The following is a 114813-nucleotide window of genomic DNA, read 5'->3' as shown; positions in this document are numbered from 1 at the left end:
AGCATCGTCGACGTACCGACCCTGGCGTTCAGCCACATGGAGGTGACCCATGGCCAATGACCTGGATTTCAGCGGCAAGACGGTGTTGGTGACTGGCGGTGCCCAAGGCATTGGTCGGGGCATTGTCGAAGCCTTCGCCTGGCGTGGGGCTCAGGTGGTGATCGCCGACCTCGGCCTGGCGCGGGCCGAGGCCCTCGCCAGCGAGCTGACGGCCGGCGGCTACCAGGCGCAAGCGGTGGGCGTGGACCTCGCGGACGCCACGGCGATATCGGCCATGATGGGCGGGCTGCAAGAGCGCCTGGGGCGCCTGGACGTGCTGGTGCACAACGCCGGCTACTTCCCGTTGACGCCTTTTGCGCAGATCACCCCGGCGGTGCTGGAACGCACCCTGGCGGTGAACCTGTCGGCGCTGTTCTGGCTGACCCAGGCGGCGCTGCCGATGTTCCGCCGCCAGGGCCAGGGCTGTGTGCTGGTGACGTCCTCGGTCACCGGCCCGCGCGTGGCGTACCCGGGGCTGAGCCATTACGCCGCATCCAAGGCCGGGGTCAATGGTTTCATACGCAACGCGGCACTGGAGCTGGCGCCCGAGCAGGTGCGGGTCAACGGTGTCGAACCGGGCATGATCGCGACCCCGGCCATGGCCAACCTCGGCGACGATGACCTCAACCAGGACATCGCTCGGCGCGTGCCACTGGGGCGATTGGGTCGTCCGGGGGACATTGCCGGCGCCATGCTATACCTGGCCTCTGACCTGGCCGCCTATGTGACGGGCCAGACCCTGGTGGTCGACGGCGGTTCGACATTGCCGGAAGTCTGAGGCGATCCAGCGGGCGGTGGTGACGACAGCACCACCGCCTTCGCGGGCAAGCCCGCTCCCACAAGTCCAGCAGCATCCCTTGCTATTTCGCACACACCACAGCGCCACTGTGGGAGCGGGCTTGCCCGCGATGGCGGCGGTTCGGCGGGCACCGTTCCTGCGTCTCAGGCCACTCCCTGCGCCTGTTGCAGATGGCTTGCGCGAAAGTCCTTGGGCGAGAGTTCGAACTGCTTCTTGAACGAGCGGCTGAAGTGGGCCGAGTCGGTGAAGCCCCATTTGTAGGCAATCGAGGTGATGGACTCGTCTCGCAGGAACGGGTTGGTCAGGTCATCGGCGCTGCGCTTGAGCCGGGCTCGCTGGATGTAACGGCAGACGCTGTCGTCCTGTTCTTCGAACAACCGGTACAGATGGCGCACCGAGATGTTCAGGCGGTTGGCCAGGCCCACCGGGCTGAGGCCGGGCTGGTTGAGGGATTCGTCGATGACCTTCTGCACGTAGCTGCGCAGATGGCTGCCCTGCAGCGCGGCGCCATCGTCACGGGCATCGCTCGTGTGCTCCAGCGCCGAGCCCAGCAAGGACACGAACGCACTCTGCAGGGCCTCGCCCTCGCCCGCCGCGCCTTCGCCGTCCGGTGTGTCCTTGCACAACTGGTCCATCAGCACGTGCAACATCCGCCCGCAGGCCTTGCTCGACGAGATCTTGCCGAAGGTCCTGGTGTCCCCGCCCAACTGCCTCGACACCTGCTGCCGAGACAAGGACAGCACGGCATGCTCGATCAGGCCGAACGGGCTGATCTCCAGCGCGCCCGCCGAATCCATCAGTAACAACTCGCCGGGGCCAGTTGGATGCTCAGGCCGTTCTGGGTGATGCGGCAATAGCCACTGCGCTGGCTGACCAGCAGGCAATCCTGATCGTCGTCGTGGTCGGGATTGGGCGAGTGGCGCTTGATGGAACCGGCGTTGGTGCGCAGGTTCGAGAGGGAAAGACCGCCGCGGCAGAAGTTCGAGACCTGGCCGATAAACAAGGCACGATTGAAAGCCAGCTCCGTCTCGAAATACCCACACGTGGCGCGCAGGTCCCGGTTCCAGGTCTCCAGCCCGTCTTGCCCAACCTGTTGCATGCTCATGGCGTTCTCCGCAGTGGCTTATTGTTTTTGTGCGGCAATAGTTAACATGTTATCTATATGCACGCAACAAGTACCTGATCGCCAGAGCAGTAGCAGGATTGATGCCAGGACGGCACTACAGGGTCAGAGGCTTGCCAATACCCGTTGCAGGCCGCTCAGGGATGCCAGCAAGGCTGCGCGTTGTTCGCCTCCGAGCGCGATGTAGCGCCGAAAGGCCGGCATGCGGTTGACCACCTCGCTGCCGCCCATGTGTTCCAGGCGCACGCACCACTGGCGCTCGTGCAGGTCGATGCGCAGGCGCTTGAAATCCAGCGGCATGAGCGCCTGGTACAACCCCTGATCGTGCGTCACCGCCGCCTGCAACCGGGCCGCCAGCGCCTGGTCGGCACCCCGCTGGCGACAGCGCAGACCCTTGCGGCGAATAGCCCCGCCGTGGTGCAGCTCCAGGCGCGCCGTGCCCTCCATCGACGCAGGCACGCGCAACACGAATTCGGTCATCACCAGATGCATCAGCCACTGTGATTCGGTGCGCTCGACAATCTCCAGTTGCAGCCGGCCGTCGTCGCTGGCCACAGTAGCCGTCGTCGGCCCTGACCACACGAAATGCGCCAGCCCGAGGTTGCGCCGCACGTGTTCCAGGGTCACCCCGGGCCGATAGCCGGCCGGGGCACGATGGGCGCGCAAGCGCTCAGACAGTCTTTGCAGCACGGTCGATAAACTCGCCGGCAGGTTGCCCTGGCTCATGGGAAAACTCCTTGGCCAGCACGTCTTCCACCGACGCCGGCATGAATGGATTGACCTTCTGCACCACCAGGGTCCAGAACAAGGCGTAGGCCGCGGTGCCACCGAGCATCACCGCGAACGGGATGTAGATGTCGGCTGGGTTCATGCCGGGCGGCGTGATGAACCACATGCCCAGGAGGATGCCGACACTGGACAGGATCTGTGGCAGCGGAAAGAACGGCGAGCGATAGGCCCGCGGCAGGTCTGGCCGACGAATGCGCAGGCTCACCACCGACACCGTCACCAGCAGGTAGGCAAAGCTCCAGGCACACACCGCCGCCAGCACCAGGTGCATGATGTTGTCGGTGTTGCCACCGAGCCACAGCGCATGCAGGCAAGGAATCAACGCCGCCACCAGGATGCACAGCAAGGGTGTCTTGAAACGCGGGTGCAGGTAAGTGAAGACCTTGGGCAATGCGCCGTCCACCGCCATCCCGTAGAGAATCCGCGGCACGCCGGCCATCAGGGTGTTGATGGTCGCCGCGCCGGCAAACAGGAAGCCGATCCCCAGCCACAGCGGGCCGATATCCCCCATGACCTGCTCGGCGAAGCGCGGAATCGCCATGGGCGTGTCCAGCAGGTGCACGCCGCTGGCGGCATCGAGCAGCACGTTCTCCACCTGGCGCTTCATCGCCGCGCCGTAGATGAACATGCACGAGGCGACGCTCAGCAAGCCGAGGATCATCGCCCTGGGCATGACCTTGGCCGAGTGGCGCAGGTCCGGCGCCAGAGGCGTGACGAACTCGCAGCCCACGAACATGAACATGGCCATGCCCACCAGCGAGAGGATGGTGATCAGGTCGGTGCCCACCAGCGAAACCCCGAACCAGCCTTCCAGTTGCACCGCTGGCGCCGCGATCAAGCCGAGCACGCCAAATACCATCAACGTGGTCCACATGCCGAAGGTCAGGATGATCTCGGCTCGGCCGAACGCACTGACGCCGAACGCGTTGAGCACCCCGAACACGATGACGAACCCGACCCCGAGCAACCAGGAACCGCCGGCAGACTCGGCCAGGGTGTTCAGGTGCTCGAAGTTCACCAGCGCCATGACCCCGGACAGGATGGTCTCGGCGGTGCCGGCGAACACGTGCACGATCAGGTAGGCCGACAGCGTGCCGGTGATCGCGAAGAAACGCCCCATGCCACAGTTGATGTAGTCATAGACCGAGCCGGTGGTGGGCAGGATCGACGCGGCCTCGGCGAACGTGGTCGCCTGGGCCAGCATCATCACCACGGCAATCAGCATCGCCACGGCGAAGGCGCTGCCACCGATACCGAAGCCCATGGTCGCGGTGAGAATCACCGGGCTGGCCATGATCAGGCCGATGGTGCTGGCCAGGGCGGTGGGAAATCCCACCGTGCCCCGGTTCAAGTGCGCGGTGAGTCGGTCATTGATCGACATGGTGCAGATCCTCGAGAAGCGGATTTTTTAGTAGAGGTGCCACAGCCGTCCAGGAGCCGGCATTCAAGCCCCCCAGCCAGTCCCTGATCGAAACGGCGTTGCGTGCAGCTTCACTTTGCGCCGCCGCGCCACAGGCGTCTTGCCCATGTCTGCCGCCACTCTTGTTGCTGCCTGCCAGCGCCCGCGGCCTGGCGGGCTCGATCAATTCCCTGGCAGCCAGGTGAAAGACTTCCCCCCGCGCAGCTCCCCTTAATGCGCACTCTGCCGTCCTATTACACTGGGGAAAAACACCATGGAGCACACACGCCACACACCGCTACTGCGCAACGCCATCGGCCTGGGCATCGCCCTGCTGGTTGCCGACTCATCGGCCCAGGCCCTTGAGCTCTACGCCGACCAGGACACCACCGTCACCGGGAACTTCCTCGCGGTCTACGGAATGTTCAACAGCCGCAAGAACTACAATGGCACCGGTGGCGGCTCCAGCTGGCGCGAAGGCTTCATCAAGTATGGCCTGAGTATCGACCAGGCATTGGCCGGCATGGGCAGTGTCTACGGCACCGCTAACCTGGTCAGCTCCGGCACCTGGGGCGACGGTGACCCGGCCGGCCTGAGCGATGGCTCGGAGCGCACCACGAAATTCGATGAGGCCTTCGCCGGCTGGCGCTCGGGGGACCTGTTCCCGGTATTGGGCAAGGACGGCGTCGACCTCTCCTACGGTCGCCAGGTGATCACCCTCGGTGACGGCTTCATCATCAACGACGACGGTTTGAACCTGGGCAAGGGCCCGGCGGACGGCGACCTCAATCGCGGTGGAGCCTATTACCTGGCCGCCCGCCACGCCTTCGACAAGACCGCCGTGCTGCGCCTGGGAGCGAAGGACGGCGTGCATGGCAGCCTGATGTGGATCAAGTCCGACAACCGCGCCCAGGCCAACACCGAAATGGCCGCCGGCACCCTGGAATACACCACCGCGCCCGGCACCCTGGGCCTGACCTACATCCATGGCATCGACGTCGATGACCACTACGCCAGCGACTTCCAGAAACAGCGCGAAGGCATGAACATCTACAGCCTGCGGGGCAGCGGCAACGCCGGCATCGAAAACGCCCACTTCGCCTTCGAATACGCCTGGCAGGACAAGGACGCCGGCCCGGAAAAAGCCTGGTACACCGAGGCCGGCTACACCTTCGCCGACCTGCCCTGGACACCGGACCTGACCTATCGCTACAGCCGCTACTCACAGAACTGGGACTCGATGTTCAACGGCCTGAGCCGGGGCTACGGCACCTGGTTCCAGGGCGAGGTGGCCGGCAACTATTCCGGGCCGTTCAACAGCAACACGGCCATCCAGCACGTAGGCCTCAAGCTCAAGCCGACGGACACCGTGACCGTCGGCGCGCTGTTCTTCGACTACCAGACCCTGCACGACCGCCAGGCGTTGAACCTCGATGGGCGCGAGCTGGACCTGTATGTGGAATGGGCGCTGAACGAGCACCTGATCGTCACGCCGCTGGTGGGCCTGTACAAGCCGGAAAAGGACGACAGCAACGGTGGTAATCAGGTGGGCGGCAACGGCACCAACGTCTACAGCCAACTGGTGGTGGCGGTACCGTTCTGAGGCATCGGGAGCCGCCAGGACGGCGGTTCCCGACCCGCTTACTGTTTGTGCTGATGCAACATCGTCTGGATCTGGTGCGTCGCCTGGCGGGTACTCTCCGCCAGCTTGCGCACCTCGTCGGCCACCACGGAGAAACCGCGTCCGACCTCTCCTGCCCTGGCGGCTTCGATCGCGGCATTCAAGGCCAGCAGGTTGGTCTGGTCGGCAATGCCCTTGATCACCCCGACCACCGTGGCGATCTGGGCGTAGGTCACCTGGTTCTGCTCCAGCATGCGGTGGTGGGTGGATTGGGCCGAGCGCTCGTCGCTGATATCGCGCACCGCACCGATCACCCGGACCAAGCGTCCCTGGGCATCGCGCACCGCCCGTCCGCGTTCGCGGCACCAGATGTAGTCGCGGCTCTTGTGGCGCATGCGGTACTCGAAGACGTATTCGCCACTGCCCTGGGTGCCGAGGATCTCGCGGTCGAAAATCGCCATGATCTTCGGCAGGTCATCCGGGTGCGTGATGCCGACCTGGGCATCCCAGCCATCGGGTAGTTCGTCCGCCCCATAGCCCAGCAACGCGCGAAACTGGCTGGAAAAACGCATGCTGCTGGCCGGGTGCTGCAGGTCGCCGTTGACCACCGTGATGTCCCAGCAGCCCTCGGTCAGCGTCGATTGCAACAACGCCCAGATCTGCGCTTCCTGGTGATGTTGCTGCACTTGCTGACGGTATTCGTCCCGTTGGCGCTCCAACAACTGTTCGCGGCCTTGAGCCTGTTCCAGTTGTTGGCGCAACATCTCCCGTTCGCGCTCGCCCTGCTGCCACCGCGCGGCCTGCTCGGCCAGTTGGGCCTCGACCTGAAGGCAACGCTCGGCGCTACTCGCCATTTGCCGGGCGTGTTGGGCCAGGCCTGTCCGCAACGCTGGGTACGCGTCGAGCATCGGCGTGTCCTCGGTGTCGCCGGCCAGTGCTCGCTGCACCTGGGCGCTCAACGCCAGTTTGTGTCGGTTGGTCTGGAGAAACATCGCCCGCTCCTTTGCCATCGAGTCGAAACACTGATCTGACCGCAAACACGCGCCGCTGGCTTGTACCTGGCTGCTGAAGGCCTTGCTCCTGGCTGCCAGGGCCACGTCCTGGCAGGCACGCACATGCCGCGCGGCAGGCACAGTCAAGCCGGGCCGCCGCGCAGCGATTAACCTCGGGGCTTTCCCTTCGCGATAGGAAACACCCATGAGCGATATTGCCCTGCTGCCTCAGGTCGAAGCCTTTCTCGGCCGGCGTCACGCACTGTTCATCGATGGTCGCTACGTCGAAAGCCAAGGCAGCCAGACGCTGGACGTCATCAACCCGGCCACCGGCCACGTCATCGCCCAGGTCAGCGACGCCAGTACGGCCGATATCGATCACGCGGTGGAATCGTCTCGACGCGGCTTCAGGCAGTGGTCCCAGGCCGCACCGGCGGTTCGTGGCCAGGTGCTGCTCAAGCTCGCGGACCTGTTGGAACAGCACCGCGAAGAGTTGGCCCAGATCGAAACCTGCCAGTCGGGAAAAATCATCCACATTTCCCGCGCTTTCGAGGTCGACCAGGCGGCGCACTTCCTGCGTTATTACGCCGGCTGGGCCACCAAGATCGGCGGCGAGACGATCACCCCGTCACTGCCCTCCTTCGCCGGAGAACGCTACACCGCGTTCACCCTGCGCGAACCGGTCGGGGTGGTGGTGGGCATCGTGCCGTGGAACTTCTCCACCATGATCGCCATCTGGAAACTGGCGTCAGCCTTGGTGACCGGCTGCAGCATCATCATCAAGCCCAGCGAGTTCACGCCGCTGACCATCCTGCGCATTGCCGAACTGGCGATCGAGGCCGGCCTGCCGGCGGGCGCCCTGAACGTGGTCACCGGTGGCGGCCAGGTGGGCAAAGGGTTGATCGAGCACCCAGGCACCAACAAGGTTTCGTTCACCGGTTCGGTACCCACCGGCCTCGCCGTGGGCCAGGCAGCCATGGGCGCCGGACTGACCCGGTCGACCCTGGAACTGGGTGGGAAAAATGCCGCGGGCTTTCTGCGCGATGTCGATCAAGAGGTGGCGGTCAACGGCATCATCGAAGCCGGCTTCCTGCACTCGGGGCAAATCTGCGCGGCGGCGGAACGGTTCTTTGTCCATCGTTCACAGATCGAGCCGATCATGGAAAAACTCGCCCAGCGCCTGGCCCGACTCACCATCGGTTCGCCCCTGGACGAACGCACCGAGTTCGGCCCGGTCACCAACCACTCGCATCAGCGCAAGCTCGGCGAGTTCTTCGCCAAGGCCCGGGCGCAGAACAACACCATCGTCCATGGCGGCAAGCTGATCGAAGGACCGGGCTGCTACGTCGAGCCAACGATCATCCTCGCCAACCGCCGCGACGACGCCCTGCTCAACGAAGAAACCTTCGGCCCGATCGCGACGTTCTTCCCCTACGACACGGAAGAAGAACTGCTGGAACTGATGAACGACACGCCCTACGGCCTCAGCGCCAGCCTCTGGACCCAAGACCTGAGCAAAGCCCTGCGCATGGTCCCGGCCATCGAAGCCGGCACCGTGTGGGTCAACATGCACACCCTGCTCGACCCGGCCGTACCTTTTGGCGGCAGCAAGTCTTCAGGGATCGGCCGGGAATTCGGCAGCGCGTTCATCGATGACTACACCGAGTTGAAATCGGTAATGATCCGCTACTGAACCTTGCTCCGGTGGGCGGACACTCAGCGCCCACCGGGTCTAGAAAACACCCACCACCGCCTGTGGGAACGAGCTTGCTCGCGAAAGCGGTGAATCAGCTGGAAATAATCCAAAGCAGAAATCGCCTTCGCGAGCAGGCTCACTCCCACCTTCCGCGGGAGCGAGCCGCTCGCGAAAGCGGCCCTCTTGCAACAACCTGGATAGGCGGTGTCTCCACCGCCCATGCTCAACCCCGGCAGGCATTGACCGGCGGCACGCGGCCGCGCCAGGGTTGGGCGCGTTCCAGTTGCGCGGCCAGGGCCAGCAAGGTGCTTTCCTCGCCAAAGCGACCGGCAAAGTGCGCGCCTATCGGCAAGCCGTTGGCACTCCAGGACAACGGCACCGACATGGCCGGCTGGCCGCTGGCATTGAACAGCGCGGTAAACGGCGAGTAACTGTGATAGCGCTCGATCAGTTGCTCAAGGCTCATGCACACGTCCTGGAGGTCAAGCTCACCAATGGGCGCCGGCTCACGGGTCAGCACCGGGGTCAGGATCACATCGTAATCCTGCATGAACGTCGCCAACTGCCGCCCCAACGCATGAATCCATTCCACCGCCCCGGCGTACTGGGCACCGGTGACATGCCCCTTGTCCCGCAGGATGATCCGGGTGCGCACCTCCAACTCCTCCGCCTGCACCTGCGCGCCCCGCATCTCGCCCAGCAAGTCGACATAGTGCCGGGTACTGGCGCCAATGATGGTGAACACCTGGTTGAGAAACTCCGGCAACACCACCGGCAGGCTGACCGGCTCGACACGGTGCCCCAGGGATTCGCACAACCGCGCTGCCTCGTTCAAGGCCTGGAGGCTCTGGGACGATGTCGGCCAGGGCGCGAGTTGTTCGACCAGGGCAATGCGCAACGGTCGTGGGTCACATTGCACCGCCGTCACGTACGGCAGCGCCTGGACCGGCGCGGCATAGGGCGCGCCCAGGTCGATGCCGGCAGTGGCGTCCAACAGCGCGGCACTGTCACGTACCGACAAAGTGATCGCATGGGCGGTGCCCATCCCGGCCCAGCCCTCGCCGACCATCGGCCCCGACGGCAGCAAGCCACGGCTGGGCTTGAAACCGAACACACCACAGCAGGACGCCGGCACGCGCAATGAGCCACCGCCGTCGTTGCCATGGGCGAAGGGCACCACGCGGGCCGCCACCAGTGCCGCCGCGCCACCGCTGGAACCGCCCGCGCTGTGCCCGGTGCTCCACGGGTTGCGCGTAGCGCCGAAGCGCGTGGATTCAGTGGAGTAGGACGTGCCGAACTCCGGCGACGTGCTGGTGCCCATCACCTGGCAACCCGCGCGCCGTAGACGCGTCACTACTTCCGATTCGAAGTCCGCCCGAAAATCCCCCAGGGAGCGAGATCCGTTGGTCATCGCCGCACCGGCGACCGGGGAAAACAAGTCCTTGATCAAGGTCGGCACGCCGGCAAGCAGGCCCTGGCCAACCGCGGCCGTGCGGGCGACCTCCCGCGCCGACTCGTACAACCGCTCGGCCACGGCATTGATGTGCGGCTCGACTTGCTCCAGGCGCTCGATGGCGGTTTCCAGCAACTCGCCAGGACCTACCTCGCCGCGCCTGACCCACTCGGCCAGCGCCGTGCCGTCTTCACGGTCCATCAAATGGTGAATGTCTTGCATACCCATGTTCAGATTCCTTGTTTCATGACGATTGACGTGTACCGATGGAAGTCGACTGGCCCTGGCCGCGTGTGCGCAGGCCCACGGCCACCCAGAGCAGTGCCGCGATAAATCCGGCGAAGGCCAGCCATTGGATGGACTGGCGCAGGTCCCCGGCGAAGCTGCCCACGAAGGCCACCACCAGCGGGCTGACGAACTGGCCGATGTACAGGCAGGACGTGAAACCGCCCAAGCCTCGACCGCGGGTGGTGGCGGTCAATGCGTTCATCACCGGCGCCATCACGTTGGGCACCAACAGCCCCGAACCCAGGCCCTGGATGACCACCGCCACCAGCACGGCGTTGTAGCTCTGGGCACGCATCAGCAGCCACAGCCCCAGTCCGATCAGGCCCAGCAACAGCGCGTTGCAACCGGCAACCCCGAAGCGCCGGCGCAACAGCGGCCACATCAACGAGCCGCCCAGGGTCGCCAACAGGCTCAGCCCGGCGGCCATCCCGATCATCGTGCTGGAGGTGATGCCGAGGCTGACCAGCAGCATCGGTGCCTGGATCGGTACGACGAAGGTCAGGACCATGCCGCCCATGACCATCAGGTAGCCGACCACCAGTTGCAGCACCGCCACCTTGCTCGGGCCCGACTCGGCGAGCGGTTGCTCGACGCTGTGGCGCCGGGTTACCGGCGGCTCCCACAACACCTTCATCATCGCCGGCACCAGCAGCAGCGGCAGCAGGTACAACAGGAACGGCGAACGCCACGAGTGCTCGCCGAGCGCGCCCCCCACCACGAAAAACAGCGCCCCCACCAAGCCGATGGTCACCACCTGGCGATTGACGTAGCGCAGCCGCTCTTCGCCCTGCCAGTAGTCGGCGATCAGTGTGGCGCAGCACGTCATCACCGCCGCTTCGGTGCAGCCAAACAACAGCCTCGCGCCGACGATCGACGGCAGGCTGTCGAGCAGCGCCGGCAGTGCGCCAAGCACGGCGTAGAGCAAGGTGGCAATCACCAGCAAGGCCTTGCGCCCGACCCGGTCGGCCAGCCATCCGGCCAGAGGCGCGAACAAGGCAATCGCCAGGGCCGGACCGGTGACCGCCAACGGCACCAGCAGATCGGCACGGGGCTCCACGGGGCCGAACTCGGCGCCCAGCCGGGGCAGGATCGGCGCGACCATCACCGAGCCCATGATGGTCAGGCTGCTGCCGAGCATCAGCACCAGCCCTTCACGCCCACCGGCCTGACGCACCGGGGCCGTTGATACGGAATTTGATTGGTTCATGACGAGCCCCTTCAGAAACTCTGGGAAATACGCAACGCCGCGGTGTAGCCCTCGGCGCGGTTGCGCGCGTCAAGCTCCTTGTAGACGTGCAACCACACCGGCGGCATGCCGGGCTTGAAGTAGCTGACCGCCGGCCCGACGGCCATGACCCGGGCGCGGTTACCGGACTCCAGCCCCGGCGCATCGTCGTCGGTGAACTGGCGGTAGTAATACCCGCCCACGCCCACGGTCCAGGGCCCGACGTGCTGGCCCACGGCGAACTCATGCCGGTACTCGACGCCGTTCTTGTAGTCGGTGTCTTCGTTGCGGGTGTTGATGTCGGCTTCAAAACTGGAAGACACCTCGAAGCCGCTGTCGGAAATGTAAGTGGCGTTGAGGATTGGGGAGAATGTCCAGTGATTGAGCCCAGGGGAAATCAGGCGATCCTTGTCGTAATCGCCCGTGGGCGCCTGGACCTGGAACTGGGCATTGACGAACAGGTTCGGCGACAGCGTCCATTGCAGGATCACCGGCAACACCTGGATGTCGGCGAGACGAAACGGATCGGCTTCCAGATCCAGCGGACCGACCGGTGTCTGCACCCGCACCGAGGCGTCCATTTTGAAGAACGGCACCACGGTGCCGAAACCGTACTTGGCCCCCAGCACGGTGTAATCGGTCATGCGCATGTAGGCCAGGCCGATGGAGAGCACGTCCAGGGAGAAATTGTTGTCCAGTGCCTTGCCGTGGCGGTCCTTCTGCACGTTGGCCGAATAGAACGCCGTACGCAGGCCGACCGTCCCGTAGGGCGTGGCCGGGGGCATCATGCCCGCGCCAAAATCGTAGACTCCGACTGCCGTGGTCGGTGCACCGTTTTCTGTCGCCTGGACAGCGGCACACAGCCCCAACATTCCCAAGGTGAAGCACATGCAACGCAAGCGGTTGGTTTTCTTATTCTGACTCATTGAATGCCCCTTCCGACCAAGTGGTGGTGGGGTCATCCTAGGCAGCCGGCGCGCGGGCGGTTATCCGTTTTCAGCACAGATGCGTACGACGCAGGGTTTGCGACGGCGTCTCGCCGAAAAGGATCCGGTAGTCGCTGGAAAACCGGCTCAAATGCCAGAATCCCCAGCGCGCAGCCACTTCCTGGACACCATGGGCCTGATCGCCATTGCGCAACTCGCGACGCACGGCATTGAGGCGCAATGCCCGCAAATAGGCCACCGGGTTGATGCCCAGGGTTTCCTGGAAGCAGTACTGCAACTTGCGCCGGCTGGCGCCGATGTGGTTGCACAGGTCCAGGATCGACAACGGCTCGTCGACATGGGTCATGGCGTACTCCCGGGCACGGTCGACCATGCGCTTGCGCGCGGTGGGACTGAGAGGAGGCGCCGCCTGGTCCGGCGCCACCAGCTCCAGCACCTGCAACATCACGGTGTCGCGCAGGCCCCGGCGAATCGACTCGTACCCCAGCAGCGACTCGCGGCCCTGCTCGCCCCCTTCCAGCTCATCGAACAGCGCGGCGAGTTCGGCCGGCAACGTTGAGTCACCGAGGCGGTAACACTTGGGAAGATCGGTAATTCGAAAACGGCTGCCCTGGCGCTCCAGCACATGTTCGAGCGCCCGCTCGTCAACGGCGACACCGAGCAGGTCGAGGTGCTGGGGCGTGCGCAATTCCGGCAGATTGTGACCCCGGGCGACCAGCAGGCTGGGCTCGAGGATCGGGTGTCCGGAGCAAAAGACCGGGCCGTCCGCGCTCAACGGCACGCTGAAGGTAATGGCGCCGTCCCAGGCCATCCCGTGCTTGGTCATGGCCTGATTAGAGCGGTCGCGCACCAATTGCATCCAGTCCGAGCGGAACTCGATCAGCTCGCCTTCGAAGCGTCCGGGCGTCAACTGGTTGTAGCTGACCTGCCAGCCGCCCATGTTGCGGGCATGCTCGTCGATGTCTGCCGTGCGAAACCGATTGATCGGTGGCAACGGCACCGGCTGCGGTCGGTGCGCCATAGTGGGATTGCTCATTGACCTGACCCTTGGTGATTGCAGGACTTACCAGCCGAAGGCCACGCAAATTCTGTTCCGTCCAGGCAAACGATTGTGCAATTGTGCTGAAAACGGATAATCGACCAGGTCCGCATACCCGGCGCAGGGCGGCACTTGGATACCCCCGCCATCGACGATCACCCACCGCGAAAACCACCATGAACGAAATGATCCAGGACGTAGGCGTTGCTACCGAATCGATGTCCCGCCCGCGCACGCTGGTCTTCCTGGCCTACCCGCAGATGGGCCTGCTGGACCTGACCGGCGCCCAGACCGTGTTCTGGGCCGCCACCAAGGCCATGGCCGAGCGCGGATTGCCCGGCTATGCAATGCACACCGCAAGCCTGGCGGGCGGGCTGATGCGCACCGCCGAAGGGCTGGTCGTGGACACCTGTGCCCTGGACCGGCTGGACGGCGCCGGCATCGACACGCTGATCGTGCCCGGCGCGCCGGACATACGCCAGGCGATGATCGACTGCGTCGACCTGGTGGCGTGGCTGCGGGCTGCCTCGCTCAAGGCTCGGCGCACCGCCTCGGTGTGCAGCGGGACGTTCCTCATGGCCCAGGCCGGTCTGCTGGATGGACGCCGGGCCGCCACCCACTGGGCCATGTGCGACCTGCTCAGGAGCCGATTTCCGTTGGTCGAGGTGGACCTGGATGCGATCTTCGTCCAACAGGACGCCGTGTGGACCTCGGCGGGTGTCAGTGCCGGGATCGACATGGCCCTGGCGCTGGTCGAGGCCGATTGCGGTCGCGACGTGGCCCTTCAGGTGGCCCGGGAACTGGTGGTCTTTCTCAAGCGCCCCGGCGGCCAGGCACAGTTCAGCCAGATGTTGCAATTGCAGATGCAGGACAGCGCCGGATTCGATGAACTGCACGTCTGGATCGCCGAACATCTGGACGACACCCACCTGACCATCGACCGACTGGCCCAACAGGCCGGCATGAGCCCACGCAATTTCGCCCGGGTCTACAAGCGCCAGACCGGCCGCACCCCGGCCAAAGCCGTCGAACTGTTCCGCCTCGAAGCCGCCCGACGGCAACTGGAAGACTCCCCACGCAACATCGACCAGATCGCCCGCTCATGCGGTTTCGGCGACGAGGACCGCATGCGCAACACTTTCCAGCGCCATCTCGCGATTTCCCCACGGGACTATCGCAACCGCTTTTCCCGCTGATCCGCCAGAGCTGGGACGGCCTCAAGCAGGCCGGGTGGGCAGGCTTGGCCGGATTTCAGGGTTTTATGTCCTACCGGATGGAAATGCCGCGCTTCTAAGATACCCAGGCAATGCCCTGGGCTGAGCGGTCGGGCGAGTGGTGGCGTGCAGAATCGTCATCCTCGATTCCGAAACCCATTCCGACCGGATCCCCGCATTGCTGTACATCACCTTGCTGTTGATGCCAGCCAAGCTGTTTTCAATCACGCCTGGTCATCACTGTCACGCTGAAAACCTAAATAACTCGACGTATCGATCCAGTCTTCGGGAGCAACTCATGAAACAGCATATTCTGATTGTCGGCGCAGGCTTCGGCGGGGTCTGGAGCGCCTTGAGCGCGGCACGCCTGCTGGACCTGCACGATCGCAACGACGTGCAGATCACGGTCCTGGCGCCCCAGGCGGAACTGCGCATCCGCCCGCGGTTCTATGAGCCGGACGTGCACACCATGCTGGCCCCGCTGGGTGGCCTGTTCGACGCGGTGGGCGTGCACTTCGTGCAAGGGTTTGCCGACAGTGTCGATGACACGCTCAAGCAGGTGAGCTACCACGATGCGTCCGGCGCCCAGGGCACGCTGGCCTATGATCGCCTGGTGCTTGCGGCCGGCAGTCAGCTGATTCGCCCTGACCTGGCCGGGGTGGTCGAGCACGCCTTCGACGTCGACCAGATCGAACAGGCCACTCAACTGGAAGACCACATCAAGGCCCTCGCCAACCTGCCGGACAGCCCTGCCCGCAACACCGTCGTGGTCGCCGGCGGCGGGTTCACCGGGATCGAAACGGCCACCGAACTGCCCGCGCGCCTACGCGCCGTGCTCGGCGAGGACGCGCCCATCCGGGTCATCGTGGTGGACCGCGGCCCGCAGATTGCGGCCTCGATGGGCGACGGTATCCGTCCATCCATCATCGAAGCCTCGGCGCACTTGGGCATCGAGTGGATCCTCAACGCTTCGGTGGAGTCGGTGGACGCCGCCGGCGTGACCCTGTCGAACGGCCAGCGCATCGAATCGCGCACCGTGATCTGGACCGTGGGCTTTCGCGCCAGCCCACTGACCCAGCATATCGCTGGCACCCGAGATCCCCAGGGCCGCCTGCACGTCGACAGCCAGCTGAAAGTACTGGGGCAGGCCCATGTTTTCGCCGCCGGTGACGTGGCCTACGCCGCCACCGACACGCTGGGCAACCACGCGGTGATGTCCTGCCAGCACGCCATCGCCCTGGGCCGTTACGCCGGCCACAACGTCGCGGCCGACCTGCTCGGCGTCGCGCCGATGCCCTACAGCCAGCCCAAGTACGTGACCTGCCTGGACCTCGGCGCCTGGGGCGCGGTGTACACCGAAGGCTGGGATCGCCAGCTCAAGTTGGTCGGTCAGGAAGCCAAGGACCTCAAGACCCAGATCAACAGCGTCTGGATCTACCCGCCGGCCGCTGATCGCGCCGCTGCCCTGGCCGCGGCAGACCCGTCGATTCCAGTGGCGTAATCCGCCCTGCCAACACCGGCCAGCGCTCCTTTGTGCGCTGGTCTTCCCAGACGCCCGCCCACGTTGCTTTGGCGGGCGTTTTTTTGCTGAAGTCAAAGCGTTCGCAGCCCTGGGTTACCGGGCATGGATTTGCGCGAGCTTGGTCGCTTGCGGCAACAGGTTCCAGGCATCCTTGGCTGCACATGGGCGTGGACGGCGCATTGCCGGGCAAGCTCCCGCGCTTCGGCATAACCTGGATCCATGGGCCGCCATCAAGCCTCTGCCGATACCGCGCTATTCCAGCAGCGGAACAATCCGCGGCTCGATCCCGCTGGCGCAGACCTCCAGCAACGCCAATGTCACCGGCAGCTTGAAACGCCGTCGGCCGGCACTGCCGGGGTTCAGATACAGCCGTTCGCCGTGCCAGTCGATGCCCGGCTGGTGGGAGTGGCCGGTGATCACCAGCTTCACGCTCGGGTCGAGGGGCGTCGGCACATCGGCAATATCGTGAACCAACAGCCCCGCCCAAACCTCCAGATCCAATTGCAGGCAATCAGCCAGATGAGCGGCCCAATCGGCCGCCAGGTCGTTATTCCCCCGCACCACCTGCAACGGCGCAATGGCCGCCAGTTGGTCCAGAATGTGCGGGCTGCCGATGTCGCCGGCGTGGATGATCCGTTCGCAGCCCTGCAACGCGGCTATCGCCTCGGGGCGGAGCAGCCCATGGGTATCGGAGATGACGCCAACTTTCATCCTGGCTCCCTTACAACGATTATTGTTCCGAATTCGAATAAGATAGGCTTCCAATAATAAATGCGCAGCCCGTCGTAAAAAGGAAAATGTTGATGCTCGGACGCAAACGGCCAGAGCCAGAGGTAGACAACTCTGACGAAGCCTTCTCGCCCCAGGCTGCACGGGCTGGAGCCGCGCTGCGGCTCACCGTGAGTTTCATGCTGGTGGTGGTCGTGGCGTTCCTGGCCGTTGAAGGCTGGCGGACGTGGCGTGATTATCGCGCCGCCTTTGCCGCCGCCCACGACTCGGTGACGAACCTGGCACGGGCTACGGCGCAGCATGCCGAAGACACCATCCGACAAGTGGATGTGGTGACCGCCGCGCTGAGTGAGCGGGTCGAAGGTGACGGGCTGCAGAACATCGACATCCCGCGCATCCACAAGCTGCTGGTCCAGCAATCCGCCATCATGCCGCAGTTGCACGGGCTGTTCATCTACGGCCCCGATGGCCAATGGCTGGTGACGGACAAGGAAGTGATCCCGGAAATGCCGAACAACGCCGACCGGGACTACTTCCAGTACCACCGCACCCACGAAGACCGCAACGTGAGAATCGGCGAGGTGATCAGGAGCCGCTCCACCAACGACCTGATCATCCCCATCTCCCGACGCCTGAACAACCCCGACGGCTCCTTCGCCGGCGTGCTGCTGGGCACCGTCAAGGTCAGCTACTTCGTCGACTACTACGGCGATTTCAAGATCGACGACAAGGGCGCGCTCGTCCTGGCCACACGCAGCGGGACCATCCTGGTACGCCGGCCCTTCTTCGCCTCGGTGGTCGGCAAGAGCCTGGTCAACAGTGTGATCTTCAAGAACTTCCTGCCCACCTCGAACCAGGGCGTGGCCGAGGCCAGGGCCGTGATCGATGACACCGAGCGGCTATACGGCTACCGGGCCCTGACCACCTATCCGCTGGTGGTGGAGGCCGGCCTGTCCCGGGAGTCGATCATCGCGCCGTGGCGTCGCGACCTGTTCAAGACCGGCCTCGTGCTGATTTTCCTGATCGCGATACTCGTCGGCTTCGGGCTCATCGTGCTGAGCCAGTTGCGCTATCGGATGAGCATGGAGAAGCAGATCCGCAGCGCTCACCAGACCATGCGCGACATGGCGCTGACCGACAGCCTGACCGGCCTGGGCAACCGCCGGCGCCTGGACAGCGCCCTGGCCGAGGCGCTTCGCCTGGCCAAGCGCCAGGGCTCGTCGTTGGCGATGATCATGCTCGATGTCGACTACTTCAAGCGTTTCAACGACAAGTACGGCCACGCCGCCGGGGACGATTGCCTGCGTGCGATTGCCGTGGCGGTCCAGAAAACCATCAAGCGCCCGGGGGACCTGGCCGTGCGGTACGGTGGCGAAGAGTTGACCGTCCTGTTGCCCAACACCGACAACGCCGGGGCGGCCCAGGTCGCCCAGGCCATCCTGGAGGGCATCCGGGCGCTGGGCATCGAACACGGCGACCATCCACTGGGGCTGGTCACCGCCAGCGCGGGTGTGGCCACCTGCCAGCCAGCCATCGAGGACGTCACGCCGGCGATGCTGATCAAGGCCGCCGACGCCTTCCTGTACCTGGCCAAGAACACCGGCCGCAACCGCTGGTGCAGTGCGGCCACGGTACCCGCCTGATCGCCCGCGCCGCGCCGTGCATCGGTCCGCGCGCGGCAATCCGAAGTCCGCAGGTGCCGGCAAGGCGCCTGGCGGCTACAATGCTCGCTTCGACCGTGACCAGCCTGACTATAAAACCCATGTCCTTGCCCAAACATCATCTGGAATTGCTCAGCCCCGCCCGCGACGTGACCATCGCCCGCGAGGCCATCCTGCATGGCGCCGACGCCGTGTACATCGGTGGCCCGAGCTTCGGCGCCCGACACAACGCCTGCAACGAAGTGAGCGATATCGCCCGGCTGGTGGAGTTCGCCCATCGCTACCACGCCCGGGTGTTCACCACGATCAACACCATCTTGCACGACAACGAGCTGGAGCCGGCCCGCCAGTTGATCCACCAACTGTACGACGCCGGTGTCGATGCGCTGATCGTCCAGGACCTGGGGGTGATGGAGCTGGACATCCCGCCGATCGAGCTGCACGCCAGCACCCAGACCGACATTCGTACCCTGGCACGGGCGAAGTTCCTCGACCAGGCCGGTTTCTCGCAGCTGGTGTTGGCCCGTGAGCTGAACTTGCAGGAAATCCGCGCCATCGCCGACGAGACCGACGCGGCCATCGAATTTTTCATCCACGGCGCCCTGTGCGTGGCCTTTTCCGGCCAGTGCAACATTTCTCACGCCCAGAACGGTCGCAGCGCCAACCGCGGCGACTGCTCCCAGGCCTGCCGCCTGCCCTACACCCTCAAGGATGACCAGGGCCGGGTGGTCGCCTACGAAAAACACCTGCTGTCGATGAAGGACAACAACCAGAGCGCCAACATTCGCGCGCTGGTGGAAGCCGGCGTGCGCTCGTTCAAGATCGAAGGGCGCTACAAGGATGCCGGCTATGTGAAAAACATCACCGCCTACTATCGCCAGCGCCTGGACGACGTCCTCGAAGACCGCCCCGACCTGGCCCGCGCCTCCAGCGGCCGCACCGCGCACTTCTTCGTGCCCGACCCGGAAAAGACCTTCCACCGGGGCAGCACCGACTATTTCGTCAGCGAGCGCAAGATCGACATCGGCGCCTTCGACTCGCCGACCTTCACCGGCGTGCCGGTGGGCGTGGTGGAAAAAGTCGGCAAGCGCGACATGCAGGTCGTGACCTTCGACCCACTGTCCAACGGCGATGGTCTCAACGTGCTGGTCAAGCGTGAAGTCGTGGGCTTTCGGGCCAACATCGCCGAGCCCAAGGGTGAGTTCGAAGAGGACGGCCAGAAGCGCTACCGCTACCGTGTCGAGCCCAACGAAATGCCAGCGGGCCTGTATCAACTGCGCCCCAACCATCCGTTGAGCCGTAACCTGGACCACAACTGGCAGCAAGCGCTGCTCAAGACCTCCTCCGAGCGCCGGATCGGCCTGGCCTGGGTCGCCCGCCTGCGCGAAGAGGGCCTAGAGCTGACCGCCACCAGCGAGGAAGGCATCAGCACCCAGGTGGCCCTGGACGGACCGTTCGGCGTGGCCAACAAGCCGGAGCAGGCCCTGGAGCAACTGCACGACCTGCTTGGCCAGTTGGGAACCACCGACTACCACGCCACGTCGATCAAGCTGGACGCGCCCCAAGCGTTCTTCATTCCCAACTCGCAGCTCAAGGCATTGCGCCGTGAAGCCATCGAGGCGTTGACCGCTGCCCGCGTCGCGGCTCACCCCCGTGGCGGCCGCAAGGCCGAGACCAACCCACCGCCGGTGTACCCGGAATCGCACCTGTCGTTCCTGGCCAACGTCTATAACCAGAAGGCCCGCGACTTCTATCACCGCCACGGCGTCAAACTGATCGACGCGGCCTTCGAGGCTCACGAAGAAACCGGTGAAGTGCCGGTGATGATCACCAAGCACTGCCTGCGCTTCTCGTTCAACCTGTGCCCCAAGCAAGCCAAGGGCGTCACCGGCGTGCGCACCAAGGTGGCTCCGATGCAACTGATCCACGGGGATGAAGTGCTGACCTTGAAGTTCGACTGCAAGCCCTGCGAAATGCACGTGGTGGGCAAGATCAAGGGCCACATCCTTGACCTGCCATTGCCAGGCAGCACCGCAGAGCCAGTGGTCGGCTACATCAGCCCTGAGGATTTGCTCAAGACCATTCCTCGCGCCCCGCATTAAGTAATGCCGCAATGGCCTGTGGGAGCGGGCTTGCTCGCGAAAGCGGTGTCTCTGTCACACAGATGTCGAATGTGCCGCCGCCTTCGCGGGTAAGCCCGCTCCCACATGGGCTGCCTACCCTTGTTTTTCATTTCTGCGCCGTTTTTGCCTGAGTGTGCGACAAATCCCACCTCATAGACTCCCCGCCCGCTGACCTGCAGTGTTACGTTGCGTAGTTGTTTCGCCAATGAAACATCTTCCTTCAACTCCCTGCAAAGGAATGCCCCCAGCAATGGACTTTTCGTTCAAGCACCTGGCCGTGACCACCCTGATGCTGTCCAGCCTCGCCGCGATCACCACCCCTGCCTTCGCCAATATCACTGCGCAACAGAGCGCTGCCATCGTCAAGACCTTCTCCGACAGCTCGGTCACCGACTTCCGTCAATTCCTGGCAACCGTCGGCAAGAGCGACGCGGCAAAAACCGCCGGCCTCGCCCCGGCCATCGACGGCTTCCTCGGCAACAAAACCCTGACAGCCGAACAACAGAACGAAATCCATCGCCTGCTGGGTATCTACGCGCGGGTGAAATATGGCGCCGCGGCCACCGAAACCCTGAAAGAGCTGGTGGCGATCCCGACCTACCGCAAGGAAGGCGTGGCCCAGCACGAGAACCCCGAGTTCCTCAAGATCGCCGAGAAGATCAAAAGCCTTGCCCAGTCCTTCAACCTGAACTTTCGCAACGTCGACAATCGCGTCTACGAGATTTCCCTCGAAGGCAGCGGCGACGAGGTCGTGGGCATCCACGCCCATGCTGACGTCGTGCCGGTGACGCCGGAAAACTGGGTGTTGAAAGATGGCACCCGGCTCGATCCGTTCAAGGTGACCCTGGTGGGCGACCGCATGTACGGTCGCGGCACCGAAGACGACAAGAACGGCATCGTGGTGGCGCTGTATGCGATGAAAGTCATCAAGGAAGAAAACCTGCCGCTGGCGCGCCATTTCAAGCTGCTGGTGGACACCACCGAGGAAACCACCGGCGACGCAATTCCTTATTACTTCGAGCACAACCCAACGCCCAACTACAACCTGGCGCTGGATGGCGGCTACCCCGTGGTGATTGCCGAGAAAGGCTACGGCACCGTCATGGCAAACTTCGCCCGACGCGAGGCTCAGGGCAAGGGCGCGCAGATCACCGCATTGACCGGCGGCCTGGCGACCAACCAGATCCCGTCGACGTCGGTGGCCACCTTCGTCACCGACCAACCCGCCGAATTGGCAGCCAGCCTGCTCAAGGCCGGCACCGAGTACGCCAAGGGCAATGGTGGCAACTTCGAGGTGACCAGCCAGGTCGTCGGCAAGGATGTCCAGTTGACCTTCACCGGCGTTTCCGCGCATTCCTCCGAGCCCGAATCAGGCGTCAACCCGGTCGCGCGGATGCTGGGCTTCATCAACAGCCTAGACGGCAAGGTCGCGCTCAAGCACAACCACATCACCGATGCGGCCCGCTACGCCGCCGACAACTGGGGCCTGGACTACCTGGGCAAGCAACTGGGCATCGGTTTCTCCGACGCGTTCATGGGCCCGCTGACGGCGTCGCTGACCTATGTCGGGATGGACGACAAGACCTTCAAGCTGGCGGTCAACCTGCGGGTGCCGGTGGGCAAATCCACCGAGGCGCTCAAGAGCGAGATCGCCGGCAAGCTGACCGACTGGAGCAAGCGGACCCATGTCGCGGTGGCCTTCGACTATTCCATCGACGAGCCGATGTACCGCAACCCTGAAGGCGAATGGGTCAAGGCGTTGCTGGCGGTGGCCAGTGAAAACCTTGGCATGGAACACAAGTACGGCACGTCCGCCGGCGCCACCTCGGTCCATGACCTGCCCAACGGCGTGCAATTCGGGCTGGCGATGCCGGACGTCAAGTACACCGGTCACAACGACAACGAGTTCAAGACGGTCGAGCAATTCCTGCTGGATTTGCAGATCGTGACCGAGATGATGGGCCGGGTTGGCCAGCTGCCGAAGCTATAACCGGAAGTCAGGCCTGCGGGCCTTGTGGCGAGGGGATTTATCCCCTCGCCACAAGGGGCCAGCTCATTTCTCCGGGTGCTTTGCAAACTCATCCACGGTTTTGTCGGTGATGTCAGTCAGTTCCACCCCCCAATCCCCATGCAGGTACCAATCCTCGCCGATCATCTCGGCCGGGTGCATGGTGCGGTCGGCGCCGTTGCCACAGGCCAGGGCCGTTGCCGCGCAGTAACGGTCGCAGCCCCAGCAGATGCGCTCCGGGTGCTTGGGACTGAGGGGAAAGGGCTTGGCCATGGGGACCCCGCGGACAGATGGGTGTACCTGCACCCTAGCGCCTCGGGCCCGGACCGACCTTGATTTCGATCAATAAGCGCCCGGGCATCCGCTTCGCACAATCACGCTGAAAATTGACAATAATCATTATTATTCGCAGCAAAGCTTCCTAGACTCGCTCATCTCTTACGCCGTCCAGGAAGTCACTATGCGTACCCTCGCCCCGCTGTCCCTCGCCTTGCTGTTTCTCGCACCGTTGGCCCAGGCCAAGGAATACCCCATCGGCGAACCGCAACTGTGTCCGGGGCTGGAAGTCGGTGCGGTCTACCTGCAACCGATTGAAATGGCCCCCGCCGGGATGATGCGCGCGACCGTCGATTCCGACGTCCACCTGGAGGCCGACATCCGCGCCACGGCGGACAATCACCAAGGCTTCCAGGAAGGCAGTTTCGTGCCCTACCTCAACGTATCGTTCCAGTTGAAGAAACAAGGCAACGACACCGAACTCAAGGGTGATTTCCATGCCATGGTCGCCAATGACGGGCCGCACTATGGCGACAACGTCAAGCTGCTCGGCCCCGGCAAGTACCAGCTGACTTTCACCGTCCTGCCGCCGGGCGGCCATGGGTCCCTCGGCCGCCACACCGACAAGGAAACCGGTGTCGCCCCGTGGTTCGAGCGCTGTGAATTGCACTACGAATTCGTCTACGCCGGGATCGGTAAAAAAGGCGGGTACTGAAGATGGATCGTCCATGCCGCGGACGGCTACTCACCCGCCGTCGACATTTGGCCGGGTGGCTGCTGGCGGGCCTGATGCTGCCGTCGATCGCCCATGCCGAGTTGCCCACCTACGAGCTGAGCATGCGTGACGGCCATTTCACCCCGCCAGTGCTGCAAGTGCCGGCCGGACAGCGCTTCAAGATCGTGTTGAAGAACGTGGGCCAGGGCCCGGCGGAATTCGAGAGCACGCCGCTGCGGGTGGAAAAAGTGCTGTCGCCGGGCGTCACTACCTTCGTGGTGATCCATCCCCTGCGGCCGGGGCACTATCCGTTTTTCGACGAGTTCAATCCGCAACTGCCCGAGGGCGGGATTCTCGCCCAGTAGTCGCCCGCAGGAGACACGTGCATGACTCAATCGATGTTTATTGTCTGGCGCGAAAGCGTCGAGGCGTTGCTGGTGATCGGCATTCTCCAGGCCTGGGTCAGCCAGCAACGCCAGGCCAGGTCGTTACTGCGCTACGTGTGGGGCGGCGCCGGGCTGGGCCTGCTGCTGTCCGGTGTGCTGGCCGGGCTGATCATGCTGGCGGGCGAAGCCATGAGCGGCGCGGCCAACGAATGGTTCCAGGCGGCCCTGGCGTTGCTCGCCAGCGGGCTGATCGTGCAGATGGTCGGTTGGATGCATCGCCATGGGCCGATGCTCAAGCGTGACCTCACGCGCCACGCCGACCAACGCCTGGGGCGCCAGGGTGGGCTGGGGTTGCTGATGCTGGCGTTGCTGGCGGTCAGCCGCGAGGGCAGCGAAACGGTGGTGTTCCTGTATGGCGCCGGCGCCCGCCTGCAAGGGCCGTCGCTGGGCCTGTTCGCCGTTGGCGCAGTGGCGGGCCTGGCGCTGGCGCTGCTGACCGTCTCGTTGTTGCACGGCAGCCGCCGGTTCATTTCATGGCCGAGGTTCTTTGCCATCAGCGAAGCGATTCTGTTGCTGCTGGGCGCGGCGCTGCTGGTCAGCGGCATCGAGCGCGTGGGCGGGCAATTGCTCGCAATGGACTGGCCCGAGGCGGTGTATCGCGGCATTGGCGACGCGCTCTGGGACAGCAGTGCGCTGCTGGACGACGGGCACGGCCTGGGTGGCTTCCTCGCTGATTTTACCGGCTACCGGGCCAGCCCCAGCGCGCTGACCTTGTTGGCGTGGCTGGGTTACTGGGGCCTCGTCGCCGGTTGGTTGCGGCCACGCAAAGCGGACGGCCTTCCATGCCCGACGTAAACCCCTGGCTCCAGCGCCTCGGCGACGGCATGCGGCGCCATGGGGCAACGATTCGCGCAGTGCAATGGGCAGTGGTGCTGTTCTACGCGGTGTTGCTGGTGGTGCCCGCCTTCTCGCCCTTGCCCGGCAGCCAGGCGCGCCTGTTCGATAACCTCACGCTGGTGGCGCAGTTCCTGTTCTGGGGGCTGTGGTGGCCGTTTGTGTTGTTGTCGATCGTGCTGTTCGGCCGGCTCTGGTGCGGCGTGCTGTGCCCCGAGGGAGCCTTGAGCGAATGGGCCAGTCAGTACGGCAAGGGCCTGGGCACGCCACGGGCGTTGCGCTGGGCCGGCTGGCCGACCCTGGCGTTCTGCCTGACCACGGTCTACGGGCAACTGATCAGCGTCTATGATTACGCCCAGGCGGCGCTGTTGATTCTCGGCGGCTCGACCGTCGCGGCGGTGATCGTCGGGCTGCTGTTTGCCCGAAGCAAGCGCGTGTGGTGCCGCTATCTGTGCCCGGTCAGTGGCGTCTTCGCCCTGCTCGCGCGCCTGGCACCGCTGCATTTCCAGGTGAACGAGCAACGCTGGCTGGAGAACCCAGCGCCGCGCCGTCCGCCGCCCAATTGCGCACCACTGCTGGACATCCGCCGCCTGCGCGGCGCCGCCGATTGCCATGCCTGTGGGCGTTGCAGCGGCCAACGCGACGCGGTGCGCCTGATTGCCCGCTCCAGCAACGAGGAAATCCTCCACTCAACGGCCGACACGCTCTCGCCATGGGAACCACGCCTGTTGTTGTTCGGCGTCATCGGCCTGGCGATGGGCGCCTTCCAGTGGACCGTCAGTCCCTGGTTCATAGCCCTCAAGCAACACTTGGCCGAATGGCTGGTCAGCCATGATCTGACCTGGCCACTGCGGGACAACGCGCCCTGGTGGCTGCTGACCCACTACCCTCAACTCAACGACAGCTTCAGTTGGCTCGACGGCTTCTGCATCGTCGCGTACCTGGGCATGAGTGCGCTGGTGATCGGCACGTCGCTGACGCTGTTGATGCGCCTGGCCGCGTGGTTCTCGGGGGATTCCGCACAATATTGGCCCCTGGCCATCACCCTGACGCCTCTCGGTGGTGCAGGCCTGTTCCTCGGTCTGTCGGCCACCACGGTGAAGCTGCTGCGCTATGAAGGGCTGTTGCTCGAATGGGTGCAGCCGGCGCGGGCCGCGCTTTTACTGGCGGCGATCGCCTGGAGCCTGTGGCTGGGTTGCAAACGCCTGGAATCGACGCCCTCACCTCGACGATGGCCCGCCATGACCTGCCTGGCATTGGCCAGCGGGTTGGTGGGCTATGGCTGGTGGTTGCAGTTTTGGGGGTGGTGATACAAACCCTGTGGGAGCGGGCTTGCTCGCGAATGCAGTGTGTCAGTGGTGCATAGGCAACTGAGAGACCGCTTTCGCGGGCAAGCCCGCTCCCACAGGGTGTCCGCAGTGTGTCGGTGATGCATAGGTCACTGAAAGCATGCTCCCACCGAGGGGCCGTAATGCCCCACCCTGCTACACCTTGAAGCGCGCCACCGTCTGATGCAGTGAGCCGGCCATCTGGGCCAGGTCCTGGCCTGCGCTGTCGGTGTGCCGGGCGCCGAGCAGCACCTGCTCGGACAGGTTGCGGATGCCCACCAGGTTGCGGTCCACCTCGCGGGCCACCAGGGCCTGCTGTTCCGTGGCGCTGGCGATCATCAGGTTGCGCTCGTTGATCTGCGAGATCGAGCGAGCGATTTCATCCAGGGCCTCGCCGGAACGTTGGGCCACTTGCAGCGTGGTCTGCACCAGCTCGCTGTTGTGTTGCATGGCCGTCACCGCGTGCCCGCTGTCCTCGCGGATATTGCCGATCATGTCCTCGATTTCCCGGGTTGAATCCTGGGTACGATGGGCCAGCGCCCGGACCTCGTCGGCCACCACGGCAAAGCCGCGGCCGGCATCCCCGGCCCGAGCCGCTTCAATGGCGGCGTTCAGTGCCAGCAGGTTGGTCTGCTCGGCCACGTTGCGGATCACGTCCAGCACCGAACTGATGTCCTGGACCCGCCCGGCCAGTTGCTGGATCCGCCCGGAGGTGTCCGTCACGCCGTCCGCCAGCGCAGTGATGGAGGCGACCGTTTCCTGGACTTGCTCGCGGCCGCGCTGGGCGGTGCGCTCCGACACCCGCGAAGCTTCGCTGGTGCTCACCGCGTTGCGCGCCACCTCGTCCACGGCGGCGGTCATCTGGTTCACCGCCGCCGCGGCCTGTTCGATTTCCTGGCCCTGCAACTGCAAGGTGCTGTTGGTCTGGCTGCTCACGGCACTCAACTCTTCCGAGGAACTGGCCACCCGGTCCACCGACGCCGCGATGTGCCGGACCATGCTGTTGAGGCTCTGTTGCATGTCGTGCATGTGGTTCATCACGCTGTCGTTGGCGCCGACGCCCACCGGCACCCGGATCGTCAGGTCGCCCTGGGCGATGTGGCTCAGCACCCGCGCCGCATCGTCGGGCTCCCCGCCCAAGGGCCGCGTCACGCTGCGGGTCACCAGGATCGCGACACTGGCGACCACCGCCAAACACGCCAGAACCAACGCCAGCATGTTGCGCCGCGCGTCGCTGTAGCGCGCCTGGGCCTGGCGTTCGCGCTCGACAAAGACCTTGCCCTGCATCGCCATGATCCCTTCGAGGCTCTTGTACACCTCCTGCTCCGCCGGGATCACGCCTTGCTTGAGTTGCTTCATCGCCTCATCCGTCGCGCCCTGGCGGATCAACGCCTGCACCTGGACGAATGCGGCGACGTAGGCCTCGCGGCGCTTCTTCAACTGCGCGTATGCCGCCTGGCCTTCGGGCTGGTCGAACAACGGTTCGAGGGTGGCAAAGGCCTGGGTGATGCGTTGCCGGGTGGCGTCGATGGACTGCTGGACTTGCCCATTGTCCTTGTCGATCAACAAGTCACGGGTGTTCCTGGCGTTATCGCGCACACCGGTGGCGATGACCATGATCGGGTCGATCTTCGGCCAATCCTGTCGCACGATCTGCTCGGACTGGTCGCGCAGCATCGCCAGGTCGTTCAAGGCGTACAGCGCCAGGGCGATCAAGGCCAATGGCGCGATGGCAAAGCCGATCACGATGCGTTGGGCGGTGGTGAGTCTGGTCATGTCAAATGCTCCCTGTTCAACTACCTGCCGGCTGGCAGCGCATTTGAAAACCAAAAAAAGGAATGGCCCGGTGGTTCCGGGCCGCGGTGAATCGTGCCCTGCAGCGGTCGGTCAACTGCGCAACACGAACGAGGGGAACAATTCGCGCATGGCGGCCCACAGGTCGGGTTGCAAGCCTTGTGCCGAGACGCTGGAAAGATGAGGGTCGAGCATCCGCGCAGTGCGTACCAGCTGCACGGCAAAGCGCCTGACGCCACGTTCGCTCAGGCGCCGGGCCAGGGTCAGCAGCCGCTCGGGATCGAACAGGTGCCAATGCACCGTGGTGCGACATTCGTAATCCACGCCGCTTTCGAGCAAGTGGTCGAGGCTGCGCCAGTTGGCGCTGCCGCTGCCTTCCACCCGGGTCACGTCCAGGGCATCCTCGGGCAGGGCCTTGATGTCGAACCCCACCCAGTCGGCTTGCCCGACCACCTTGGCAAAGGCCGCCGGCTTGATGCCGGCACTGTGCAAGCCGATGCGAAACCCCATCTGCCGAACTTCGTCCATGGCCGAGGCGAGGCCGTCCTGCAAGGTCGGTTCGCCGCCGCTGAACACCACGGCGTCGAGCAGGTCCTGGCGGCGTTGCAGGAACGCCAGCACGCGGCACCAATCCACTTCCTCGCTGCCACGAGGCGGGATCAGTTGCGGGTTATGGCAATAACGACAACGCCAGGCGCAGCCCTGGCAGAACAGCACGCACGCCAGTTGGCCCGGGTAATCGAGGGTGGTCAGGGGCACCATGCCCCCGACCCGCAGCACTCGACTCATGGACGCCCGGCCGCGCGTTCGGTGAAGTGCACCCGCTCGCGATGCTCGGACTGCTTGCCGGGGTTGAACGCCGCCACCGGACGGTGATAGCCCATCACTCGGGTCCAGACTTCACAACGTTGACGTTGCGCTTGCGCGACAGGGGTCTGTGGGGCCGTGCTCGATGCATTCATGGTAAAGCTCCTTGCGGTCGATGGATCGGATCAGTGGACGCTGCCGGCCTGTTGCTGTTGCAGCAGCAAGGCCTCGTCGCATTTGGGACAGAACTCGTGTTCGCCGGCCAGGTAACCGTGGACCGGGCAGATGGAAAAGGTCGGCGTGATGGTCAGGTACGGCAGGCGGAAGCGCCCGAGCGCCTTGCGCACCAGTTGCTTGCAGGCCTGCGTGGAGGAGATCTGCTCGGCCATGTACAGGTGCAACACGGTGCCGCCGGTGTATTTGCACTGCAGTTCGTCTTGCAGTTCGAGGGCCTCGAACGGGTCGTCGGTGAACCCCACCGGCAGTTGCGAAGAGTTGGTGTAGTACGGCGCCACCGGGCTGCCGGCCTGCAGGATGTCGGGGTAGCGCTTGAGGTCTTCCTTGGCGAAACGGTACGTGGTGCCTTCGGCAGGCGTGGCCTCCAGGTTGTAGAGGTGGCCGGTTTCCTCCTGGAAGCGCAGCAGCGTCGCACGCACGTGGTCCAGCAGCCTCAGGGCGAAGGCCCGGCCCTGTTCGGTGTGCAGGCCCTGCTGGTCATCGGTGAAGTTGCGCAGCATTTCGTGCAGGCCGTTCACGCCGATGGTGGAGAAGTGGTTGCGCAAGGTGCCCAGGTAACGCTTGGTGTAGGGGTACAGGCCGGCGTCCATGTGGTGCTGGATGACCTTGCGCTTGACCTCCAGGCTTTCCTTCGCCAGCTCCATCAGGGCATCGAGGCGTTGCAGCAAGGCACTGGTGTCGCCCTTGTACAGGTAGCCCAGGCGGGCGCAGTTGATCGTCACCACCCCAAGCGAGCCGGTCTGCTCCGCCGAACCGAACAGGCCGCCACCGCGCTTGAGCAGCTCGCGCACGTCCAGTTGCAAGCGGCAGCACATCGACCGCACCTGGTTGGGTTGCATGTCCGAGTTGAGGAAGTTCTGGAAGTACGGCAAGCCGTAGCGTGCGGTCATCTCGAACAGGCGGTCGGCGTTTTCGCTGTCCCACGGGAAGTCATGGGTGATGTTGTAGGTCGGGATCGGGAACGTGAACACCCGCCCTTTCGCGTCGCCGGCCTGCATCACTTCGATGTAGGCGCGGTTGAGCAACTCCATCTCCGCTTGCAGGTCGCCATAGGCGAACGGCATCTCTTCACCGCCGATGATCGGGATCTGCTCGCGCAGATCTTGTGGGCAGACCCAGTCGAAGGTCAGGTTGGTGAACGGCGTCTGCGTGCCCCAGCGCGACGGCACGTTAAGGTTGTAGATGAATTCCTGCAACGACTGGCGGACCTCATCGTAGCTGAGGTTGTCCTTGCGCACGTAGGGTGCCAGGTAGGTGTCGAACGAGCTGAACGCCTGGGCGCCGGCCCATTCGTTCTGCAAGGTGCCGAGGAAATTCACCATCTGCCCCAGGGCGCTGCTCAGGTGCTTGGGCGGCCCGGCCTCGACCCGCCCCGGCACGCCGTTGAGGCCATCGTGCAGCAGCGTGCGCAAGGACCATCCGGCACAGTAGCCGGCGAGCATGTCCAGGTCGTGGATGTGCAGGTCGGCCTCGCGGTGCGCCTGGCCGATGGCTTGTCTGTAGACCTCGTCGAGCCAGTAGTTGGCGGTGACCTTGCCCGACACATTGAGGATCAGCCCGCCGAGGGAATAGCCCTGGTTGGCGTTGGCCTGCACGCGCCAGTCTTCGCGGTCGAGGTATTCGTTCATCGACGTGGCGACTTCCACCAGCGTGCGGCGATCCCGGCGCAGGCGACCATGCTGCTCGCGATAGACGATGTAGGCGCGCATGGAGAGGAAGAACCCGGCGTCCATGAGCACCCGCTCGACCCGGTCCTGGATCTGCTCGACACTCAGTCGCGTTTGCCCTTCCAGACGCGCCAGCACCGCCTCCAGCAACCCTTCGGCTTGCGCCTCGGCGTACTCGCCGGTGGCCTTGCCGGCGGCGATCAAGGCCTGGCGGATCTTGTCCGCGTCAAAGGCCACCACGCTGCCGTCGCGCTTGTGCAGGCGGTTGCACCCTACTGAGATCAATGTGCTTTGCATTTGGGCTCCAGACACTACATATAGGCTTTTTTAATTCATAAACCACAATATGCAGTGAAGGGTACGGGTGAAAGGTGGGTTTGCAATTGATTGATGTCAAGAATCGGGAGAAGGCCTGAAGAACAATTTTGGGGCCTTGCGATGAGGGTGAATCAGTGTGCGAGGCAGTGGATGTACCGGCCCCTTCGCGGGCAAGCCCGCTCCCACAGGTACTTCACTGAAGATCCCGTGTGGGAGCGGGCTCGCCCGCGAAGGCGATGGCACAAGCGACGAGTATCCTCACCCCCCACTCATGTTCATGAACCGCACGACCTGCACCTCGCCACCGGGGTTGAAGTCGTGGCGCTGGGGTTTGCCGCGCAAGGCGTGTTGCACCGCCTGGATCAGCGGCAGGTCTTGCAGAGGATAGCGTCGTAGCAGGCCGCGCAGGTCAAGGGAGTCCTCCTGCCCCAGGCACAGCAGCAAGCGCCCTTCGACCGTCAGGCGCACGCGGTTGCAACTGGCGCAGAAGTTATGGGTGTTTGGCGAGATGAAGCCGATCCGGGTGTCCGGATGCCGCTCCAGGCGCACATAACGCGCCGGCCCGCCGCTGCTTTCGGCGCTGTCGAGCAAGCGATGCCGGCTGGCGATCGCGGCCCGCACCTCGTCGCTGGAACAGAACGACTCGCCCCGGGAACGCCCCACCTCCCCCAACGGCATTTCCTCGATGAAGCTGATGTCGATGCGTTGGTCGATGGCGTACTGCACCAACGCAGGCACCTCGTCGAAATTGCGCCCCTTCATCACCACGCAGTTGAGCTTGACCCGCTCGAAGCCCGCCGATTTCGCCGCTTCAATCCCGGCCAGCACCTGGTCGAGGTTGCCGTTGCGGGTGATCGCCCGAAACCGCTCCCCGTCCAGGCTGTCGAGGCTGATATTCATGCGCTTGACGCCAGCATCGACCAACGGCCGGGCCAGTCGCCCCAGCTGCGAGCCGTTGCTGGTCATCACCAGCTCACGCAGGCCGGGCAAGGCCGCGATATCGCGGCACAGCCCGACGATTCCCGGACGGATCAGCGGCTCGCCACCAGTCAGGCGAATCTTCTTCACCCCCAGCCCCACGAACAGCCGCGCCAAGCGCTGCAACTCCTCCAGGGTCAACACCTGCTGACGGGGCAGGAACGTCATGTTTTTCGCCATGCAATACACACAGCGAAAATCACAACGATCGGTCACCGACATCCGCAGATAATCGATCTGGCGTCCAAACCCGTCCTGCAACACGGCGTTCATGGTTATCCCCTGGTTGACCCGGTGCTACTGCACCAGCGGCGAATCGGCACCCTGCAGACGAATACCGCGGATGTCCGCCGCACCGATCAGGGTCTGCAGGTATTGCACCAGCGCTTTTTGCCAGACGCCTTGCTGCAACTGGGTACGGATCGCCGTCGCCACCGCCTCGTACGGCAGCGGCTGGCCGTCGATGCGCTGGTCGACACTGATCACGTGCCAGCCATAGCGACTTTCCAGCGGCTTGCTACACAGCCCCGCCGGCAAGGCAAACAGCTGGCGCTCCAGCTCAGGCACCGTCTGGCCCTTGCTGATCTGCCCCAGCGACCCACCCTGCTCCTTGGACGGACAGGCCGAGTACTTCTGGGCCAGCTCGGCAAAGCTGCCTGGGAACTGATCCAAGCGTTCCAGCAGCAGCTCGGCCTGGACGTGGGCGAGGCTGCGAGCCTCGGCATCGTCCGGCGCGCATTCGAGCAGGATGTGCCGCACCGCCAGCAACGGGGCGCTATGAAAGCGCGCCCGATTGCTGTCGTAATAGCGCAGGCAGGTGGCCTCGTCACAATGCGGCACCTGCACCTCCTGTTCGAGCAACAGCCGCGTCGCCGCTTCCTCTTCGTTTTCACCGGCACCAACCTGCAGGGACAGGCCCAGCTCGGCGATGCGCTGCTGCAGCAACTCACGGATCACCAAGGCCCGCGCCGCCTGGTAGAGCGCCTCTTCGCGGCTGTCCGCCGGGTGATACTGCAGCTCCTGGGCCATCGCCTGCGGGGTGATCGACACCCCGTTGACGCTGATGATCGGCCATTCCTGTTCACTGCTGGCGATCAACTCGGCCGGAGCCTCGTCCACCGCCACCGGCGCCGCCTGGGCCGGTGCGTACTGCACCGGTTCGACCTCGGCCACCGAGGCCGTCATCGGCGCGGCCTTTGCCGAAGAACCGCAGCCGCCGCTGCCGCCGTTACCGCCACCACATCCGCATCCACTGGCCATGATCGCCTCCTCAGAACTTCTGCCGAACGATTTGATAACGACGTCCCAGGTACCAGACCGGCGCACTGATGATGTGCACCAGACGGGTGAACGGGAACAGCACGAACAGGGTCAGGCCCAGCACCACATGGAGCTTGTAGACCAGGCTCACCGGCGCGATGGAGGTCGCGGCTTCCACCGGACGCAACAGCACGGTGTTCTGTGCCCAGTCCGCCAGCATCACCATTACCGAACCGTCCATATGGCCGGTGGAAGCGACGATGGTCAGCAAGCCCAGCACCAGTTGCACCAGCAGTACCACCAACACCAGGATGTCCGAGGTGTTGGACGTGGCACGCACCCGTGGATCGGTCAGGCGGCGGTTGAGCAGCATCAGCAAGCCGATCAGGCCCAGCACGCCGAAGAAGCCACCGGAAACCATCGCCAGCAACTGCTTGTGCTCGGTGCTCAGCACATGGTGGTAGATCGCGGCCGGCGTCAGCAGGCCGACGAAATGCCCGGCCAGCACGAACAGCACGCCGACGTGGAACAGGTTGCTGGCCACGCGCATGCCGCTCTTGTTCAGCATCTGGCTGGAACCGGCCTTCCAGGTGTACTGGGACAGGTCGAACCGTGCCCAGCTACCGATCAGGCAGATCGCCAAGGCGACATACGGATAGACCCCGAACAACAACAGATCCCATTTAGACATTGCCCACCTCCCCGGCCGGCGCAACGGCCTGCCCTTCATGCTGAAAATCCACCCAGTGCAACGGCACCGCACTTTCTTCTCTGGCCTTGCCCGGCGCGCTGGGCAGCGAACCGCAACGGTCCTGCTGCTCGGCCTTCAGGAAGTCCACCGCCTCTTCCTCCCAGATCCGGTCCAGGGCTTCGAGGGAGTCATCCCTCGGCTCGGCCTTGACCTGCTCACGCAGTTCGGCCACCGCGCCCTGGGGCTCGGCCCCGGCGATTTGCAACAAGGCCCGGAAGCAACTGGCATAGGCGCTTTCACGCTCCTCCAGGCGCGCCGCGAGCAAGGCCAGCAAGTGCGCGACATCGGCCAGCCCCTCGCGGGCCTCGAGGTCCTCGCGGGTGGAGAGGTATTCCAGGTACAGCGGGATATAATCCGGCAGCTCCTTGACGCCGATGGCGAAACCGGCCTCTTCGTACTGGGCCATCATGTCCACCATGGCCTGGCCCCGGTCGCGGGACTCGCCATGGACATGCTCGAACAGCAGCAACGACAGCGACCGACCGCGGCCGAACAGCGCGCCGTAGTGCTCCTGGCCGTCCATCAGGTCCTTGGCGCAGATCACTTCCAGCAGCTCGAACAGACCGGCGCGCTGGTTGGGACTGATTTCCCGCGCCTGGAGAATTGCTTCCTCCAGCTCGTCGCGACCGGCCACCAGGGTCTCGGTCGGGTAGTCGAGCAACAACGAAATCACCTTGAGAATGCGCATGGTCAGTCCTCCCACAACTGCACGGTCTTGATCACGTCGCGACGGTTGGCCTTCTTGCCGCCGAACATGTTGGTGTCGGAACTGCCGCTGCAACCGCTGCCGAAACTGAAACCGCAACCGGAGCGTTCGGCGAACGCGTCGCTCATCGCGTCTTCACGGTGGGCACTTGGCACGACGAAACGGTCTTCGTAGTTGGCGATGGCCAGGTAGCGGTACATCTCTTCCACCTGGTTCACGCTCAAATCGACATCGGCCAGCACTTTCAGGTCTTTCACGCCGTCCACCTGCTCGGAACGCTTGTAGGCACGCATCGCCAACAGACGCTTGAGGGCCAGCTTGACCGGCTTCTCATCGCCAGCGGTCAGCAGGTTGGCCAGGTAACGCAGCGGGATGCGTAGGCTGTCGACGTCCGGGATCACCCCGTTCATGCCGACGGTACCGGCCGCGGCGGCGTTCTGGATCGGCGACAGCGGCGGCACGTACCAGACCATTGGCAGGGTGCGGTATTCAGGGTGCAACGGCAGCGCGAGTTTCCAGTCCACGGCCATCTTGTACACCGGCGAACGTTGCGCCGAGTCGATCACCGACTGTGGCACGCCATCGGCCAGGGCCTGGCGGATCACCGCCGGGTCGTTCGGGTCGAGGAAAATTTCCAGCTGTTTCTCGTACAGGTCCTGCTCGTTGGCGGTGCTGGCCACTTCGCTGATGCGGTCGGCGTCATACAGCAGCACGCCCAGGTAGCGGATCCGTCCCACGCAGGTTTCAGCGCAGACAGTCGGCATGCCGGCTTCGATGCGCGGGTAGCAGAAAATGCATTTTTCCGACTTGCCGCTCTTCCAGTTGAAGTAAATCTTCTTGTACGGGCAGCCGCTGATGCACATGCGCCAGCCGCGGCATTTCTCCTGGTCGATCAGGACGATGCCGTCCTCTTCGCGCTTGTAGATCGCCCCGCTCGGGCAGGACGCCGCGCACGCCGGGTTCAGGCAGTGCTCGCACAGGCGCGGCAGGTACATCATGAAGGTGTTTTCGTACTCGCCGTAGATGTCCGCCTGGATCTTGTCGAAGTTCTTGTCCTTGCGCCGCTTGGCGAATTCGGTACCGAGAATTTCTTCCCAGTTCGGGCCCCACTCGATCTTCTCCATGCGTTTGCCGGACACCACCGAACGCGGCCGCGCAACAGGCTGGTGCTCGCCCAGCGGAGCGGTGTGCAGGTGCTGGTAGTCGAAGTCGAACGGTTCGTAGTAGTCGTCCAGGCTCGGCAGGTCCGGGTTGGCGAAGATGTTCGCCAACACGCGGAACTTGCCGCCGATGCGTGGGTTGATCGAGCCGTCGGCGTTACGGATCCAGCCGCCCTTCCACTTGTCCTGGTTTTCCCATTCCTTGGGGTAGCCGATCCCGGGTTTGGTCTCGACGTTGTTGAACCAGGCGTATTCCATGCCTTCGCGGCTGGTCCAGACGTTCTTGCAGGTGATCGAACAGGTGTGGCAACCGATGCACTTGTCCAGGTTCAGGACCATGCCGATCTGTGAACGAATTTTCATTTCAATCTCCTCAATCCAGCTCAGTCGGCAGGGGACGCGGCAGGTCATCGCCGCTGGAACCGTCGAGCCAGTCGACCTTGGCCATCTTGCGCACCACGACGAATTCATCGCGGTTGCAACCGACCGTGCCGTAATAGTTGAAGCCGTAGGCCTGCTGGGCGTAGCCACCGATCATGTGGGTGGGCTTGAGCACCACGCGGGTCACCGAGTTGTGGTGGCCGCCGCGGGTCTTGGTGGTTTCCGAGCCGGGCACGTTCACGATCCGTTCCTGGGCGTGGTACATCATCACCATGCCCTCCTTGACCCGCTGGCTGACCACCGCGCGGGCGGTCAGCGCGCCGTTGGCGTTGAAGCACTCGACCCAGTCGTTGTCCTCGATGCCGGCGCGCCGGGCGTCGATCTCGGAGAGCCAGATGATCGGGCCGCCACGGCTCAAGGTGAGCATCAGCAGGTTGTCGGTGTAGGTGCTGTGGATGCCCCATTTCTGGTGCGGGGTGATCCAGTTCAGGACGATCTCGGTCTCGCCGTTGCTGCGCTTGCCCTTGACCACGTCGATGGTGCGGGTGTTGACCGGTGGCCGGTAGCTCATCAGTTGCTCGCCGAACGCCTGCATCCAAGGGTGATCCTGGTAGAACTGCTGGCGGCCGGTGATGGTGCGCCATGGGATCGACTCATGGACGTTGGTGTAGCCGGCGTTGTAGCTGACGTGATCGTCTTCCAGGCCGGACCAGGTCGGGCTTGAAATGATCTTGCGCGGCTGGGCCTGGATGTCACGGAAGCGAATGGCCTCGTGTTCCTTGGGCACGGCCAGGTGGCTGTGGTCGATGCCGGTGAACTCCGACAAGGCCGCCCAGGCCTTGACCGCCACGTGGCCATTGGTTTCCGGGGCCAGGGACAGGATCACTTCGGCGGCGTCAATCGCGCTGTCGATTTTTGGCCGGCCCTGGCTGATGCCAGCTTCGACCTCGTGGTGGTTCAGTTCGCCAAGGAATTTCACCTCGGCCTCGGTGTTCCAGTTGATGCCCTTGCCGCCGTTGCCGAGCTTCTCGAGCATCGGGCCCAGGGAAGTGAACTGCTTGTAGATGTTGGGGTAGTCGCGCTCCACCACTTGCAGGTTCGGTGCGTTCTTGCCCGGTTGTGGCGCCTCGCCGGCGGTTTTCCAGTCGGTGCCGCCAAACGGCTGGGCCAGTTCGCCGACGCTGTCGTGCATCAGCGGTACGGTGACCAGGTCTTTTTCCACGCCCAGGTGGCCGACCGCCATGGCCGAGAACGCCTTGGCGATGCCCTTGTAGATTTCCCAGTCCGAACGCGATTCCCACGCAGGATCGATGGCCGCCGACAGTGGGTGGATGAACGGGTGCATGTCGGAGGTGTTCATGTCGTCTTTTTCGTACCAGGTGGCGGTCGGCAAGACGATGTCCGAATACACGCAGGTCGAGGACATGCGGAAGTCCAGGGTGGTCACCAGGTCGAGCTTGCCGATGGCGCCTTCGTCGACCCATTCGGCCTCGGTCGGCTTGCAGTCACCGACCTGGCCGATGTCTTCGTTCATCACGCCGTTCTTGGTACCCAGCAGGTACTTGAGCATGTACTCATGGCCCTTGCCCGAGGAGCCCAGCAGGTTGGAGCGCCAGATGAACATGTTGCGCGGGAAGTTCACCGGGTTGTCGGGTTGCTCGCAGGCGAAGCGCAGCGAACCGTCCTGCCAGGACTTGACCACGTAGTCCTTGGGTTCCAGGCCCGCGGCCGCGGCATCGCGGCAGATGTGCAGCGGGTTGGTGTTGAGTTGTGGCGCGCTGGGCAGCCACCCGGCCCGTTCGGCGCGGATGTTGTAATCCAGGGCGTGTTCGGGGAACTGCGACTTGTCGGCCAATGGCGAGAGCACATCGTGCATGCTCATTTTCTCGTGGCGCCATTGGGAGCTGTGGCCGTAGAAGAAGCTGGTGCCGTTCATCTGCCGCGAAGGACGGTTCCAGTCCAGGCCGAAAGCCAGGGGCAGCCAGCCGCACTGCGGACGGAGTTTTTCCTGGCCAACGTAGTGGGCCCAGCCACCGCCGGTCTGGCCGATGCAACCGCAGAGCATGAGCATGTTGATCAGCCCGCGGTAGTTCATGTCCATGTGGTACCAGTGGTTCATCGCCGCCCCGACGATGATCATCGAGCGTCCACGGGTCTTGTCGGCGTTGTCGGCGAACTCGCGGGCGATCTGGATCGCCTTCTCGCGGCTCACGCCAGTGATCTGCTCCTGCCAGGCCGGGGTGCCGGGCACCGAGGCGTCGTCGTAGTCCTTGGCAACGTTGGCGCCGCCCAGGCCACGGTCGATGGCCAGGTTGGCCGCCGACAGGTCGAACACGGTGGCCACTTTCGCCACACTGCCGTCGGCCAGCACCACGCTGTGCACCGGCACCCGGCGGAACTGCACCGCGTCACCGGCCACGTGCTGGAAGTGCTCCTGGGTTTCACCGGCAAAGTACGGGAACGCCACTTCGGCGACGTCGCCGCCGATCAGGCTCAACTTGAGGTCGATCTCACGCCCTTGGCCGCCTTCGCGCGGCAGGATGTTCCACTTGCCCTTCTCGCCCCAGCGATAGCCGATGGCGCCTTGGGGCGACACCAGCTCGCCGGCCGCATCCAGGGCGATGGTTTTCCACTCGGGGTTGTTGTCCTGGCCGAGGTTGTCGGTCAGGTCGCTGGCGCGCAGGAAGCGATCGGGCTGGTAACCCGATCCCGGAGCGGCGCCGAGCATCGGCTTGAGCATCACCAGCACCGGCAAGTCGGTGTAGCGCTTGGCGTAGTCGGTGAAATAGGCGCTCGGCTTGTCCAGGTGAAACTCTTTGAAGATCACATGGTTAAAGGCTTGGGCCAGCGCGGCGTCGGTGCCCTGCTTGGGGTTGAGCCACAGGTCGGTGAGCTTGGCGACTTCCGAATAGTCCGGGGTGATCGCCACGGTCTTGGTGCCCTTGTAGCGCACCTCGGTAAAGAAGTGTGCGTCGGGGGTGCGGGTCTGCGGGACGTTGGAGCCCCAGGCAATGATGTAGTTGGAGTTGTACCAGTCGGCCGATTCCGGCACGTCGGTCTGCTCGCCCCAGACCATCGGCGAGGCAGGCGGCAAGTCGCAGTACCAGTCATAGAAGCTCAGGCACACGCCACCGATCAGCGACAGGTAACGCGAGCCGGCGGCGTAGCTGACCATCGACATCGCCGGGATCGGCGAGAAGCCCACGACCCGGTCCGGGCCATGTTGCTTGATGGTGTAGACGTTAGCGGCGGCGATGATCTCGTTGACTTCCTCCCAGTTGGAACGGATGAAGCCCCCCATGCCGCGCTTGCTCTTGTAGGAGTCGGCCTTGGCCTTGTTCTCGACGATGCTGGCCCAGGCTTCCACCGGCGGCAGGGTCTGCCGAGCCTGGCGCCACAGCTTGAGCAGCGGCTTGCGGATCTTCGGGTACTTGAGGCGGTTGGCGCTGTAGATGTACCAGCTGTAGCTCGCCCCACGCGGGCAGCCGCGCGGCTCATGGTTGGGCAGGTCGTTGCGGGTGCGCGGGTAGTCGGTCTGCTGGGTTTCCCAGGTGATCAGGCCGTTCTTGACGTAGATTTTCCACGAGCACGAACCGGTGCAGTTCACCCCGTGGGTAGAACGCACGATCTTGTCGTACTGCCAGCGGGAACGGTAGACGTTCTCCCAGTCCCGAGACTCCTTGCGGGTCTCGCCGTGCCCCTCGGAAAACTCGCCTTGCTTGCGGTTGAAGAACCGCAGTTGATCCAGTAAATGACTCACAGTGTCTTTCCTCTCAGGCTTGCTCCGCGGGGTCTGCGCCCCGCCCACGCAACAGTTGAATTCGTCTTAGCAGGGGGTCGCGGCACCCTTGCGCGCGTACCACCACCAGGTCACCACGATGCAGCTCAGGTAGAAGCCGACGAACATGTAGAAGGCCATCTCCGGGCCGCCGGTCAGGGCCATCGAAGTGCCGAAGGACTTGGGAATGAAGAACGCACCGAAGGCGCCCATGGCCGAGCTGAAACCGAGCACCGCTGCCGACTCCTTGCCAGCGTCCTTGAGCGCCTGCTCACGCAGCTCGGGCTTTTTGCCCAGGGCGGCCTTTTCGTGCAGGGTGCGGAAGATCACCGGGATCATGCGGAAGGTGGAGCCGTTGCCCACGCCGGTGGTGATGAACAGCAGCATGAACATCCCCAGGAAGCCGTAGAAGCTGCCGCCCTGGCCGCCTTGTGGCAGGAAGTGCATGACGCCGAACACCATCACGATCATCAGCACGAAGTTCCACAGGGTCACCTTCGCGCCCCCGAGTTTGTCGGCCAGCCAGCCACCCAGCGGCCGCACCAGCGCGCCCACCAATGGGCCCAGGAAAGCGAACTTCAGGGCGATGACGTCCGGGAACGAGGTCTTGATCAGCAGTGGGAACGCGGCGGAGAAACCGATGAACGAACCGAAGGTGGCCAGGTACAGCCAGCACATCAGCCAGTTGTGCTTGCGCTTGAAGATCACCGCCTGCTCGCTGAACGAGGCACGGGCGCTGGACAGGTCGTTCATGCCGAACCAGGCGATCACGGTCACGGCGAGGATGAACGGCACCCAGATGAAACCGGCGTTCTGCAACCACAGCGAGCTGCCATCGGCCAGCACCTGCGGCTGGCCGCCGAGGAAGCCGAACACGCCGAAGGAAATCACCAGCGGCACGCTGAACTGCATCACCGACACACCCAGGTTGCCCAACCCGGCGTTCAGGCCCAGGGCAGTGCCCTGCTGGGACTTGGGGTAGAAGAAGCTGATGTTGGACATGCTCGAGGCGAAGTTGCCGCCGCCGAAACCGCAGAGCAAGGCGATCAGCACGAACACGTTGTAGGGTGTGCTCGGATCCTGCACGGCGAAGCCCATCCACAGCGCGGGCACCAGCAGCGAGGCCGTGCTCAGCGCGGTCCAGCGGCGACCGCCGAAGATCGGCACCATGAACGAGTAGAACACCCGCAAGGTTGCCCCCGACAGCCCCGGCAAGGCGGCCAGCCAGAACAACTGGTCGGTGCTGAAGCTGAAGCCGATGGCGTTCAGGCGCACGATCACCGTGCTCCAGACCATCCACACCGCGAAGGCGAGCAACAGCGCCGGGATCGAGATCCACAGGTTGCGCCGAGCGGTCTGTTTGCCGCTGCGCCCCCAGAATGCAGGGTCTTCCGGGCGCCAGTCATGAATGACCGGGCCTTTGTCAGGCGTTTGCAGAACGGACATGTTCTTCTCCTTGGGCAATGCTGGAAAACGGGGGTTGGCTGGCGGCGGGCGACTTGCCCAGCAGCGGGCGCTTGCGGATTTCGCAGACGTACATCCAGATCAGCGAGACCCAGACCACGCCGTACAGCAACATGAAGCAGGACGAGCGCACGCCGGTGAGGTCCACCAGGGCACCAAACAGGATCGGCAGCACGAACCCGCCCAGGCCGCCGGCCAGGCCGACGATGCCGGACACCGCGCCCATGTTGGTCGGGTAGTCGTTGGCGATGTACTTGAAGACCGAGGCCTTGCCGAACGCGAAGGCGATGCCCATCACGAACAGCAGCACGGTGAACAGCGTGGCGTTGAGGCCGATGTGGAAATCGACGATGCCGTTGACGGTCTGTACTTGCAGTTGTGTCTGCGGGTACGACAGCAGGAACAGGCAGATCCAGCTGACCCACAGCACCCACCAGGTCACGCTCTGGGCGCCCCAGCGGTCCGACATCCAGCCGCCGACGGCCCGCAGCACGCCGCCGGGCAGGGAGAAGCAGGCCGCCAGCAGTGCCGCGCTTTGCAGGCTGAAGCCGTACTCCTGCACGTAGTACTTGGTCATCCACAGGGCCAGGGCCACGTAGCCGCCGAACACGATTGAGTAGTACTGGCAGTAGCGCCACACGGCGGGCTCTTTCAATGCCTTGAGTTGCTCGCGCAGGCTTGTGCTACTGACGCTGCGGTGCTCCTTTTTCTCGGCGGTGAGGAACCAGAACAGCAGCGCGGTGATGAACAGGATGGCGCTGAACACCTTGGGCACCAGGTGCCAGGTGCCCAGGGCGATCAGCGCCGGGGCCAGGAACTTGGTGAGCGCGGACCCGGCGTTGCCGGCACCGAACACGCCCATGGCGAAACCTTGGTTCTGTTTGTCGAACCATTTGGCGACGTAGGCGATGCCGACCGAAAACGAACCGCCGGCCAGGCCGACGAACAGGCCCAGTACCAGGAATTGCCAGAACTGGGTCGCCAGAGTGATCAGGTACAGCGGCAGCACGCAGGACAGCATCAACAAGAAGAACACGATGCGTCCGCCGAAACGGTCGGTCAGCAGCCCCAAGGGCAACCGCACCAGGGAACCGGTCAACACCGGCGTGGCGGCCAGCAGGCCGAATTGGGTCTCGTTGAGGGTGAGCATTTCCTTGATCGGAACGCCCAGCACGGCAAACATCATCCAGACCATGAAGCACACGGTGAAGGCCAAGGTACTCATCCCTAGTACCAGCCCTTGTTGCACTTGCGCTCGCATCGCGATGCACTCCCGTCATTTCGTTGAGCGCAGCCTAGTGATGCGAACCCGGTAAAAACTTGACGTGGATCAAAGAGCTTCCTGGGGGTACTGGCCTATCCTTGGCCGGCCTACCTCCAAGGAGGTAGACCTGGATATTGCTGGAACCCTTTGTTTATCAATATCTTGAACAGATTGGCCGGGATTTTTATGGAAGCGCAGCGGCCGACAACTCTTTAGAGGTAGTGCACCCAGGATCGGCTGCCATACCCCAAGGTCCAGGCGCCTTCCCATGTCCGGGTTTCAGTTTTTCCTGCAAGGCCAGCGGTCATGATGCGCTGGCTGCGCAGTTCCCTGCCCGCTCGCGCCGGGCTCGCCGTGATCCTGATCGCTGTCCTCGCCCTGGCCAGTTCCCTGAGCGCCGGGTTGATCGCCTGGTTCAGCCAGGGCGATGCTGCCGCCATCAACACCGCCGGCTCCGTGCGCATGGAGACCTACCACCTGAGCTGGAAGCTGGCGGCCGGTGCCAGCGAGGACATTCCGGCCATCGTCGACAGCCTGCAACAGCGCCTGGACAGCCCTGCCCTGCGCGTCGTGCTGGAAGACGGACCAGCCACGTCCCTGCATCGCAGTTATCGCGACCTGCAACAACGCTGGAACCAGACCCTGCGCCCCGCCATCGAGCGCGGCGACGCGGCGTTCTTCCAGGCCAGCGCCAGCTCCTTCGTCGAACAACTGGACCAGTTCGTCACGCTGCTGCAACGCCAGAGCGAACACAAGCAGGGTTGGCAGCAGACGATCCAGGGCGTGGCGCTGTTCAGCACCATGATCATCCTGTTGATCGGCCTGTATGAGTTGCAGTACGGCGTGGTCACGCCGTTGCAGGAACTGGTGGACGCCACCCAGCGTTTTCGCCGGGGCGAGTTCCAGGTGCGGGTCAACCATCAGTCCGAGGATGAGCTGGGCCAGTTGGCGACCAGTTTCAACACCATGGCCGAGACCATCGAGCAATCGCACCGCACCCTGGAAAACCAGGTCCAACAGAAGACCCTCAACCTGCAACAGGCCAACGCCGCCCTGGAGCTGCTGTACCAGAGCAGCCGCAGCCTCGCCACGCGGCAGGCCAACGCAGAAGGGCTCGATGAGTTGATCCGGCGCTTCCAGCAACGGCTGCCGGGGCTGCGTCTGTCGCTGTGCCTGCAAGGGCAATTGCAGGCACCGGCCCGCCAGTTGCTGGCCCTGCACGGCGCCAACGGTCGCCAGGTCTGTGCCAGCAGTGACTGCGCCACGTGCGAACAACACCAGAGCGGCCGGCCGCTGACCTTCAGCATCAGCAACCAGGGCAACGACCTGGGCGAACTCAAGGCCCATTTCGTCGACGGCCACGCGGCGCAACCCTGGGAGAGCGCCCTGATCCAGGCCTTGGCGAACCTGATCGGCACCACCCTGTCGCTCAAGCGCCAGCGTGAACAGGACCATCGCCTCCTGCTGCTGGACGAGCGCACCATCATCGCTCGCGAACTGCACGACTCCCTCGCCCAGGCCCTCTCGTACATGAAGCTGCAAGTCAGCCGCATGCAGACCCTGTTGCGTCGGGGCGAACCGGTGCAGACCCTCGAAACCGTCACCGCCGAGCTGCGCGAGGGCCTCAACAACGCCTATCGCCAGTTGCGCGAGTTGCTGACCACCTTCCGCCTGCAGATTCACGACGACGGCCTGGTGGAAGAGCTCAAGGACACCGCCGAGGAGTTCTCCCACCGCGGGGACTTCCAGGTGCACCTGCGCATCGACCCCCTGGCCTTCGAGCTGTCGGCCAGCGAGCAGATCCACATCCTGCAGATCACCCGCGAAGCCTTGTCGAACTGCCTGCGCCACGCCCACGCCGAGAACGCCTGGCTCGAACTGCGCCAGGAAGGCGAGACCGTCCGGCTGTCCATCGAAGACGATGGCCGGGGGTTCAGTGGCGAGGTGGATCAGCGCGAACACCATGGCCTGAACATCATGAACGAACGCGCCCGCAGCCTGCGTGGCCAACTCCGGATTTTCTCCCGTACACCCCAGGGCACCTGCATCCAGGTGCATTTCCAGCCGGAATTCCTGGGTCAACCCACCGAAGGCATCGCCACATGAACGCCCCTCTGCGCCATACCCTCCTTTTGGTCGACGATCATCCGATGATGCGTCGCGGGATCCGCCAGATGCTCGAGCTCGAAGACGATCTACAGATCGTCGGCGAAGCCAGCCACGGCGAGGAAGCGCTGACACTGATCGACCCCCTCAAGCCCGACCTGGTGCTGCTGGACAACAACATGCCGCAGATGAACGGCATCGAGACCCTGCGGCGGCTGCGGGCCATGCACTACAGCGGCAAGGTGCTGCTGTTCACCGTCTCCGACGCCGAGGACGACATCCGCGACGCCCTGCGCCTGGACGCCAACGGCTACCTGCTCAAGGACATGGAGCCCGAGCTGCTGATCCAGTACATCCGCGATGCCCTCGCCGGCGCGCTGGTGATCAGCCCCGGCCTGACCCGGGTCATGGCCCAGGCCCTGCGTTCCCCACCGCGCCAGGCCGAGGTGGAACTGACCGACCGCGAACGCCAGGTCCTCAAGACCATCGCCGCCGGCTACAGCAACAAGGTGATCGGCCACAAGCTGGGCATCACCGAGGGCACGGTCAAGGTCCACGTGAAGAACCTGCTGCACAAGCTCGGCCTGCGCTCGCGGGTCGAAGCCGCGGTGTGGGCGATGGAGCATCTGCGCGGGGCCGGTTAGATGGCCAACACATTCCTCCTGTGGGAGCGGGCTTGCCCGCGAAGACGGCGGCACATTCAGCACAGATGCAAGCTGACCCACCGTCAGCGGGAGCAAGTTCCCTCGCCACAAGGTGTTGTGCAGAACTGACCTGACGGTCTCCATCCCTCTTCCGAGGTAGGCCTGCCGAGGCATAGGCCGGCGGTGCCTGGCGCCCTACCATGTTCGTACCCGGAGGTATGCCATGCTGACTCACCCTTCCATCGTTCTACTGTTGCGCCGTCATCACCTGTTCAGCCAATTGCCGGAGCGGGTCTTCGAAGACGTCTGCAACCTCGCTGTCCTCAAGCGCCTGGAATGCAACGGCACGCTCATGCACCAGGGCGACCCGGCCAAGCGGTTTTTCCTGTTGGTCAGCGGCCAGGTCAAGCTGTTTCGGGTCACGGGTGAAGGCCAGGAAAACCTGGTGGAAATCATCCAGCCAGGGCAGACCTTCGCCGAAGCCCTGTTGTTCAGCCAGGCCCGCTGCTACCCGGTGAGCGCGTCGGCGATCAAGGACAGCGTGCTGGTGAGCATCGAAGGCACCCATTACCGCAAGGCCCTGGAAGACCAGCCCAAGGTCTGCCTGGCGATCCTGGCGAGCATGAGCATCCACCTGCACCAGCGCCTCAAGGACATCGACAACCTGACCCTGGCCAGCGCCAGCCGGCGGGTCATCAACTTTCTGTTGCAGGAACGCGACCCACGGGACGGCCAGGTGGTGCTCCAGGTGTCCAAGCGCCTGGTGGCGTCCAAGCTGGGGATCCAGCCGGAAACGTTCTCACGCATTCTTCATCGATTGGTGGACGGCGGCCTGATCGCCATGGAGCGGCGCAACATCCGCATCCTGGCTGAGGAAGCGCTGGAGGCTTACCAGCAATAGCTGTGAACCCTCTATGGCGATCACCCCATACCCTGTGGCGAGGGGATTTATCCCCGATGGGGCGCGCAGCGCCCCCCTTCAACTGCCTGATACACCGTGGGCTCAGGCTTTGGGGCTGCTTCGCAGCCCAGCGGGGATAAATCCCCTCGCCACAGGGTGTGTGACTCCTTTACTCACCGCCCGGCCGATCCATCTCATCAACCCCCATCAACGCTATCAACCGCTCGAACAACGCCTCCCCCTCCTCTTGCGTGCAGTCGACCCCGAAGCGCTTGCGCCAGCCCAACTGACTCAAAATCACATGCACATCCGCTCGCAGGTCATGCTGCTGTAAACACGCCTGGACGCATTGCAAAGGACACCCATCCAGCGCAATGATCCGCCGCCCCGAGCGGGCCTTGTTGACCAGCGGCGCCACATGCCCGCCGACCCCGACGATGCAGGACATCTCGGCCAGGCCGGCACGGTCCAGGCGCAAGGCGACGTTGTTGGCCAATTGCGCGACGTTGGAGCAACCGGAGCAGGAATACACCAGGGGCAATGCGTTCGGCGTCTTCATCACACGGTCGCCAGCCCCTTGCCCGCCCGTTCCAGGTTGCGCCACAACCACGGCGGCAAGACCTCGGGGTCAAGGCTGTCGATCAGGTTCTTCAGGGCCAACCCCAGTTCCGTGTCCCCCTCGATCACCAGTCGCCGCCGGAAGAACAAGGTGTCCGGGTCTTCCTGGCGGCTGGCCAACAGCAGGAACTCGCGCCAGTTGCCACGAATGGTGACCTGGGCTTCGGCCCGCTCGGCGATGCGCAAGCCGTCCCGCGCCAGGGTCAGGTACCAGCACAACTTCAGGTCCGGCACCCGCAGGCACAACCAGCGACCGCGCAACAGGTCGAAGCCGCCATCGCGCAGCGGTTCGGCCAGGCAGCGGTTCAGTGCCTGCTGCAAGGCCAGGCGCTGGACCACGAACGGCACCTTGCCCACCAGGGGCAGCACCCTGTCGGCGCCCTTGAGCAACCATCGCTTTGGACTCAGCACAGGCCCGCCTCCTCTACTTTCAACATGCCGGCATGGCCGTGCCAATAGCCGTTGCAGCCCTCCACGAACACCGGTGGCGCCTCGCCGCGGCGAACCCGATCGAACGCATTGACCACCTCGTCCATGCCCTGGGCCCGCGGGCTCAAGCGCAGTACCTGGGCCCCGCAGGCCACCAGGGCGTTGTAGTCGGCCAGCAGATTGCTGACCTCGCCCGACATCGTCTGGATGCCGTTGAGGGTGAACAACGGCTGGCCCTCCTGGCTGCTCAACGCCAGGCCGTCGGGGTAGTTGATACAACAGAACTGACAGTCGTCCTTGGGCCGGTTTTCGGCCCGCGCGGTGAAGCAGCGCGCCGAATACGCCAGCGGTAGATGACCGTAGGCGAAGATCTCCACTTCGGGCACTGCGCGATCCATTTCCCGCACTTGCTCCAGCACGTCGCTGATCAGCGCCGCCGAACACTCCACCGGCGGCACCCAGCGGACCATGCCGCTGTCGAGCAGTTGGGCCAGAGAATGGCCGTTGTACAGGTTCAGTGCCGGCCCGCCCACGAAGGGCAGTTTGCGCTCGGCCAGGAACTGCACCGCGCCCATGTCGTTGGCTTCCACCAGCAATTGGCCGTTGTCGCACAGCCGCCGCAACGAGGACAGTTCCGAGGCGGCCTCGATCAGCGTCAGGCTCGACAACACGATCTGCGCCTGGCTGCACGCTTGCAGCTCGCGGCCCAGGCCGAGCCATTGATCCAGGGAGAATGCCCGGCGCTTCGAGCACACGGTTTCCCCCAGGTAGATCACGTCCAGCGGCAATGCCGACATTTGGGCATAGAAATTTCCCAGTTGGGTTTTGTCCCAGTAAAACAGGACCGGTCCGAGGCTGAGTTTCATGGGTTCCTTCCTCATTGCCATGATCGATGGTAGGCGCCCAGGGTGGTCTGGCTGCCTTCGGACAGCCCGGCCAGGACCTGGCGCCATTCTTCTTGGACCCGGAACCGTTGCGGCGCGGCGCGGTGGGCATCCAGCGCGGCGCGCCAGACCCGGGTCACCTGCTCGACGTAGGCCGGGCTGCGCTGGCGCCCTTCGATCTTCACCGCCTCGACGCCGATGGCGGTGAGTTCCGGCAGCAGGTCCAGGGTGTCGAGGCTGGTGGGTTCCTCCAGCGCATGGAAACGCTTGCCGCCCACCAGGAAACGGCCCTTGCACAGGGTCGGGTAGCCGGCCGGCTCCTCGGGGGTGTAGCGGTCGATCAGCACCTCGCTCAGGCGTGCGCTGAGGCCTTGGGCGTCTTCGCTCCAACGCACCGCCTTGGCGGGCGAGCAGACGCCACACAGGTTCGGCGACTCGCCGGTGATGTAGGAAGACAGGTGGCAGCGACCTTCGGCCATGATGCACAAGCTGCCGAAACCGAAGACTTCGATCGGCACCGGGCTGGCAGCCGCCACTTGGCGCACCTGGGCCAGGGAGAGCACCCGCGGCAGCACGGCGCGGCGGATGTCATAGCGCTCAGCGTAGAACGCCAACGCGGCGGCATGGGTCGCCGAACCCTGCACGGACAGGTGCAGCGCCAGGTGTGGATGACGCTGGCGCGCGTAGCCGAGCACACCCGGATCGGCGGCGATCAGCGCGTCCACGCCGAAGTCGGCGGCGCGATCCACGGCGCGCTGCCAACGTTCCCAACCCTTGGGTTGCGGGTAGGTGTTGACCGCCACATAGAGCTTGCGCTGATGCTGGCGGATGTGGGCGACAGCGGCGTCGAACTGCTTGTCGTCCATGTTCAGCCCGGCGAAATGCCGGGCGTTGGTGTCATCGCGAAAACCGACATAGACGGCATCGGCGCCTTGGCGCACCGCCGCTTTGAGCGCAGGCAGATTCCCTGCCGGGCAAACCAGTTGCATGGGGCATCCTCGTGAGCGAACCAAGATGGCCGCCAGTCTAGCCAGCCCGCGGCCGGCCACCTTGACGGCAATCAATTGCCGTCAATGCATCAATCCGGCGAACGGCAGGTACATCACCGGTTCATGTTTGTGGACCTGGGCTTCGCACTCCACCACTGCCAGGCCGTCGGCCCAGCAGGCGGCCGTCAGCATCGCCGAGCTTTGTTGGGGGTGCAGTTCCACGCACAGGTGGCCTGTGACATCCGTCATCAAGCGGGCACGCAGGTATTGCCGGCGCCGATTGCGCTTGAGCCAGTCGAACCCCGCCGGCACCCGCAACGGCACCGGCTGCACATCGCCGACGCCCTGAGCGCGGAACAGGAACGGGCGCACGACAATCAACGCGGTGATCAACGCCGCCGACGGATTGCCCGGCAGGCCGATCCAGGGCTTGCCCTCCACATCGCCGAAGGCCAGCGGCTTGCCCGGCTGGATTGCCAGGCGCCAGAGGTCGATATTGCCCAGGGCCGCGATGGCCTGTTTGAGGTGGTCTTCCTCGCCCACCGACACACCGCCGGAGGTCAGCAACACGTCGCACTCGGCGGCGGCCAGGCGCAACGCCTGCCGGCTGGCCTGGAGTTGATCGGGCATGACACCGAAGTCATGCACCTCGAACCCCCAGCCGCGCAACAACGCGGCCAGCGTGTGCCTATTGCTGTTGTAGATCTGCCCCGGCGCCAGCGTCTCGCCCGGCTCGCGCAGCTCATCGCCGCTGCTGAGCAAACCCACCTGCAGCGGACGAAACACCTCGACCTTGGCGACCCCGGCACCGGCCAGCAGGCCCAACTCCTGGGCCCGCAGGCGCATACCGGCCTTGAGCAGGCAGTCCCCCTGCCGACGTTCCTCGCCTTCCTTGCGTACGTGATCACCGCGATTGACCGCCGGCAGCCAGACCCGCCCGCCTTCGACCCGACAGCTTTCCTGCGGCACCACCGTGTCGGCGCCGGGTGGCAGCGGCGCCCCGGTGAAGATCCGCACGGCCTGACCCGTTTGCAGCGGCTCGCCCGGCCCATCACCGGCGGCAATGCGCCCGCTCAACGCCAGGGCGCCGCCAGCGGCCGGCACATCGGCGGCGCGCACGGCATAACCGTCCATGGCGCTGTTGTCCCAGGCCGGCAGGTTCATCGGGCAAAGCACGTCGCTGGCCAGCACGCGGGCCAGGGCCAGGTCCAGGGCGATCCGCTGCACGGGCGGGGGCGGCGGCGCCTGGTCGAGCAGGTGCCGAATGGCCTCGTCTACCGGCACCAGCGCTCCGCTGTCACACACCGAGCCGCAGAGGGGCGCGTGCATCAGGGCGCTCACGAGCGCGTCTCGCACGCCACCGGAGCGACGCCGTCCTGCGGCTTGAGGTGCACAGTGAAATTGCACGGCCCGGTGCGGCTGTCCAGTTGCCCGGCCAGGATCTGCTCCCAACCGGTACGGCAGGCGCCTGGCGAACCCGGCAGGCAGCACACCAGCACGCCGTTGCTCATGCCCGCCAGCGCTCGCGATTGCAGGCTGGACATGCCGATCTCCGCCAGCGAGACCTGGCGGAACAACTCACCGAAGCCGTCGACGTGCTTGTCCAGCAATGGCGCGACGGCTTGAGGCGTGTTGTCGCGCGCGGTGAAGCCGGTGCCGCCGGTCATCAGCACCACTTGCACGCTGGGGTCGGCGATCCACTGCGAGACCTTGGCGCGGATCTGGTAGATATCATCCTTCACCAACCCGCGGTCGATGAGCACATGCCCGGCGGTTTGCAGCAGATCAGCCAGGGTCTGGCCAGAGGTGTCGGTCTCGAAACTGCGGGTATCGCTGATGGTGAGTACCGCGATGTTCAACGGTTGAAATTGGCGTTGCGTCAGATGGGCCATGGCGAGCCGTCCTGTCAGAAAAAGATGGCCCAGCCTGAACCGCAATCGTGACCGGGCCTATTCCTCCTTGGAGGTACCTCCCTCGGCGGTCAAGGGGCCAGGCGGCTGCGCTGCCACCCGTCCTCTTGGCAGCGGTAGTCGAGGCGATCATGCAGGCGATCGGCGCGCCCCTGCCAGAACTCCAGCCGCTCGGGGCGCAAGCAGTAGCCGCCCCACTGTTCGGGGCGCGGCACCGGTTGTTCGGCGAAACGCCGTTGGGTGTCCGCCAGCCGGGCGTCGAGGTCGGCGCGATTGGCCAGCGCCCGGCTCTGCGGCGACGCCCACGCGCCGAGCCGGCTGGCCAACGGCCGAGACTGGAAATAGGCATCCGACACCGCCGGATCGAGCCGCTGGACCGGCCCTTCGATACGCACCTGGCGCTCCAGGCCCGGCCAGAAGAACGTCATGGCGGCCCAGGGATTGAGCGCCAGATCGCGACCCTTGGCGCTGTCGTAGTGGCCGAAGAAGGTGAAGCCCGTTTCGTCGAAGCCCTTGAGCAACAGCACCCGGCAATGGGGCCGACCCTGTGCGTCCACGGTCGCCAGGACCATGCTGTTGGCCTCCACCGGCGCACGTTCAGTGTCGCGGGCCTGTTGCATCCACAGGCCGAACAGCACCAGCGGATCGTCCGGGGCCCGGGCCTCGTCGAGGCCTTCGCGGGTGTACTGGCGGCGCATGTTTGCCAGGGAAAGGGGCATGGGGGATCTCCACTGTGGTTTGGGCCAGTGTGGAGTCCCCTGCATGGGCGGGCCTTGATTATTGTCAATGCCGGTTCTTGTGCTGCTCAGGATGGCCACTTCGCGAGCAGGCTCGCTCCCACATTGGACCGGCGCTCACAAAACCCTGCTCGCCAAGCCCTACTTGAGCCCAAGCCGCCGCGCCAGCTTATGCAGGTTGCTCGGGTCGACCTCCAGCAGCCGCGCTGCGCCGGCCCAGTTCTGGCCGCAACGGTCCAGGGCCTTGAGAATCGCCTGGCGCTGGCAGGCATCGACGGCCTCGCCCAGCGGTGGGAGCGGCGCATCGGGGGATTCATGGGGCTGTTCGAGCAAGGCCCGCGCGCCGCCGGCACCGGCGTTGACGTCAAGGTCGAGCACTTGGGGCTCCAGGGTCATGATCAGGCTTCGACTGGCGCCATGACTCAGTTGCTTCAACGCAGCGCGGCTGATCACGTGCTCCAGTTCCCGCACGTTGCCCGGCCAGCTGTAGGCCAGCAAGGCCTGCTCGGCGGCCGGTGACAAGCGCAACCCGCGCAAGCCCAGGCGGGTTCGATTCAGTTCGAGGAAATGCCCGGCCAGCATCAACACGTCATGCCCACGCTCGCGCAGGGGTGGGATCGGCACCGGATAGACCGAGAGCCGGTGATACAGGTCGGCACGAAACAGCCCGTCGCGAATGCTGTCGGGCAGGTGCCGGTTGGTGGCGGCGATGATTCGCACATCGACGTGCAGCGGCTTGTCCGCGCCCAGTCGCTGGATCTCGCCGTTCTGCAAGGTGCGCAGCAGCTTGGCCTGCACGCTCAACGGCAATTCGCCCACTTCATCGAGAAACAGCGTGCCGCCATTGGCCGCATCGAAACGCCCGGCCCGGTCGGTCGTCGCCCCGGAAAACGCGCCTTTGACGTGCCCGAACAACTCGCTTTCGGCCAGGGACTCCGGCAGCGCCGCGCAGTTGACCTGGACCAGCGGCTTATGGCCGCGCCGGGACAGGCGATGCAGGCGCCGGGCGAACAACTCCTTGCCCACGCCGGTTTCCCCCAGCAACAGCACCGGCAGTTCCGAGTCGGCCAGGACATCCAGCTCGTTGAGCAATTGCTGCAAGCCTTCGCTGCGTCCCAGGATCTCGCCCTCTTCCGCCGGCAGCCGCAGGTCCGCCGGGTCACTGCGCGATGCCCGCAGGCTGCGATTCTCCTGCTCCAGGCGGGTGACCCGCACCGCCGCCTCGATCTGCAACGTGCAGCGTTTGAGCTCTTCATGGGCGCGGCTGTCGAAGGTCCCGGCGTGCAGTGCATCGAGGGTGATCGCGCCCCACAGCCGGCCTTCCACGTAAAGACTCACGCCCATGCAGTCATGCACCGGCAGCGGTTCACCGACGTGGGGGTCGAGCAGGCCGTCATAGGGGTCCGGCAGGCGGCTGTCCGGCTCGAACCAGGTCGGTTCGCGCGAGGCCATGATCGCCGCCAGGCGTGGGTGCTGGGCAATGACGAAGCGCCGGCCCAGCGCTTCATGGACCAGGCCCACGGTCGCCACGGGCCGCAGGCTGTCATCGTCCAGGCGCAGCAGGCCCACGGCGCCGCAATTGAAGTATTCGCGCAGGGTCTGCACCAGACGCTGCAACCGCACGGCATTGGGCAGCTCGACGATCAGGTCGGCGGCCAGGCTTTCACGCAGCATGGTAGTGATTACCCTCCAGGGTCCGATTGACCCCGTACCGCCAGGGTCAGATTGACCCTGGCCAAAAAATTATGGTTGATTTTCAATGCATTGCACTTGGCATGCGGCCTGCTAAGTCTGCTCATCTGTCCCGCTCCGGGATTCAACCCAAGGAAACATGATGAGCCTCGACCTGCTGGAACAAAGCCTGGGCCAACTGGCCTGCGACATTCCCGGTGCCACGCGTACCTTTCATCACTACAACCTCGACTTCTGTTGCGGCGGGCAAAAATCCTTGCGCGAGGCGGCGCTGGGCAAGGGCCTGAACCCGCTGCTGATCGCCGACGCCCTCAAGACACTGCAAGCTGCCGGCGAACTGGGCCACGACTGGCGCGACGAACCCCAGGCGCTGCTGATCACCCATATCCTGGAACGCTACCACGCCCGCCATCGCGAACAACTGCCGGAACTGATCCGCCTGGCCCGTCGCGTGGAACTGGTGCACGGCAACCGCGCCAGTTGCCCCAATGGCCTGGCCGACCACCTGGAGGACATGTACCAGGAACTCGAAGGCCACATGCTCAAGGAAGAACAGGTGCTGTTCCCAATGCTGCAACACGGCCTGGGCGAACGCGCCTCGGCGCCGATCCAGGTACTGCGCTACGAACACGACCAGCACGGTGAAGCCCTGGAAACCATGCTCACCCTGACCGACCAGATCACCCCGCCCTCCGACGCCTGCAACACCTGGCGCGCCCTGTACCGCGGGCTGGTGGAGTTTCGCGACGACCTGATGCAACACATCCACCTGGAGAACAACGTGCTGTTCGTCAACGCGATGAAGCCTGCTCACTAACCTCAAACAACACATACCCCTTGTGGGAGCGAGCTTGCTCGCGATGGCGTCGGGTCAGTTAATGCTGATCTCGACTGACACACCGCTATCGCGAGCAAGCTCGCTCCCACAAAGACCATTGGTGCGCTCCTATCCTGCAATCACTCCCAAGGCTGGGGGCTCAAAACTGCCAATAGAACATCCCCTTGGCCAACAGCACGATCAGTAGCATGTGCCCCAGGATGCTGCGCCGCAGCCAGCAGGCACGGGCCGGGCTCAATCGGCCCCGCGTAAGCCAGAACGCCAGCAACAGGTAATGCCCGATGATGCTCGTTGCCAGCAGGATCTTCAGGCTCAGCAGCAAGCCGAAGCTGCTGTCCAGCGGATGGCTCAACGCCCCGCGATGCTGCCAGGCCAGACCAATGCCGGCGCCGTAGAGCAGCAGCACCACACCGTGCAGCACGTGCCGTGAACGCTGGGCTATCGCCTGGTCGGCGGCGGCCCTGGCCGTCTCGGCCAACGGCCGGCGCGCGGCGTGCCAGATGCAGACTTCGAAAAACACAGTGCCTATGAACGCGATGGCCGCCAACAGGTGCGTGACCAGCAAGACCCCATACATCATCGATTCACTCCGCCCAAGGGACTCATCCCGGGTGTCCATCCACCCGGGCCTGCAACAACATCGGACCGTAGCGCCAAGCGTAGAGCCCGAACGCCAGGGCCCAGCACAACCCGGCCACCCACAGCGCGGCGAAGGGCAAGACCAGCACCAGCAACACGCGACTCAGGCACGCCAGGTTCAGCAGCACGAACGCCAGCGTCATCCCTTTGGGCGGTTCAAGGGCACGCCCGGTGTGGCCCAGGCTGACCCGGGCAATCATCGCCAGGATCAACCCGGCCATGGCACCGATGGTCAGGCTGTGCACGGCCAGGCTCGGCGTCACCGGCGCGCCGAAGTGCCACAGCGCCATGCCCAGGCAGGCCAGCGCCAACCAGGCGTAGGCCAGGTGCAACGACCACAGCAACGGCACACGCCACAGATCACGATCATGCCAGCGCACCAGCCGGATCCCATGGCCCAGCGCTAACGCACCGAATAACAGGCCGACCGCGCCGTTGGCCGACAACGCCGGTCCGAAGGCGTACAGCAACGCCACCAGGGCCGATCCGCCCAGCAACAGGCGATCGAGCCACGGCCAGGGGGCGACGCCTTCGACCCGGCCGAGGCCACGTTGGGTGAAAAATGGAATCACCCGCCCGCCGATCAGGCCCATCATGGCCGCCACCAGCCACAGGCCGGTGAGCACGCTTTGGCGTTGCAACCCCTCGTCGTGCCGGACCAGGCCGTACACGGACAGCCCATCGGCAGCGGCCAACAGCAGCAACACCAGCACGATCGGGTAGTTACGCTTTTGCCGCACGCGCCACAAGGTGACGCCCATCCAGGCCGCCACGGCCAGGGCGAAACCCAGTTCCAGCAGCGCCAGCACCGGCCAGGGGGCATCGGCCAGCCAGGCCAGTCGCGCCCCCAGCCAGACCAGCGCCAGCGCCGCCAAGCGCTTGCCACTGAGCCCCGGGGTGCCCGTCCAGGTCTGGACCGCCGTCAGCAGGAAGCCGGCAATGATCGCCAGGCCGAAACCGAACAGCAGCTCATGACGGTGCCAGGCCAACCAGCCGCCAGCCGGCTGCCAGCCCGCCAGGCGCCCACTGAAGGCGGCCAGCCACAAGGGCACCGCCAGCAGCGCCAGCACACACCCGGCCAGGAAAAACGGCCGGAACGCCAGGCGCCATACCGGCAGGATGGCCATGGCCTTGCGACGGTCGAGCACTTGCATACCTCACTCCTTACCTCACCCACGGACTGCCCGCTGGCAAGGGTCGACAAACAGGGTTCGAATGATCGGTGATCGCCGCTGACGGGACTTGTCTCAGATCAAGCCCGCTCACTGGCGATCGCCGGTCTCGCAACGGCACTTGCAAGGGCCTTGCCGGAAGCGGCCGTTCACCTTGAGAAAACCCCGCCCACCGCTGTGGGAGCGAGCCTGCTCGCGAAGGCGGTCCTGCGAGTGCATCGGCTTACCTGGCACACCGCCTTCGCGAGCAAGCGCGCTCTCATAGGAGATTAGGGTGATTTTTACCTGATGACGGTGATTTTTACCCTTTTGTGAGAGGGTCATTTTTACCCTGCTCGCCGTCAACCGCCCACGGACAAGGCCTGCAAGCATGGCCCGGCTCTTGCTCAGGGACGGCATAGACCTCTTGCCGGAAACCGCCCATGAAACCTGTCGCCCTCTCGCTCACCTGGTTCGTCCTGCTTTCCTGCGTCCTGGCGCTTGCCAGTGGCCTGTCCCTGAGCCTGGTCTGAAACCCAAGCATTTCTTTCTCATTACAAGGATCCACGCCATGGTGCTCCACCGTGTCCATCACCAGATTCTGCGCAGCCACCACCTGTTCGAGCCTCTGAACGAAGAGCAGCTCGACGAACTGATGAGCTCCAGCCAACTGCTGAACATCGACAAGGGCGACCCGCTGTTCCGCCAGGGCGCACCGGCCCAGGCGTTCTATTTCGTGATTTCCGGGGCGGTGAAAATCTATCGGCTGACTCCGGACGGCCAGGAAAAGGTCTTCGAGGTGATCGGTGAGCGCCAGACCTTCGCCGAAGCCATGATGCTGATGGACACTCCCAACTACGTCGCATCGGCCGAGGCTGTCGGGCCGACCCAGCTGTATCGCCTGTCCAACGCCACTTACATGCGGCTGTTGCAGAGCAATGGCCGATTGACGTTCGCCCTGCTGGCCAAGCTCTGCGTACGCCTGCACCAGCGGGTCAACGAGATTGAAACGCTGTCGCTGAAAAACGCCACCCACCGCGTGGTGCGCTACCTGCTGACGCAACTGGTGCGCCTGCAAACCGTCGACAGCCAGTTCGAACTGCCGATGGCCAAGCAATTGATTGCCGGGCACCTGTCGATCCAGCCGGAAACCTTCTCGCGGATCATCCGGCGCCTGATCGATGAAAAGATCATTACCCAGGACGGTCGCCAGATCGCCATTCTTGATCGCCTGCGCCTGGAGCAGTTCGAATGAGCCCGCACATCACCTGCCTGTATTGCCAGCAGGCCAACCCCGCGCCAGAAACCGAATGTCGCCAGTGCGGCATGCCCCTGCCGGCCGAGGCCGCGTTGGCCGGCGAACGCCGGCGGCGGCGCTTCACCTGGTTTTGCGTCGGCTTGACGGTGTTTTGCACCGTCATGTTTTTCTGGCTGCCCCGCGACATCGTCTGACCCTCACTCCTGCGTCAATTGCCGGTACAACTGCGGCAGGCGCAGGGGCAACTGCTCGGGCTGGCGAATCAGGGTGTAGCCATTGGCGCCGAACATGTACGGCAGGTAATCCCCCGCTTCACGATCGATGGTGATGCAGAACGGCGTCAGCCCCTGGCGCCGTGCCTCCAGCACGGCCTGGCGGGTATCTTCCACGCCGTAGCGTCCCTCGTAGAGGTCCAGGTCATTAGGCTTGCCATCGCTGAGCAGCAACAACAATCTGCGTCGCCGCTTGCAGCCCGCCAGCCGCTGGGTGGCCTGGCGGATCGCCGCGCCCATGCGCGTGTAGTAACCGGGCTTGAGCCCCAGGATCCGGCCTCGGGTCTGGTCGTCGTAGCGCTGGCCGAACGCCTTGAGCTCATACAGACGCACTTGCTGGCGGCGCAGCGAGGAAAACCCGTACAAGGCAAAGTCGTCCCCCAGCACCGCAAGGGTTTCACCGAACAGCAACAGGCTGTCGCGAATCACCTCGATCACCCGGTGCTCGTCGTTGAGGTGAGCGTCGGTGGACATCGACAGGTCGGCCAGCAGCAGGCAGGCCAGGTCGCGGCGGGTCTGGCGTTGTTCCAGGAACAGGCCGCGCTCGCTGCACTGGCCATGCTGGCGCTCGACATGAAAATCCAGCCAGGCCTGCAGGTCCAGCTCCGAACCCTGGGTCTGCTGGCGCAGCCATTGCCGGTCGTTGCGCAGGTGTTCGAACTGGCGCCGCAGTCGCTGGGCTGAAGGCCGCAAGCGTGCCGGCAACGGCTGGGCCTCGCAGTCGCGGGGCACAAAGGTCTGCACGCTGACGAAATCGGCTTGCAGGTGCTGTTTGCGGTAATCCCATTCCGGCAACAGGATGCCTTCACCGAGGGGAAGGTCATCCACATCGGCGGGCGGCAGGTCCAGGTGCAGTTTCAGGCCACCGCCCTTGCGCACCCGGGTGCGCGACAAGGTCAGGTGGTCCAGGTCTTCGGCCACGCGGGCAGCGTCCGGGTCTTCGCGGTCATCCGCCCAGCGATCCAGGTCCACGTGTTCGGTCCAGCTGAACAGGTTTTCCAGGCGAACGATCAACAGCCCGCCGTCGCGGCTGCTGTCGTCGATTCGTTCGGCACGCTTGCGACCGCCCTGCTGCTCCCCGGGTGGCGTCGCCAGGTACTGTTCGGACTCTTCGAGATTGGCCGCCTGGGGATCGGCCAGCGACTGGGGTGGGTACAGCCACAGCGGCAACGGCCAGACCGCCCGTTCACTGCGCGGAAAATGCTCGACACTGCCGGGGTCGCGCAACGCCTGGCAGACCGCGCGCTCCAGGGCGGCCTCGGCACTGTTGAGCGTGGCAGGGTCAGGCCGCAGGGACAGGTGTGCGTCCACCAGCCGCCGGTACCGCACGGCCATGGCCGGGTAGCGCCGCAGCACGGCCTGGGTCCAGCGCTGATTGTCTCGCCCCCAATGCCGCATCTCTCCCGCCTGGGCCGCCAGCAGCGCAAGCCAGCGGTACAGCTCTTCATTCAGTGCGGCGTCGGGAAAGGTCGCCAGGCTGGCCGGCAACCGTAGATTGTCGCCATCGCACCAGGCCAAAGGCACCTGCTTGCAGGTACCGGCAATCTGTTGCAGCAGGCTGCGTCGCAGCAGCAGGTCACGTTCACTGACGGCTTGCACCCCCAGGTGACGAGCCCCGCCCGTGGCGCGAAGCAGCACATGTAGCGCGCGTTGCCGAGGCATCAACGCCACCTGTGCCTCGGGAAAATCGACACTGGCGCGGCGGGTGATGAACCGGTGCCAGACACTGCCGACCCATTCTTCCAGCTCAAGGGTAAAGGCCATGATTGTCCTCCTTTCAAGCCAAATCCATTGTGGCGAGGGGGGTTATTCCCTCACCACACATGCGTTCGGCTTAGTCGTTGTGGCGACTCATGACGGCACCACGGCGGCCGGTGCACGCAGGGCGGCACGACCACGCTGACGGAAGCTGAGCAGGTAGCACAGCAGCCCCAGCAGGAAACCGACGCCACTGATCAGACGCGCCCAGAACAACGGCCGCAGGTGATCCATCGTCGCCATGAAGGGCAAGGCACTGCCGTCCACCGCCCAGCGTTGCAACCACACTTGCACGACACCGGCGGCGGTGAGGAACAAGGTGATCATCACCATCGACAGGGTCATCAGCCAGAAGCCCCAGATTTCCAATTTCTGCGAACGCTCGTCGGCCGCTTCCCCCAACCCGCGCAAGCGTGGCATGGCGTAGCTGATCAAGGTCATCACGATCATCGCGTAGGCCCCGTAGAAAGCCAGGTGGCCGTGTGCCGCGGTCAGTTGCGAACCGTGGGTGTAGAAGTTCACGGGCGCCAGGGTGTGCAGGAAGCCCCAGACGCCGGCACCGAAGAACGCGGTGACCGTGGTGCCCTTGGCCCACAGCGTGGCGGCACGATTGGGGTGATGACGACGACGGTTGCGCACCATGCTGAAGGCGAAGATCACCATGGCCAGGAACGGCAGCGGTTCCATCGCCGAGAAGATCGAACCGACCCACAACCAGACCTGCGGCGCGCCGATCCAGAAGAAATGGTGGCCGGTGCCGATGATGCCGGTGATCAACGCCATGGCGATGATCACGTAGAGCCATTTCTCCACCACTTCGCGGTCCACGCCGGTGATCTTGATCAACACGAAGGCAAGCATCGACCCCATGATCAGTTCCCAGACGCCTTCGACCCAGAGATGCACCACCCACCACCAGTAGTATTTGTCGCGGGCGAGGTTTTCCGGGTTGTAGAAGGAGAACAGGAAGAACACCGCAAGGCCGATCAAGCCCGTCATCATGACCATGCTGACGGTGGTCTTGCGGCCCTTGAGCAGGGTCATGCCGATGTTGTAGAGGAACCCCAGGCAAACCACCACGATGCCCATCTTGGTGATGGTGGGTTGTTCGAGGAACTCACGGCCCATGGTCGGCAACAGGTCATTGCCAGTGATTTTCGCCAGGGTCGCATACGGCACCGACAGATAGCCCAGGATCGTCATCACCCCGGCGGCGGCAAATACCCAGAACAGCACCAGCGCCAGTTTCGGGCTGTGCAGTTCGCGGTCGGCCTCCTCCGGTATCAGGTAGTACGCCGCGCCCATGAAGCCGAACAGCAGCCAGACGATCAGCAGGTTGGTGTGGACCATGCGGGCCACGTTGAAGGGGATCAGCGGGAACAGGAAGTCGCCGACCACGTATTGCAAGCCCATGATCAAACCAAACAGGACCTGCCCCAGGAACAGCATCAGGGCAAACACGAAATAGGGTTTGGCAACGGCCTGCGAGGCGAATTTCAGATGCGGATTAGCCATGCTCATCTCTCAGCCCTCCTTGTTTGGCGGCCAGCCATTGGTGTTGATTTTCGAACTCCACTTGAGGAACTCGGCGATGTCGTCGACCTCCTGTTCGCTCAAGTTGAATTGCGGCATGGCCCGGCGACCGGGCACGCCCAGCGGCTGCATTTTCATCCACGCGTGCAGGAACGGCTTGAACGCCTCATCGCCGCCGCGGCGGTTGACCACATTGCCCAGCTCCGGCGCGAAGTACGCGCCCTCGCCCAGCAGCGTATGGCAGCCGATGCAGTTGTTGCGCTCCCAGACGCCCTTGCCGCGAATCACCGATTCGGTCAACTGCGCCTGGTTGCTGCGTTCTGGAAAGGTCTGTTCCGTGTGGTAGGTCAGGGCCAGGAATATCAGGAAAAAGAACACGCTTCCCCCGAAGTAAATATTCCTGGCCATGCCTTTGGTGAAGGTATCTGACATGGTCACTTCCTCATTGCTTGGCGTGTTCATTCTAGGAAGCGAGCCCCTCGAAACCGCTTGATGGCGATCAAGAATCTCCGATGGTTTTGGTGGGTTGTTCCAATACAGTCCGAAAGACAGGCAGGCTTTTGTGGCGAGGGGATTTATCCCCGCTGGGCTGTGAAGCAGCCCTAAAACCAGACAACTCGGTGTATCAGAAAAATTTGAGTCGAATGCTTTGGGGTTGCTTCGCAACCCAACGGGGATAAATCCCCTCGCCACAGGGTATTTTGTGCAAGTTCAGATCGTGAACGAGATGACCATCCCGATCACAACCGCCAGCAGCGCAGCCCAGCTCAACACCAGCCGCCGCCACAATCGCGGCGCGTGGCGCAGCTCCATGAAGCCGTCGGCGATCAGCCAGGCCTTGGTCACCGCGACCACCAGGATGGCGATGGATACAAGCCCGGTAGCCGCGATCTGGCCCAGGGCAACGGTGCCGGCGCTCAACACGGCCAGCGTCAGCCAGCAGGCGATCAGGACACGGGAAGCCGACATGCGCACCTCCGCTCAATCAAGGATGTAGACAACCGGGAACAGCAGCACCCAGACCAGATCGACCATGTGCCAATACAGCACGCCGGATTCCAGCCCACTGTTGCGCAGCGCCCGATAGCGACGTCGCCGACAGCCCTCGGCCAGCCAGGCGAGGATCACCATGCCCAGCAACACATGGAGAAAATGAAACGCGGTGAGGATCCAGTACAACGTGAAGAATGTGTTGTGCTCCATCCCCAAGCCGTCCGCCAACAGGTGGGCGTACTCCGTGAGCTTGATCCCCACATAGCCGCAGGCGAGCAGCAACGCCACACACAGCAACCGTGCGGCGTGACGCGGCCGGTCGCGCCTGACCTGCTCCTGGGCCAGCGCGGCGAACAGCCCGGCGGTGAGCAGGCTGAGGGTCATCGCCAGGCCCGTGGAGCGATCCAGCAGATGACGGCCTTCGCTGAACGTCTGTGGGTCCAGCGCCTGGGCGACGGTGAACGCCAGGATCAGCAGCGCGAACACCGACAGTTCGGCAAGGATGAAAAACCACATCGCCAGGTCCCCCGGCAAACGCCGGGGCGTGGCCGGGGTTTCAGCCGAAGTGGACATCGACCACTTCCATCAGCGCGGCAACCGTCTGCGGGTCGTCGCTCAAGGGCTCGGCCAGGCAAGCCAGGCAGGCCTGGCGGGGGTCCATCCCGGCACCGATCATGCGCGCGGCAAAAATCAGCAGGCGCGTGGAAGCCACCTCCTCCAGGTCGTGCTGGTCGAGTCGGCGCAGCGCCTGCCCCAAGCGCACCACCTGGGCCGCCAGCGGCAACTGCACGCCGGCCTCGCGAGCGACGATGCGTTCTTCATCGGCGACCGCCGGATAGCCAAAGCGCATCGCCACGAAACGCTGACGGGTGCTGGGCTTCATGCCTTTGAGCAGGTTCTGGTAACCGGGGTTGTACGACACCACCAACATGAACGCTGGCGGCGCCTGGAGCACTTCCCCGGTGCGCTCCAGGTACAACTGCCGACGATCATCGGCCAGCGGGTGCAGCACCACCGCCGTGTCCTGCCGCGCTTCGACCACCTCGTCGAGGTAGCAGATGCCGCCTTCGCGCACGGCGCGGGTCAGGGGGCCGTCCTGCCACCACGTGCCCTGGGCGCCGATCAGGTGACGGCCCACCAGGTCGGCGGCGCTCAGGTCGTCGTGGCAGGCCACGGTGTACAGCGGCAGTTTCAAGCGATGGGCCATGTGCTGGACGAAGCGGGTCTTGCCACAACCGGTGGGCCCTTTGATCAACACCGGCATACGGTGCTGCCAGGCCTGCTCGAACAGCGCCTGCTCGTTGTCCTGGGGTTGGTAGAAAGGTTCGTCCGGCTGTTGCAAAGAGTGGATGGCGTTCATGACTGGACCTGATCAGGCAACTCGATTGCCGCCCACGCTACGGGGCCCTGCGACAACCTGGCAAGGGCTGCGGCGGGCAAACTTGATCGCCGTCAAGCGATCAACCACCGGCCCGGGCATAGCCTTGCAGGGCACCCAGAACCTGCGCGCCGAACGCCTGTTACGGCACACCATGCAGGTCATGCCTGAGGAGAAATGGAATGCTGATCAGCCACAAAAAATCGTGGGTCTTGAGGGTCGGGGCGTTATGTACGGCCCTGGTCGCCGCCCACGCCTTTGCCAACGACCCCGCGCCGGACCAGCCGCGCCTGGTCAAGACCGAAGGGGCGCCGGACATGAGCCAGGCCGACTTCGACGCGGCCAAGGAAATCTACTTCCAGCGCTGCGCCGGCTGCCACGGCGTGCTGCGCAAAGGCGCCACCGGCAAGCCCCTGACACCGGACATCACCCAGGCCCGTGGCCAGGCCTACCTGGAGGCGCTGATCACCTACGGCTCGGCCGCCGGCATGCCGAACTGGGGCACCTCCAATGCGCTGACCAAAGAACAGATCACGACGATGGCCAAGTTCGTCCAGCACACCCCGCCGACACCACCGGAATGGGGAATGGCCGAGACCCTCAAGACCTGGAAAGTGCTGGTCAAGCCTGAAGACCGCCCGACCCGGCAACTCAATACCCTCAACCTGCAGAACCTGTTCTCGGTGACCCTGCGTGACGATGGCAAGATCGCCCTGGTGGACGGCGACAGCAAGAAGATCGTCAAGCTGATCGACACCGGTTATGCGGTGCACATCTCGCGTATCTCGGCGTCCGGGCGTTACCTGCTGGTGATCGGCCGGGACGCCAAGATCGACATGATCGACCTGTGGCCGAAAGAGCCGACCAAGGTCGCGGAAATCAAAGTGGGCATCGAAGCCCGTTCGGTGGAAACCTCCAAGTTCAAGGGCTACGAAGACAAGTACACCATCGCCGGTTCCTACTGGCCGCCGCAGTTCACCATCATGGACGGCGAGACCCTGGAGCCGAAGCAGATCGTCTCGACCCGCGGCATGACCGTCGACACCCAGCAGTACCACCCCGAACCACGCGTGGCGGCCATCATCGCCTCTCACGAATGGCCGGAGTTCATCGTCAACGTCAAGGAAACCGGCAAGGTGATGCTGGTCAATTACCAGGACATCAAGAACCTCACCATCACCAGCATCGACGCCGCGCCGTTCCTTCATGACGGCGGTTGGGACAGCAGCCATCGCTACTTCATGACGGCCGCCAACAACTCCAACAAGGTCGCGGTGATCGACTCCAAGGAGCGCAAGCTCACCGCCCTGGTGGACGTCGGCAAGACCCCGCACCCGGGACGCGGCGCCAACTTCAACCACCCACTCTATGGGCCGGTGTGGGCCACCAGTCACCTGGGCGATGCCGGCGTCTCGCTGATCGGCACCGACCCGGTCAATCACCCGCAATACGCCTGGAAACAGGTCGGTTCGCTGCAAGGCCAGGGCGGCGGTTCGCTGTTCATCAAGACCCACCCCGAGTCCCGGCACCTGTACGTCGACACCACCTTGAGCCCGGACGCCAAGCTCAGCCAGTCGGTGGCCGTGTTCAACATCGACAAGCTCGATGCCGGCTACACCGTGCTGCCGATTGCCGAATACGCCGGCATCAAGAAAGGCGCCCTGCGCGTGGTGCAACCGGAATACAACAAGGCCGGCGATGAGGTCTGGTTCTCGGTCTGGAGCGGCCAGGACGACGAGTCGGCCCTGGTGGTGATCGACGACAAGACCCTCAAGGTCAAGAACGTGATCAAGGACAAGCGCCTGATCACGCCCACCGGCAAATTCAACGTCTACAACACCCAACACGACATCTATTGAGCTCCATCAATAAGAGGAAAAACCATGAAGCCTATTCTGATCGCACTGGCCCTGACAGCGGCCGCCAGCCTGCAACCGGCCCTGGCCGAAGACGGTCCGACGCTGTTCAAGAGCAAGCCCTGCGCGGCCTGTCACTCCATCGACACCAAGGTAGTGGGCCCGGCCCTCAAGGACGTCGCGGCGAAGAACGCCAACGTGCCCGGGGCCCAGGACGTGCTTGCCAAGCACATCAAGGAAGGTACGCAAGGCAACTGGGGCCCCATGCCGATGCCGGCCAACCCGGTGACTGAAGAAGAAGCCAAGACCCTGGCTGCGTGGGTCTTGACCCTCAAATAACCCTCAGTGAGAGAAACCTCTGTGGCGAGGGGATTTATCCCCGCTGGGCTGCGAAGCAGCCCCCCAGAAAGCAACCCCGTCAGCCTGACACACCGCGGTATCAGGTTTTGGGGCTGCTGTGCAGCCCAGCGGGGATAAATCCCCTCGCCACAGGGATCACTTAGCATTTGACCAGGAGGCGTCATGGAACGACACAGCTCAACAACCCTGATGACCGCCCTGCTCCTCAGTTTTTCGGCCGGCGCGCTGGCGTCTCCCGACCCGCAGCGCCAAGCCCAACTGCAACACCTGCTGGACCAGGACTGTGGCGCCTGCCACGGCCTGTACCTGACCGGCGGCCTCGGTCCACCGCTGACCCACGCCGCGCTGGCCGGAAAGTCCCGCGACAGCCTCATTGCCACCGTCACCCTGGGTCGCCCCGGCAGCGCCATGCCTGGCTGGGCACCCCTGCTCGGCCCCGACGACATCCGCTGGCTGGTGGACCGGCTTCTTCAAGGAAAACCTGCCTCATGATCCGTTCATTACTGACTTCATCGGCCCTCGCCCTGCTGCTCTGTGCCTGCACCCAGGCACCGCTTCGCGGCACCGGCGACCTGGGCGTGGTGGTCGAACGCGCCACGGGCAGCCTGCAAATCATCGAAAGCGATACCCGCACCGCCCTCGCCCGCGTCGAAGGCCTGGGCGACCTGTCCCACGCCTCGGTGGTGTTCTCCCGCGACCAACGCTATGCCTACGTGTTCGGGCGGGACGGCGGCTTGAGCAAGGTCGACCTGCTGACCGCGCGCATCGAGCGACGCATCGTCCAGGGCGGCAACAGCATCGGCGGCGCGATCAGCCAGGACGGCAAGCTGATCGCCGTCTCCAACTACGAGCCTGGCGGTGTCAAGGTGTTCGATGCCGCCACCCTGGACCAGGTCGCCGACATTCCCGCCACGCCATTGCCTGGCGGGGACAAGCGCTCGCGCGTGGTCGGCTTGGTGGATGCGCCGGGGCAGCGCTTCGTGTTCAGCCTGTTCGACACCGGCGAAATCTGGACGGCCGACTTCAGCCAGGGCCTCAACCCACGCATCGAGCGTTTCACCGACATCGGCCAGCAACCCTACGACGCACTGATCTCCCCGGACGGGCGCTACTACATGGCCGGGTTGTTCGGCGAAGACGGCATGGCCCAACTCGACCTGTGGCATCCGGAGCGCGGCGTAAAACGCGTACTGGGGCACTACGGACGCGGCCAGGCCCGGCTGCCGGTGTACAAGATGCCTCACCTGGAAGGCTGGGCCATCGCCGACCAGCAAGCCTTCGTGCCCGCCGTCGGCCATCACCAGGTGCTGGTGATGGATGCCCGCGACTGGCGACAGACCGACGCCATCGCGGTGGGCGGACAACCGGTGTTCGTCACTGCGCGTCCGGACGGCCGGCAGCTGTGGGTCAACTTCGCCTACCCGGACAACGACCGCGTCCAGGTCATCGACACCCAGACCCACGCCATTGTCGCGGACTTGCGACCCGGGCCTGCGGTGCTGCACATGGAGTTCACCGCCCGGGGTGACCAACTGTGGCTGTCGGCCCGGGACGGTGGCGACGTGCAGGTCTGGGACCCCTATCGGCTTGAACGCCTGGGCCGCCTGCCCGCCCTGAGCCCCAGCGGCATTTTCTTCAGCAGCCGCGCGCACAAACCGGGGTATTGAGCATGACTGCGAACCCCTTGGCCCGGCGCCTGATCGATCGCTTCCAGCATGGCCTGCCGTTGTGCGCCGAACCTTACCGGGCCATGGCCGAGGCCTTGGGCTGCACCCAGGCCCAGGTGCTCGATTGCTTGCAGTCCCTGCACCAGGCCGGCGCGTTGTCGCGGATCGGCCCGGTGTTCGAACACACCCGCGCCGGAGCCAGCACCCTCGCCGCCCTGGCGGTGCCCGAAGACCGCCTGCACCAGGTCGCATCGCGTATCAGCCAGTACCCGGAAGTCAATCACAACTACGCACGCGAACACCGCTACAACCTGTGGTTCGTGCTGACCGGTCCGAACCGCGCCCACCTGGACACCATTCTCCAGGAGTTGGAGCACGACACCGGCCTGACGCCCCTGGACCTGCCCATGCTGACCGCCTACCGCATCGACCTGGGCTTTGCCCTGGAGGCCTCCCATGCAAAACCCCTTGAGTGAGCAACAGTCGCTGGCGCTGCGCCGCGCGCTGGAAACCGGACTGCCGCTGACACCGCGTCCGTTCCAGGCCCTGGCCGAACAGATCGAGGCCAGCGAGCAGCAGGTGCTCGACCAGGTGCAGCATTGGCACGAACAGGGGCTGTTCCGGCGCGTCGGGCTGGTGGTCAATCACCGCGCCCTGGGGTTCACCGCCAATGCCATGCTGGTGCTGGACGTGCCGGACGCCCTGGTCGACGAGGTCGGTCGGCGCCTGGGCCAGGCCGCAGGCATCAGCCTGTGCTACCAACGCCCACGGCGCCTGCCCCAATGGCAGTACAACCTGTTCTGCATGATCCACGGGCGCCAGCGTGACCGTGTCGAGGCCCAGGTCCAGGCGCTGCTGGCCGAACATCTGCTGGACGACCTGCCTCATCAACTGCTGTTCAGCACGCACCTGTTCAAACAATGCGGTGGGCGCTTCGCTCCACCCGTGGGAGCCCGGATCGATGGATGACCTGGATCGACGCCTGATCAACCGCCTGCAACTGGGCCTGCCGCTGGTGCGCCATCCCTGGCAGGTACTGGCCTGCGAACTGGGCAGCAGCGCAACCGAACTGCTCGACCGCTTGCACGAACTGCTCAACGACGGCGTTCTCACGCGCTTCGGCCCGATGTTCGACATCGATCGCCTGGGCGGCGCCTTCACCCTGGCAGCGCTGGCGGTGCCCGAAGCCCGCTTCGACGCCATCGCCGAGCTGCTCGCGGACATGCCCGAGGTGGCCCACAACTACCGGCGCGAACACAGCTGGAACATGTGGTTCGTGCTGGCCTGCCCCAGTGAACAGGCGATCCACGACAGCCTGCTGCGGATCGAGCGCCTGACCGGCCTGGTGCCGCTGAACCTGCCCAAAGAGGAGACCTACCATGTCGGCCTGTATTTCCCCCTCTGAGTCGCACCTGGACGCACCACCTGACCAGGCTGAAACGTCCCTGGCGCTGCGCCTGGTGGAGCTGACCCAGGAAGGCCTGCCGTTGCTCGAAGACCCGTGGAGCTGGCTGGCCGAGCAGCTGGGCCTGAGCGTGGAGTCGACCCTCGACCTGCTCAAGCGCTTGCAGGCCGAAGGCGCGATCCGGCGCATTGCCGCCGTGCCCAATCACTACCGCCTGGGCTACCGCCACAACGGCATGACGGTCTGGGACGTGGCCGACGCCGACATGCCGCGCCTCGGTGCGCTGCTGGGCGCCCAGCCCTTCGTCAGCCACTGCTATCGGCGCCCGCGCCGGCCCGGCTGGCGCTACAACCTGTTCGCCATGGTCCACGGCCGCAGCCGCGAGGAAATCGACAGCTACCGCGATCACCTGCGCTACCTGCTGGGGGACGCCTGTCGCGCCGATGACATGCTGGTGAGCAGCCGGATCCTGAAAAAAACCGGCCTGCGCCTGTCGCCTGGCACACGCTGAGCCCGCGTCGACTCAAGGAGCGCTTTATGTTGAGGATCAGCCACTACCTGCGCGCCCTGGCCGGCCATTGCCCGGCCCCGCGCACCGCGCCACCGGGCAGCCTGAGGCCGCCCGTGGTGATCTGGAACCTGCTCAGGCGCTGCAACCTGACCTGCAAGCACTGCTACGCCACGTCCGCCGACAGTGTGTTTCGCGATGAGCTGGACACCCCGGCGGCGCTCCAGGTCATCGACGATCTGCATGACGCCGGCGTGCGTGTGCTGATCCTTTCGGGCGGCGAACCGTTGCTGCGCGATGACCTGTTCCAGCTCTGCGCCTACGCCCGCGCCAAGGGTTTCTTTCTCGCCCTGTCCAGCAACGGCACGCTGATCGACGCCGACAACATCCAGCAGATCGGCGCGGCGCAGTTCGACTACGTCGGCATCAGCATCGATGGCCTGGAGGCCACCCACGATGCCTTCCGCCAGCTCAAGGGCAGTTTCGCCCGTTCCATGGCGGCCATCCGGCTGTGCCGCGAGCAAGGGATCCGGGTCGGCCTGCGCACCACCCTCACCCAGCAGAACCACGCCCAGTTGCCCCGGTTGCTGGACCTGATGAACGAATACGACGTGCAGAAATTCTACCTGTCGCACCTCAACTACAGCGGCCGGGGCAAGCGCAGCCGCAAACTCGACGCCCACCAACAGATGAGCCGCGAGGCCATGACCCTGATCTTCGAGCGAGCCTGGCGCGACATCGAGCAGGGGCGCGACAGCGACTTCGTCAGCGGCAACAACGACGCCGATGCCATCCTGCTGCTGCAATGGGTCGGCCGCCGGTTGCCCCAGCACTACGCCGCGCTGGAGCAGATGCTACGGGCCTGGGGCGGCAACGCGTCGGGCAGCGGCATTGCCAATATCGACAACACCGGCGAGGTCCACCCCGACACCTACTGGTGGCAGCACTCGGTGGGCAATGTCCGCCAGACCCCGTTCAAGACGCTCTGGCTCGACCGCCCCGACGCATTGCTGCACAAGCTGCGTGAACATCCACGGGCCGTAGGCGGCCGCTGTGGGCAATGCCGCTGGCTGGCCATCTGCAACGGCAATACCCGCACCCGCGCCTGGGCCGACGGCGACCTGTGGGGCCAGGACCCCGGTTGCCACCTCAGTGACGACGAAATCGGCCTGCACGCCATTCCCAGCGTTGCCTTGCCTGTCGCTCGCTGAGCCAACGGCGAACATGCTACCGAACCAAGGAAGTCCCATGCCTGCCCCCATCGTTCTACCCGTTGCCCTGCAATCGCCATTCAGACCGGGGGAAGTCGCCCTGGTCGGTGCCGGCCCCGGTGACCCGGGCCTGCTCACGTTGCGTGCCTGGAGCCTGTTGATGCAGGCCGATGCCGTGGTCTATGACCGGCTGATCAGCCCGCAACTGCTGGGCCTGATTCCCCTGACCTGCGCCCGGCACTACGTGGGCAAGGCCGCCGGCTGCCACAGCCTGCCCCAGGCGCAGATCAACGAACTGCTGGTCGACCTGGCCGACCAGGGCCAACGCGTGGTCCGGCTCAAGGGCGGCGACCCGTTCATCTTCGGCCGTGGCGCCGAAGAACTGGAATACCTGCTGGCCCGTGGCATCGATTGCCAGGTGGTGCCCGGCATCACCGCCGCGGCCGGTTGCACGGCCTACGCCGGCATCCCCCTGACACACCGGGATTTCGTCAATTCCTGCCGGTTCATCACCGGCCACCTGCAACGCGAAGGCGACCTGGACCTGCCCTGGCATAGCCTGGCGGATGACAGCCAGACCCTGGTGTTCTACATGGGCCTGTCGAACCTGGGCACCATCGCCACGCGGTTGATCGAGGCCGGCCTGGCCGGCCGGACCCCAGCGGCATTGATCTGCAATGGCACGCGCCCCGATCAGCAAGTGCTGCGCGGCACCGTCGAGCAACTGCCGAGCATGGCCCAGGCCTGCGCCGAAGGCCTGCCGACCCTGACCGTGATCGGCAAGGTGGTCGACTTGTTCGCCCATCAGCCGCTGCACCATCCGGCACACCTTCACCCCGTGGCACAGGCCCGGACCGCCGCCGCGAAGGTGGCGCTGTGAAGCGCTGGTGGTGGTTGCCCTGGCTGTGGATCGGCGCGGCCCAGGGCGCCGTCGCCACGGCACCCGACCTGGACCAGGCCGAACGTAACTACCAACAGCACTGCCAGCAGTGCCACGGTGTAAACCGCATCGGTGGCGCCGGGCCGGCGCTGTTGCCCCAGAGCCTGAGCCGGATCAAGCCTGACGAAATCCGCGAGGTCATCACACAGGGGCGTCCGGCCAGCCAGATGGCGGCGTTCGGCGGCGTGCTCGACGCCGCGCAGATCGAGGGCCTGGTGCAGTACCTCCAGCGTCCCCCCGCGGTCGAGCCGCGCTGGGACGAGGATGACATTCGCCGCAGCCATCGGGTGCTCGAAGACCTCGCCAGCCTGCCGACCACCCCCCAGCACAAGGCCGACCCGCTGAACCTGTTCGTGGTGGTGGAAGCGGGTGACCATCACGTCGATGTCGTCGACGGTGACCGTTTCGAGGTGCTGGCCCGCTTCGCTTCGCACTTCGCGGTACACGGTGGGCCGAAGTTCTCTCCCGATGGACGCTTCGTCTACCTCGCCTCCCGGGACGGCTGGATCAGCCTGTACGACCTGCACAACCTCAAGCTGATCGCCGAAGTGCGGGCCGGCCTCAATACCCGCAACCTGGCAGTGAGCAAGGACGGGCGTTGGGTGCTGGTGGGCAACTACCTGCCCGGCAGCCTGGCGGTGCTGGACGCCCGGGACCTGTCGCTGGTCAAGACCGTCGCCACCGTGGGCCGCGACGGACAGGCGTCACGGGTGAGCGCGGTGTACACCGCCCCGCCCCGCAACAGCTTCATCGTCGCCTTGAAGGATGTGAAGGAGGTATGGGAACTGCCCACCGGTCCGAACCCGGATTTCGTGCCGAGGCGCATCGACGCCGAGGATTACCTGGATGACTTTTCCTTCTCGCCGGATTACCGGCAGTTGCTCGCCACCTCGCGCAAGGCCCAGGGCGGCCAGGTGATTGACCTCGACAATGGCCGGGTGATCACCGACATCGCCCTGCCGGGCATGCCGCACCTGGGCTCGGGCACCTATTGGCGGCGTGACGGCCACTGGGTACTCGCAACGCCGAACATCAGCAAAGGGCTGATTTCGGTGATCGACCTCGACACCTGGAAAGTCATCAAGCAGATCCCGACCCTGGGGCCGGGCTTCTTCCTGCGCAGCCACGCCAATTCGCGCTACGCCTGGACCGATGTGTTCTTCGGCCCCGACAACGATGCCATCCACCTGATCGACAAACAGACCCTGGAAATCGCCCACACCCTGCGCCCCGTGCCCGGCAAGACCGCCGCCCACGTCGAATTCACCCGCGACGGACGCTACTTGCTGCTGAGCATCTGGGCCACCGATGGGGCGCTGATCGTCTACGACAGCAACACCCTCCAGGAGATCAAGCGCCTGCCCATGAACAAGCCTTCAGGCAAGTACAACGTGGGGAACAAGATCGAGTTTGCCGAGGGGACGTCTCACTGAAAAAAGGGGGCTGATGCGCAGCCCCCAATATCAATCAGGCTCAGGGCCGCTTCGCGCCCCGGCGGGAGCAAGCTCCCTCGCCACAGGATTGCATCCGTATTCAAAAATGCAGTCGAACGCTGCTTTTGTGGCGAGGGAGCTTGCTCCCGCTGGACTGCGCAGCAGTCCCAAAAGCGACCTCACACACCTCATCTGAAGAGGATCACCCTTACCAGGTGAGCACCGCACCCACCGCAAACGTATCGGTGTCTTCATTCTGGGCACCGGTGTCGTGGCCGTTGATTTCGAACTGGTTGTACTCGGCCACGAGCTTGAGGTTGTCGTTGACGTCATGGAACAGCGCAATGCCACGGGTTTCATAATCGGCGCCGCTGCCCACCACCCCGTTGCCGTCGTCATCGGTCTTGCCGTAGGACAACGCCAGGCGGTTCTTGCCCAGCTTGTACGAGCCCTGCAACAGGTAGCCCTTGCTGTCGACATTGCGCAACGTGGCTTCGCCGGCATTGTTGGTGAAGAACGGGTTGATGCCCTTGGCCTGGAACCCCGAGCCGGTCAGCGACAAGCCCCCCATCTTGGCCTGCACGCCGTAGCCCAGGCCCTTGGAGGTCACTGACTCGACGTTGGAATCGGTATTGTCCGACGTCTGGTAGCTGCCGTTGAGCCAGCTGTAGATCTTCGCCCCGCCCAGGTCGAACTGGTAGGTGATCTCGCTCTCGGTGCGCGGGTTTTCCTGGTAGGCCTTGCCGGTGGCGCTGTTGTCGTTGGTGTCTACCGGGTCCATGATCCCCACCGCCACCCGCAGCCCCTCCATCACCGGCGTGCGGTAGGTGATCTGCGAGGTCGGGAACGGATACGGGTAACCGCTGCCGATGTTGCCGAACGAGACCCCGCCGCCGTCCACCAGCCCCAGCGTATCGCTGACCTGGCCATAACCGGCCAGCAGTTCGTCCAGCAGGATGTTGGAGCGGGCAAACAGGCCGAAGTCCTTGCCGATCAGCACTTCGCCCCACTCCGGGTTGGCGACGGTGCCGTAGAACTGCCGCACGTCGATGGCGGTATCGGTGCCGTTGGTCTCGCTGTCGTTGATGGTCACCCAGAACGACGCGCGAGCGCCCAGTTTGAGGTCATCGACCTGCTTGCCCATGTTGAAGCCCAGGTAGTTGGGCAAGAAGCCCATCTTCACCCGCGCCTGGCGCCGGTCATACTGCTCCCCTGCCCGGTCCACGTCGCTGTTGACGTAGAAGGCGTTGATGTAGCCGTCAGTGGAAAAGGTGGTCTGGTCTTTGTCGTACAGCATGATTTCGGCTTGGGCCCAGGGCGCCAGGCCGAATGTCGAAAGACTGGCGATGACCGCAGGCAAAAAACGGTGGCGGGTATTTTTATTGTTGTGCATGGCGCGCTCCGCGACGTGGGACGGGATGTCGGAGGCGATTATCGAAAGGCTGTGGGCGGCGCCATACGCTGCCTTGGAGGCAATTGACGAGTGCTTTGGTGGCGCGGGTTTGAAGCGGCAGTTTGGGTGTAAGACGGCGAGGTCGAGGGGTGCGACAGCTTGGGCGTAAGACTGCCTTGCCGACGGGCGCGATACTTTGGGTGTGGCCCGCTGGATGGGCTGGGAGGATCAACTCATTGGTCAGTCATAGCGAGCCGTTTGGTTTGGGGCTGCTGCGCAGCCCAGCGGGAGCAAGCTCCCTCGCCACAGGGGTCGCCCCCACACTCAAAATTGAAGTCAAATCCAGCTTTTGTGGCGAGGGAGCTTGCTCCCGCTGGCCTGCGCAGCAGGCCGCCTTCTTGGACTCAGAACCTCGGCTTGACGGTCTTCCAGTCCGGCCGGTAGCGCTGCATCTGCCGCACGTCATCACGCTGGCGGATGCCGCAACCGAGGAACTGGTCATGCAGCTTGCCCAGTTGATCGCGGTCCAGCTCCAGCCCGAGGCCCGGAGCCCGGGTGATCTTCACGCAACCGTCGACGATCGGCAGCTTGCCGCCCTTGATCACTTCTTCATCCGGTTCCTGCCAGGGGTAATGCGTGTCGCAGGCGTAGTCCAGGTTCGGCACCGCTGCCGCGACGTGGGCCATGGCCATGAGGCTGATGCCCAGGTGCGAATTGGAATGCATCGACACACCCAGGCCGAAGGTGCTGCACATTTTCGCCAGTGCCTGGGTGTCCCGCAGGCCACCCCAGTAATGGTGATCCGCGAGCACAATCTGCACGCTGTCCAGCGCCACGCTGCGTCGGAACTCGTCGAAATCGGTGACCACCATGTTGGTCGCCAACGGCAGGCCGGTGCGTTTGTGCAGTTCGGACATGCCCTCCAGCCCCGGCGTCGGGTCTTCGTAATACTGCAGGTCATCGCCGAGCAACTCGGCCATGCGAATGGAGGTCTCCAGCGACCAGTTGGCGTTCGGGTCGATGCGCAGCGGGTAGCCGGGAAACGCCTGCTTCAGCGCCTTGATGCAGGCGACTTCGTGCTCAGGCTCCAGGGCGCCGGCCTTGAGCTTGATGCTCTTGAAACCATACGCCTGGATCATGCGCCGGGCCTGGGCGACGATCTGCTGCTCATTCAAGGCCTCGCCCCAGCTGTCTGGCGGGTATGGCGAATCGATGTGCTCGGCGTACTTGAAAAACAGGTACGCGCTGAACGGGACTTCATCACGGATCGCACCGCCGAGAAGATCCACCAGCGGCACGTTCAGGTAATGGGCCTGGAGGTCCAGGCAGGCCACTTCAAAGGCCGAGTAAGCATTGCTGACCGCTTTGCTCGCATGGGAGCCCGGCGCCAGTTCGGCACCGGCGACACTGGCCGGCCGTTGCGCGGCGACGGTCGCCTCGACAATGGCCCGCAAGCGGTTGAGGTTGAACGGGTCGAGGCCGATCAACAGGTCCTGGAGTTGCATCTGGATCGCCAGGGCGGGCGCATCGCCGTAGCTCTCGCCCAGGCCGATGTAACCGTTGTCGCTTTCAATCTCGATGATCGAGCGCAGCGCGAACGGCTCATGGATGCCGCTGGCGTTGAGCAACGGTGGATCGCGAAAAGCAATGGGTGTGACCGTGACGCGTTTGATCTTCATACAGCGGCTCCCGATGGGCCTGGGTTCAAGGCTTGACGTTTTTCCGGCTGATCGGCGTCGGCGATGGGTTCGGGCCGACCGGACAATGAGTTGGGTGTGTCGCGCCCCGGTGAAGTGCGGGCGAAAAAGATCACCACGGCGGCGATCAGCGAAGTGATCGCCAGGCCATACAGGCCGCCTTCGATGGAACCGGTGGTCTGTTCCAGGAAACCGAAGGCCGTGGGCGCGACGAAGCCGCCCAGGTTGCCGATGGAGTTGATCAGCGCGATCACCGCGGCCGCGATGCGAGCGTCCAGATAGCCCTGGGGAATCGGCCAGAACAGCGCCGAGGCGGCCTTGAAACCGATCGCGGCAAAACAGATCGCGACGAAGGCGAAGACCGGCCCGCCCGTGGTGGACATGAACATGCCGAACGCGGCAATCACCAGCGTGACCGCGACCCAGGCCTGCTGGAACTTCCAGCGCCCGGCCAGGGCGGCGAAGCCGTACATCGCGACGATGGAGATGATCCACGGGATGGAATTGAGCAAGCCGACCTGGAAGTCCCCCAGGCTGCCCATCTTCTTGATCATGCTCGGCAACCAGAACGTGGCGCCGTAGATGGTCAGGGCAATGGAAAAGTAGATGAAGCAGAACAGCAGGATCTGCCGGTCGGCCAACAGCTTGAACACCGACGGCTTGATCACCTGGGTCGCTTCCCGGGCCCGTTGTTCCTCGGCAATGGCGGCGGTCAGTACGGCTTTCTCTTCAGCGGTCAGCCATTTGGCCTGGCTTGGGTGCGATTGCAGCCAGAACCAGACGAACCCGCACAACACAATGGAGGCGAAACCTTCGATCAGGAACATCCACTGCCAGCCGTGCAGGCCCAGCCCGCTGACGTGCAGCAGCGCACCCGACACCGGCCCGGAAATCACCGAGGCGATGGCCGAGCCACTGAGGAAAATCGCCATCGCCTTGCCGCGCTCGTTGGCCGGCAGCCACTGGGTGAAGTAATAGATGATGCCGGGGAAGAACCCCGCCTCCGCCGCGCCGAGGATAAAGCGCAGCACGTAAAAGCTGGTCTCGCCGCGCACGAAGGCCATCGCCATCGCCGCCGCGCCCCAGGTGAACATGATGCGGGTCAGCCAGGCCCGCGCGCCGTAGCGCTGCAGCAGCATGTTGGAGGGGACTTCGAACAGCGCGTAGCCGACGAAGAACAGCCCGGCGCCCAGGCCATAGGCCGCTGCGCCGATGCCCAGGTCGGTTTCCAGGTGGCTGCGCACGAAGCCGATGTTGACCCGATCGATGTAGTTGACGATGAACATCACCACCACCAGCGGCAGTACGTGACGTTTGACCTTGGCCGCCGCGAGCGCCAGGGTGCTCGCCGACGTGGAGTCCGGTACGTTGTTCAAGGGTGCCTCCCGATCATTGTTTTTGTGGGGAACGGGACGATGATGGACGCCGGGGATTGTTCCCGTCTAATCTAACTTGGCACTTGATTGATACCTGGATTGAATCAATGTTTGAACTGGCCCAACTGCGCTGCTTCACCACCGTGGCGACCGAACTCAACTTCCGTCGAGCCGCCGAACGCCTGAACATGACCCAGCCACCGTTGAGCCGGCAGATCCAGTTGCTGGAACATCACCTGGGGGTCGAACTGTTCACCCGCAGCACCCGCAGCGTGGCGCTCACCGCCGCCGGCCGGGCGTTTTTCCTCGAAGCCCAGAACCTGCTGGAACAAGCCCAACAAGCGGCCGTGGCGGCCCGGCGCTTCGCCCAGGGTGACATCGGCTCGGTCACCATCAGCTTCGTCGGCAGCGCGGTGTATGAATTTTTGCCCAAGGTGATCGCCGAAGCGCGGCTGAAACAGCCCCAGGTCAAAATCGTCCTGTCGGAGATGAATACCTACCAGCAGCATGAGGCCCTGCGCGCCCGGCGCATCGACCTGGGCATCGTCCGCTCGCCGCTACTGGAAACCGGCTACGCCACCGAATGCCTGGTGCGCGAACCCTTCGTGCTGGCGGTCCCGGCCGGGCACCCGCTGGCCCAGGCCGAAACCGTGAGTGTGCAGGACCTCGACGCGCAACCGTTCCTGATGTACTCCCATTCCGCCTACCCGCCGTTCAACGAATTGCTCACCGGCACGCTCCGCTCGGCCCGGGTGGCGCCGCAATACGTGCAATGGCTCGGCTCCTCGCTGACCATCCTGGCGCTGGTCAACGCCGGCATGGGCCTGGCCCTGGTGCCCCGGTGCGCCACCAGCGTGGTGTTCAAGCAGGTGGTGTTCCGCGAGATCGACCTGGGCGAAGGGGTGCAAAGCGAACTGCATCTGATTTGGCGGGAAGACAACGACAACCCGGCGTTTGCCATGTTGCTGGAAGGGATTCGGGGGGCGGTTCGCGAGGGGTTGTAAGCTCACTGCCAGGCAGCGGCCCGTGGCGAGGGAGCTTGCTCCCGCTGGCCGCGTAGCGGCCCCTGAGCGCACGCCAGAATGACCCGTGCGTCGGTGTCGCTTTTGGGGCTGCTTCGCAGCCCAGCGGGAGCAAGCTCCCTCGCCACGTTGGGGTCGTGAATCATTCGTTCATTTTTCCATTGCCGGTCTCTTGGCTATCCTGACACCGAAAGTAGTTGTACGATGACCGACGAGCGTAGTCAAAAACGCTCATGACGTTCCTCATACCTACAAAAACAAGGAAACACCCATGAAGAAAGCGACATTGGTCATCAGCTTCCTGTGCCTGTTCAGCGGTTATGCGGCCACTGCCGCGGCGTCGGCCGAGCAGGATGTGGCCCAGGCCGTCGACCACCTGACCCAGGCCATGCTGCACAAGGACATCCCCCAGCTCCAGGCATTGGCCGCCGAGAACCTCACCTACGGGCATTCCAGCGGGAACATCCAGGACAAGAAAGCCTTCATCGCCGACATCGAGACCGGCAAGAGCGCGTTCAAGACCCTGGAGATGAAAAACCAGAAGATCACCCTCTCAGGCGACACCGCCCTGGTGCGTAATCATTTCTCGGCCCAGGCGATCAAGGGCAGCGACATCGTGCCGACCGAAATCGAGAACTTCCAGATCTGGCAGAAACAGAAGGACGGTAAGTGGCTGCTGATCGGTCGGCAGGCGTTCAAGTTCTGATGATTGGCCAGGTGCATGCATGAAGTGGGAGCGAGCCTGCTCGCTCCCACAGCGCCTCAGGTTTTGGCCCACTGCTCGCGGTACTGCAACAGGAAGTCGATGAACGCGCGCACGCGCTGGGGCATGTGTCGGCCGTGGGGATAGAGCAATGTGAAGGGCCGTGAGCGGCCACCCAATGGCTGCAGCACTTCCACCAGGCGCCCGTCCGCCAGTTCCTGTTCGACGATGAAGCGGTAGGTCTGGAACAGGCCCGCACCGTGCTTGGCCAGCGTCACACCGCCCAGTACATCGTCCGAACAACCGTAGTGGCCTTGGGCAAAGACCTCCCGGTCCTTGCCATCGACTTTGAACAGCCAGGAAATCCGTCGACCGCTGCTGGGCAATTCGAACTGGATGCACTCGTGCTCATTCAGGTCTTCGAGGGTCTGTGGGGTACCGGCCCTGCGCAGGTAATCCGGCGCCGCGACCACCACCAGCCTCGCGTCTTCCAACTGCCGGGCGATCATCGAGGAGTCCGGCTGGGCTCGCACGCGGATCGCCAGGTCATACCCTTCGGCAACGAAGTCGATGTTGCGATTGCTCAGGTGCACGTCCACGCTGACTTGCGGGTACAGCGCCCGGAACGCCGGCAGCAACGGCAGGATCCGGTGGTGACCGTAGGTGGTGGGCAGGCTGATGCGCAATGGCCCGGCGGGCACCGCTTGGGCGCCCATCATTGCCTGTTGCGCCTCGATCAGTTGCGTCAGCGCCTGCCGGCATTGTTCGAAATAGGTCTTGCCGGCCTCTGTCAGGCGGATGCTACGAGTGGTACGCACGAAAAGGCGCGAGCCCAGGCGTTCTTCCAGGCGAAAGATCGAACGGCTCACCGCAGCCGGAGTGACACCCGCCACCTGCGCCGCCGCCGTGAAACTGCCCGCCTCGGCCGCCAGGCAAAACAGTTCTATGCTGCCCAGTTGCAGGTCTTCGAAATGCCGCTTCATGATTCGTTACACCGCGTATCAACTGAAGATTCCAGAGGCCTGTTTATCAGGCTGGCGCGTATAAATACAGTGGCCTCGGTGGCGTGGGAATGGTCCTGCGCCCGTGTTCATCAGCAGGAGTGCGAGATGCCCTTTGTCAATGTACGAATTACCCGTGATGGCGTGACACGTGAGCAGAAGGCCCAGGTGATCGCTGAGATCACCGAGACCCTTCAACGTGTGTTGGGCAAGGACCCGCACTTGACCCATATCGTGATCGAGGAGGTGGATACGGATAACTGGGGATACGCGGGTATGACGACGACGGAGTTTCGAAGTCTTCCAAAGGAGTGAGTCTGCTCGTGATGGCGGTCTTATTGAGTACCTATCCATTGCTGCGATAACGGCCGCTTTTTGAGACACCGGGAGCCAGATTAGCCAAAAGAAACCAAGAGCGTTTGCCCAACCCCCTGGTGCCTCGCCCAGGCTCGGCATGCCCGAGGCGGCCTTAAAGCCGACCTGGCTCGTTCGTGCCTGCGCAGGGCCCCTGTGGGAGCGGGCTTGCCCGCGAAGGCGACCTGACAGCCAACCCATATCTTCCAACTGCCCCGCAAGTCCCATTGCGAGAGCGAGCTCGCTCGCGAAGACAGTGGCACACCCAGCACTGATTCAACCGCTCCCACCTTCGCCACAGTTCGGTTGTGTGGATGTTTGAGATTGATTACATGAGGTATCAACTCAAGTACCAGAACCCTGATTTATCAAGCCTGAGTGCATCAATACCCTGAGCACAACCCGCGCCGCTCCCGGCGCAGCGGTTCAATCAATGTGATCAGGAGTCGACTTCATGAGTATCAACAAAACCGTCATCATCACCGGCGCTTCCAGCGGTATCGGCTTGGGCTTGGTCAAGGCATTCCTGGATCGGGGCTATAACGTGGTGGGCAATGCCCGTTCTCAATCCGGGCTGGACGCCGCTGCGGCCCAGCTCAACCATGCCGACCGATTCATTGGCGTGGCCGGTGATATTGCCGACCCGGCCACCTCTACCCGTGTCGTTGCCAAAGCCGTCGAGGCCTTCGGCCGTGTGGACGGGTTGGTGAACAATGCGGGTTTCTTTCTACCCAAGCCGTTCATCGAGTACAGCCCCCAGGACCTGGAAGCGCTGCTGGACACCAACCTCAAGGGCCTCGTGTATGCCAGCCAGGCAGCGGCCGCGCACATGATCGGCCGTCGCCAGGGCTTTATCGTCAACATCTCCGCCTCGGTGGCGCTGCAACCCAATATCCAGGTGCCGGCCGCGCTGCCGGTGTTGATCAAGGGCGGGGTCAACCAGATGACCCGCGCCCTGGCCCTGGAGTTGTCGCCCCATCACATCAAGGTCAACGCCGTCGCGCCCGGGATCATCGACACGCCGATGCATGACCCGGCGCACCGTGCGTTTCTCGATAACCTGGCGCCGGCGGGTCGTGTGGGGACGGTCGAGGAAATTGCCGAGGCCGTGCTTTATCTGGCAGGGGCCGATTTCACCACCGGCGTGGTATTGCCGGTGGATGGCGGGATGAGCACGGGCAAGTGGTGAGCATCAACTGCCCCGCTGTGTGGGAGCGAGCCTGCTCGCTCCCACAGGGATCAGAGGGTGTAGGAGATGCCAGCCTGCACAGTGCGCGGTGCGCCTGGGTAGGCGTAGACGTTACCGAACGCACCCTCTTCATAATCGGCGTCGAACAGGTTCTTCACGTCCAGGTTCAGGCGGATCCGCTCGTTGACCTTGTAGTAGCCCAGCAGGTCCACCACCGTGTAGCTGTCCATCGAGAAGGCATTCGCCGCCGTCTGGCCGGCGCGTTCGTCAACGTACCGGGCACCGGCGCCCAGCCCCAGGCCCTTGAGGCCGCCGTCCTGGAATTCGTAGACGTTCAACAGGCTGAAGGTGTTCTTGGGCACGTTGAGCAGGCGGGTCCCGCTTGGGATGCTGGTGTCCTTGGTCACCTCGGCATCGACGTAGGCATAGCCACCGATCACCCGCCACGCCGGTGTCAGGTTACCGGCCACGTTCAGGTCGAAGCCACGGCTGCGCACTTCGCCGGCGGCCACGCTGAAGGTGGAGTCCAGCGGGTCAGTGGTGAGCACGTTACGCTTCTCGATCTGATAGACCGCCGCGTCGACGCTCAACTGGCGATCCAGCGCTTCCCATTTCACACCCATCTCGTAGGACTTGCCCTCTTCCGGCTTGAAGCCGCCACCCTGGCGGCTGGCACCGGTGTTGGGCTTGAACGAGCGGGCCGTGTTGGCGTAGACCGCCACGGTGTCGGTCAGGACGTAGATCACGCCCAGCCGCGGGGTGACCGCGCTGTCGTCTTTGCTCCAGCTCCTGCCATTGGGCACAAACGTCTCGTACTCATGCTCGAAGCGCTCGAATCGCGCCCCCGCCAGCACTTTCAAGCGCTCGGTCAGCGCCACCTGGTCCTGGACGAACAGGCCAAGGGTCTTGAGGTTTTCCTGGTCGTCGGTGGGGGTGCGGGTCAGCGCCGGGCGGGGCTGGCCGTACACCGGATCGAAGATATCAATGGGATAGGCCCCGCTCCCGGCCGCGGAGCGCTGAATGATGGACTGGTAGTCGTAGTCTTCGTACTCGATCCCGGTCAACAGCGTGTGCTCCAAGCCGCCCGTGGCGAAATGCCCGGTGAGGTTCAGTTGCGTGTCGCGGTCTGTCCATTCCAGCTTGCGGTAGTTGAAATTGCGCCCCAGGGTACGGCCGTCGGCGGCGATGCCGTTGCCTTCGATGGCATTGCCCTGCAACGTGCCGTCCAGCCATTGGGTGCCACCGGCCAGGGTCCAGTCGTCGTTGAGCATGTGCTCGAAACGCACCTGCAGCATGTTGTTGTCGTTGTGCAGTTTGCCGGCGTCCTTTTCGCCGAAGAAGGTCTCGCGCGATGCCGTGCCACGCTGGCCAGGATAGTGCGTCACACCCCGGTCCAGCGGATGGTTGTTGCGCATGAAGTCGCCTTCGAACGTCAGGCGCGTGGTGTCGTTGAGTTGCCAGGTCACCACCGGGGCGACGCCGTAGCGCTCGGTCTCGACGTGGTCGCGGAAGGTATCGCCACCCTCGCCGATCACGTTCAAGCGATAGGCCAGCGTGCCCGCTTCGTCCAACGGGCCGGACGCGTCCAGCGTGCCGCGACGCATGCCTTGGTCATTGAGCTGGCTGCCGAGGGTCACCGTACGCTCGGCCAACGGCTGCTTGGACACCACGTTGAAGGTACCGCCGGGGTCGCCACGCCCGTACAGCATGGTCGCCGGGCCGCGCAGCACTTCCAGGCGCTCGATGGTGTTGGCGTCGGGCATGTTCGGGTAACCCCGGTTGATCGGGAAGCCGTTGCGGTAGAACTCCCCCGTGGTGAAGCCGCGCACGGTGAAGGTGGTCAGGCCCTGGCCGCCGAAATTGTTGGCCCGGCCCACGCCGCCGGCGTAGTCGAGGGCATCTTGCAGGCGTGTGGCGCCGAGGTCTTCGACGGCGTCGCGCGACACCACGGAGATCGATTGCGGGGTTTCATGGATCGCGGTATCGGTGCGGGTAGCGCTGGCCGAACGGGTGGCGTGATAGCCCTTGACCGGTACCTGGGGGTTCTCATAGTCGCCAGCGCCGACGATGTCGGTGGCTTGCAGCTCCATGGACGCCGGGGCGACGAGGGGCTCTTCTGCCCAGGTGGATACGGAATAAGCCTGCAGCACACACAGTGAAACGAGAATCCGACGCATCGATGCACAATCCTAAGGGAAAAACGCCAACCCGCTGGGGCCGGCAAGAATGTGTCGCGAAAGATACAGCAACTCATTCCTGTTTGATATGCATTCCCATTAACACCTTGCATTTCCCTGCGCATATTCAGTTATCGGGTGGCTGAGGGACTCTTGCTCGATTCGCTGGAGAAACCGTTGCGCGCGAACGTCCTGGACAAAGGCCACGTTCAGCCGCAGCCAGTCACACGCCTCACCCGCCGGCATGAAACTGGAACCCTGGGAGAGTTGCACCTGCGCTTCATGGGCAATCTGCTGCACCCGGTCGGCAGCCACGTGTCGCGGCCGGGCCCACACGAACAGGCCGCCGGTGGGTTCGGCAAAAACCTCCCAATACGCCTGGTCGAGTTGGCGAAGGGTGCTTGCCATCTGCTTGTTCAGCCGTTGGCGCAGGCGCTGGATCAACTTGCGATACGCGCCGTTGGCGAGCAACGCCGCCACGACGTTCTCCGCCAGCAGCGAGCAGCCGATGCCGGTCACCATCTTGACCTCGGCCAGCCGGTTGATGATGTCGGGCTGGGCAACCACGTAACCGACACGCAAGGAGCTGGACAAGGTCTTGGAAAAACTCGCGAGGTAGATCACCCGGTCCAGCCCGTCCAGGGTCGCCAGCCGGGACGTCACGCCGTTCTGGAAGTCGGCGTAGATGTCGTCCTCGATCAGCTTGAAGTCATGCTGGTTGGCCAGTTGCAGCAAGCGGTACGCCACGCTCGGTGCCAGGCTGGTGCCGGTGGGGTTCTGGTACATGCTGTTGAGGAAGAAATAGGCGGGTTTGTGCTGCTCCAGCAAGCGCTCCAGGTCCTCGATTGCCGGGCCCTGGGTGCCTCGCGCCACCGCCAGGGTCCTGACCCCGTGCAGCCTCAGCAGGTTGAACAGGTTGTAGTAGCCGGGGCTCTCCACCAGTACCAGGTCACCGGGTTTGAGCAGCGTGCGTACCAGCAGGTCAAGGCCCTGGCTGGCCCCCTGGGTCGTGAGAATCTGCGGCAGGTCGACATGGATGTCGATCAAGTCCAGGCGTTTCTGAATGTGCTGGCGCAGCTCGACCGACCCCAGCGGCGTGCTGTAGTTGAACAGGGCGTGGTTGTCGCTGCGCACCACCTGGCGGATGGCCTGGCCCAGGTCGGTGTCGTCCCGCCAGGCGTCGGGCAGCCAGCCGCAGCCGAGCTTGAGCCGCGAAGACTGCGGCTCGAACAAGGCCCATGCGCCCTCCTCTTCGCCCGCCGCCGGTTCCTTCGGGCGCGACACCTGGGGCGCGACGAAAAAACCCGACCCATGCCGGGACTCCAACACCCCACTGGCAACCAGTTGGTCGTAGGCCTTGATCACACACGCCAGGCTCACGCCGTTTTCCTGGGCCAGTTGCCGGATCGAGGGCATCCGGGCACCGGGGCGGATGCGCTGGCGCTTTATCCAGCCCAGCAACTGCGCCACCAGTTGCCGGACCATCGGCTCGGTGGCGTTGCGATCGATGTTCAGGTCCATGGCACGCCTTCTAAGTGTTCGCTGTTTTTTGGCGAACAGTTAAACACAAAACGCCCCGGGCTGTTTCTTGTTCCTGGGGGAGTCGGCGGTGATAGTCCTCAGGACTTACGATTTCCTGAGGAACGCGCTTGAACGCACAGTATCGACACTCATGGGGGCTGGCTTTCGGCCTGTGCCTGATCACCCTGGCCGTGAACCTGCAGGCACCGTTGTACACCGTCTATGCGCAGGCTTCCGGTCATGGGGCCGGCGCCACGGCGGTGGCCTTCTCCTGTTATGTGCTGGGGGTGCTGCCGGTGTTGTTGGCCTTCGGCGGGATCGCCGACCGAGTGGGCCGCCGGCCCTTGATCCTGTTGGCGCTGGGCCTGTCGATGCTGGCGACGGTGGTCACCTCGATCTGGCCGAACCTGATCGCGCTGGGCCTGGCGCGGCTGATGATGGGCGTGGGCACGGGGCTCGCTTCGGCGACCGCGACAGCTTACATGACCGAACTGATGACCGGCGGCGACACCCGCGCGGCGGCCAACCGGGTCACCGCCAGTACCTCGCTGGGCTTCGGCCTCGGCGCGGCATTGACCAGCCTGTTCCTGATCGTCCAGCACAGCGTCGTGCCCGGCAGTTTTTGGCTGCAACTGACCCTGGCGGCCCTGGCGATGGGCGTGGTCGTCCGGTTGCCGGACCCTGCCACGCGCAACAGCCATGCACCGCTGCTGCGCCTGCCGCTGTTTCCCACTGGCAGCCTGCCCTACAGCTTTTCGATGCTGCTGGCCTGGGCCACCTCGGGGTTGGTCATTGCGATATTGCCATCGGTACTGGCCGCCCACGCTTTGCAGCAGTGGTCGGGCCTGTCGACCTTTACCGTGATCAGTTGCGGGCTGCTCTTCCAGCCCTGGGCCCGCCGCCTGCCCCCGGCCCGTGCCACCGGCATCGGCTTGCTGGTGCTGCCCGTAAGCTATGCGCTACTGGCGTGGGGCGCCAGCAACGGTTCGCTGCTCGCGGTGCTGTTGGGCGCCCTGGGGGCCAGCAGCGCGTGCTACGGGTTTCTGTACCTGGGCGGGTTATCGGCGATCACGGCCATGGCCGGCCTGGAAAAGGCCCGGGTCAGCGCCGGTTTTTTCCTGTTCGCGTATATCGGTTTCAGTCTTCCGGTGGTGGTTACCGGCGTGGTGGCCGACGCGTTCGGCGCCGATATGGCGTTGATCCTGTTCGGGGTGGCGTTGATGGTCGGATCGCTGGTCACCGGGTGGGTGGTTGTTCGCAAGGTGGAACCTGTGGCGAGGGCGCTTGCTCCCGCTCAATTGAGTGACAATCACTGAAATGGGGCTGCTGCGCAGCCCTGCGGGAGCAAGCGCCCTCGCCACGGGATAAAGCTCGCAGCAAGGCTCGACACTGGCTTCGGCAAAGTCGTATACCATATCCCCAACTCCACCAGCCGACCTGCCGCCGTGACCTTATCCAAGTTCAACCTGCCTGACCTAGGCAACACCCCCACCACTTCGGAAATCATCACCCGTCACCTGCGCGATGCCATCGTGGCCGGGCATTTTGCCGAAGACGAGCCGATTCGCCAGGACGACATCGCCCGGCAGTTCAACGTCAGCAAGATCCCCGTACGCGAAGCCCTCAAGCGCCTGGAGGCCGAGGGCCTGGTGATGTTCCAGCGCAATCGCGGGGCGATGGTCACGCGCATCTCCGAGGCGGAGCTGGCGCAGATGTTCGAGGTGCGCATGTTGCTGGAGGACAAGGTGCTGCGCCTGGCGATCCCGAACATGACCGAAGAGACCTTCGCCCGCGCGGACAGTATTTGCCGGGAGTTCATCGGCGAGGACGATGTGGGCCGCTGGGCCGAGCTGAACTGGCAATTGCATGCCTGTCTCTACGAACCGGCACAACGGCCGTTCCTGGTGGGGCTGATCCGTTCGGTCCACGACAAACTGGAGCGCTACCTGCGCATGCAGATGAGCCTGTCGGCCGGCAAGGACCGCGCCGACCACGAGCATCGGGAAATCCTCGACGCCTGCCGCGCCGGCGATGTCGAACGGGCGGTGAAACTCCTGGACGAACACATCGCCGGCGTCTGCAAGACCTTGTTCGAATTCCTGCCCTCCAGCCATTGACGACCGGGGGCATCCCCGGCGCTTTTGTGGGAGCGGGCTTGCTCGCGAAGACGGCGGCACATCCAATCTCACCGTCACAGACCCACCGCTTTCGCGAGCAAGCCCGCTCCCACAGGGGATAGTGGATTTCACGCACATACCGGGCATCCCCCCGGCGCTTTTGTGGGAGCGGGCTTGCTCGCGAAGACGGCGGCACATCCAAGTTCACCATCATTGACCCACCGCTTTCGCGAGCAAGCCCGCTCCCACAAGCTGGGGTTCCCGCGATGTTTAGAACAGGTTCTGCACCTGTTCCAGCACGGCGCGGTTCATCTGGCCGGTGTGGGTGTGCAGGCTGACGTAGCTTTGCAGCATGTCGAGCTTGGTATTGAGCAGGTCTCGACGGGCCTGGAACACCCGTTGCTGGGCGTCGAGGATGTCCACGGTGGAACGCACGCCGCCCTGGAAGCCTTTTTCCGTCGAGGTCAGCGCACGCTGATTGGACTCCACCGCCCGCTGTATCGCCTTGCTCTTGGCAAACCCCGCCACGACGCCCAGGTAGTCGGTCTCGATGTCCTCGGCCAGTTGCTGGCGTTGCACGTCGTAGTCGGACTGGGCCCCGGCCAGTTGCGCCTCGGCCTTGGCCACCGACGCACGCACCGCGCCGCCACGGTACAACGGGATGTCCAGTTGCACGCCGACGTAATAAGTGTCCTGGCGCGGGTCGAGTTCCTGGTATTGGCGGGTTTCCCGGCGGGTCAGTTGAGTGGTCAGGGACAAGGTCGGGTAGTGCCCGGCGCGCTGGCTGTCGGCCTGGGCCTCGGCGACCTTGACCGCCGCCAGCCGCGCGGCCAACTCGGGGCTGGCGTCGCGGGCGATCGCCGTCCAGTAGGGCAAGTCCTGCTCTGGTGGAATCGGGTTGGCGGTGGCCAGTTCCTCGCGCATGGGCTGGATGTCCTCGATCGGTACACTGGCGCGCCCGGACAATGCCCGCAGCGCCGCCACCCGGCGCGCCTGGGCTTCGGCCTCCTGGGCATCGACCAGGTCGAGCCGCGCCTGGGCCTCATCGATATCGGTGATCGCGCCCTGGCCGCCCTGATAGAGTTTCTTGCTCTGAATGACCAGGCCGTTGATCGCCGCCTTCTGCTGGGCGATCAACTTGATTTCGTTTTCGGCCCGAGCCACGTCGAAGTAGCCCTTGGCGACCCGGTCATACAAGGTCTGGCCGGCAACGTCGAACACCTGTACGCCCAATTGCCCCCGCGCCTTGCCCTCCTGGTACGCCGCCCAGCGCCCCTTGTCATAGAGCGGCTGCTGCGCCGCCAGGGTGACACTGTTCGCCTGGTAGTCGTTACTGTTGACATAGCTGCGGTCATCGCCGCCATCGGTACGGCCGCCGTAGCCATAACGTGAACTCAACGACACCTGCGGATAGAGCCCGCCCCGGCCGATCGCCTCTTCGTTCCGAGAAGCATCGAAAGCATGGGCGGCCGATTGCACGGTCGGGTCGTTGAGCCGCGAGGCGTCGTACGCAGCGGTCAGGCTCAAGCCCCCTTCGGCCGCCCAGGCGGGGCCGATCACCGCCCAACTGGTGCACAGGCCCAGCAACATCCGGGCGCGGTAACGGTGACGGTCGGTCATGCTCATTCCTCCTTGAAGGCCGCCAGCAAGCGTTCGCGCAAAGGCTTCATCAGGTAGTTCATCAAGGTGCGCTCCCCCGTCACCACCGTCACGTCGGCGAGCATGCCCGGGCGGACCAACAGCCCGGCACCCTGCAACGCTGCGACGGTCTCGGCGGGGATCTCGACCTTGGCGGAAAAATACGGCTGGTGGGTCTGTTCGTTGATCAACTGATCCGCCGAAACCGTCGTCACCGTGCCGGTGACCGTCGGCGTGTCGACCCGTTGCAGCGCGGTGAAGTGCACATGCACCGGCAGCCCGGGCCGCAGCTTGTTGGCCATCAACGGTTCGAAACGCGCAGTGATCGCCATGGGTGCGTCCAGTGGAACCACCTGCATCAAGGTCTGCCCCGCTTGCGCCACGCCGCCGACGGTATGAATGTTCACGTCCATGACTTGCCCGGACACCGGCGCGCGGACCGCCCCGTTGTCGACTTCGAACTGCAAGGCGCGAATCTGATCGGCATAGCCTGCGGCTTCGGCCGAGACTTCGCTGAGCTGGGTTTCGGCGTCCCGACGAAACTCCTGCTGCGCCTGCAAGGCCTTGAGCCGGCTTTCGTTGATGGCCTGGCGCGTCCTGCCGACGTCGCCGACGCCCGAGGCGATCTGCCCGGCCAGTTGCGCCGCGTTGCGCTCAGCCTCGAAGAGTTTGTTGCGCGGCACGTAGCCCTCCCGCGCCAGGTCACGCAGCCCTTCGAGCTCCTGCTGCTGGAAACGCATCTGCGCGTCGTAGTTGCGCTTCACGCCTTCGTAGCCCAGCAACTGCTGCTGCAACGCCGCGGCCTCGTGCTCGATGATCTGCAAGCGGCTGCCCAGCTCGGCGCGCCGGGTCAGGAACAGTTGGCTCTGCAACGCCATGGACGCCTTGACCCGTGGCTCGTCGGCACGCGCCAGCAGCTCCGGCGGCCATTGGATCTCGGCATTGCCCAGGCGCTCGGCAATCAGCCGTGCCTCGACGCTGCGATCGTTGAGCAACTTGCCCAGGGTTACGTCCAGTTGCGACTGTGCCTGCACGGTGTTGAGCTGCACCAGCAACTGCCCTTGGGTGACGCGGTCGCCGTCGCTGACCAGCAGTTTCTCCACCACCCCGCCGACCAGCGACTGCACCGCCTTGCGCTCGCCCGCCACCACCACGGTGCCGCTGCCCACCACGCCCTGGTCGAGCGGCGCCAGGCAGGCCCAGAGCAGGAAGCCGCCCAGGGCGAGCACCAGGAAACCGACACCATAGCGCGCCGCGCCACGGGCATCGGTGCTGGCGGTGGGCAGCGTCGAGCTGCTGCGAACACTCACCCCGTGCTCGCTGTAGGTGTGCGCTCCCGGCGTCAGATCACGCATCTTTGCCTGCCTCCCTCACCGCGGCCGGCCTCGGCCCCGGCATCAACGCCTTGAGAACCCGGTCCCGAGGGCCGAACGCCTGTTGCGTGCCGTCCTTGAGCACCAGGATGTGATCGACCACCGCCAGCACGTTCGGCCGGTGGGTGATCAGCACCACCGTGCTGCCCGCCGCCTTGAGCGCGTTGATGGCCTGCACCAGCGCCAGTTCGCCGGCTTCATCGAGGTTGGAATTGGGTTCATCGAGCACGATCAGCGCCGGCCGCCCATAGAGCGCGCGGGCCAGCCCGAGGCGCTGTTTCTGCCCGCCGGACAAGCCCAGCCCACCAGGGCCCAGCGGCGTGTCGTAGCCCTTGGGAAAACGCAGGATCATCTCGTGGATCCCGGCCAGGCGTCCGGCGGCGATGATCTTGTCCGCGTCCTGTTCGCCGAAGCGGGCGATGTTGTCGGCCACGCTGCCGTCGAACAGTTCGATGTCCTGGGGCAGGTAGCCCAGGTGCGGGCCCAGGGCGTCGTGGGTCCACTGGCTGATCTCGGCGTCGTCCAGGCGCACCGAGCCGCCCATGGCCGGCCAGACCCCAACCAGTGCCCTGGCGAGGGTCGATTTACCGCTGGCGCTGGGCCCGACAACGGCCAGCACGTCCCCTTTGGCCAGGCTGAACTGGATGCCCCGCAGAATCGGCTGCGTGGCACCCGGCGTACCGACGTACAGTTGCTCAAGGCGCACCGCGCCGCTGGGGGGCGGCAACGGCATGCGCAGGCGTTCGCGCGGATGCTGGGCCAACAACTGGCTCAAGCGCTGGTAGCTCTGGCGCCCGGCGTTGAATTGCTTCCACGAACCGATGGCGATTTCCACCGGCGCCAGGGCCCGTCCCAGCAACAGCGACATCGCGATCATCATGCCTGCCGACAACTGCCCTTCCAGCACCAGCAGCGCGCCCAGCCCCAATGACAACGACTGGCCCGAGATGCGCACGAAACGCGTCGCCGAGGTGATGCGCGCACCGCGATCGCTGGCGTGGGCCTGGGCCGCAATGATGCGCTGCTGCAACAGGCTCCAGCGTTGGCGCAACGGCCCGAGCATGCCCAGGGCCTGGATCACTTCGGCGTTGTGCAAGGTGCTGTTGACGTAAACCGCCGATTGCACCCCCAACCGATTGGCTTCCCCCAGGCGCGTGCGCGTCGCCAGTTCCCCCCACAGCGCCAGGCCGACCAGCACCAGGGCGAGGATCAACGTCAACACGCCGAACCAGGGATGAAAGATGAACGCCACCAACAGGAAGATCGGCAGCCATGGCGCATCGAGCAACGCGATCAGGCCCTGGCCGGTGATCAGTTGCCGCAGCGTGGCCAGGTCGGTGAGCACCTGGGCCGGGTTGGCGTTGTGCTCGCGCAGGCTGCGGGCGAAGGCCGCGTCGAAGATCCGCTCGCCGAGGGCATCGTCGAGCCCGGCGCTCATGCGGATCATCACCTCCCCGCGCACCCACTCGATCAACGCACTGAACAGGAACAGGCCCAGGGCGATCAAGGTGAGCATGAACAGCGTGGTTTCGTTGCGACTGGTGAGCACGCGGTCGTACACCTGCATCATGTACAGGGACGGCACCAGCACCAGCAGGTTGATCACCCCGCTGAACAGCGCAAGCGACCAGAAAACCCGGCGATAGCTCAGTAAAGCGGCATCAATGTCATGACGCGGATCGAGAAGCAAACCCATAGAATGTCGCCCGCAAAAGAAAGAGTCGGTCCAAGACGCAATCCATCGCGCGCTTTCTGCCCGGAGGCATTGGAGAAAACACTCACGTCGCTTTCAGTGACGATCCTCGTCGCTACAGGCGCCAATAACTGACAACGCCGCTACCGGTTAGTGCCGGTTCGACAGGCTGGGTTTTTACAGTGGGTGACCAGCGGGAGGGTTGTGCTGCAAGCCAGGGTTTTCGGGGCCTCGAACGGGCCCCGGGTGTGGATTTCTTGGCGCCAGCAACGTGGCGCCAAGCGGGCGAAAAACGCCGCCGGACTATCCGAGGGAAGCGGCCCGTTCGGGCTGCGCATGCTGCCGGGAAGTCACCAGCCCGATGAACGAAATCACCAGCGCCAGCCCCAGGGTGGTGCTCACTTCACTGCGGTGTTCGGGCGTCACCATCATCACCGCCAGCGCCGCCGAGATGAACACGATCACCAGCCAGGTCAGCCACGGGAACAGCCACATGTGAAAAGCCAGCTCGACGTTCTGCCGATGCAGCATCCTGCGCATGCGCAGCTGGGAAATGGCAATTACCAGGTACACCAGCAATGCGATGGCGCCGGAGCTGGCGAGCAGGAACTGGAACAGCCCCGCCGGCATGAAGTAGCTGAACAAGGTGACCCCTGCCCCCAGCACGGTGCTGGCGATCACCGCCGAGCGCGGGACACCGGTCGCGGACGTCACTTTCAGCGCCTTCGGCGCATCACCGCGGCGCCCCAGGGAATACAGCATGCGTGAGGCGATGTAGATCGAGGAGTTCATGCAACTGGCCACGGCAATCAACACCACCGCATCAACCATGAGCTTGGCGTGGGGAATGTTCATCAGTTCCAGCGCACGCTGGTAGGAGCCCACGGATGCCAGCAGCGGATCGTTCCAAGGCACCACGGAAATGACCACGAAGATCGACAGCAGGTAGAACACCCCGATTCGCCAGATCACCGACCGGGTCGCCTTGGCGATGTTCTGGGCCGGATCGTTGGACTCGGCCGCCGCGATGGTCACCGCCTCGGTGCCGATGAAGCTGAACATGATGGTGATGAAAGCACCGACCACCGCCGACAGGCCGTTGGGCGCGAACCCGCCGTGTTCTTCCATCAAGCGGCTCAGGCCGCTGGCTTCCCGCTCGGGGATCCAGCCCATCAACACGGCACCTCCCAGGGAAATGAAACCGATGATCGCCACCACCTTGGCCATCGCGAACCAGAACTCGAACTCCCCGTACTTGGCCACGCTGAACAGGTTGGTCACGGCCAACAGGACAATGGACGCCGAGGCAAACACCCAGGCGTCCACGGCCGGAAACCACTGGTTCAGGACATGCCCGGCGGCCAGCGCCTCGATCGGTATCACCAGCACCCAGAACCACCAGTAGAGCCAGCCGATGGTGAAGCCCGCCCAACGGCCGATGGCCTGGTCGGCGTAGGTGGAAAAGGATCCGGTGTCCGGGTTGGCCACCGCCATTTCACCCAGCATGCGCATGACAAGGACCACCAACAGCCCGGAAAACAGGTAAGCCAGCAAGACGGCCGGGCCGGCGGCGGCGATAGCGTGTCCGGAGCCGACGAACAGGCCCGCGCCGATGATCCCGGCGATGGACAGCATGGTGACGTGACGAGGCTTGAAGCCCTGCGCCAGATGGCCGTTCGAATCCTTGAAGCTGGGGCTGGTCATTTTCTTATTCTCTTTTGATCGGCATTGAGGCGTAGACAGGGATCAGTGGGTGACTGCCCCTCTTGAAGCGCTAACTTCCGGTTTTTCCTGGTCCCCCCTTTACGTATCTGTGTAACCGGATGGAATGACGCGTCACGTTACCTGCCTTGCCGACGGGGCAAATTACCTGAGCGCGCCGCGTCAGTGCCTGATCTCGCCACTGCCGGCCCCCCTTCCAGAGCCGAGCCAAAAGGCCAGTATTTGAAATGAGTGCTTCAAATATTTTATCCAGTTAAGTATTTTGCACAGGTATGCGGAAGCCCGCTCGCCCCCACCTTTGCGGCAGAGGGACGGTGGTGTGCGGCGGCCGCCTCTTCTCTCCCAGACAAGGACCTCCCGTGAGCGGACTGCGTGAACGCCAGAAAGCCGAACGACGGCAAGCCATCAGCAAAGCGGCCATCGAACTGTTCGAGCGCCAGGGCTACCAGGACACCACCATCGAACAGATCGCCAGCCAGGCCGGCGTCTCGGCGCCCACCGTGTTCAAGTACTTCGGCAACAAGCAGGAAATCATCCTGGAAATCCTCCACGAGGCCGACCAGCGCGCGCTCAAGGACACCCGCAGCCAGATCCCCGGGATTGAAGACCCGGTCGAGGCAATGTGTTACCTGGAGCGATTACTGACCGGGTACGCCCTGGAAGTCATGCACCCGAGCCTGTGGCGCGAACTGCTGCCGCTGATCCTGTTCGGGGGCGACAACGATTTGCCCGAAGGCTATCGCGCCATGAACGATGCGCTGCGAGCCGAAATCAGCGGCCTGCTCAGGGAGTTGCAAGCGGCCGGCAAGCTGCGCGCCGACCTCGACGTGGAACTGGCCGCCTTCCTGCTCAATGACTATTCACACCTGCAACTGTATCGGCTGGTCAACCAGCAGCAGCCGGATGTCGAGGCTCACTCCAGCCAGGTCCGGCGGATCACCGAGCTGCTGTTTCAAGGCATGCGGGCCTGATTAAGCCATGGGAAAGGCCCGGCGCCACGACGCCGGGCCAGCCTGCTCAGCGATTGCTCTTGATGGTGGTCCAGGTGCGCGTGCGGATCCGCTCGACGGCGGCCGGCACCGGCTCCAGGGCAAACAGCGTCTTGCGTGCCTCGTCCGGCACGTACATGGCGGGGTTGTTGCGGATCTCGGCATTCACCAGCGCGGTGGCATCCTTGTTGGGGTTGGGGTAGCCGATCTTGTTGCTGATCCGGGCAATCACGTCCGGGCGCAGGATGTAGTTGATGAAGGCGTAGGCCTCTTGGGTGTGAGGGGCATTGGTCGGCACCATCATCACGTCCGACCACACCGGCGCGCCCTCCTTCGGCAAGGCCATCTCGACCTTGACGCCCTTGCCCGCGGCATCGGCCAGTTGCTTGGCCAGGGCCACGCCGCCGGACCAGCCCACGGCGACGCACACATCACCGTTGGCCAGGTCCATGCCGTAGCGCGATGAACTGAAATAGTTGATGTAGGGGCGAATCTTCAGCATCGCGGCCTGGGCCTTCGGGTAGTCCTCGCGCCTCAGGCTATTGGGATCGAGGCCTTCGTAGTGCAAGGCGATCGGGATGATTTCGTTGGCGGCATCGAGAAAGCCCACGCCACAGCTGGCCAGCCTGGAGAGATTCTGTTCCTTGAAGATGATGTCCCAGCTGTTCATCTGCACATCGGCGCCCAGCGCCTTGCGCACCTTGTCGACGTTGTAGCCGATCAACGTGGTGCCCCAGAGGTACGGCACGGCGTAGCGGTTACCGGTGTCGCCCACCGCTTCGAGGGACTTCATGAACTCCGGGTCCAGGTGCTGCCAGTTGGGCAATTGGCTGCGGTCCAGTGGCTGGACGGCACCGGCGGCGATCAGGTGGCTGACGTTGGAGCTGCTCGGGTAGACCACGTCATACCCGGAGTTGCCGGTCAACAGCTTGGACTCCAGGGTCTCGACACTGTCGAATACGTCGTAGATCGGTCGAATACCGGTTTCTTCCTGGAAGCTCTTGAGGATTTCCGGCGGCAGGTACTCGATCCAGTTGTAGATCCGCACCGTGCGTTCGTCGGCCATCCCCGCGCCGCTGACCAACAATGAAATCAAACCGCCCAGCAAGGTGTTACGCAACGACTTGTACATGGGAAAAACTCCAGCGCGGCTGCGAAGGCTCGCGACACTTAATAGCGGTAGGTAAAGGACATTTCCAGTGCGCTGAATGTCTGGTCATCGCCAAACACCTGCTTGGCCGCGGCCATGGGCTTGACCCAGTTATAGGACAGCGACGTCACCAGCGCCCTGGACGGCGCCCAATCCAGGAAGACGACGCTCTCGTCGGCAAAACGCCGGTCATTGACGGCGGCCCCCATGTAGTTTTTTTCGTCCAGCCAGAACTGGTAGTGGATCGTTCCCAAGGTCAGCGTTTCGTTGAGGTGCGTCTTGAGGGAGAACTGCTGGACATTTTCATTGCTGTTGAACAGCAGGTAGTTGCCGACCACATCGCCCACCAGCCAGGTGCCCCAGTCGACATAACCTTTGCTTAGCGGGTCCCAGGACGCCTGACGGTTGTCGGCGAGGTTGTCGTCCCCGGAAAAGTGGGTGTAGCGATAGCCGATGATCGGCGTCAGCGGCACGTTTTCGAAGGCATAGTCGGCCTGGGCGTACCAGGCCTCGGCGTCATAGTCGACGCCTTCGCCGTGCCCGCGCTCTACGGCATATTCAGCGTTGAGCGTCAGCGCCGGCACGCCCGGCACCTTGGCATTGAGCGCCCGGACGTTGTACACCTGCATGCCGTCGCGGCGCAGCGGCGTCGCGCCCTTGGGGCCCAGAGCATTGACCTTCATGGCCATGGCCCCGAGCGTCACCTGGTCGGCGAGGTTGTAGTCGAGGTTGGCGCCGGTCATGCGGAAGTCGCCCAGGTCGCCGTCGGTGCGCAAGGAGAAAGCTTGGGTCTTCAATGCGCCATGGTCCCAGGCCAACAGCGCCGATTCCTTGAAGGCGGTTCTCGGCGCGAGCCAATAGGCGCCGTCCTTGAACTGGTCGAGGTCGCCGTCCATGACAATGAAACCGGTGCCGATCATGTAGTTTTGGCGCCCGGCCGTGAAGGTCCACTCCCCGGCGCGAAAACCGCCATAGAACTCTTCAGTGGACACCTCGCCGTCGGAACGCCGTGTGAAGCCACCGGCGTCGCCGTCGCCCAGGGTCGTCGCCGCCACCAGCGAGCCCCCGGCCAACAGGCTGAAGTCGGGCTGCAAGGCATATTCGAGCTTGACGCCGGGCTTGAGATAGAACTCTTGCCAATCGATTTTCGTGCCGTCGTTGCGGCGGCTGCGCAGATCGATCCGGCCCGCGCCGAAATTGACCTGGCGGGTCGAGAGGATGGCGCCGCCCGCCGTCAGGTTGGCCTCGCCCTTGAGGTTGCCGTCCTCGAACGTGTAGCCCGCCAGGACCGCTTGGGTGGTCAGGGGTAACCCGAACGCCAGCAACGTTCGGGACAAACGCATCATGGAAACCATTTGGAGCTCCTGTGTGATTATTGTTGTTACAGGGCAGTGAATGGCGGCGCAAAGCGTCGCCCAACACCTGGCCAGGCCAGGTGAATGGAACGCAGGTTTCTTATCGTCGGGCGCGGGTCAGTCGCGCAGTTGCGTGGCGATGGCTCGCAGCATGCGTACGCTGTCGGTGTCGAACGGGCCGATGGCGTCATCCAGCGAAGACTGCTTGACGATCACCACGCCGGAAGGTTTGTCGACGAACAGGTATTGGCCATGAATGCCACCGGCCATGATCGCCTGGCTGTGGTCGTTGAAGACGTACCACTGGCTGCGGTAGGACGCGCCGGGGGTCCAGGCGTGGAAGTCGGCTGACGTCGCATAGACCGCCGGGTCGGCACCGGCGGCGATGCGGGCCACCGTCTCGGCCGAGAGCAGTTGTCGTTCGCCCTGGCGGCCGTCGTTGGCCAGCAGGCGTCCGAAACGCGCCATGTCCCGCAACGTCGCGCTGAAACCGGCGCCGGCCACGCTGCGACCCCACGGATCGGCCATGAAGTAGCCGTCGCGCTCGCAGCCCAACTGGCGCCATACGGTTTGCAGCAACTGGTGACAGGCCTTGCCACTGGCCCGCTCCATGACCCAGGCCAAGGCTTCGGTGGTCGCCGTCACGTAGCTGAAGAAGCCGCCGTGCTGGCCGCGCTTTTTCAGGGACGGCAGGAACTGATACAGCGACTCGAACTGCGCGTATTGCGCCGGCGCCGGCTGGAACCCGCAGGCATAGCCGTACTGGGAGCTTTCGGAATCCGGGTCTTCGTAGACTTCGCTGTAGTCGATACCCACCGCCATGTCGAACAACTGGCGCACGGTGGCATCGCCGAACGCGCTGCCCGCCAGCTCCGGCACGTAGAAGGCAGCGGGTAATGTCGGGTCCAGCACACCGTCGCACACCAGTTGCTCGCCCAAGGTGCCGACCAGCGACTTGGTCACCGAAAACATGACGTGCCGGTCCTCGGGACGCTGCCCGTTGAAGTAGCGCTCATACAGCACCGTGTCGCCCTGCAGCACCAGGAAGGCGTCGGTCTGGCTGGCTACCAGATGGTCGATCACGCTGATGCTCAAGCCGCATTCGCTGTCGAAGTGCAGCTTGTCCAAGGGCTGTGGCGCCTGCTTGAACTCACTGACCGGCCCGCTGCCCGCCTGCACGTCGATGGTGGGACGCAGGCGTGCCAGGTTGCGAAACCCCCATTGGTTGAACGGGGGTTGCATCCAGTTGTTCCAGGTGACGCGGTGGTGGGGTTCGGCGGGAAAGCCCTGCATGAGCAATGGCCCATGGCGGGCGGCGTGCAAGGAAGATTCGTTGGCCTCGACGTAAAGGCTTGCCAAGGTTGGCAGGGTGTTCTGACTCATCGGGGTTGCCCCTGAACAGTGACTCTGCGTGAAAGCAGATGCAGGGAAATAATTATCCGATAATTTCTTTTAGTCAATAAATGTTTTTATAGACAATCTTCTTTGCAACGACCTGAGCGACACCGCGTCGCCGCGCGGCGATGGCTTTAAGCAAATAACTAAAGGTTATTTATTAACAATTTCTTAGATCATTTAGATTAAATCTTAAGCCGAATGGCTCGCGGGGTGCTGCCATCAAGGAGTGTTGGTCCTCACCCGACCTCAATCTCATCAACGGGTGCCATCGTCATGCAACTCCTCACGCTCCCCCCTCCCCCAGCCTGGCCACGTCGATCCGCGCAACGGCCCAGGTCTTCGAGGACCCCAGCTCTCGTGCCTTGCTGGCTCATTTGCAACAAGTCGCCCCCAGTGACGCCAGCGTGCTGATCATCGGCCAGACCGGCACCGGCAAAGAGTTGGTGGCCCGCCACGTGCACAACCTCAGCGCCCGCCGCGACAAGCCGTTCATTGCGGTCAACTGCGGGGCCTTTTCCGAAACGCTGGTCGAAGCCGAGCTGTTCGGGCACGAGAAAGGTGCCTTCACCGGCGCGCTGACCGCCAAGGCCGGCTGGTTCGAGGAAGCCGATGGCGGCACGCTGTTCCTCGATGAAATCGGTGACCTGCCGCTGCCCATCCAGGTCAAGTTGCTCCGTGTGCTGCAAGAGCGCGAGGTGGTACGCCTGGGTTCGCGCAAGAGCATCAGGATCAACGTGCGGGTGCTCGCGGCCACCAACGTGCAGCTGGAAAAAGCCATCAACGCCGGCCATTTTCGCGAAGACCTCTACTACCGCCTCAACGTGGTCACCCTGGTGCTCAAGCCGCTGCGCGAGCGGCCCGGCGACATCCTGCCGCTGATCCGCCATTTCATCGCCGAGTACAGCCGCAAGCTCGGCCTCGGCGACGTGACCCTGGACGCCCAGGCGCAGCGCAAACTGCTCGACTATTCCTGGCCAGGCAACATCCGTGAGCTGGAAAATGTCATCCATCACACCTTGCTGATCTGCCGTCACCGGGTGATCGGCGTGCAGGACCTGCATTTGTCGAACCTGCGCATCGAACGCCAGGACACCACCCAGGCGTGCCTGCCGCAAGACCCCGAGGCGCTGTTGCAAAGAGCCCTGGAAAAACTGCTCGAACAGGAACAGGGCGACTTGCATGAAAAGGTCGAAGCCGAGCTGTTGCGCGCCGCCTACCGTTACGCCAACTGCAACCAGGTCCATACCGCGCAACTGTTGGGGCTCAGCCGCAATGTCACCCGCAGCCTGCTGATCAAAATCGGCGAACTGGTGGTCAACCGACGTCGCTCCCCACTCGACACCCGGGACGGCCAGGTGATCAACCTGTCAACCTGAAACCGCACCGGCACTCACAGCCTGGCGCCCCGCGCCACCGGTCCGCGCGCCCAGGTAGAAATCCTGGAGATCGCTGCGGGCCGCCAGTTGCCCGGCGCTGCCTTCGCTCATCACGCGACCGCTTTCCAACACATAGCCGTAGTGCGCGTGACGCAGGGCAACGTTGATGTTCTGCTCGGCGACCAGGAAGCTGACGCCGTCATGCCGGTTGAGCTGGTGAATGATGGCGAAGATCTCCTCGACGACCTGCGGGGCCAGCCCCATCGACGGCTCGTCCAGCAAGACCAATCGCGGCTTGGCCATCAACGCGCGGCCGATGGCGATCATCTGTTGCTCGCCGCCGGAGGTGTAGCCGGCCAGGCTGTTGCGCCGCAGCTTCAGGCGCGGGAAATGACCATAGACCCACTCCAGGTCGGCCAGCAACTGGCGCCGCGGAGCCTGGCGCGCCAGGGCACCGGCCAAAAGATTTTCCTCCACGGTCAGTTGGGCAAAGCAATGCCGGCCCTCCAGCACCTGCACCAGGCCGTTCGCCGCCAGGGTGTGAGGGGCACTGTGGGTCACCTCCGCGCCCTGATAAACGATCCGTCCGCGCACCACTTCGCCCTTTTCGGCGCGTACCAGGTTGGACGCTGCCTTCAACGTGGTGCTCTTGCCCGCGCCATTGGCCCCCAACAGCACCACCACCTGCCCGGTCGGCACCGTCAGCGAGACGTTGCGCACCGCCAGGATGGTCTGTTCATAGAGCACTTCAATGTCATCGATCTGCAGGATCGGCGTGTTGATCGTCATGGGGTTTCACCTCGTCCAGGGGCGACCGGACGCACATGCGCCGATCGCCTTGATGCCTCAGGATTCCTTGCTGCAATCACGCGGGGTCAGGCCCTTTTCCCGGGCGTACTGATGGGACGACGCTTCGATGATCGGCCGCAGCAAGGCACGGTCGGCCTGCACCCAGTCACTGATCAGCTTCCATTGGCTGCCGTCCCATTGCTGGAAGCGCACCGCGCCACCGCCTTCATGGTCCGAGCACGACAATTGCAACGGTTGCACCAGCCCTAGCGCTCCCAATTCCTTGAGCCGGGCGTCGTCGAGCTTGAGGTGCTCGAAGCCCCAGCGCACTTGCTCACCGGTCAACGGCTGCTTGCCGAACTTCTCCTGGGCGATGCGCACGGCTTCGACGTTGAGGATGCCGTTGACCACGCCCAGGTTGTAATACACGGTGCCGAACCGCTTGGGGTCGGCCAGGTCGCCGTGACCTGCGTCGACCACTTGTTGCTTGATGCCCTGCAGGACCGGGAAGTCAGTGCCCGAAGGGTGCGTGGTGATGGCGATGAAGCCCTTGGCGGCGGCACCGGCTGGCGCGGCGTCATCCTCGGAGTTGCTCCAGATATTGCCGATGATGTGATCGGCCGGGAAACCGACTTTCTGCGCGGTCTTCAACGCCACCGGGTTCATCACGCCCCAGCCGCGCAGGATCACCCAATCGGGTTTTTCCCGGCGGATGTTCAACCATTGCGATTGCTGTTCGTTGCCCGGGTGCGGCACTTCCAGCAGGGTCAACGCAAAGCCGTACTTGTCGGCCAGGGTCTGCAAGACCTCGTTGGTTTCCTTGCCGTAGGGCGAGCCGTGGTACAGGGTGACGATCTTCAAACCCTTGAGCTTATCCAGCCCACCGGCCCGCTGACCGATGTAGTTGATGATCGCCGACACCTCGGAATACGGGTTCAACTGCAACGGGAAAACGTACGGGAACACGCTGCCGTCGGTGGAATCCGTGCGCCCGTGGTTGATGGTGATCAGCGGCAGTTTGTCGGCTGTCGAACGTTCCAGCGTGGCGTAGGCGATGCCCACCGATAACGGGTTGGTCGCCGCTGCCGGCGCGCCGTTCAAGCCTTTCTTCAGGCGCTCGTAGCATTCGACGCCTTTTTCCACCACGTACTCGGTTTCGCATTCGCTCCAGGTCAGCTTGACGCCGTTCACGCCGCCGTTGGCATTGACGTACTTGAGGTAGTCGATAAAGCCGCCGAAAAACCCGCTCCCACCGGCCGCGTAAGGGCCGACGCGATAGCTTTGCAGCGGGAAGTACTGCTCGTTGTCCGCCTGGACAGTGAAGGCCGCGACGGTGAGGCTGAGCGCCAATGCCAGTTGGCTGGCGAGTGATCGTTTGAACATCGGGTTTTCCTTGTAGGTATCAGTCACTGCGAAAATGGGTAGGTGCACGTCCTTCAGTAGCGCAGCGGCCATCGCCGCGCGCGTTCGCGCAAGCGCCGCCAGAGGCGCGCCAGGCCTTCTGGTTCCTTGATCAGGAACAGGATGATCAGGGCGCCGAAGATCATCTTCTGCAGGTTCTCCACCTGGCCGGCGTCGATCAGCCCGCCGGGCAGCAGCGCCGCCAGGTTCGAGAGCAGGATGGGAAACAGGACGATGAACGCGGCGCCGAGGAAGTTGCCCAGCAAGCTGCCGAGGCCGCCGATAATGATGATGAACAGGATCTGGAACGAACGATTGAGATCGAACCCATGGGGCTCCACCGTGCCCAGGTATGCGAAGGCCCAGAGCGCACCGGCCACCCCGAGGAAAAATCCGCTGATGGCGAAGGCCAGCAATTTGGTCTTTGCCAATGGAATCCCGATGACCGCAGCAGCGGCGTCCATGTCGCGCACCGCCATCCAACTGCGCCCCAGTTCGCTGCGCACCAGGTTCTTGCCCAGCCAGAACAACGCCACCACCACACTCAGGGTGAGCAGGTAGCGCCCGGCCGGGGCGTCCAGGTTCCAGCCGAACACGCTCAGCGGCGGCGCGCTGATGACGCCCGAGGCGCTGTTGTTGGAAAACCAGCTATAGCGGGTCAGCGCCCAGGTCACGAAAAACTGCGCCGCCAGGGTCGAGACCAGCAGATAGAAGCCCTTGATGCGCAGACTGGGCAAGCCGAACACCACCGCCACCAGTGCCGCCGTCAAGCCACCCAGCGCGATACTGACCAGCAATGGCAAGGCGCTGACGCGTATTTCCAGGTTGTAGGTGGCAAAGGCCCCCACCGCCATGAACGCCGCGGAACCGAGCGACAACTGCCCGGCGTAACCGGTCAGCAGGTTCAGCCCCAGGCCGGCCAGGGACAGCACCAGGAACGGAATCAGGATCGCGCTGAGCCAATAGTCGTTGCCGAGCCAGGGCACGCCGATGAAAGCCACCAGCAGCAAGGCGACGAGCCCGTGGCGATCCTGGCGCAGGGCGAAGACACGGCGGCCTTCGGCATAGCGCGTCGTGAACTGGCCGGCTTCTCGATAGAACATGGTGCTCCCCCTTCTAGACTCGCTCGATGGCACGTTCGCCAAACAACCCCGCCGGACGCACCAACAGGAACAGCAGCGCCAGCACGTAGGGGAACCAGTTCTCGATACCGCTGCCGATCACCGGTCCGAGGTACACCTCCGCCAGTTTTTCCGAGGCACCGATGATCAGCCCGCCGACAATCGCGCCGCTAATGGACGTGAAGCCGCCGATGATCAGCACCGGCAACGCCTTGAGCACCACCAGCGACAGCGAAAACTGCACCCCCAGGCGAGCGCCCCAGAGCAGGCCGGCGACCAGCCCGACAAACCCCGCCACCGACCACACCACCACCCACACGCGCTGCAAGCGGATCCCCACGGCCAGCGCCGCCAGCGGATCATCGGCCACCGCTCGCAGCGCCAGGCCCAGCCGGGTGCGGTTGAACAGCCACGACAGCACCAGCACCAGCGACGCCGCCGTCAGTGCGGCGAACAGGTCGAACTGCGACAGCAACAGCCCGCCCAGTTCCAGCGGCTCGTCGCTGATGCCCAGTTCCAGGCCATGCACCTGCGCGCCCCACAGCGCCTGGGCGAAGCCTTCGATGACGTAGGACAGCCCGAGGGTGGCCATGAACAGCGTGATGGGCGAACGGTTGACCAGCGGGCGCAGCACCACGCGCTCCACCGCCACGGCGATGATCACCATCGCCGCCAGGCTGATGAGGAACGCCAGCCAGAAAGGCACGCCGCGCTCCAGGAGGCTGACGAAGGTCAGCGCGGAAAACAGCACCATGGCGCCCTGGGCAAAATTGAACACCCCGGAGGCCTTGTAGATCAGCACGAAGCCGATGGCGACCAGGGCGTACATCACCCCTGCCAGCAACCCGCCAATCAATACTTCAAAGAAAAATTCCATGCCTGTTCCTGTTCTGCGGGCACAACTTGCCTGCCTTCCCGGTCGGGAAAGCCTCCAATAGTTAATGTCAGTGGCGAGTGCCCAGGTAGGCCGAAATGACCTCGGGGTTCTGCCGTACCGCGTCGGGCGTGCCGTCACCGACCTTGCGACCGTAGTCCAGCACCACCACGTGGTGGCTGATGTCCATGACGACGCCGATGTCGTGCTCGATCAACACCACGGTGGTGCCCAGCTCACGGTTGATGTCGACAATGAACCGGCTCATCTGCTGCTTCTCGTCGGCATTCATCCCGGCCATGGGTTCATCCAGCAGCAACAGCCGAGGCTCCGCCGCCAGGGCGCGAGCCAGTTCCACCCGCTTCTGCAAGCCGTAGGGCAAGGTGCCGACCAGCACGTCGCGCCACGGCTGCAAGTGAAGGAACTCGATCACCCGCTCTGCCGCTTCGCGCTGCCGATCGTCCTCGTCCCGCGCCCGGCCGATGCGCAGGGCTTGTTCGATCCAGCTGCTGCGACGCTTGAGGTGACGCCCGGTGAGCACGTTGTCGAGCACGCTCATGCCCTTGAACAGCGCAATGTTCTGGAACGTCCGGGCAATGCCGCGTACCGCCACGTCGCGAGCACGCATGCTGCGCCGCTCCTGGTGGTCGAAGCGGATGCACCCGGCCTGGGCCTGGTAGACGCCACTGATGACGTTCAACAACGAACTCTTGCCGGCGCCGTTGGGCCCGATCAGGGCGCAGATTTCACCCGTGGCTACTCGGAAACTGATGTCGGTGACGGCTTTGACGCCCTTGAATGACAGCGAAATATGTTCCAGTTCCAGCACATGCGTGGCGACAGTGTTTGTCATCGGCGCGGCCCCTCAAGCCAGTTGCGACTGGCGCTCGCGCCAATCATCGGGAGTCAGTTCCACAGGGGTTGGCGGTGCTTGCCAATGAGGGACATCACCCCAGTGGCGAACCTGGATCCCCAAGCGCTGGAAAAACGCCTGGGTCTCGGGCCGCAAGGCTTCCCCCACGACCAACGGAATACGGGTACGGGTAAACCCGAGCACGTCGCGCAATGGCCGGCGGACCAACCAGCCTCCCAACTGCCGTTGCAACACGCCTGGCGCTGGCGCCAACGCCCAATCCACCAGCCTGCGCGCCCAGCCACCCGGCTTGGGCAAGCGCTCCAGCACGTACCCGTGCAAGCGCTCGTAGGTGTCCCGCGTACCGGCCACCAGCGTCGGGCCCAGCTCCCGCCGGTCACGATCACGGGTGGCCAGGCTCTCAGGAAAATTCAGGCAAAAACCCGCCACCAGCCAAGGCGCCAACAAGTAGCGGGCTTGTCCGCCCGAGGCAAACGCACGGGCAGCCAGCGCTTCGTCCTGCCGCCCGAGGGCTTCACGCGTCACCAGGCGTTCGCCGTCCTGCAACAGTTCGGCGTGGCTGAGACATTGCTGCTCAGGGCCCTGCGCACCTTGGCGAAAGAACACGAAGGCCGTTGGCTGAGCGTGCGTGGGCGGCGCCTGACTGGCAGTCGACTGGTGGGCCACCAGCGTCGCGTAATCCAACGCCTGCACCGCTGGCAGGGCCTGGGGCAGCCCGCGCGGATCGAGGTACACCAATACCTGCGCCGTTACCGATGCCGCTTGCAGGCGCAGGATTTCCTCGGCGCCCTCCACCAGGACGAAATCCGGTTGCAGGGCGCCGAGCAACTGCGTCTGCTCAGGCGCCGGTTCCAGTGGATCGAACAGGCTCGCCACGCCACCCAGCCATTGCGCAGCCAAGGCCGCGAGCAGCGCTTGCGGGCGGGGCCGGCTGATGATCGTCAGCGTCGCGCCCACCGAGAACCCCCGAGCCTGCAAGGCAGCGGCCAGGCGCTGCACCTCGTCGGCCAATTGGCCCCAGGTCCGCACCTGCCAGATGCCCAGGTGCTTGTGGCGCAGGGCGACGTCGGCACCATGCCGCCGCGCCTGGCGCTGCAACCACTGGTGCAAACTGGACGGCGAGTCGTCGTGTGTATCGGTGAGCGTCCCCATGTTCGCCTCCGCGCCTACGCCACCGCCGCCGTTCGGGTGGCGGCCTTGCGTTGTTCCAGTTCACGCACCAGCGGCAAGACCTTGCGCCCGAAATATTCGACCTCTTCCTGGAAGTGCAGGAAGCCGGCGAGCACCAGGTCGACCCCCACGGCCTTGAGCGCGACGATGCGTTCGGCGATCTGCTGTGGCGTGCCGATCAGGTTGGTCTTGAAGCCATCGTTGTACTGCACCAGGTCCTCGAAACTGGACTTGGCCCAGTTGCCCTCGCCTTCCGGGCTCGACTTGCCGGCCTGCTTGGCCGCGTCGCCAAAGGCGTTCACTGCCTCCGGGTCAGCCTGCTCGATGATCTGCGCGAGTACCGCACGGGCTTCCTCCTCGGTGTCGCGGGCGATGACGAATGCGTTCACCCCGACCTTGACCGTGTGCTGGTTGGCGGCGGCTTTGGCCCGCAGGTCATCGATCTGGGCCTTGACGCCTTCCACGGTATTGCCATTGGTGAAGTACCAGTCGGACACGCGCGCGGCCATGTCCCGCGCGGCGCGAGAGCTGCCGCCCTGGAAGATTTCCGGGTGCTGTTGCAACGGTTTCGGCTTGAGGGTGTAGTCGTGGAAGCGGTAGAAGTCACCGCGAAAGGTGAAGTTGTCGGTGGTCCAGATGCCCTTGAGGGCGGTGATGAATTCTTCGGAACGCCGGTAGCGCTCGTCATGCTCCAGCCACGGCTCACCGATGGCGGTGAACTCCCCCTTGAACCAGCCGGACACCACGTTGATCGCCACGCGGCCGCCGGTCAGGTGGTCGATGGTCGCAATCTGCTTGGCCAGCACCGACGGCGTCCATGGCCCCGGTAGCACCGCGGCGATGACTTTCAGGCGTGTGGTGGCGGCCAGCAGGGCGTGACTGAACGCCACGGACTCATGCTGGTATTCGGCCCCGTAGCCGGCGGTGAAACGGACCTGGGACAACGCGTAGTCGAACCCCGCCGCTTCGGCGATCTGGGCCAGCTTGCGGTTGTAGTCGATGCCCCAATCGGTGCGTTGTTCGATCTTGCTGACCACCAGCCCACCGCTGACGTTGGGCACCCAGTAGGCGAACTTGATTGTGTCCTGGCTCATTGCATGTACTCCACGGCTCATAGAAAGAAAGCGGTTGTCAGGCGGCGCTGGCGTTGCGCCGCACATCCACGGCGAGGCTGAGGGACGCGGCCTCGGCCGCGCGCTCGATGCGTTCCAGCAGTTGTGCGCTGGCGATTCGGTAATGGCTGAAATCCGTTTCAGAGGCATAGACCCCCACCGGTAAGGTCAGGGCCTGGAAGAACCCAAACAATGGCCGCAACTGGTGATCGATGACCAAGGCATGGCGCTCGGAGCCTCCCGTGGCGGCCACCAGCACCGGCACGTTCTTCAAGGCTTCGTGATGCACGAAGTCGAACAGGTGCTTGAACAGCCCGGTGTAGGAAGCCCGATAGACAGGGCTCGCGGCGATCAGCAGATCGGCGCGTTCAATGGCTTGCAGGTCCGCCTGCACGGCAGCGGGCAAGGCCTCGCGCCGCAACACCCCGGCGAACTGCGGACCGACCTTCGCCAACTCGATCAGGCGTACCTCGATCGGCCGTTGCCGACCCAGGCTTTCCACCAGTGCCTTGACCAGTGCCAGGGTGCGCGAGGGTTGCTGCACACTGCCGGACACCGCCACCACGTTAAATTGCTTGCTCATCCGTTATCCCTTGCCGGTAGACGCCCCTTCAGCGTCTGCACAAGGTGTAGAGCAGCAACCGTGCCAGTTGAATATGTTCTTTATATTCAGCCAGTTAACACATCCAGACGAATCACCTCGCTGTCGCTCGACAGACAAGCTGTTGATCCACTGTTGCCCCACGAACACCCGACGCTCGACAGGCCTGGGCGATGGCTGTTGCCCGGCGCACAGTGGCGCAACAGATTGTTCGCGGGAGGACAGTCGCGTTGCCCTCGACCGCGAATGGGGCCCGCATTTATGGGGGGTTGGTCGACGGGCATGGACTGTGCAATGGCCACTGACAAGCACGGCCCGTCAGTGAACGACCTCCTCGCTCACCCCGTTGGCCGGCACCCGCCTACTCGCCATCGAAGGAACACCACCATGACTGCACAGCAACAACACCTGCCCCCGACCCTTTCCAGCGGTAGCGACTATGAAGCCCTGGCCGAGCGATTCCGGCCGATCTTTGCGCGCATCCAGGCCGGCGCGCTGGCGCGTGAGCAAACCCGCAGCCTGCCCTTTGAGCAGGTGCAATGGCTGAAGGAGGCCGGTTTTGGCGCCGTGCGCGTGCCGGTCGAATATGGCGGTGCCGGGGCCTCGTTGCCGCAGCTGTTGCAGTTGCTGATCGAACTGGCCGAAGCCGATTCCAACCTGCCCCAGGCCTTGCGCGGACATTTCGCCTTTGTCGAGGATCGCCTCAATGCCCATGCGGCGGAGCCACAAGACACCTGGTTCAAGCGCTTCGTCGAGGGTGACCTGGTGGGCAACGCCTGGACTGAAATCGGCGCGGTGAAGATCGGCGACGTCATCACCCGGGTGTCCCGTCATGGCGATCGATGGCAGGTCAACGGCACCAAGTACTACAGCACCGGCAGCATCTTTGCCGACTGGATCGACGTGTACGCCCAGCGCGATGACGACGGCACCGACGTGATCGCCGCCGTCCACGTGCACCAACCGGGCGTCAAGCTGAGCGACGACTGGGACGGCTTCGGCCAACGCACCACCGGCAGCGGCACCACGGTCTTCGAGCAGGCCTGGGTCGAGGCTGAACACATCATCGACTTCTCCACCCGCTTCAAGTACCAGACCGCGTTCTACCAGTTGGTCCTGCTGGCGGTGCAGGCCGGTGCCGGCCGTGCCGCGGTCCATGACTTCACCGGAAACGTACGCGCACGCACGCGAATTTTCAGTACCGGCAACGCCAGCACAGTGAGCCAGGACGTCCAGGTGCAACAAGTGATCGGCAAGGCCTCGGCCCAGGTCTATGCCGCCGAAGCCACCGCGCTGCGAGCGGCGAGCGCCGCTCAGCGGGCCTACGAGAGCCGGTTCAGCCAGGACGCCGAGGCCGAACACACCGCCAACATCGCCGCCGAACTGGAATCGGCCCAGGCCCAGGTGGTCATCGCCGACCTGATCCTGCGCGCCACCAGCGACCTGTTCAACGCCCTTGGCGCCTCCGCCACCAGCACCACCAAGGCCCTCGACCGCCATTGGCGCAACGCACGCACCGCCGCCTCGCACAACCCGCTGATCTACAAGGAACGCATCCTCGGCGACTGGGAAATCAACGGCACCGAGCCGCCGTATGTCTGGCAGATTGGCGCAGGCTCCAAGCAAAGCTGAAGCCCCAGAAATCCCCCTGTGGGAGCTTGCTCGCGAAGCGGTGTATCTGACACAGGGATGTCGAATGGACCGCCGCCTTCGCGGGCAAGCCCGCTCCCACAAGTCCAGCGGTGTCCCTTCTATTGTGGAGACACCACAACACATTCTGTGGGAGCGGGCTTGCTCGCGAAAACGGTGCATCTGCCACACAGATGTCGAATGGACCGCCGCCTTCGCGGGCAAGCCCGCTCCCACAGGTTCAGCGGTGACCCTTCAGCACACCTGCCACAAGTCCGTCGGCCTATTCAGGCATTTGCGCTAGCGCAGAAACAATCCGACCCACTCGCCCGGCGTCATCTTGGTCACCATCATCGACACGATCACGAACATCCCGGAAAACCCGGCAACCCCCATCCAGAACCACTGCCGGTACACCCGGCGGTAGGCCTGCGCCAGCCCTTCCCCACGGTCCGCCGCGCTCGACGCCATGTGTTGCAGGCGCTTCTGCAGCACCAATACCGGCAGCCAGAGCATCCCCACGCAAAGGAAGATGATCAGCGAGGTCAGCACCCAGCCCGTGGTCAGGGAAAGCCCAGCCAGGCTCACCAGCCAATACCCCGTGGCAATCTGGATGAAGCCGGCCGGCGTGGTGATCCAGGCGTCGTACCGCACCACCGTCCGGGCCACGTGGGCGATGACCTGCGGATTGGCCGTGCGGCTGGCGGCAATCAGGTACAGGTAGGAACCCATGCCGAACCCGAACAGAAAAATGGCAGCGATGACATGGAGGTACTTCAGGCCCAAATAGAGCATGGCTCAGCGCTGCCCATCGGCGACGTGCACCGAGATCGACAAGTTGACCGGGTCGTTGATGGCGGCCATGTACTCGTCCACCGTGATCTCGCCGACACACGCCCGGGCGCCGGGTTCGGGCCTGTAGCCCTGGGCGATCTTGGTCGCCAGGGCCACGGCGGCACAACTCGGGATCTCCGGCCCCTTGTCGTTCAAGGCCGTCAGTTGCACGGTCAGGGACAACGGTCGCCCATCGACACCCACACCCCGGACATCCAGGTACATGGCACTCTTGCCGTCGCCGAAGCGTTCGAACCAGGTGCCCCAACGATGCAGTCGGGCGGCCCAGGGGCGATGGTCGCGAACCCAGCCCATTTTCATCGCCTGGGCCAGCAGGCCGTTGGCGACACCGCCCAGCTTCAGCCCGGCACCGGCCTTGAAACTCAGGGTCCGGGCGCCATAGCGATGGGCGAAAATGTCCATGTCCGGCACGTCGACGTTCGACAGCAGCCGTGTGCCCAGTGACTGCATCTTGCGCAGCGTCAGGTCCTGCCAGCCCAACACCTCATGGACCTGGCCATCCCTGAGTTGCTTGATGGGTTTGCCTGCGTAGGCCAGGACGCCCTCGATGGTCGACAGCCCCGGCATCTTGGCCGACGAGGAAATGCCATGCTCGATCGAGTCGATACGTTGGAAACGATGCCGATGCTCATCGATCAACGCGGCCGACAGCGACGGCACCGAACTGCAACCACTGAGGATCGCGACGCCGGCTTGCCGGGCCTGTGCGTCGAGCACGCCAATGCCGTTGACGAAGGTGCGGCAGTCCGAGAGGTCGCAGTAGTGGACGCCGGCCTCGATACAACTCTGGGCAATCCGATAGGATTGGCCCTGGAAGGGGCCGCCGGTGTGGATGACCAGGTCAATGTTCATTTCTCCCAGGACCGTGCTGAACCCTTCTCCCATGGCGTCGCCACACCAACGCTCACAGACGTTGCCCGATTGTGCTTTCAACTCATCGGCCTTACGCAGTAACTTGTCCGGGTCACGCCCGGAGATCACCACCTCGATGCCCGGCGTCACGATCAGATGCCGGCAAACGATACTGCCGAAGTTTCCATAACCACCGATTACCATCACCCTGAGTGTCATTTTCCTTCCCTACAGCCACAGTGGTAGCCGCCATGATATCCCACGCGTTTCCCGGTATTGGTGATTTTGATCGAACCCTTGCCGCCCACTCCAGGATCATGAACGACCTGGACCTCACATCGAAGGCAAGGCAAGCATGAGCAGACAAACAGCCGCCTGTGCCCTGGCACTGACCGCGCTCTCGACCCTGTGCGCACCGGCACACGCCGGCACGTGGCAGATCTGCCGCCTGGAACTGCGCATCGTCGAGGTGGTGAAAAAGCCGTATCCGCAGCTAGAAGCAAGAGTCGCCAGGGCCAGCCCGGCGTCAGCCACGGTGGAGTGCCCGCCGCAAGGGTCGACGATCAGGTTCATCCCTGAAACCCCCGACTACCAGAGCACACTGCCCCGCCGCCAGTGGCCTGCCAAGGGCCAGTCGATGCGGGTCGACTACCGCTACCTCGATGGCATCTGCAAAGGCGATGGCAACCAGCATCCGTGCCGTATCAAGCATTATCCGCTGGCAGGCCATTGACGAAACGTCACTGAACCTGTGGCGAGGCCGCTGGTTCCCGTTGGAGTGCGCCGCACTCACAAAAAAGGGAGCGGCCACGCAGCGCGCTCGCCACGCGCCATTGTCAATCGTAGAACGGCGCCACCAGCGTCCGGCTGCCGACAAAGAAACTGTCTGCCACCAACCGCAGCGGTTGCAGGTCCATGTCGCTGGCCTTGTCCGCGATCAGTTGCTGGAAATGCCGGTACACCGCCGCATATTCCCCTTCATCGGCCACCGCCTGGCGCACGCCGTCGAGACTCAGCACAGCCCCCCCGTTATCCAGGCGCAAAGTGCCTTCGGTGCAGCGAATCTCGATGCTCCAGAGTTCATCATGGCCATGGTCGAAGTCGAACTCCGCGCGGATATCCAGGCGCCGCGCATCGGACATCCTGAGGCTGGCGGCGATGGGCGACTGGCAGTTGTCCGGGACGCGCAACTCGGCAGATTCGACGAACAACGGCAGCGCCAGCAGATGAGTCGCAATGGACAAGGCATTGATACCCGGATCGAAGACCCCCAAGCCACCGGGTTGCCAGATCCAGGCCTGGCCGGGGTGCCATTTGCGCACGTCTTCCTTCCAGTCGATCTGCACGCTTTGCAGGGTGCGGGTGGCCAGCCATTCACGGGCGACCTCGATACCGGGGGCGTAACGCGAGTGCCAGGCGAACAGGCCGCTGACGCCTTGCTCGCGGGCTTGATCCACCAGCGCCATGGCTTCGCCCAGCGTGGCGCAAGGTGGCTTTTCCACCAGGACATGTTTGCCGGCCGCCAAGGCCTCTTGCACCAGGGCGAAGCGCCCCTGGGGCGGCGTGCAGAAGGCAATCGCATCGACCTGCGGGCCCTTCGCGAGCAAGTCACCCAGGGAGCGGAAATTCTCGACCCCGGCGCAAGGCTGCCCCTGCGTGGCGACGGACACCAGCTGGAAAGCGGGATTGGCGAGGATGGCTGGAACATGTTGATCCTGGGCAATCTTGCCGTAGCCCACCAGAGCGAGACGAATCGGTTGCATCAATGACTCCTGATTTTTTTGTACTTGTGCCAGGGGCAGCAAACTAGCCCTAATTGCCGCGCTGGACAATGGGGCCGCCAGCGCTTTGACAAATCATTCAGCGCTGGGCACCCGTCGCCGTCACCACATTGGAGACCCTGCCAAAGAACGGTTCCAGTCGCTCGCGCGGAGCATCATGCTCCACCACCAGGGCGGTCACCTCTTCGCACGAAGCCACCTGGTAATGGGCGACACTGGAGAGTTTTTCATTGGTGACGGCGGTCACCAACTGGCCGCTGGCCGCCGCCACCGCGCGCTTGAACTCAGCGTCGTCCAGGCCGAACGCCGTGACCCCGTTGTCCGGGTCAATGGCGCAGGCACCGAGAAAGCACAGGTCGAAACTGAACTGGCGCAACTGCTGCACCGCCGTCACCCCGATCACGCCACCGGCCACCGGGTTCACCCGTCCGCCCAACAGAATCACCTCGGCACAGGGCAGCTTCATCAACTGCACCGCAATCAGCGGCGAATTGGTGGCGACGGTCAACCGCAACCCAGGGTCGATGGCGCAGGCAATGGCCAGGTTGGTCGAGCCGGCGTCGATGAACACATGCTGGCCCGCGCGCAGTAACGACGCCGCGGCCTGGCCGAGACTGCCCTTGCGCGCCGGGTCCTGCCGCACGCGCACGTCCATCGGTCGTTCGGCGGCGGGCAGCAATATGGCGCCACCGTAGACACGCTTGCACACCCCCGCCGCTGCCAATGCGCCAAGGTCGCGGCGTATGGAGTGTTCGGAAACATTGAATTCACTGGCCAGGTCAGCCGCGATCACCCGGCCATACCGGGCCAGGCGTTCACTGATCAGTTGCTGGCGCTCACCGGGAAACGCTTCGTGGGTGGATGTCATGGCAATAAACCTGCATAAACGAGCAACAATAATCACAAACGAGCAAAAATATGCCGGTTACAGCGCCAGTCGTCAAACCCTCTCGGAGTCGGCACAAAAAAAAGCCCCGCAGCCCAATAGGGTGCGGGGCAAGGGAATTGGTTGGTTGCGGCCAACCAAAGGAGCACGGTGGAGCGATTCTGTGACTCAGATGCAATCCTGCGCGGCGCGTTCAAAACTCGACGGCAGCAGGTTCGAGGCCAACAAGTGGCGCTCGTAGATGAACACCTTGCCGCCGTTTCCAGCCTTGTAGGCTTCCAGCACGTTGTCGGCCGACACTTTGCTCGGCACCACGATCCGGTAGCTGCGCTGGGTCTGCGACACCAGTGGATTCAACGCGCTGTCCTGCAATTTGGGCACGACGCATTCGGCGTATTGGGCTGGCGTCTTGCTGGTTTGCAGGGTCAGGGTCGGGTCATTCGGGACGGAGGCGCACCCGGCGAGCAACGACGCGGCGAACGCCATGGACAGTAAAAATAAACGGCGCATCGGTGTAATCCTGAAAATAAAAGTGGACGGCGTGTTCGATGGCGCTGATTTTCCACCGATTGCCGTCAAAGCAGAACTTGCGTTTGATGATGGTCACTATTACTTCTAACAATAGTTGCGCAACGCACTGCCCCCTGCGCACCGAATAACACTGGAAAAAACCGATGAGGGCC

The 114813-nt window shown here is 64.2% G+C and carries 101 protein-coding genes and 2 pseudogenes (1 of these 103 only partly in view); 40 read left to right on the top strand and 63 right to left on the bottom strand.

Annotation, left to right across the window (positions count from 1 at the left end):
• Positions 1-60 carry the final stretch of an SDR family oxidoreductase gene (locus tag KI241_RS11920; RefSeq protein WP_042728393.1) on the top strand. Its footprint begins 744 nt before the window's first position, so only the last 60 of its 804 coding nucleotides appear in the window; its start codon lies off the left edge, out of view; the stop codon is at positions 58-60.
• A complete protein-coding gene (locus tag KI241_RS11915; RefSeq protein ID WP_212803743.1) occupies positions 50-817 on the top strand; it encodes an SDR family oxidoreductase in 768 nt (255 codons plus the stop codon). Before KI241_RS11920 ends, KI241_RS11915 begins: the two co-directional genes overlap by 11 nt.
• 164 nt (positions 818-981) lie before the next feature.
• Here KI241_RS11915 and feaR read toward each other — a convergent pair.
• The 3 genes and pseudogenes from feaR to KI241_RS11900 all read right to left on the bottom strand — a co-directional run bounded on the left by feaR (position 982) and on the right by KI241_RS11900 (position 4131).
• Positions 982-1943: pseudogene (gene feaR / locus KI241_RS11910) on the bottom strand (transcriptional regulator FeaR).
• A gap of 123 nt (positions 1944-2066) precedes the next feature.
• Positions 2067-2687 (bottom strand): DUF3156 family protein, encoded by a 621-nt coding sequence (locus KI241_RS11905; RefSeq protein WP_083454137.1) that lies wholly within the window; start codon positions 2685-2687, stop codon positions 2067-2069.
• The gene (locus KI241_RS11900; protein ID WP_042728390.1) at positions 2632-4131 is read right to left on the bottom strand and encodes an APC family permease; all 1500 of its coding nucleotides are present in this window, start codon (positions 4129-4131) and stop codon (positions 2632-2634) included. Before KI241_RS11900 ends, KI241_RS11905 begins: the two co-directional genes overlap by 56 nt.
• Positions 4132-4423: 292 nt before the next feature.
• Here KI241_RS11900 and KI241_RS11895 point away from each other — a divergent pair, with 292 nt between their 5' ends.
• Positions 4424-5752, top strand: coding sequence for a hypothetical protein (locus KI241_RS11895; protein ID WP_212803742.1), 1329 nt, complete (start codon positions 4424-4426; stop codon positions 5750-5752).
• Positions 5753-5790: 38 nt separating this feature from the next.
• Here the strand turns inward: KI241_RS11895 and KI241_RS27985 are convergent, their stop codons facing one another.
• Complete coding sequence (locus KI241_RS27985; protein WP_053144772.1) at positions 5791-6762, bottom strand: methyl-accepting chemotaxis protein; 972 nt, start codon at positions 6760-6762, stop codon at positions 5791-5793.
• A gap of 205 nt (positions 6763-6967) precedes the next feature.
• Here KI241_RS27985 and KI241_RS11885 point away from each other — a divergent pair, with 205 nt between their 5' ends.
• A complete protein-coding gene (locus tag KI241_RS11885) occupies positions 6968-8455 on the top strand; it encodes an aldehyde dehydrogenase family protein (RefSeq protein WP_042728387.1) in 1488 nt (495 codons plus the stop codon).
• A gap of 226 nt (positions 8456-8681) precedes the next feature.
• Here the strand turns inward: KI241_RS11885 and KI241_RS11880 are convergent, their stop codons facing one another.
• The 4 genes from KI241_RS11880 to KI241_RS11865 all read right to left on the bottom strand — a co-directional run bounded on the left by KI241_RS11880 (position 8682) and on the right by KI241_RS11865 (position 13407).
• Positions 8682-10139 (bottom strand): amidase, encoded by a 1458-nt coding sequence (locus KI241_RS11880; RefSeq protein WP_080922011.1) that lies wholly within the window; start codon positions 10137-10139, stop codon positions 8682-8684.
• A gap of 16 nt (positions 10140-10155) precedes the next feature.
• Positions 10156-11406 (bottom strand): MFS transporter, encoded by a 1251-nt coding sequence (locus KI241_RS11875; RefSeq protein WP_212803741.1) that lies wholly within the window; start codon positions 11404-11406, stop codon positions 10156-10158.
• 11 nt (positions 11407-11417) lie between these two features.
• Positions 11418-12350, bottom strand: coding sequence for a transporter (locus tag KI241_RS11870; protein ID WP_047738082.1), 933 nt, complete (start codon positions 12348-12350; stop codon positions 11418-11420).
• A gap of 70 nt (positions 12351-12420) precedes the next feature.
• Positions 12421-13407, bottom strand: a complete 987-nt coding sequence (locus tag KI241_RS11865; RefSeq protein WP_212803740.1) for a helix-turn-helix domain-containing protein — start codon at positions 13405-13407, stop codon at positions 12421-12423.
• A gap of 179 nt (positions 13408-13586) precedes the next feature.
• Between KI241_RS11865 and KI241_RS11860 the strand changes: the two genes are divergently transcribed.
• Both KI241_RS11860 and KI241_RS11855 read left to right on the top strand, forming a co-directional pair.
• A complete protein-coding gene (locus KI241_RS11860) occupies positions 13587-14606 on the top strand; it encodes a helix-turn-helix domain-containing protein (RefSeq protein WP_047738078.1) in 1020 nt (339 codons plus the stop codon).
• 316 nt (positions 14607-14922) lie between these two features.
• A complete protein-coding gene (locus KI241_RS11855) occupies positions 14923-16125 on the top strand; it encodes an NAD(P)/FAD-dependent oxidoreductase (protein WP_047738076.1) in 1203 nt (400 codons plus the stop codon).
• A gap of 273 nt (positions 16126-16398) precedes the next feature.
• On the opposite strand, the gene KI241_RS11850 is transcribed toward KI241_RS11855, so the two are convergent.
• Positions 16399-16857: a metallophosphoesterase family protein gene (locus KI241_RS11850; RefSeq protein WP_212803739.1), complete on the bottom strand. Its 459-nt coding sequence runs from the start codon at positions 16855-16857 to the stop codon at positions 16399-16401.
• Positions 16858-16949: 92 nt separating this feature from the next.
• On the opposite strand from KI241_RS11850, the gene KI241_RS11845 reads away from it, so the two are divergent.
• From KI241_RS11845 to KI241_RS11835, 3 genes are all read left to right on the top strand, one after another.
• Positions 16950-18518 carry a sensor domain-containing diguanylate cyclase gene (locus KI241_RS11845; RefSeq protein ID WP_047738044.1) on the top strand — a complete coding sequence of 523 codons (1569 nt, stop codon included), beginning with the start codon at positions 16950-16952 and terminating at the stop codon, positions 18516-18518.
• A 119-nt stretch (positions 18519-18637) separates the two neighbouring features.
• Positions 18638-20638: a U32 family peptidase gene (locus KI241_RS11840; RefSeq protein WP_212803738.1), complete on the top strand. Its 2001-nt coding sequence runs from the start codon at positions 18638-18640 to the stop codon at positions 20636-20638.
• Between the two features lie 271 nt (positions 20639-20909).
• Positions 20910-22649 (top strand): dipeptidase, encoded by a 1740-nt coding sequence (locus KI241_RS11835; protein ID WP_212803737.1) that lies wholly within the window; start codon positions 20910-20912, stop codon positions 22647-22649.
• A gap of 63 nt (positions 22650-22712) precedes the next feature.
• On the opposite strand, the gene KI241_RS11830 is transcribed toward KI241_RS11835, so the two are convergent.
• A complete protein-coding gene (locus KI241_RS11830) occupies positions 22713-22940 on the bottom strand; it encodes a DUF3079 domain-containing protein (RefSeq protein ID WP_212803736.1) in 228 nt (75 codons plus the stop codon).
• Positions 22941-23127: 187 nt separating this feature from the next.
• Between KI241_RS11830 and KI241_RS11825 the strand changes: the two genes are divergently transcribed.
• Genes KI241_RS11825 through KI241_RS11810 form a run of 4 tightly spaced genes read left to right on the top strand, consistent with a single transcriptional unit; the run spans position 23128 to position 26248 of the window.
• Positions 23128-23658 (top strand): iron transporter, encoded by a 531-nt coding sequence (locus KI241_RS11825; RefSeq protein WP_212803735.1) that lies wholly within the window; start codon positions 23128-23130, stop codon positions 23656-23658.
• Between the two features lie 2 nt (positions 23659-23660).
• Positions 23661-24023, top strand: a complete 363-nt coding sequence (locus KI241_RS11820) for a cupredoxin domain-containing protein (RefSeq protein ID WP_042728376.1) — start codon at positions 23661-23663, stop codon at positions 24021-24023.
• A 21-nt stretch (positions 24024-24044) separates the two neighbouring features.
• The gene (locus KI241_RS11815; protein WP_042728375.1) at positions 24045-24899 is read left to right on the top strand and encodes an FTR1 family protein; all 855 of its coding nucleotides are present in this window, start codon (positions 24045-24047) and stop codon (positions 24897-24899) included.
• A complete protein-coding gene (locus KI241_RS11810) occupies positions 24887-26248 on the top strand; it encodes a 4Fe-4S binding protein (RefSeq protein ID WP_042728374.1) in 1362 nt (453 codons plus the stop codon). Before KI241_RS11815 ends, KI241_RS11810 begins: the two co-directional genes overlap by 13 nt.
• A 174-nt stretch (positions 26249-26422) precedes the next feature.
• Here KI241_RS11810 and KI241_RS11805 read toward each other — a convergent pair whose 3' ends face one another.
• From KI241_RS11805 to KI241_RS11750, 11 genes and pseudogenes are all read right to left on the bottom strand, one after another.
• Positions 26423-28042 carry a methyl-accepting chemotaxis protein gene (locus KI241_RS11805; RefSeq protein WP_042728373.1) on the bottom strand — a complete coding sequence of 540 codons (1620 nt, stop codon included), beginning with the start codon at positions 28040-28042 and terminating at the stop codon, positions 26423-26425.
• Between the two features lie 111 nt (positions 28043-28153).
• On the bottom strand, positions 28154-28849 hold the full coding sequence (locus KI241_RS11800) for an anaerobic ribonucleoside-triphosphate reductase activating protein (RefSeq protein WP_042728372.1): 696 nt from the start codon (positions 28847-28849) through the stop codon (positions 28154-28156).
• Positions 28846-31068, bottom strand: a pseudogene (locus KI241_RS11790) (ribonucleoside triphosphate reductase). The gene KI241_RS11800 and the pseudogene KI241_RS11790 overlap by 4 nt, the downstream one beginning before the upstream one ends.
• Before the next feature lie 279 nt (positions 31069-31347).
• Complete coding sequence (gene moaA, locus KI241_RS11785; protein ID WP_042728369.1) at positions 31348-32340, bottom strand: GTP 3',8-cyclase MoaA; 993 nt, start codon at positions 32338-32340, stop codon at positions 31348-31350.
• Positions 32341-32364: 24 nt separating this feature from the next.
• Entirely contained in the window at positions 32365-33327 is a 963-nt protein-coding gene (locus tag KI241_RS11780; RefSeq protein WP_123578118.1) for a peptidylprolyl isomerase, read from the bottom strand.
• A 10-nt stretch (positions 33328-33337) separates the two neighbouring features.
• Positions 33338-34018 carry a respiratory nitrate reductase subunit gamma gene (narI, locus tag KI241_RS11775; RefSeq protein WP_042732202.1) on the bottom strand — a complete coding sequence of 227 codons (681 nt, stop codon included), beginning with the start codon at positions 34016-34018 and terminating at the stop codon, positions 33338-33340.
• A complete protein-coding gene (narJ, locus tag KI241_RS11770) occupies positions 34011-34766 on the bottom strand; it encodes a nitrate reductase molybdenum cofactor assembly chaperone (protein ID WP_047738027.1) in 756 nt (251 codons plus the stop codon). The genes narI and narJ overlap by 8 nt, the downstream gene beginning before the upstream one ends.
• Before the next feature lie 2 nt (positions 34767-34768).
• Positions 34769-36307, bottom strand: coding sequence for a nitrate reductase subunit beta (gene narH / locus KI241_RS11765; protein ID WP_042732204.1), 1539 nt, complete (start codon positions 36305-36307; stop codon positions 34769-34771).
• A 10-nt stretch (positions 36308-36317) separates the two neighbouring features.
• Positions 36318-40085 (bottom strand): nitrate reductase subunit alpha, encoded by a 3768-nt coding sequence (locus tag KI241_RS11760; RefSeq protein ID WP_047738026.1) that lies wholly within the window; start codon positions 40083-40085, stop codon positions 36318-36320.
• 66 nt (positions 40086-40151) lie between these two features.
• Positions 40152-41549 carry a NarK family nitrate/nitrite MFS transporter gene (locus tag KI241_RS11755; protein ID WP_042729947.1) on the bottom strand — a complete coding sequence of 466 codons (1398 nt, stop codon included), beginning with the start codon at positions 41547-41549 and terminating at the stop codon, positions 40152-40154.
• On the bottom strand, positions 41527-42828 hold the full coding sequence (locus tag KI241_RS11750; protein WP_047738023.1) for a nitrate/nitrite transporter: 1302 nt from the start codon (positions 42826-42828) through the stop codon (positions 41527-41529). Before KI241_RS11750 ends, KI241_RS11755 begins: the two co-directional genes overlap by 23 nt.
• A 309-nt stretch (positions 42829-43137) precedes the next feature.
• Between KI241_RS11750 and KI241_RS11745 the strand changes: the two genes are divergently transcribed.
• The 3 genes from KI241_RS11745 to KI241_RS11735 all read left to right on the top strand — a co-directional run bounded on the left by KI241_RS11745 (position 43138) and on the right by KI241_RS11735 (position 46482).
• Complete coding sequence (locus tag KI241_RS11745) at positions 43138-44937, top strand: HAMP domain-containing protein (protein ID WP_042729949.1); 1800 nt, start codon at positions 43138-43140, stop codon at positions 44935-44937.
• Positions 44934-45581 (top strand): two-component system response regulator NarL, encoded by a 648-nt coding sequence (gene narL, locus KI241_RS11740; RefSeq protein WP_047738021.1) that lies wholly within the window; start codon positions 44934-44936, stop codon positions 45579-45581. The genes KI241_RS11745 and narL overlap by 4 nt, the downstream gene beginning before the upstream one ends.
• 223 nt (positions 45582-45804) lie before the next feature.
• Positions 45805-46482: a Crp/Fnr family transcriptional regulator gene (locus tag KI241_RS11735; protein WP_042729951.1), complete on the top strand. Its 678-nt coding sequence runs from the start codon at positions 45805-45807 to the stop codon at positions 46480-46482.
• 169 nt (positions 46483-46651) lie between these two features.
• Here the strand turns inward: KI241_RS11735 and KI241_RS11730 are convergent, their stop codons facing one another.
• From KI241_RS11730 to norR, 8 genes are all read right to left on the bottom strand, one after another.
• Positions 46652-47041 carry a putative zinc-binding protein gene (locus KI241_RS11730; RefSeq protein WP_123578116.1) on the bottom strand — a complete coding sequence of 130 codons (390 nt, stop codon included), beginning with the start codon at positions 47039-47041 and terminating at the stop codon, positions 46652-46654.
• Complete coding sequence (locus KI241_RS11725; RefSeq protein WP_042729953.1) at positions 47041-47511, bottom strand: SCP2 sterol-binding domain-containing protein; 471 nt, start codon at positions 47509-47511, stop codon at positions 47041-47043. Before KI241_RS11725 ends, KI241_RS11730 begins: the two co-directional genes overlap by 1 nt.
• Positions 47505-48395: a U32 family peptidase gene (locus tag KI241_RS11720; protein ID WP_042729954.1), complete on the bottom strand. Its 891-nt coding sequence runs from the start codon at positions 48393-48395 to the stop codon at positions 47505-47507. The genes KI241_RS11725 and KI241_RS11720 overlap by 7 nt, the downstream gene beginning before the upstream one ends.
• An 11-nt stretch (positions 48396-48406) precedes the next feature.
• Positions 48407-49402, bottom strand: coding sequence for a peptidase U32 family protein (locus KI241_RS11715; protein WP_042729955.1), 996 nt, complete (start codon positions 49400-49402; stop codon positions 48407-48409).
• Between the two features lie 81 nt (positions 49403-49483).
• Positions 49484-50731, bottom strand: a complete 1248-nt coding sequence (glp, locus tag KI241_RS11710; RefSeq protein ID WP_042729966.1) for a gephyrin-like molybdotransferase Glp — start codon at positions 50729-50731, stop codon at positions 49484-49486.
• Positions 50732-50739: 8 nt separating this feature from the next.
• Positions 50740-51294 (bottom strand): molybdenum cofactor biosynthesis protein B, encoded by a 555-nt coding sequence (gene moaB / locus KI241_RS11705; RefSeq protein ID WP_042729956.1) that lies wholly within the window; start codon positions 51292-51294, stop codon positions 50740-50742.
• A gap of 89 nt (positions 51295-51383) precedes the next feature.
• Entirely contained in the window at positions 51384-52031 is a 648-nt protein-coding gene (pdxH, locus tag KI241_RS11700) for a pyridoxamine 5'-phosphate oxidase (protein ID WP_042729957.1), read from the bottom strand.
• Positions 52032-52190: 159 nt separating this feature from the next.
• A complete protein-coding gene (gene norR / locus KI241_RS11695; RefSeq protein WP_212803734.1) occupies positions 52191-53723 on the bottom strand; it encodes a nitric oxide reductase transcriptional regulator NorR in 1533 nt (510 codons plus the stop codon).
• A gap of 160 nt (positions 53724-53883) precedes the next feature.
• On the opposite strand from norR, the gene ytfE reads away from it, so the two are divergent.
• Positions 53884-54558 carry an iron-sulfur cluster repair protein YtfE gene (gene ytfE, locus KI241_RS11690; protein ID WP_042729959.1) on the top strand — a complete coding sequence of 225 codons (675 nt, stop codon included), beginning with the start codon at positions 53884-53886 and terminating at the stop codon, positions 54556-54558.
• A gap of 160 nt (positions 54559-54718) precedes the next feature.
• On the opposite strand, the gene KI241_RS11685 is transcribed toward ytfE, so the two are convergent.
• Together KI241_RS11685 and KI241_RS11680 are read right to left on the bottom strand one after the other, a co-directional pair.
• Complete coding sequence (locus KI241_RS11685; RefSeq protein WP_047738012.1) at positions 54719-55159, bottom strand: membrane protein; 441 nt, start codon at positions 55157-55159, stop codon at positions 54719-54721.
• Positions 55160-55181: 22 nt separating this feature from the next.
• On the bottom strand, positions 55182-56372 hold the full coding sequence (locus KI241_RS11680; RefSeq protein ID WP_053144841.1) for an NnrS family protein: 1191 nt from the start codon (positions 56370-56372) through the stop codon (positions 55182-55184).
• Between the two features lie 568 nt (positions 56373-56940).
• On the opposite strand from KI241_RS11680, the gene KI241_RS11675 reads away from it, so the two are divergent.
• The gene (locus tag KI241_RS11675) at positions 56941-57624 is read left to right on the top strand and encodes a Crp/Fnr family transcriptional regulator (protein WP_212803733.1); all 684 of its coding nucleotides are present in this window, start codon (positions 56941-56943) and stop codon (positions 57622-57624) included.
• Complete coding sequence (locus KI241_RS11670; RefSeq protein WP_212803732.1) at positions 57621-57821, top strand: protein DnrP; 201 nt, start codon at positions 57621-57623, stop codon at positions 57819-57821. Before KI241_RS11675 ends, KI241_RS11670 begins: the two co-directional genes overlap by 4 nt.
• A gap of 3 nt (positions 57822-57824) precedes the next feature.
• Here the strand turns inward: KI241_RS11670 and KI241_RS11665 are convergent, their stop codons facing one another.
• From KI241_RS11665 to KI241_RS11640, 6 genes are all read right to left on the bottom strand, one after another.
• A complete protein-coding gene (locus KI241_RS11665) occupies positions 57825-59663 on the bottom strand; it encodes a nitric oxide reductase activation protein NorD (protein WP_212803731.1) in 1839 nt (612 codons plus the stop codon).
• 87 nt (positions 59664-59750) lie between these two features.
• A complete protein-coding gene (locus tag KI241_RS11660) occupies positions 59751-61178 on the bottom strand; it encodes a cbb3-type cytochrome c oxidase subunit I (protein WP_047738005.1) in 1428 nt (475 codons plus the stop codon).
• Positions 61179-61181: 3 nt separating this feature from the next.
• Entirely contained in the window at positions 61182-61622 is a 441-nt protein-coding gene (locus KI241_RS11655; protein ID WP_042732967.1) for a cytochrome c, read from the bottom strand.
• 279 nt (positions 61623-61901) lie between these two features.
• A complete protein-coding gene (locus KI241_RS11650) occupies positions 61902-62159 on the bottom strand; it encodes a cytochrome C oxidase subunit IV family protein (protein ID WP_047738003.1) in 258 nt (85 codons plus the stop codon).
• 12 nt (positions 62160-62171) lie between these two features.
• Positions 62172-62756, bottom strand: a complete 585-nt coding sequence (locus KI241_RS11645) for a cytochrome c oxidase subunit 3 (protein WP_212803730.1) — start codon at positions 62754-62756, stop codon at positions 62172-62174.
• The gene (locus tag KI241_RS11640; RefSeq protein ID WP_212803729.1) at positions 62740-63543 is read right to left on the bottom strand and encodes an AAA family ATPase; all 804 of its coding nucleotides are present in this window, start codon (positions 63541-63543) and stop codon (positions 62740-62742) included. The genes KI241_RS11645 and KI241_RS11640 overlap by 17 nt, the downstream gene beginning before the upstream one ends.
• 335 nt (positions 63544-63878) lie before the next feature.
• Between KI241_RS11640 and nirS the strand changes: the two genes are divergently transcribed.
• The 11 genes from nirS to KI241_RS11585 all read left to right on the top strand — a co-directional run bounded on the left by nirS (position 63879) and on the right by KI241_RS11585 (position 72941).
• Positions 63879-65420 carry a nitrite reductase gene (gene nirS, locus KI241_RS11635; protein WP_234408026.1) on the top strand — a complete coding sequence of 514 codons (1542 nt, stop codon included), beginning with the start codon at positions 63879-63881 and terminating at the stop codon, positions 65418-65420.
• Positions 65421-65444: 24 nt separating this feature from the next.
• Positions 65445-65756, top strand: a complete 312-nt coding sequence (locus KI241_RS11630) for a c-type cytochrome (protein WP_042732948.1) — start codon at positions 65445-65447, stop codon at positions 65754-65756.
• Between the two features lie 183 nt (positions 65757-65939).
• Positions 65940-66269 (top strand): cytochrome c, encoded by a 330-nt coding sequence (locus KI241_RS11625; RefSeq protein WP_123578107.1) that lies wholly within the window; start codon positions 65940-65942, stop codon positions 66267-66269.
• Positions 66266-67444, top strand: coding sequence for a cytochrome D1 domain-containing protein (locus KI241_RS11620; protein WP_123578106.1), 1179 nt, complete (start codon positions 66266-66268; stop codon positions 67442-67444). The genes KI241_RS11625 and KI241_RS11620 overlap by 4 nt, the downstream gene beginning before the upstream one ends.
• A 2-nt stretch (positions 67445-67446) precedes the next feature.
• The gene (locus tag KI241_RS11615; RefSeq protein WP_053145048.1) at positions 67447-67920 is read left to right on the top strand and encodes an Lrp/AsnC family transcriptional regulator; all 474 of its coding nucleotides are present in this window, start codon (positions 67447-67449) and stop codon (positions 67918-67920) included.
• Positions 67901-68413: an Lrp/AsnC family transcriptional regulator gene (locus tag KI241_RS11610; RefSeq protein WP_042732838.1), complete on the top strand. Its 513-nt coding sequence runs from the start codon at positions 67901-67903 to the stop codon at positions 68411-68413. Before KI241_RS11615 ends, KI241_RS11610 begins: the two co-directional genes overlap by 20 nt.
• Entirely contained in the window at positions 68406-68849 is a 444-nt protein-coding gene (locus KI241_RS11605; RefSeq protein ID WP_042732837.1) for an AsnC family transcriptional regulator, read from the top strand. Before KI241_RS11610 ends, KI241_RS11605 begins: the two co-directional genes overlap by 8 nt.
• Positions 68824-69360 (top strand): Lrp/AsnC family transcriptional regulator, encoded by a 537-nt coding sequence (locus KI241_RS11600; RefSeq protein ID WP_047737996.1) that lies wholly within the window; start codon positions 68824-68826, stop codon positions 69358-69360. Before KI241_RS11605 ends, KI241_RS11600 begins: the two co-directional genes overlap by 26 nt.
• 26 nt (positions 69361-69386) lie before the next feature.
• Positions 69387-70568 (top strand): heme d1 biosynthesis radical SAM protein NirJ, encoded by a 1182-nt coding sequence (gene nirJ, locus KI241_RS11595; RefSeq protein WP_212803728.1) that lies wholly within the window; start codon positions 69387-69389, stop codon positions 70566-70568.
• A gap of 37 nt (positions 70569-70605) precedes the next feature.
• On the top strand, positions 70606-71448 hold the full coding sequence (gene cobA / locus KI241_RS11590) for a uroporphyrinogen-III C-methyltransferase (RefSeq protein ID WP_212803727.1): 843 nt from the start codon (positions 70606-70608) through the stop codon (positions 71446-71448).
• Positions 71445-72941, top strand: coding sequence for a nitrite reductase (locus tag KI241_RS11585; protein WP_212803726.1), 1497 nt, complete (start codon positions 71445-71447; stop codon positions 72939-72941). The genes cobA and KI241_RS11585 overlap by 4 nt, the downstream gene beginning before the upstream one ends.
• Positions 72942-73149: 208 nt before the next feature.
• Here the strand turns inward: KI241_RS11585 and KI241_RS11580 are convergent, their stop codons facing one another.
• From KI241_RS11580 to KI241_RS11570, 3 genes are all read right to left on the bottom strand, one after another.
• The gene (locus KI241_RS11580) at positions 73150-74334 is read right to left on the bottom strand and encodes a porin (RefSeq protein WP_212803725.1); all 1185 of its coding nucleotides are present in this window, start codon (positions 74332-74334) and stop codon (positions 73150-73152) included.
• 404 nt (positions 74335-74738) lie between these two features.
• Positions 74739-76013, bottom strand: coding sequence for a glucarate dehydratase family protein (locus KI241_RS11575; RefSeq protein WP_042731726.1), 1275 nt, complete (start codon positions 76011-76013; stop codon positions 74739-74741).
• Positions 76010-77407 carry an MFS transporter gene (locus KI241_RS11570; protein WP_042731727.1) on the bottom strand — a complete coding sequence of 466 codons (1398 nt, stop codon included), beginning with the start codon at positions 77405-77407 and terminating at the stop codon, positions 76010-76012. Before KI241_RS11570 ends, KI241_RS11575 begins: the two co-directional genes overlap by 4 nt.
• Positions 77408-77514: 107 nt before the next feature.
• Here KI241_RS11570 and KI241_RS11565 point away from each other — a divergent pair, with 107 nt between their 5' ends.
• Positions 77515-78411 (top strand): LysR substrate-binding domain-containing protein, encoded by an 897-nt coding sequence (locus KI241_RS11565; protein WP_042731728.1) that lies wholly within the window; start codon positions 77515-77517, stop codon positions 78409-78411.
• 289 nt (positions 78412-78700) lie between these two features.
• Complete coding sequence (locus KI241_RS11560) at positions 78701-79135, top strand: nuclear transport factor 2 family protein (RefSeq protein ID WP_047737980.1); 435 nt, start codon at positions 78701-78703, stop codon at positions 79133-79135.
• A gap of 56 nt (positions 79136-79191) precedes the next feature.
• Here KI241_RS11560 and KI241_RS11555 read toward each other — a convergent pair whose 3' ends face one another.
• Entirely contained in the window at positions 79192-80115 is a 924-nt protein-coding gene (locus tag KI241_RS11555; RefSeq protein WP_123578102.1) for a LysR family transcriptional regulator, read from the bottom strand.
• A gap of 126 nt (positions 80116-80241) precedes the next feature.
• Between KI241_RS11555 and KI241_RS11550 the strand changes: the two genes are divergently transcribed.
• Positions 80242-80448, top strand: coding sequence for a 4-oxalocrotonate tautomerase family protein (locus tag KI241_RS11550; protein ID WP_042732734.1), 207 nt, complete (start codon positions 80242-80244; stop codon positions 80446-80448).
• 493 nt (positions 80449-80941) lie between these two features.
• Positions 80942-81676 (top strand): SDR family NAD(P)-dependent oxidoreductase, encoded by a 735-nt coding sequence (locus KI241_RS11545; protein WP_123578101.1) that lies wholly within the window; start codon positions 80942-80944, stop codon positions 81674-81676.
• Between the two features lie 50 nt (positions 81677-81726).
• Here KI241_RS11545 and KI241_RS11540 read toward each other — a convergent pair whose 3' ends face one another.
• Together KI241_RS11540 and KI241_RS11535 are read right to left on the bottom strand one after the other, a co-directional pair.
• Positions 81727-83853 carry a TonB-dependent siderophore receptor gene (locus KI241_RS11540; protein ID WP_212803724.1) on the bottom strand — a complete coding sequence of 709 codons (2127 nt, stop codon included), beginning with the start codon at positions 83851-83853 and terminating at the stop codon, positions 81727-81729.
• 99 nt (positions 83854-83952) lie between these two features.
• Positions 83953-85374, bottom strand: coding sequence for a PLP-dependent aminotransferase family protein (locus KI241_RS11535; protein WP_212803723.1), 1422 nt, complete (start codon positions 85372-85374; stop codon positions 83953-83955).
• 128 nt (positions 85375-85502) lie between these two features.
• Here KI241_RS11535 and KI241_RS11530 point away from each other — a divergent pair, with 128 nt between their 5' ends.
• A complete protein-coding gene (locus KI241_RS11530) occupies positions 85503-86690 on the top strand; it encodes an MFS transporter (protein WP_212803722.1) in 1188 nt (395 codons plus the stop codon).
• Positions 86691-86819: 129 nt separating this feature from the next.
• A complete protein-coding gene (locus tag KI241_RS11525) occupies positions 86820-87491 on the top strand; it encodes a GntR family transcriptional regulator (RefSeq protein ID WP_053144884.1) in 672 nt (223 codons plus the stop codon).
• Between the two features lie 270 nt (positions 87492-87761).
• Here KI241_RS11525 and KI241_RS11520 read toward each other — a convergent pair whose 3' ends face one another.
• From KI241_RS11520 to KI241_RS11505, 4 genes are all read right to left on the bottom strand, one after another.
• Positions 87762-89111 carry a TolC family outer membrane protein gene (locus tag KI241_RS11520; RefSeq protein ID WP_212803721.1) on the bottom strand — a complete coding sequence of 450 codons (1350 nt, stop codon included), beginning with the start codon at positions 89109-89111 and terminating at the stop codon, positions 87762-87764.
• 2 nt (positions 89112-89113) lie between these two features.
• Positions 89114-90484 carry an HlyD family type I secretion periplasmic adaptor subunit gene (locus KI241_RS11515; RefSeq protein WP_212803720.1) on the bottom strand — a complete coding sequence of 457 codons (1371 nt, stop codon included), beginning with the start codon at positions 90482-90484 and terminating at the stop codon, positions 89114-89116.
• The gene (locus KI241_RS11510; protein WP_042730259.1) at positions 90477-92198 is read right to left on the bottom strand and encodes a type I secretion system permease/ATPase; all 1722 of its coding nucleotides are present in this window, start codon (positions 92196-92198) and stop codon (positions 90477-90479) included. Before KI241_RS11510 ends, KI241_RS11515 begins: the two co-directional genes overlap by 8 nt.
• 300 nt (positions 92199-92498) lie before the next feature.
• Positions 92499-93899, bottom strand: a complete 1401-nt coding sequence (locus KI241_RS11505) for an amino acid permease (RefSeq protein WP_212803719.1) — start codon at positions 93897-93899, stop codon at positions 92499-92501.
• 377 nt (positions 93900-94276) lie between these two features.
• Between KI241_RS11505 and KI241_RS11500 the strand changes: the two genes are divergently transcribed.
• Positions 94277-94888 (top strand): TetR/AcrR family transcriptional regulator, encoded by a 612-nt coding sequence (locus tag KI241_RS11500; RefSeq protein ID WP_123578095.1) that lies wholly within the window; start codon positions 94277-94279, stop codon positions 94886-94888.
• 46 nt (positions 94889-94934) lie between these two features.
• Here KI241_RS11500 and KI241_RS11495 read toward each other — a convergent pair whose 3' ends face one another.
• From KI241_RS11495 to KI241_RS11485, 3 genes are all read right to left on the bottom strand, one after another.
• Positions 94935-96038, bottom strand: a complete 1104-nt coding sequence (locus tag KI241_RS11495; protein WP_212803718.1) for a polyamine ABC transporter substrate-binding protein — start codon at positions 96036-96038, stop codon at positions 94935-94937.
• Positions 96039-96076: 38 nt separating this feature from the next.
• Positions 96077-97411 carry an alginate export family protein gene (locus KI241_RS11490; RefSeq protein WP_047737961.1) on the bottom strand — a complete coding sequence of 445 codons (1335 nt, stop codon included), beginning with the start codon at positions 97409-97411 and terminating at the stop codon, positions 96077-96079.
• Between the two features lie 117 nt (positions 97412-97528).
• Positions 97529-98794, bottom strand: a complete 1266-nt coding sequence (locus KI241_RS11485) for a serine hydrolase domain-containing protein (protein WP_212803717.1) — start codon at positions 98792-98794, stop codon at positions 97529-97531.
• A 269-nt stretch (positions 98795-99063) separates the two neighbouring features.
• Between KI241_RS11485 and KI241_RS11480 the strand changes: the two genes are divergently transcribed.
• Entirely contained in the window at positions 99064-100185 is a 1122-nt protein-coding gene (locus KI241_RS11480) for a sigma-54 dependent transcriptional regulator (protein WP_212803872.1), read from the top strand.
• Here KI241_RS11480 and KI241_RS11475 read toward each other — a convergent pair.
• The 8 genes from KI241_RS11475 to msuE form a co-directional block, all read right to left on the bottom strand.
• On the bottom strand, positions 100177-100974 hold the full coding sequence (locus KI241_RS11475) for an ABC transporter ATP-binding protein (protein WP_212803716.1): 798 nt from the start codon (positions 100972-100974) through the stop codon (positions 100177-100179). The genes KI241_RS11480 and KI241_RS11475 overlap by 9 nt on opposite strands.
• 57 nt (positions 100975-101031) lie before the next feature.
• Entirely contained in the window at positions 101032-102357 is a 1326-nt protein-coding gene (locus tag KI241_RS11470) for an ABC transporter substrate-binding protein (protein ID WP_047737951.1), read from the bottom strand.
• A 53-nt stretch (positions 102358-102410) separates the two neighbouring features.
• Entirely contained in the window at positions 102411-103478 is a 1068-nt protein-coding gene (locus KI241_RS11465) for a branched-chain amino acid ABC transporter permease (protein WP_123578090.1), read from the bottom strand.
• Positions 103479-103491: 13 nt separating this feature from the next.
• The gene (locus tag KI241_RS11460) at positions 103492-104373 is read right to left on the bottom strand and encodes a branched-chain amino acid ABC transporter permease (protein WP_042730249.1); all 882 of its coding nucleotides are present in this window, start codon (positions 104371-104373) and stop codon (positions 103492-103494) included.
• A gap of 67 nt (positions 104374-104440) precedes the next feature.
• On the bottom strand, positions 104441-105223 hold the full coding sequence (locus tag KI241_RS11455; RefSeq protein WP_053144904.1) for an ABC transporter ATP-binding protein: 783 nt from the start codon (positions 105221-105223) through the stop codon (positions 104441-104443).
• A gap of 12 nt (positions 105224-105235) precedes the next feature.
• Complete coding sequence (locus tag KI241_RS11450) at positions 105236-106396, bottom strand: AMP-binding protein (protein ID WP_212803715.1); 1161 nt, start codon at positions 106394-106396, stop codon at positions 105236-105238.
• A 14-nt stretch (positions 106397-106410) separates the two neighbouring features.
• The gene (gene sfnG / locus KI241_RS11445) at positions 106411-107508 is read right to left on the bottom strand and encodes a dimethylsulfone monooxygenase SfnG (protein WP_042732304.1); all 1098 of its coding nucleotides are present in this window, start codon (positions 107506-107508) and stop codon (positions 106411-106413) included.
• A gap of 37 nt (positions 107509-107545) precedes the next feature.
• Positions 107546-108109: an FMN reductase gene (gene msuE / locus KI241_RS11440; RefSeq protein WP_123578088.1), complete on the bottom strand. Its 564-nt coding sequence runs from the start codon at positions 108107-108109 to the stop codon at positions 107546-107548.
• Between the two features lie 405 nt (positions 108110-108514).
• Between msuE and KI241_RS11435 the strand changes: the two genes are divergently transcribed.
• Positions 108515-109759 (top strand): acyl-CoA dehydrogenase family protein, encoded by a 1245-nt coding sequence (locus KI241_RS11435; protein WP_212803714.1) that lies wholly within the window; start codon positions 108515-108517, stop codon positions 109757-109759.
• A gap of 297 nt (positions 109760-110056) precedes the next feature.
• On the opposite strand, the gene KI241_RS11430 is transcribed toward KI241_RS11435, so the two are convergent.
• Positions 110057-110551, bottom strand: a complete 495-nt coding sequence (locus tag KI241_RS11430) for a DUF2269 domain-containing protein (protein WP_042732301.1) — start codon at positions 110549-110551, stop codon at positions 110057-110059.
• 3 nt (positions 110552-110554) lie between these two features.
• Entirely contained in the window at positions 110555-111682 is a 1128-nt protein-coding gene (locus KI241_RS11425; protein WP_053144912.1) for a saccharopine dehydrogenase NADP-binding domain-containing protein, read from the bottom strand.
• A 136-nt stretch (positions 111683-111818) separates the two neighbouring features.
• Between KI241_RS11425 and KI241_RS11420 the strand changes: the two genes are divergently transcribed.
• Complete coding sequence (locus tag KI241_RS11420; protein WP_212803713.1) at positions 111819-112196, top strand: hypothetical protein; 378 nt, start codon at positions 111819-111821, stop codon at positions 112194-112196.
• A gap of 103 nt (positions 112197-112299) precedes the next feature.
• On the opposite strand, the gene KI241_RS11415 is transcribed toward KI241_RS11420, so the two are convergent.
• The 3 genes from KI241_RS11415 to KI241_RS11405 form a co-directional block, all read right to left on the bottom strand.
• Positions 112300-113226, bottom strand: coding sequence for a Gfo/Idh/MocA family oxidoreductase (locus KI241_RS11415; RefSeq protein WP_042732770.1), 927 nt, complete (start codon positions 113224-113226; stop codon positions 112300-112302).
• Between the two features lie 97 nt (positions 113227-113323).
• Positions 113324-114112 (bottom strand): DeoR/GlpR family DNA-binding transcription regulator, encoded by a 789-nt coding sequence (locus KI241_RS11410; protein WP_042732771.1) that lies wholly within the window; start codon positions 114110-114112, stop codon positions 113324-113326.
• Positions 114113-114298: 186 nt separating this feature from the next.
• Complete coding sequence (locus KI241_RS11405; protein WP_047735417.1) at positions 114299-114640, bottom strand: lipoprotein; 342 nt, start codon at positions 114638-114640, stop codon at positions 114299-114301.
• Between the last annotated feature and the right edge of the window lie 173 nt (positions 114641-114813).

The sequence above is a fragment of the Pseudomonas sp. Cab53 genome (assembly GCF_018325965.1).
GTDB classification, from domain to species: Bacteria; Pseudomonadota; Gammaproteobacteria; order Pseudomonadales; family Pseudomonadaceae; genus Aquipseudomonas; species Aquipseudomonas chlororaphis_E.
Note: the sequence above shows the minus strand (reverse complement) of the source record. Positions and strands in the feature narration are given on the sequence as shown.

Excerpts from the sequence above, each read along its gene's own strand:
- KI241_RS11915 (WP_212803743.1), top strand. The coding sequence starts at position 50 with ATGGCCAATGACCTGGATTTCAGCGGCAAGACGGTGTTGGTGACTGGC.
- KI241_RS11905 (WP_083454137.1), bottom strand. The coding sequence starts at position 2,687 with ATGAGCCAGGGCAACCTGCCGGCGAGTTTATCGACCGTGCTGCAAAGA.
- KI241_RS11900 (WP_042728390.1), bottom strand. The coding sequence starts at position 4,131 with ATGTCGATCAATGACCGACTCACCGCGCACTTGAACCGGGGCACGGTG.
- KI241_RS11895 (WP_212803742.1), top strand. The coding sequence starts at position 4,424 with ATGGAGCACACACGCCACACACCGCTACTGCGCAACGCCATCGGCCTG.
- KI241_RS27985 (WP_053144772.1), bottom strand. The coding sequence starts at position 6,762 with ATGTTTCTCCAGACCAACCGACACAAACTGGCGTTGAGCGCCCAGGTG.
- KI241_RS11885 (WP_042728387.1), top strand. The coding sequence starts at position 6,968 with ATGAGCGATATTGCCCTGCTGCCTCAGGTCGAAGCCTTTCTCGGCCGG.
- KI241_RS11880 (WP_080922011.1), bottom strand. The coding sequence starts at position 10,139 with ATGGGTATGCAAGACATTCACCATTTGATGGACCGTGAAGACGGCACG.
- KI241_RS11875 (WP_212803741.1), bottom strand. The coding sequence starts at position 11,406 with ATGAACCAATCAAATTCCGTATCAACGGCCCCGGTGCGTCAGGCCGGT.
- KI241_RS11870 (WP_047738082.1), bottom strand. The coding sequence starts at position 12,350 with ATGAGTCAGAATAAGAAAACCAACCGCTTGCGTTGCATGTGCTTCACC.
- KI241_RS11865 (WP_212803740.1), bottom strand. The coding sequence starts at position 13,407 with ATGAGCAATCCCACTATGGCGCACCGACCGCAGCCGGTGCCGTTGCCA.
- KI241_RS11860 (WP_047738078.1), top strand. The coding sequence starts at position 13,587 with ATGAACGAAATGATCCAGGACGTAGGCGTTGCTACCGAATCGATGTCC.
- KI241_RS11855 (WP_047738076.1), top strand. The coding sequence starts at position 14,923 with ATGAAACAGCATATTCTGATTGTCGGCGCAGGCTTCGGCGGGGTCTGG.
- KI241_RS11850 (WP_212803739.1), bottom strand. The coding sequence starts at position 16,857 with ATGAAAGTTGGCGTCATCTCCGATACCCATGGGCTGCTCCGCCCCGAG.
- KI241_RS11845 (WP_047738044.1), top strand. The coding sequence starts at position 16,950 with ATGCTCGGACGCAAACGGCCAGAGCCAGAGGTAGACAACTCTGACGAA.
- KI241_RS11840 (WP_212803738.1), top strand. The coding sequence starts at position 18,638 with ATGTCCTTGCCCAAACATCATCTGGAATTGCTCAGCCCCGCCCGCGAC.
- KI241_RS11835 (WP_212803737.1), top strand. The coding sequence starts at position 20,910 with ATGGACTTTTCGTTCAAGCACCTGGCCGTGACCACCCTGATGCTGTCC.
- KI241_RS11830 (WP_212803736.1), bottom strand. The coding sequence starts at position 22,940 with ATGGCCAAGCCCTTTCCCCTCAGTCCCAAGCACCCGGAGCGCATCTGC.
- KI241_RS11825 (WP_212803735.1), top strand. The coding sequence starts at position 23,128 with ATGCGTACCCTCGCCCCGCTGTCCCTCGCCTTGCTGTTTCTCGCACCG.
- KI241_RS11820 (WP_042728376.1), top strand. The coding sequence starts at position 23,661 with ATGGATCGTCCATGCCGCGGACGGCTACTCACCCGCCGTCGACATTTG.
- KI241_RS11815 (WP_042728375.1), top strand. The coding sequence starts at position 24,045 with ATGACTCAATCGATGTTTATTGTCTGGCGCGAAAGCGTCGAGGCGTTG.
- KI241_RS11810 (WP_042728374.1), top strand. The coding sequence starts at position 24,887 with ATGCCCGACGTAAACCCCTGGCTCCAGCGCCTCGGCGACGGCATGCGG.
- KI241_RS11805 (WP_042728373.1), bottom strand. The coding sequence starts at position 28,042 with ATGACCAGACTCACCACCGCCCAACGCATCGTGATCGGCTTTGCCATC.
- KI241_RS11800 (WP_042728372.1), bottom strand. The coding sequence starts at position 28,849 with ATGAGTCGAGTGCTGCGGGTCGGGGGCATGGTGCCCCTGACCACCCTC.
- moaA (WP_042728369.1), bottom strand. The coding sequence starts at position 32,340 with ATGAACGCCGTGTTGCAGGACGGGTTTGGACGCCAGATCGATTATCTG.
- KI241_RS11780 (WP_123578118.1), bottom strand. The coding sequence starts at position 33,327 with ATGGCCAGTGGATGCGGATGTGGTGGCGGTAACGGCGGCAGCGGCGGC.
- narI (WP_042732202.1), bottom strand. The coding sequence starts at position 34,018 with ATGTCTAAATGGGATCTGTTGTTGTTCGGGGTCTATCCGTATGTCGCC.
- narJ (WP_047738027.1), bottom strand. The coding sequence starts at position 34,766 with ATGCGCATTCTCAAGGTGATTTCGTTGTTGCTCGACTACCCGACCGAG.
- narH (WP_042732204.1), bottom strand. The coding sequence starts at position 36,307 with ATGAAAATTCGTTCACAGATCGGCATGGTCCTGAACCTGGACAAGTGC.
- KI241_RS11755 (WP_042729947.1), bottom strand. The coding sequence starts at position 41,549 with ATGTCCGTTCTGCAAACGCCTGACAAAGGCCCGGTCATTCATGACTGG.
- KI241_RS11750 (WP_047738023.1), bottom strand. The coding sequence starts at position 42,828 with ATGCGAGCGCAAGTGCAACAAGGGCTGGTACTAGGGATGAGTACCTTG.
- KI241_RS11745 (WP_042729949.1), top strand. The coding sequence starts at position 43,138 with ATGATGCGCTGGCTGCGCAGTTCCCTGCCCGCTCGCGCCGGGCTCGCC.
- narL (WP_047738021.1), top strand. The coding sequence starts at position 44,934 with ATGAACGCCCCTCTGCGCCATACCCTCCTTTTGGTCGACGATCATCCG.
- KI241_RS11735 (WP_042729951.1), top strand. The coding sequence starts at position 45,805 with ATGCTGACTCACCCTTCCATCGTTCTACTGTTGCGCCGTCATCACCTG.
- KI241_RS11730 (WP_123578116.1), bottom strand. The coding sequence starts at position 47,041 with ATGAAGACGCCGAACGCATTGCCCCTGGTGTATTCCTGCTCCGGTTGC.
- KI241_RS11720 (WP_042729954.1), bottom strand. The coding sequence starts at position 48,395 with ATGAAACTCAGCCTCGGACCGGTCCTGTTTTACTGGGACAAAACCCAA.
- KI241_RS11715 (WP_042729955.1), bottom strand. The coding sequence starts at position 49,402 with ATGCAACTGGTTTGCCCGGCAGGGAATCTGCCTGCGCTCAAAGCGGCG.
- glp (WP_042729966.1), bottom strand. The coding sequence starts at position 50,731 with ATGCACGCGCCCCTCTGCGGCTCGGTGTGTGACAGCGGAGCGCTGGTG.
- moaB (WP_042729956.1), bottom strand. The coding sequence starts at position 51,294 with ATGGCCCATCTGACGCAACGCCAATTTCAACCGTTGAACATCGCGGTA.
- pdxH (WP_042729957.1), bottom strand. The coding sequence starts at position 52,031 with ATGCCCCTTTCCCTGGCAAACATGCGCCGCCAGTACACCCGCGAAGGC.
- norR (WP_212803734.1), bottom strand. The coding sequence starts at position 53,723 with ATGCTGCGTGAAAGCCTGGCCGCCGACCTGATCGTCGAGCTGCCCAAT.
- ytfE (WP_042729959.1), top strand. The coding sequence starts at position 53,884 with ATGAGCCTCGACCTGCTGGAACAAAGCCTGGGCCAACTGGCCTGCGAC.
- KI241_RS11685 (WP_047738012.1), bottom strand. The coding sequence starts at position 55,159 with ATGATGTATGGGGTCTTGCTGGTCACGCACCTGTTGGCGGCCATCGCG.
- KI241_RS11680 (WP_053144841.1), bottom strand. The coding sequence starts at position 56,372 with ATGCAAGTGCTCGACCGTCGCAAGGCCATGGCCATCCTGCCGGTATGG.
- KI241_RS11675 (WP_212803733.1), top strand. The coding sequence starts at position 56,941 with ATGGTGCTCCACCGTGTCCATCACCAGATTCTGCGCAGCCACCACCTG.
- KI241_RS11670 (WP_212803732.1), top strand. The coding sequence starts at position 57,621 with ATGAGCCCGCACATCACCTGCCTGTATTGCCAGCAGGCCAACCCCGCG.
- KI241_RS11665 (WP_212803731.1), bottom strand. The coding sequence starts at position 59,663 with ATGGCCTTTACCCTTGAGCTGGAAGAATGGGTCGGCAGTGTCTGGCAC.
- KI241_RS11660 (WP_047738005.1), bottom strand. The coding sequence starts at position 61,178 with ATGAGCATGGCTAATCCGCATCTGAAATTCGCCTCGCAGGCCGTTGCC.
- KI241_RS11655 (WP_042732967.1), bottom strand. The coding sequence starts at position 61,622 with ATGTCAGATACCTTCACCAAAGGCATGGCCAGGAATATTTACTTCGGG.
- KI241_RS11650 (WP_047738003.1), bottom strand. The coding sequence starts at position 62,159 with ATGTCGGCTTCCCGTGTCCTGATCGCCTGCTGGCTGACGCTGGCCGTG.
- KI241_RS11645 (WP_212803730.1), bottom strand. The coding sequence starts at position 62,756 with ATGTCCACTTCGGCTGAAACCCCGGCCACGCCCCGGCGTTTGCCGGGG.
- KI241_RS11640 (WP_212803729.1), bottom strand. The coding sequence starts at position 63,543 with ATGAACGCCATCCACTCTTTGCAACAGCCGGACGAACCTTTCTACCAA.
- nirS (WP_234408026.1), top strand. The coding sequence starts at position 63,879 with ATGAGCCAGGCCGACTTCGACGCGGCCAAGGAAATCTACTTCCAGCGC.
- KI241_RS11630 (WP_042732948.1), top strand. The coding sequence starts at position 65,445 with ATGAAGCCTATTCTGATCGCACTGGCCCTGACAGCGGCCGCCAGCCTG.
- KI241_RS11625 (WP_123578107.1), top strand. The coding sequence starts at position 65,940 with ATGGAACGACACAGCTCAACAACCCTGATGACCGCCCTGCTCCTCAGT.
- KI241_RS11620 (WP_123578106.1), top strand. The coding sequence starts at position 66,266 with ATGATCCGTTCATTACTGACTTCATCGGCCCTCGCCCTGCTGCTCTGT.
- KI241_RS11615 (WP_053145048.1), top strand. The coding sequence starts at position 67,447 with ATGACTGCGAACCCCTTGGCCCGGCGCCTGATCGATCGCTTCCAGCAT.
- KI241_RS11610 (WP_042732838.1), top strand. The coding sequence starts at position 67,901 with ATGCAAAACCCCTTGAGTGAGCAACAGTCGCTGGCGCTGCGCCGCGCG.
- KI241_RS11605 (WP_042732837.1), top strand. The coding sequence starts at position 68,406 with ATGGATGACCTGGATCGACGCCTGATCAACCGCCTGCAACTGGGCCTG.
- KI241_RS11600 (WP_047737996.1), top strand. The coding sequence starts at position 68,824 with ATGTCGGCCTGTATTTCCCCCTCTGAGTCGCACCTGGACGCACCACCT.
- nirJ (WP_212803728.1), top strand. The coding sequence starts at position 69,387 with ATGTTGAGGATCAGCCACTACCTGCGCGCCCTGGCCGGCCATTGCCCG.
- cobA (WP_212803727.1), top strand. The coding sequence starts at position 70,606 with ATGCCTGCCCCCATCGTTCTACCCGTTGCCCTGCAATCGCCATTCAGA.
- KI241_RS11580 (WP_212803725.1), bottom strand. The coding sequence starts at position 74,334 with ATGCACAACAATAAAAATACCCGCCACCGTTTTTTGCCTGCGGTCATC.
- KI241_RS11575 (WP_042731726.1), bottom strand. The coding sequence starts at position 76,013 with ATGAAGATCAAACGCGTCACGGTCACACCCATTGCTTTTCGCGATCCA.
- KI241_RS11565 (WP_042731728.1), top strand. The coding sequence starts at position 77,515 with ATGTTTGAACTGGCCCAACTGCGCTGCTTCACCACCGTGGCGACCGAA.
- KI241_RS11560 (WP_047737980.1), top strand. The coding sequence starts at position 78,701 with ATGAAGAAAGCGACATTGGTCATCAGCTTCCTGTGCCTGTTCAGCGGT.
- KI241_RS11555 (WP_123578102.1), bottom strand. The coding sequence starts at position 80,115 with ATGAAGCGGCATTTCGAAGACCTGCAACTGGGCAGCATAGAACTGTTT.
- KI241_RS11550 (WP_042732734.1), top strand. The coding sequence starts at position 80,242 with ATGCCCTTTGTCAATGTACGAATTACCCGTGATGGCGTGACACGTGAG.
- KI241_RS11545 (WP_123578101.1), top strand. The coding sequence starts at position 80,942 with ATGAGTATCAACAAAACCGTCATCATCACCGGCGCTTCCAGCGGTATC.
- KI241_RS11540 (WP_212803724.1), bottom strand. The coding sequence starts at position 83,853 with ATGCGTCGGATTCTCGTTTCACTGTGTGTGCTGCAGGCTTATTCCGTA.
- KI241_RS11535 (WP_212803723.1), bottom strand. The coding sequence starts at position 85,374 with ATGGACCTGAACATCGATCGCAACGCCACCGAGCCGATGGTCCGGCAA.
- KI241_RS11520 (WP_212803721.1), bottom strand. The coding sequence starts at position 89,111 with ATGACCGACCGTCACCGTTACCGCGCCCGGATGTTGCTGGGCCTGTGC.
- KI241_RS11515 (WP_212803720.1), bottom strand. The coding sequence starts at position 90,484 with ATGCGTGATCTGACGCCGGGAGCGCACACCTACAGCGAGCACGGGGTG.
- KI241_RS11510 (WP_042730259.1), bottom strand. The coding sequence starts at position 92,198 with ATGGGTTTGCTTCTCGATCCGCGTCATGACATTGATGCCGCTTTACTG.
- KI241_RS11505 (WP_212803719.1), bottom strand. The coding sequence starts at position 93,899 with ATGACCAGCCCCAGCTTCAAGGATTCGAACGGCCATCTGGCGCAGGGC.
- KI241_RS11495 (WP_212803718.1), bottom strand. The coding sequence starts at position 96,038 with ATGTACAAGTCGTTGCGTAACACCTTGCTGGGCGGTTTGATTTCATTG.
- KI241_RS11490 (WP_047737961.1), bottom strand. The coding sequence starts at position 97,411 with ATGGTTTCCATGATGCGTTTGTCCCGAACGTTGCTGGCGTTCGGGTTA.
- KI241_RS11485 (WP_212803717.1), bottom strand. The coding sequence starts at position 98,794 with ATGAGTCAGAACACCCTGCCAACCTTGGCAAGCCTTTACGTCGAGGCC.
- KI241_RS11475 (WP_212803716.1), bottom strand. The coding sequence starts at position 100,974 with ATGACGATCAACACGCCGATCCTGCAGATCGATGACATTGAAGTGCTC.
- KI241_RS11470 (WP_047737951.1), bottom strand. The coding sequence starts at position 102,357 with ATGTTCAAACGATCACTCGCCAGCCAACTGGCATTGGCGCTCAGCCTC.
- KI241_RS11465 (WP_123578090.1), bottom strand. The coding sequence starts at position 103,478 with ATGTTCTATCGAGAAGCCGGCCAGTTCACGACGCGCTATGCCGAAGGC.
- KI241_RS11460 (WP_042730249.1), bottom strand. The coding sequence starts at position 104,373 with ATGGAATTTTTCTTTGAAGTATTGATTGGCGGGTTGCTGGCAGGGGTG.
- KI241_RS11455 (WP_053144904.1), bottom strand. The coding sequence starts at position 105,223 with ATGACAAACACTGTCGCCACGCATGTGCTGGAACTGGAACATATTTCG.
- KI241_RS11450 (WP_212803715.1), bottom strand. The coding sequence starts at position 106,396 with ATGGGGACGCTCACCGATACACACGACGACTCGCCGTCCAGTTTGCAC.
- sfnG (WP_042732304.1), bottom strand. The coding sequence starts at position 107,508 with ATGAGCCAGGACACAATCAAGTTCGCCTACTGGGTGCCCAACGTCAGC.
- msuE (WP_123578088.1), bottom strand. The coding sequence starts at position 108,109 with ATGAGCAAGCAATTTAACGTGGTGGCGGTGTCCGGCAGTGTGCAGCAA.
- KI241_RS11435 (WP_212803714.1), top strand. The coding sequence starts at position 108,515 with ATGACTGCACAGCAACAACACCTGCCCCCGACCCTTTCCAGCGGTAGC.
- KI241_RS11430 (WP_042732301.1), bottom strand. The coding sequence starts at position 110,551 with ATGCTCTATTTGGGCCTGAAGTACCTCCATGTCATCGCTGCCATTTTT.
- KI241_RS11425 (WP_053144912.1), bottom strand. The coding sequence starts at position 111,682 with ATGACACTCAGGGTGATGGTAATCGGTGGTTATGGAAACTTCGGCAGT.
- KI241_RS11420 (WP_212803713.1), top strand. The coding sequence starts at position 111,819 with ATGAGCAGACAAACAGCCGCCTGTGCCCTGGCACTGACCGCGCTCTCG.
- KI241_RS11415 (WP_042732770.1), bottom strand. The coding sequence starts at position 113,226 with ATGCAACCGATTCGTCTCGCTCTGGTGGGCTACGGCAAGATTGCCCAG.
- KI241_RS11410 (WP_042732771.1), bottom strand. The coding sequence starts at position 114,112 with ATGACATCCACCCACGAAGCGTTTCCCGGTGAGCGCCAGCAACTGATC.
- KI241_RS11405 (WP_047735417.1), bottom strand. The coding sequence starts at position 114,640 with ATGCGCCGTTTATTTTTACTGTCCATGGCGTTCGCCGCGTCGTTGCTC.